Below are 111345 nucleotides of genomic sequence, written 5' to 3' on the forward strand. Positions count from 1 at the left end.
CCGGTGGTTCTGTATGGAAGGGCCATCGCTCAACGGATAAAAGGTACTCCGGGGATAACAGGCTGATACCGCCCAAGAGTTCATATCGACGGCGGTGTTTGGCACCTCGATGTCGGCTCATCACATCCTGGGGCTGAAGCCGGTCCCAAGGGTATGGCTGTTCGCCATTTAAAGTGGTACGCGAGCTGGGTTTAGAACGTCGTGAGACAGTTCGGTCCCTATCTGCCGTGGACGTTTGAGATTTGAGAGGGGCTGCTCCTAGTACGAGAGGACCGGAGTGGACGAACCTCTGGTGTTCCGGTTGTCACGCCAGTGGCATTGCCGGGTAGCTATGTTCGGAATAGATAACCGCTGAAAGCATCTAAGCGGGAAACTAGCCTCAAGATGAGATCTCACTGGGACCTTGAGTCCCCTGAAGGGCCGTCGAAGACTACGACGTTGATAGGTTGGGTGTGTAAGCGCTGTGAGGCGTTGAGCTAACCAATACTAATTGCCCGTGAGGCTTGACCATATAACACCCAAGCAATTTGACTACTCCTGACTTGGAAACAAGCAGAAGCATCAGATTGCGGTGTGTGAAGACGATAGAACCGAAAGTTCGAATTTCACAAAACACCGAAAGCTATCACATACCCAATTTGCTGAAGCGAGGCCACCTGGTCACGACTCAGTACCCGAATTTCTTGACGACCATAGAGCATTGGAACCACCTGATCCCATCCCGAACTCAGTAGTGAAACGATGCATCGCCGATGGTAGTGTGGGGTTTCCCCATGTGAGAGTAGGTCATCGTCAAGATTAAATTCCGAAACCCCTGTTTGCTAACGCGAACAGGGGTTTTGTTTTGGGCGGTCGAAAAGTGCAAAGGGGCTTATTGCAGCCGCCTACAGTGCTAAAGTCCATGCCTCGATTTTGCTTTTCCCAAGGAAGCCGTTATGCCGGATGCGACGTCCCTCAGCGCTGGATTTATGGTGGTTCACGGCAACCGCCTGGACGAACTGCGCAGCCTCGTCGTCAGCTGGATGCGTCGTTATCCGCTGGCTCCCCTGGAAAACGAAATAGCACTGGTTCAAAGCAACGGCATTGCTCAATGGCTCAAGTTGGCTTTGGCCGAAGACCCCGAAGAAGATGATATGGGCGGCTGCGGCATCGCCGCCGCTATCGATGTGCAGCTTCCCGGCAGCTTTATGTGGCAGCTCTATCGCATGGTTCTGGGCAAGGAGGAGATCCCGCCCAAGTCTCTGCTTGATAAGGCCCCACTGACTTGGCGCCTGATGCGCCTTCTACCAGAGCTCATCGATCAAGCGCATTTCGAGCCGCTGCAGCGTTTTCTCACCCACGACACCGACCTGCGCAAACGCTATCAACTCGCAGAGCGGTTGGCCGACTTGTTCGACCAGTACCAGGTCTACCGCGCCGACTGGCTGGAAGACTGGGCCGCCGGCCGTCACCAACTGCGCAACGGTCGAGGCGAGTCCAAGCCGCTGAACCCCGCGAACTGCTGGCAAGCAGAGTTATGGCGTGCCCTGTTACTGGATGTCGGTGAAGAGGGCATGGCTGAAAGCCGTGCCGGTGTTCATCAGCGTTTCATTGAGCGGATCAACACCCTCCAAGAAGCCCCCCAAGGCCTGCCGTCCCGTGTGATTGTTTTCGGCATTTCCTCTTTGCCCGCACAGGCGCTGGAAGCGCTCGCTGGCCTGGCGAGATTCAGCCAAGTCTTGCTGTGCGTACATAACCCTTGTCGCCACCATTGGTCTGACATCGTTGCGGACAAAGACCTGCTGCGCAACGAGTACAAACGCCAAGCGCGCAAGGTCGGAATGCCGGTCACCATCGACCCGCAAACCCTGCACCAGCACGCGCACCCGCTGCTCGCCGCCTGGGGCAAACAGGGCCGTGACTACATCAGCCTGCTGGACAGTTACGACGACCCCAACAGCTACCGCGCCGCCTTCCGTGACGGGCGCATCGACCTGTTCAGCGAAAGCGAACCGACCACACTGCTCAATCAGTTGCAGGATGACATTCTCGAACTGCGCCCACTCAACGAAACGCGTGAGCTGTGGCCCGGCGTCGACCTCAATAACGACAGCTCCATCCGCTTCCACATTGCCCATAGCGCCCAGCGCGAAGTGGAAATTCTCCACGACCAACTGCTCCAACGGTTCAGCGCCGATCCCAAGTTGCGCCCGCGCGACATCATCGTCATGGTCCCCGACGTTGACAGCTACGCACCGCATATTCGCGCCGTGTTCGGTCAACTGGAAAGAACCGACCCACGCTTTATCCCCTTCACCCTTACCGACCAGGGCCAGCGCGGCCGCGACCCTCTGCTGATCGCCGTCGAACACTTGTTGAAACTCCCGGACAGCCGCTTCCCGGTGAGCGAAATTCTCGACTTGCTCGACGTTCCTGCGTTGCGTGAACGTTTCGCGATCAAGGAACGCGACCTGCCCACACTGCACCGCTGGATCGAAGGTGCCGGCATCCGCTGGGGCCTTAACGCCGAGCAACGCGCCGGCCTGGGCCTGCCAAACGAGCTGGAGCAAAACAGTTGGCGGTTCGGCTTGCGCCGCATGTTGTTGGGCTATGCCGTCGGCACTGGCCCGGCCTGCGATGGCATCGAGCCCTATGATGAAATCGGTGGTCTCGATGCCGCATTGATCGGCCCACTGGTCGCCTTGCTGGATGCATTAAATGGCGCGCATCAAGCCTTGTCCCAACCAGCGGCGCCGAGCGAGTGGGGCGAGCGCCTGCAGCGCCTGATGCAGTTATTCTTCCTGCCCAGCAGCGAACACGACGACTACCTCCTCGGCCAACTCGAACAACTCAGAGAAACTTGGCTGGAGACCTGCGAGTCCGTCGGCCTACAAGACGAGTTACCTCTCACCGTAGTCCGCGAAGCCTGGCTGGCCGGGCTGGACCAAGGCCGCCTGTCCCAGCGTTTCCTCGCAGGCGCTGTCAATTTCTGCACGCTGATGCCCATGCGCGCCATCCCGTTCAAGCTCGTCTGCCTGTTGGGTATGAACGACGGCGACTACCCGCGCGCGCAACCGCCGTTGGACTTCGACCTGATGGGCAGCGACTACCGCCCCGGCGACCGTTCACGCCGTGAAGACGACCGCTACTTGCTGCTCGAAGCCCTGCTGTCGGCCCGCGATCAGCTGTATATCAGTTGGGTCGGCCGCAGCATCCGTGACAACAGCGAGCGTCCGGCCTCCGTACTGATTGGCCAACTGCGCGATCATCTCGCCAGCGGCTGGCACAACGCACAAGCAGAAGCACCGCTGCTGGAAGCAATGACCCAGGAGCACCCACTCCAGCCGTTCAGCGCTCGCTACTTCCATGCCGGTGACCCACTGTTCAGCTACGCACGCGAGTGGCAGTTGCTCCACGAAGCGCCCGATGCCCCCCTACAAGAGCAGGAACTGGCGCCACACCCACAAGAAGAACCCTTGAGCCTTGGGCAGTTGCAGGATTTCCTACGCAACCCCGTCAAACATTTCTTCAGCCAGCGTCTGAAAGTGTTCTTCGAAGCCGCTGAAGTGCCGCTGGCCGATGAAGAACCCTTCGTCCTTGACGCGCTGCAACGCTACAGCCTCAGCGACAGCCTGTTGAACGCCGCGCTGACCCAGCCCGATCATGTGGATCAGGCCCTCCAAGCCCAGGCGCTGCGCCTGCAAGGCAGTGGCCTGTTGCCAATGGTCGGTTTTGGCGAGTGCCTGCGTAACGAACTGATCGAGCCATTGCCCGACTTGTTGCAGCGTTACCAACATTTACTGGCGCTGTGGCCCACACCACAAACAACCGCCGAGCCGATCAGTTTTGAGCATCAAGGTCTGCAGCTGGAAGGCTGGATCAGTGGCCTGCATCGGCGCAGTGATGGCGGGTTGCTAAGCGTGACCACCCTCCCCAACAGCATCGGCTCAATCAAGACCCGCAAGTGGCATCGCCTGATTCGCCCGTGGGTCAATCACGTCGTTGCCTGCGCCTGCGGCCTGCCACTCAGTACCGGTTTGGTCGCGAGTGACGACACCTTGTTACTGAGCCCGCTGGATACATCCAGTGCCCGGGAAATCCTCGGCAACCTGCTGCTGGCCTGGCACGCCGGCATGCGAAAACCACTCCCGGTGGCTGTGAAAACCGCCTTCGCCTGGCTCGGCCAAACCGACCCTGCCAAGGCGCAGGCCGCCGCAAGCAAAGCCTACGAAGGCGACGGCCTGACCACCGACGGCGAGCGGCGAGAAACCCCGGCGCTCACCCGCCAGTTCCCCGACTACGCCACCCTGGTAGCCAGCGAAGAGTTCGAAGGCTGGTGCGAAACCCTATATCGCCCGCTGATCAACGCCCCCTGGCGATCGCTCACCCGTGAGGAGGCCAGCACATGATCGGCAAACCTTTAGCCCTGGCCTTCCCGCTAAAAGGCAGCCAGCTGATTGAAGCCAGCGCCGGCACCGGGAAGACCTTTACCATTTCCGCCCTGTATTTGCGCCTGGTGCTTGGCCATGGGGGGGATGAGTCTGGCTTTGTTCGCGAACTGCTGCCACCGCAAATCCTCGTGGTGACCTTCACCGACGCGGCCACCAAAGAACTGCGCGAACGCATCCGTATCCGCCTCGCCGAAGCCGCGCGTTTTTTTCGCGACGAAATCGATCAGCCCGATGCCCTGATCGCTGACCTGCGCGATCAATACCTCCCCGAGCAATGGCCCGCCTGCGCCAACCGTCTGGACATCGCCGCCCAATGGATGGACGAAGCCGCCGTCTCGACCATCCACAGTTGGTGCCAGCGCATGCTGCGCGAACACGCGTTCGACAGTGGCAGCCTGTTCACCCAGACCCTGGAAACCGATCACAGTGACCTGCTCGGCGAAGTGCTGCGCGACTACTGGCGGCTGTTCTGCTACCCGATGCATGACGACGCACTCAATTGGGTACGCAAAAACTGGAGCGGCCCCGCCGCGCTGATGCCGCGCGTGCGTGCGCTGTTCGGCAGCGAGCGGCCTACAGACGAAACCCGCGAGCCAAGCGAGCTGATCAACGCCTGCCTGCAAGAGCGCCGTGCAGCGCTGGTCGCGCTCAAGGCACCCTGGCAACAATGGGCCGCCGAGCTGCGCGATATCTGCCTGCAGGCCGTGGCTGCCAAAGCCGTCGACGGCCGCAAGATGCAAGCCCGTTACTTCGAGCCCTGGTTCGAAAAGATCAGTGCCTGGGCTGCTGACGAAACCCTTGAGCAGTTGGACATCGGCACCGGCTTCACCCGCCTCACACCCGACGGCATGGCCGAAGCCTGGAAGGGCGAACCGCCGCGCCACCCCGGCATTAACGCGATGGCCAGTCTCAAAGCCAGCCTCGACGCCTTGCCAACGCCCGATGCCGCAGTGTTGCAACACGCCGCCGGCTGGGTGGGTAAACGTTTCGAGGAAGAAAAACGCCGCCGCGCCGAAATGGGCTTCGACGACATGCTGATTCGCCTCAACGCCGCCCTGCAAGCCGAAGGTGGCGAGCGTCTGGCCAGTGTGATCCGCGAGCAGTTCCCCGTGGCGCTGATCGATGAATTCCAGGACACCGACCCGGTGCAATACAGCATCTTCGACAGCATTTACCGCATCGAAGAAAACCACCTGGACAGTGGCCTGTTCCTGATCGGTGATCCCAAACAGGCGATCTACGCGTTCCGCGGTGCCGACATCTACACCTACTTGCGCGCCCGTCAGTCTACCGCTGGCCGCCATCACACCCTGGGCACTAACTTCCGCTCCAGCCATGCGATGGTCGAGGCGGTCAACCACGTGTTCCAACGCGCGGAAACCGGCCGTGGCGCATTCCTGTTCCGCGAGCCGAATGGCGACAACCCGGTGCCGTTCCACTCGGTACTGTCCCAAGGCCGCAAAGAGCAACTGCAGGTGGAGGGTCAAACGCTGCCAGCGATGAACCTCTGGCACCTGCCTACCGACCAGCCGATTTCCAACGCGGTGTATCGCCAGCAACTGGCTGCCGCCTGCGCCACGCAAATCGTCGCGTTGCTCAATGGCGGACAGCAACGTACTGCCGGCTTCCTACAAGAGGATGGCCGTTTCAACGGCGTGCTCCCGTCAGACATCGCCATCCTGGTGCGCGACGGCAAGGAAGCCCAAGCCGTGCGCGCCGAGTTGGCTGCCCGTGGCGTGCGCAGCGTGTACCTGTCCGACAAAGACTCCGTCTTCGCCGCCCAGGAAGCCCACGACCTGCTGGCCTGGCTCAAGGCCTGCGCGGAACCGGACGTCGAGCGCCCGCTGCGCGCCGCCCTGGCCTGTGTCACCTTGAACCTTTCATTGCCGGAATTGGAGCGTCTGAATCAGGACGAACTGGCGTGGGAAACCCGCGTGATGCAGTTCCGAGGCTACCGTGCGATCTGGCGCACCCAAGGCGTGCTGCCGATGCTGCGGCGCCTGCTCCACGATTTCCAGCTGCCACACACGCTGATCGCCCGCAGCGATGGCGAACGTGTGCTGACCAACCTGCTGCACCTCAGCGAACTGCTGCAACAGGCCGCGTCGGAACTGGACGGCGAACAAGCGCTGATCCGCCATCTGGCCGAACACTTGGCGCTGTCAGGTCAGGCCGGTGAGGAACAGATCCTGCGCCTGGAAAGCGATGAGCAACTGGTCAAAGTGGTCACCATTCACAAGTCCAAAGGCTTGGAATACGACCTGGTGTTTTTGCCCTTTATCTGCTCGGCCAAACCGGTGGATGGCAGCCGTTTACCGCTGCATTACCACGACGAACATGGCAAATCCCAGGTCAGCCTGCGGCCCACCGCCGAGTTGATCGCCCAGGCCGACGATGAGCGCCTGGCCGAAGACCTGCGCTTGTTCTACGTGGCACTGACCCGTGCCAAACACGCCTGCTGGCTCGGCATTGCCGACCTTAAGCGCGGCAATACCAACAGCTCCGTCTTGCACTTGTCAGCGCTGGGGTATCTGCTCGGCGCCGGCGCATCGCTGGGCGAATCCGCCGGTCTGGCGCGCTGGCTGCTGGACTTGCAGGAAGGCTGCGCGGCCATCCACTACGCCCACGTGCCTGACGCGCAAGACAGCCTGTTCCACCCACCGCGCAACGAAGCCAGCTTGCTCGCGCCCTTGCTGCCCAAGCGCAAGGCCGCCGAGAACTGGTGGATCGCCTCCTACAGTGCCTTGCGCATTGGCGACAGCATGAGCGCCGCGCCCCTCGAAGCGCCGGAAAACCCACAAGCCCAGAAGCTGTTCGATGACGAACGCCTCGACCCTGATGCGCCGCGCGAAGTGGCCGCGTCCGGCGGTGACATTCACCGTTTCCCACGTGGCCCTAATCCAGGGACTTTCCTCCACGGCCTGTTGGAATGGGCGGGTGAGGAGGGCTTCAACGTGACACCCGAGGCCATCGAAAAAGCCGTGGGCGCGCGCTGCAACCGGCGCAATTGGGAAGGTTGGATCATCACCCTCAGCGGCTGGCTGGGCCATTTGCTGCAAACCCCGCTGCCTGTGGGTAACGACCAGGTCACCCTGAGCAGCCTGCGGCACTACCAGATTGAAATGGAGTTCTGGTTCGCCAGCCACAAAGTCGACGTGCTCGCCCTCGACAAGTGGGTATGCCAGCACACCCACCACGGCGTGTCGCGGGTTGCCGCCGAACCGGTATTGCTCAACGGCATGTTCAAGGGGTTTATCGACCTGACCTTCGAACACGACGGCCGCTATTACGTGGCCGACTACAAATCCAACTGGCTCGGCCCCGACGATTCGGCCTACACCCAAGACGCGATGGAACAGTCGATACTCGAGCATCGATACGACCTGCAATACGTACTTTACCTGCTGGCCCTGCACCGCCAGCTCAAGGCACGCCTGCCCGATTATGACTACGACCGTCACGTCGGCGGTGCGCTGTACCTGTTCCTGCGCGGCACCCAGGCTGCCAGCCAAGGGGCGTATTTCACCCGGCCACCACGCGAACTGATCGAAGGCTTGGACCTGCTGTTCCAGGGCAAACCCATACCGCCTAAAGTCGAACCGGCCTGGGAACAAGGAGTGCTGCTATGAGCCTGTCGCCGTTACCGCTTGAGGAACTGCTGCCGCTCAGCCGCGCCGCCGACTTGTTGCAACTGCTGGAACGTTGGGTCGACCGCGGCTGGCTGCGCGCCTTGGACAAAGCTTTCGTCGGCTTCCTCCACGAACTCGACGCGCAAGCCGATCCGTTGGTGCTGCTGGCTGCCGCATTAACCAGCCATCAACTGGGCCATGGCCACGTGTGCCTCGACCTGTTCGAAACCCTCAAGGCGCCCGACTTTGCCTTGTCGCTGCCACCCGAAGGCGACGTGCAGACCGGTGCCATGCTGTTGCCGTCGCAACTGCTCGCCGGCCTCGACGGTGCCCATTGGTGCCAAGCGTTGGCCGCCAGTCACCTGGTCGCCCTGGCGGTTGATGGCAGTGAAGCCGCTCACAGCCGGCCATTGGTGCTGTCTGGCAAACGCTTGTACCTGCGCCGCTACTGGACTTACGAGCGGCGTATCGACACGGCGCTGCGCCTGCGCCTGGCGAGCGTGGAAAGCGTCGCCGCCGATTTGCCCCAGCGCCTGAACCGTCTGTTTGACCAACCGCCACCCGACGGCGTCATCGACTGGCAAAAACTCGCCTGTGCCCTGGCCACTCGCGGCGCATTCAGTATCGTCACCGGCGGCCCCGGCACGGGTAAAACCACCACCGTGGTGCGCCTGCTCGCCCTGTTGCAGGCCCCCGCTGTGGAAGCCGGCAGCCCGTTGCGCATCCGCCTGGCCGCGCCCACCGGTAAAGCCGCTGCACGCCTCACCGAATCCATCAGCCAGCAAGTGCTGTCGCTGAATGTGCCCGCCAGCGTGCGGGACAAAATCCCGACCCAGGTCACCACGGTTCACCGCCTGTTGGGCAGTCGCCCGGGCACCCGGCACTTCCGTCATCACATTGGCAACCCGTTGCCTCTGGACGTACTGGTGGTGGACGAAGCCTCGATGATCGACCTGGAGATGATGGCCAACCTGTTGGACGCCTTACCGCCCCACGCCCGCTTGGTGTTGCTGGGCGACAAGGACCAACTCGCCTCGGTCGAGGCCGGTGCCGTGCTCGGCGACTTGTGCCGCGACGCCGAAGCCGGTTGGTACAGCCCCGACACACGCCGATGGCTGCAAGCCGTCAGCGGCGAAGACCTCAGCGCCAGCGGCCTCCACGAAGACCTCGACGGCAGCCATCCTCTGGCCCAGCAAGTGGTGATGCTGCGTTATTCGCGACGTTTTGGCGAAGGCAGTGGCATTGGCCAACTGGCGCGTTGGGTCAACCAGCAAAATGCCGAAGAGGCGCGCAAACTGCTGGCCGCTCGCAGCCACAACGACCTCTTCTGCCTCAGTCTCAAGGGGGAACACGATCACGCCCTCGAGCGGCTGGTGCTGGACGGGCAGGGCGACGACGCCCAAGGTTATCGCTCTTACCTCAACCTGCTGCACAGCGCGCGCCCGGCCCTCGACACCCCGCGCGAAGACGCGGCCTGGACACACTGGGCGCAACAGCTGCTGCAAGCGTTCGACGCCTTCCAGCTGCTCTGCGCCGTGCGCAAAGGCCCTTGGGGCGTGGAAGGGCTGAACCTGCGCATCACCGCCGCCCTGCGCAAGGTGCGGCTGATCGAAGGTGATGACCAATGGTACGAAGGCCGCCCGGTACTCATGACCCGCAACGATTACGGCCTGGGCCTGATGAACGGCGACATCGGCATCGCGCTCAAACTGCCCGAAAGCGACGGTGGCCCGCAGGTGCTTCGCGTAGCCTTCCCACGCAACGATGGCCAGGGCGGTGTGCGTTTTGTACTGCCCAGCCGTCTGAACGATGTGGAAACCGTGTACGCCATGACCGTGCACAAATCCCAGGGCTCGGAGTTCACCCACACCGCGTTGATCCTGCCGGACGCGCTGAACCCGGTGCTGACCAAAGAACTGATCTACACCGGCATCACCCGCGCCAAACGTTGGTTCAGCCTGATCGAGCCGCGCAGTGGTGTCTTTGAGGAAGCCGTGCGACGCAAGGTCAAGCGCCTGAGTGGTTTGATGTTGGAGCTGGACGCTGCGGAAGAAAAAACTGACTGATCGGACCTGAAATATTTCTGACTCGATCGTGTGATTTTTCTGAAAAAATAGCAGGCCCCGCGACAGCACGCTTTCGCGGGGCTTTGCGCCGCTGTGCTATCGTTGCGGCATCACCCTGAATCAATACCTGAAGAGAATCGCTGCATGAACGTGGCTGTCTCGCCCACAGAGCGCAGTTTGAGCTGGAGACGCATGTTACTGGTGGCGCTCGTGTGCGTGCTCGCGCCGCGAGCCTTTGCCCAGGCTCCCGGCCCGGCGGACCAGCGCGCCCAGGCGGTGACCCAAGTCGTGCTCGGTATTCTCAGTTATGCACGCTGGCCCGTAGAGCCTGCGCAGTTGCGCCTGTGCATTGTCGGGCCGACCCAATACACCGACGACCTGGTCAAGGGCACGACCCAGGCGACGGGCCGTCCGGTTGTGGTGCAGCGCCTGCTGGCCGATCACCCCGATATCGTCAATGCCTGCGACGCCGTGTACATCGGCAAACTCAGCGCCGATGAGCGCACCCGGCTGTTTACCTCATTGATTGGTCACCCGGTGCTCAGCATCAGCGAAGGTGGCGACCAATGCACCGTGGGCAGCCTGTTCTGCCTGCGCGTGGGGGATGAGCAGGTGTCGTTCGAGGTCAACCTGGACTCCGTTGCCCGCAGTGGCGTGCGCATCCACCCCAGCGTGTTGCAGTTGTCTCGCCGTCGAGCGACGGTGCCATGAGGGCTGATAAAGCGCGGCCGACCCTGGGTTCGGTCATCGGCCGAGGGCACCTGATCCTGGCGCTGGTAGCGGTGACCCTGGCCAGCGTGTCGCTGACCCTGCTCGGCGTGTTGGCGCTGCGCGTGTATGCCGATCACAACCTGCACCTGATCGCACGCTCCATCAACTACACCGTGGAAGCTGCGGTGGTGTTCAACGACAGCGCCGCCGCCACTGAAGCCCTCAGCCTTATCGCCTCCACCGAGGAAGTGGCCCAGGCCGAAGTGTTCGATGCCAACGGCAAGCTATTGGCGCAATGGGTACGGCCGGAAACCGGCATGTTGTCCCAAGTCGAACTGGCGCTGGCGCATGCGTTGCTCGAACAGCCCATCAGCCAGCCGATTGTGCGTCAAGGGCAAAGGGTCGGCAGCATTCACGTGGTCGGCCATGGCGGCAGCCTGTTGCGCTTCCTGCTCAGCGGCCTGGCCGGCATCGTGATTTGCACGGCCCTCAGCGCCTGGGTGGCGTTGTACTTGGCGCGGCGCTTGTTGCTGGGGATTACCAAACCGTTGCAAAGCCTGGCCGCCGTGGCCCACGCCGCTCGTAGCGAACGCGACTTTGACCGGCGCGTGCCCCCGGCGCAGATCGCCGAACTCGACAACTTGGGCAGCGACTTCAATGCCCTGCTCGGCGAGATGGAAGCCTGGCAAAGCCACCTGCAAAGTGAAAACGAAACGCTCGCCCACCAGGCCAGCCACGACAGCCTGACGGGGCTGCCCAACCGCGCCTTCTTCGAGGGCCGGCTGATCCGCGCGCTGCGCGGCGCCGCCAAAATCAATGAGCGAGTCGCCGTGCTGTTCCTCGACAGCGACCGTTTCAAAGACATCAATGACAACTTCGGCCACGCCGCTGGCGATGCCGTGCTGGTGGCCGTCGCCGAGCGCGTGCGCGCGCAATTGCGAGAAGATGACTTGGTGGCCCGCCTGGGCGGCGATGAATTCGCGATCCTGCTCGCGCCCCTGCACAAGGTGGAGGACGCCCAGCGTATCGCCGACAAGATCATTGCCAGCATGGACGTGCCGATCCCGCTGCCCGGCAACACCCAGGTGTTGACCTCACTGAGTATCGGCATTGCCGTTTACCCCGATCATGGCGCCACTCCCGGCACCTTGCTCAATGCCGCTGACGCGGCGATGTACCAGGCCAAACGCTTATCCCAGGGTGGCCAGCAAACGGCGGAATCGGAGCCCACCGCCGCAAATGTCAATCACAGGAGTTGATCCCTTGTTCTCGAATGCGCGATTTATGTTTATCACCTTACTGGTGGCCTTCCTTGCCCTCGGCGGCTGCCAGACGGCCCCGCCCAAAGGCCTGACACCGGCGCAAGTCGCCGTGCTCAAACAGCAAGGTTTCGAACTCACCGACGAAGGCTGGGCGTTCGGGCTGTCGGGCAAAGTGCTGTTCGGCAGCGACGTGGAAAGCCTCAACAAAGCCAGCACCGACATCGTCGAACGTATCGGCAAAGCCCTGGTAGGCGCCGGCATCGAACGTGTACGCGTCGACGGCCACACCGACGCCTCGGGCAAAGAGAGCTACAACCAACAACTGTCCCTGCGCCGCGCCAAAAGCGTGGTCAAGGTGCTGACAGGTGTGGGGATGAAGGAAGAAAACGTCAAGCTGCGCGGCTTGGGCAGCAGCGAACCGGTGGCGTCTAACACCACCGTCGCGGGGCGCACGGAGAATCGTCGAGTGTCGATTGTGGTGATCGCGGACTAACCGCTTAACCCGTTCCAATGCTGCAATGCGGTCAAATGTGGGCGCTGGCTTGCCAGCTCCCACACTTATTTGTACATGACCAAAATTCTGCGCTCACCACCGCTCAAAAATGTGGGAGCGGGCTTGCTCGCGAAAGCGGTGTATCAGCAGCAGATAAGCTGCCTGACCCACCGCCATCGCAGGCAAGCCAGCTCCCACACTTATTTGTGCATGACCAGAATTCTGCACCCGCCACAGCTCAAAAATGTGGGAGCGGGCTTGCTCGCGAAAGCGGTGTATCAGCAGCAGATAAGCTGCCTGACCCACCGCCATCGCAGGCAAGCCAGCTCCCACACTTATCTGTGTCTGACCAAAGTTCTGCACCCGCCACCGCTCAAAAAATGTGGGAGCGGGCTTGCTCGCGAAAGCGGTGTATCAGCATCAGATAAGCTGACTGACCCTCCACCATCGCAGGCAAGCCAGCTCCCACACTTATTTGTGCATGACCAGAATTCTGCACCCGCCACCGCTCAAAAATGTGGGAGCGGGCTTGCTCGCGAAAGCGGTGTATCAGCAGCAGATAAGCTGCCTGACCCACCGCCATCGCAGGCAAGCCAGCCCCCACACTTATTTGTGCATGACCAAAGTTCTGCACCCACCACAGCTCAAAAATGTGGGAGCGGGCTTGCCCGCGAAAGCGGTGTATCAGCATCAGATAAGCTGACTGACCCTCCGCCATCGCAGGCAAGCCAGCTCCCACACTTATCTGTGTCCGACCAGAATTCCGCGCCTGCCACAGCTCAAAAATGTGGGAGCGGGCTTGCTCGCGAAAGCGGTGTATCAGCAGCAGATAAGCTGACTGACCCTCCACCATCGCAGGCAAGCCAGCTCCCATATTTATTTTTGCAGTGTGTGCTCGCTACAGTGTTCGCTTAACTGCCCGGCGTCATCGCCTGCGTCAAGTCATCCACCACGGCCTTGCCCATCTCACACAGGTAATGCGCGGCCCACGCGTATTGCTCGCCGCGCACATCCATAGCGGCTTCCATGGCGAGTTTCTTGGCGTAAAAAAGCAGGGTGGAGGCGTGTTCCAGGGCTTGCTCAATCGGCATGCCGGCATTGACGCGGAACAGGGGTTTTTGGTTTTCGCCGTAGTCGCCGAAGGTGACGACGCCGAGGGTGGTGATGGAGGAAAGCGGTGGATCGGGGACGATTTTGCTCATGACGATTGCTCTCTGCTGAAGTAGAGCCGCCACATCACATCGCTAAACATGAAGAGGGTGGCAGCTGTGTGCAGGTTAGCGATCCGGGTTGAGAGACCCCGGGTAGACTCAAGGTCTCCCGCACACAGCCGCCATAAAACGCTAAAAGCTGGCAAGAACCAGCTAATACTGTTGGAAGCGGTGCCTCATAAAATCCGGATCGCTAAACCCGATCGCTGATGTGCAGCGACCCAGGGAGGCTAGTGACCCAAACGGTAAGGCGCAATAGGGTGGAGAGTCTCTAGGAAACGTCCTGCGATTTAAAGCGAATCGTCGTTGATGGCCCTTTAATCCGCAAACTTGATCTCCCGCGTCTCCCCCATCAGCAACCCCTGATTCTGCTCCGTCACCTCCCTGATGTAATCCCACAACAAGGTAATCCGCTTCAGCTTCCTTAGATCCTCCCGGCAATACATCCAAAACTGCCGCGTGATCGCAATTTCCTCCCCCAGCACCGGCAACAACCGCGGGTCCTGCGCCGCCAAAAAGCACGGCAATATCGCCATCGACCGCCCCTGCTGCGCCGCGACGTACTGTGCAATCACGCTGGTACTGCGCAGGCTGGCGCTGGCGCCGGGCACTACATTCGCCAGGTACAGCAGCTCCGAGCTGAACGCCAAGTCATCCACATAGCTGATAAACGGATGCTCGGCCAAGTCTGCCGGGCGGTGGATGGGCGGGTGTTGGTCGAGGTAGTCCTGGGTCGCGTACAGCTGCAGTTTGTAGTCGCACAGTTTGCAGCACACGTACGGCCCGTGTTCCGGGCGTTCCAGGGCGATAACGATGTCGGCTTCGCGCTTGGACAGGCTGATGAAGTGGGGCAGGGGCAGGATGTCGACCGAAATCGCCGGGTAGGTGTCGACGAAGTGGCTGAGCTGCGGGGTAACAAAAAAACTGCCGAAACCTTCGGTGCAACCCATGCGCACATGCCCGGACAGTGCCACGCCGGAGCCGGACACCTGCTCGCAAGCCATGTGCAAGGTGCTTTCGATGGACTCCGCGTAACCCAGCAAACGCTGGCCCTCGGCGGTCAGGACAAAGCCGTTGGTCCGGGATTTTTCGAACAGCAGGGTGCCGAGCGACACTTCCAAAGAACTGATGCGCCGCGACACGGTGGTGTAGTCCACCGCCAGGCGCTTGGCGGCGACGCTGGCCTTGCGGGTGCGGGCCACTTCGAGGAAAAACTTCAGGTCATCCCAGTTCAGGGAGCCCAATGACGTGATGTTTTTTTGCATATTGGACCGGCTTTTATGTGCGTTCTTATTAGAGATTTGCACATCTATACTCCAAAAACAGTCCGAACGCCTCATTTCCAAGGCGATTCACGCGCCTTGTCTCTGCATAACTACAAGATTGGAGACCACATGAACGCTTCTGCCGATATTTCCGTGCAACAGGTCAAGTTGCTGATCAATGGTGAATGGGTCGAGTCCAAGACCACCCACTGGCAAGACATCGTCAACCCGGCCACCCAAGAGGTGCTGGCCAAAGTCCCGTTCGCCACCGCCGATGAAGTCAACGCTGCCATCGACGCCGCCCACAGTGCCTTCCAGACTTGGAAGCTGACCCCGATCGGCGCGCGCATGCGCATCATGCTCAAGCTGCAAGCCCTGATCCGCGAACACTCCAAGCGCATTGCCGTCGTCCTCAGCGCCGAGCAGGGTAAGACCATTGCCGATGCCGAGGGCGATATTTTCCGTGGCCTGGAAGTGGTTGAGCACGCGTGCTCCATCGGCACCTTGCAGATGGGCGAATTCGCTGAAAACGTCGCCGGCGGCGTCGACACCTACACCCTGCGCCAGCCGATCGGCGTGTGCGCCGGCATTACCCCGTTCAACTTCCCGGCGATGATTCCGCTGTGGATGTTCCCGATGGCGATTGCTTGCGGTAACACCTTCGTGCTCAAACCGTCCGAGCAAGACCCGCTGTCGACCATGTTGCTGGTGGAGCTGGCGCTGGAAGCCGGCGTACCGGCTGGCGTGCTCAATGTGGTGCACGGCGGCAAGGACGTGGTGGATGCGCTGTGCACCCATAAAGACATCAAGGCTGTGTCGTTCGTCGGCTCGACGGCTGTCGGCACCCACGTCTACGACCTGGCCGGTAAACACGGCAAGCGCGTGCAATCGATGATGGGCGCCAAGAACCACGCCGTGGTGCTGCCGGACGCCAACCGCGAACACACCTTGAATGCGTTGGTCGGCGCCGGTTTCGGCGCCGCGGGCCAGCGTTGCATGGCCACGTCTGTGGTGGTGCTGGTCGGCGCGGCCAAGCAATGGCTGCCAGACCTGAAAGCACTCGCGCAAAAGCTCAAAGTGAATGCCGGCAGCGAAGCGGGCACCGATGTCGGCCCGGTGATTTCCAAGCGCGCCAAGGCCCGCATCCTGGAGCTGATCGAAAGTGGCGTGAAAGAAGGCGCCAAGCTGGAGCTGGACGGCCGCGACATCAAGGTGCCGGGCTTCGAGCAAGGCAACTTCGTCGGCCCGACGCTGTTTTCGGGCGTAACCACGGACATGCAGATCTACACCCAGGAAATCTTCGGCCCGGTGCTGGTAGTGCTCGAAGTTGCCACCCTCGATGAAGCCATCGCGCTGGTCAACGCCAACCCATTCGGCAACGGCACCGGCCTGTTCACCCAAAGCGGTGCGGCAGCGCGTAAGTTCCAGAGTGAAATCGATGTAGGCCAGGTCGGCATCAACATCCCGATCCCGGTGCCGGTGCCGTTCTTCAGCTTCACCGGTTCGCGTGGCTCCAAGCTCGGCGACCTGGGCCCGTACGGCAAGCAAGTGGTGCAGTTCTATACCCAGACCAAAACCGTGACGAGCCGCTGGTTTGACGACGACACGGTCAACGATGGCGTCAACACCACCATCAACCTGCGCTGATACCGGGAGACGACCATGAAGATTGCATTTATCGGCTTGGGCAACATGGGTGCGCCCATGGCCCGCAACCTGATCAAGGCCGGCCACGCGCTGAACCTGTTCGACCTGAACCAGACGGTTCTCAAAGAGCTGGCCGAACTCGGCGGCACCATCAGCGATTCCCCGCGTGATGCGGCTAACGGCGCTGAATTGGTGATTACCATGCTGCCCGCCGCTGCCCACGTGCGCAGTGTGTGGCTGAATGAAGACGGCGTGCTCGCCGGGATCGGCAAGGGCGTACCGGCAGTGGATTGCAGCACCATCGACCCGCAAACCATCCGTGATGTAGCGGCTGCGGCGGCGAAGCAAGGTGTAGCCGTTGCCGACGCCCCCGTTTCCGGCGGCACCGGCGGCGCCAGCGCGGGCACCCTGACGTTCATGGTCGGCGCCACGCCAGAACTGTTCGCCAGCCTGCAACCGGTGTTGGCGCAGATGGGCCGCAACATCGTGCATTGCGGCGACGTCGGCACCGGCCAGATCGCCAAGATCTGCAACAACCTGCTGCTCGGGATCAGCATGGTCGGCGTCAGCGAAGCCATGGCCCTAGGCGATGCGCTGGGCATCGACACTCAAGTGCTGGCGGGGATCATCAACAGCTCCACCGGGCGTTGCTGGAGTTCCGACACCTACAACCCGTGGCCGGGCGTGATTGAAACCGCGCCGTCATCGCGGGGTTACACCGGTGGTTTTGGCGCCGACCTGATGCTCAAGGACCTGGGCTTGGCCACTGAGGCCGCGCGCCAGGCGAAACAACCGGTGATTCTGGGCGCTGTGGCCCAGCAGTTGTATCAATCGATGAGCCAGCGCGGGGAAGGCGGCAAGGATTTCTCGGCGATCATCAACAGCTATCGCAAGCCCGAGTAGAGGAGTGAGCCCGCTTGTTATGGCAAGCGGGCTTTAGATTGCTCACGCAAACACAAAGTACTTACGCACCGTCTCAACCACTTCCCACGTCCCCTTCATCCCCGGTTCCACCACAAAGATATCCCCAGCCCGCAAGTGAATCGGCTCCATCCCTTCGGGCGTAATCACGCAGTAGCCTTCCTGGAAATGGCAGTATTCCCACTTCACGTATTCCACGTACCACTTGCCCGGTGTGCAGATCCAGGTGCCCATGATCTTGCTGCCGTCTTCGCTGGTGTAGGCGTTGAGGTTGACGGTGTGCGGGTCGCCTTCGAGTTTTTCCCATTTGCAGGCATCCAGGACCGGCAGAGGGTGGGTGTCGCGCAGTACGGTGATGGGCTTGGACATGATGACTCCGAGGCAGTGAATGCAAAGGTGAACCCTAAGGCCTTGGGCGTTGCGTCAGTGGTCTGAACTCGACATCGGGATGCCCAGAAGCGCAGGCTGGTGCGATTCCTCTGACACCCAGGCCGTCCATGTGGGAGCGGGCTTGCTCGCGAAGGCGTTGGGTCAGCCTAAGTATTCAGTGACTGACACTCTGCCTTCGCGAGCAAGCCCACTCCCACATTGGATGTTCAGTGTGCGGGCTGCTTTCGCCGGACGAAAGATTTGTGCATGAATCTGCGATTTCCTCGCAGTAAGTACGAAAGAATTCCCGCCTCGCGCTGGAATTAGCAAGAAAATGCACGTCTGGCCCTCGTATCATTCACCCCAGTGACAACCGAGAGCCTTGAAATGAACCCAATAACAACGTGGTGGGATATCAGCCCGCCCTTGAGCGCGGCGACCCCGACCTGGCCGGGGGATACGCCGTTCCAGGAAGAGCGCGTGTGGCAGTTTGGCCCGCAGTGCCCGGTGAATGTGGGGCGCGTGACCTTGTCGCCACACACCGGCGCCCATGTGGACGCGCCGCTGCATTACAGTGCCGACGGTGCGCCGATTGGCGCGGTGTCACTGGACGTCTACATGGGCCCGTGCCGCGTGTTGCATTGCCTGGGCAGCGGCGCGCTGGTGCAGCCGCATCAACTGCAAGGGCGTGTGGATAACTTGCCGGAACGCGTATTGCTGCGTACTTATCCACAAGCGCCGCTGACCGAGTGGGATTCGAATTTCACCGCCATTGCCCCAGCAACCGTCGAGTTGCTCGCCAGCCTGGGCGTGCGCCTGATCGGTATCGACACGCCATCCCTGGACCCGCAACAGTCCAAGACCATGGATGCCCACAACGCCGTGGCGCGCCACGGCATGGCAATTCTCGAAGGCGTCGTGCTCGATGACGTGCCGGAGGGCGATTATGAGTTGATCGCGCTGCCGCTGCGCTTTGCCAACCTGGACGCCAGCCCCGTCCGTGCCATTCTCCGCCCGCTCAAGGAGCCCACGCGATGAGCCAGTGTCCCTTCTCACCTGACTACCAACCGCCGGAAGAATGGCATAACGCCGAACTGAATTTTTCCGAGTCCATGAGCTATGGCGACTACCTGGACCTGGGCAAAGTCCTCAGCGCCCAGCACCCGCTGTCGCCGGACCACAACGAAATGCTCTTTATCATCCAGCACCAAACCTCGGAGCTGTGGATGAAACTGATGCTGCACGAGCTTAAGGCCGCTCGCGAGCACGTGCGTCTGGGCGAGTTGCCGCCGGCGTTCAAGATGCTGGCGCGGGTGTCGCGGATCTTTGATCAACTGGTGCACGCCTGGGCGGTGCTGGCGACGATGACGCCGTCGGAGTACAAGGCGATTCGCCCGTTCCTGGGGCAGTCGTCGGGGTTCCAGTCGTTCCAGTACCGTGAGATCGAATTTATCCTCGGCAATAAAAGCGCGGCGCTGTTGCGCCCCCACGCGCATCGGCCGGCGTTGTTGAACGAGTTGAAAGTGGCGATTGCCACGCCGTCGCTGTATGACGAGGCGATCAATCTGATGGCCAAGGCTGGCTTGGCGATCGACCCCAAGCGCGCCGAACGCGACCCGACGGCGGCGACGGTTCATGATGAATCGGTGGAGGCGGCGTGGCGTGAGGTGTATCGCGACCCGAGCCGGTATTGGGATTTGTATCAGTTGGCTGAGAAGTTTATCGACCTGGAGGACTCGTTCCGCCAGTGGCGCTTCCGGCACGTGACTACGGTGGAGCGCATCATTGGCTTCCAGCCCGGCACCGGTGGCACGGAAGGCGTGGGTTACCTGCGCAAGATGCTCGACACCGTGCTATTCCCCGAACTGTGGCGAGTGCGTTCCACGCTCTAAACAAAAAGCCCCGGAATCCCGGGGCTTTTTACATTTGGAATGCCATCAACAAGGTGGGAGGGGGCTTGCTCCCGATGGCAGTGTGTCAGCCAATACATCCGGTCTCTGACATACCGCTATCGGGAGCAAGCCCCCTCCCACAGGGATCACTGTGCATTCACTACAGCGCTACCCTTTTTGATCCGCATCCGGTAGGCAATGTAGATAACCCCCACCCAAATCGGCATCGCATACACCGACTCGCGAATGCCCGGGATGGCCAGCATCACGCTGATGATCATCACCATGAACGCCAGGCACAGGTAGTTGCTGAACGGGAACCAGAAGGTCTTGAACGACGGCACCACGCCTTGCTCGCCCATGGCCTTGCGGAACTTGATATGGGTGAGGCTGATCAGCGCCCAGTTGATCATCAGCGAAGCAACCACCAGCGCGAACAGCAACTCCAGCGCACTGTGCGGCGCGACGTAGTTGACCACCACACACAGCATGGTCACCAACGCCGAGATCGCCAGGGCCCGAATCGGCACGCCTTGTTTGTTCAGCTTCATCAGCGATTTCGGTGCATCGCCTTGCTCGGCCAGGCCGAACAGCATGCGGCTGTTGCAGTACACGCCGCTGTTGTACACCGACAGCGCCGCGGTCAGCACCACGAAGTTGAGGATGTGCGCGGCGGTGTCGTTACCGATCAACGAGAAGATCTGCACAAACGGGCTGCCGCTGTAGGCATCGCCTGACGCGCCGAGGGTTTGCAGCAGTTGGTCCCACGGGTACAACGACAGCAGGACGGTCAGCGCGCCGACGTAGAAAATCAGGATCCGGTACACCACCTGGTTGATCGCTTTGGGGATCACTTTGCGCGGTTCGCTGGCTTCAGCGGCGGTGATACCTACCAGTTCCAGGCCACCGAACGAGAACATGATAAAGGCCATGGACATCAACAACCCCATGCCGCCATTCGGGAAGAACCCGCCGTGGCTCCACAGGTTGCTCACCGTGGCTTGCGGGCCGCCGGTGCCGCTGAACAGCAGGTAGCAGCCGAGCACGATCATGCCGACAATCGCCACCACCTTGATGATCGCGAACCAGAACTCGGCTTCACCGAAGAACTTCACGTTCAGGGTGTTGATCAGGTTCACCGCGACAAAGAACACCAGCGCGCTGACCCAGGTCGGAATCTCCGGCCACCAGAACTGGATGTACTTGCCCACCGCCGTCAGTTCGGCCATGCCCACCAGCACGTAAAGTACCCAGTAGTTCCAGCCCGCGAGGAAGCCTGCGTAACCGCCCCAGTATTTGTGCGCGAAGTGGCTGAAGGAACCGGCCACCGGTTCTTCGACGATCATCTCGCCGAGCTGGCGCATGATCAGGAACGCGATGAACCCGGCGATCGCGTAGCCCAGGATCATCGACGGCCCCGCCGACTTGAGCACCCCGGCCGAGCCGAGGAACAAGCCCGTGCCAATCGCCCCTCCCAAGGCGATCAGCTGAATATGCCGGTTCTTCAGGCCACGCTTGAGGCCTACCGGGTTAACCATGTCATCCGCCATTAACATTCCCTTCTACTTGTTTTTCTCAGGGTTGATTGCACGCCGCACCCGCCCCCCAGAACTGCTGAGGGGTCAGATATTACTCTGCGTAAACTTTTCGTAATACAGCTGAACGCCATCAAGTGCCTGATCCGCCAGCCATTGTTGGATGGACTCGACCATTGGCGGGGGGCCGCACACGTACATATCGGCCGATCTGTCCCGCAATTCGGCCAGATCGAAATGTTCGGTGAGGTAGCCGCGCTTGCCCGACCACTCGGGCGACGGATCGCTGAGCACTTCGGTGTAGCGAAAATTCGCAATGTTCGCGGCGTACGCATGAATGCGCGCGGCTTCGCATAAATCCTCGGCCCCGCGCACGCCGTAATACAGGTGCACCGGCTGCGCGCAGCCATTCGCCGCCAATTCGTCGAGCATGCCCAGCAGCGCCGATAACCCGGTGCCACCCGCCACCAGCACCAGCGGTTGGCGGACCTGCCTGAGGTAGAACGCCCCCAATGGTGCTTCCATCCGCACTTCATCACCGACCTGGCAACGCTCGCGCAGGTAGTTGCTCATCACCCCATCCGGCAGCAGGCGGACCAGGAACTGCAATTGATTGCCCGGCCGATTGGCGAAGGAATAGGAGCGCCAGCTGTCTGTGCCAGGAACCGACAGACGGGCGTATTGGCCCGGCAGGAAGTCCAGCGCGGCTTCTAACTGAATGTGCAAAATCGCCGTGCTGGCCGAAATCTGCTGCACCTCGCTCACCGTGCCACGCACCTGTACCGGGCCCGGTGCGTTGCACAGGCTCGAATCAAAATCGAAGTAAAACGTCGCGTCGGATTGCACCCGTGTCTGGCAACTGAGCATTTTGCGCTGTTGCAGGTCGAGGCTGGAGAGCGCTTCTTCGTCGACATAATCCTGGCTGTAATCACCCGACTCGCAACGGCCCTGGCACGTGCCGCACACGCCTTCGCGGCAATCCAGGGGGATTTTTATGCCGTTGCGCAGTGCGGCGTCCAACAGGATTTCATCGGCGCCCACCGGGAAAAACAGGGTCTTGCCGTCGGCAAAACTGAAGGCCACTTTGTGATTCATCTGCAGTGCTCCGGTGCTTTAGAGGTGATAGAAATCCAGCACCGAGTTGATGGTGTCGTTGAGCAGCACCGCGTGTTTGCGGGTGATCAGCCAGCTGTCGCCATGGGGTTTGAGGTGATACGTGGCAGGCCCATAAAACTGCTCCGAAGTCGCCAGTCGGTAGAACAGCGTGTGCCAGTTCAGCTTCACTTCCAGTAACCCGCCCGGCTGCTCGGCAATCCGCACGTTGTTGATCAGGTGCAAGGTGCGTGGCATGGGCGTGGCCGACGCCGCCTTGCCGGTACGCAGGCGGAACACGCGGTCTTCAAGGCCCGAGCGGTTGGCGTAATAGATCAGCGACATCTCGCGCTTGGGGTCGCGGGTGTAGACGTGCTCCGAGTCCCATTGCGGCAGGTGGAACTCACTCTGCGGGTCGAACAGCTGCACATAGGCGTCCCAGTCCTGGGCGTCGCACAGTTCGGATTTACGGTAAAAAAACTGCTCGATCTGGTACTGCAATTGCGCATTCATTACTGCACCTCCCGCAGTTTCAGCGCTTGCAGGTCCAGGCCCTTGAGCAGGAACTGCTGCCAGTTGCGGTGCTGGTTGACGTACAAGCCTTCATGGGTGAATTCGGTTCCGGTCATGGCCGGTTGGATGCCAATGGCTTCGCTGTTCGGCGTAGGCCCGGTTGCCCAGCGATGGCTGCCGCGCGAGATATCGCTCCAGCGTTCCAGGCGGCCCTGGAAACCGCGCTGGGCCTCGCGAAACTCCACCAGGTCATCCGGCGTGCCCATGCCGGACACGTTGAAAAAATCCTCGAACTGGCGAATGCGGTTCTCGCGGTCGGCGTCGGACTCGTTCTTCACGCCCAGGCATTGGCTGATAATTTCAGTCTTGTTCCACGCCACCGGGCGGATGATGCGCAGCTGCGAGCTGATCTGGTCGAGGAAGAACAGGCTCGGGTAGATATTCAGGTTGCGCAGGCGGTGCATCATCCATTCGGCCTTTTGCTGGCCATGTTCTTCCACCAGGCGCGGCATGATCGTGGCGTAGCCGGAGCGCACCGTCGGGTTGGGCATGTCGCTGAACAGCAGGCTGTGGCCATTGTTGAAGGCGAACCAGCCGTCATCGGTATTCGCATCGCCGGCACCGAGCTTGCTGTAATCCAGCGTGGTGCCTGAGCCCGTGCCGTTTTCAGTATTGACCTGCTGGCGATGCTGCACCGTGGCCACGTAGTTGTAGTGCACGGTGCTGACGTGATAACCGTCCAGGCCGTTTTCGTTCTGCAGCTTCCAGTTGCCGTCGTAGGTGTAGGCGGATTTACCCGGCAGCACTTCCAGCTCACCAGTGGCTGACTGCGCGACCATCATGTCGAAGAACACTTTGGCGTCGCCGAGGAACGCTTCGAGGCTGTCTGTGCCATTCACGTCCAGGCTGATGAAAACAAACCCCTTGTAGCTGTCGATGCGGGCCTTTTTCAGGCCGCGGGTGGCTTTATCGAAGCCTTCCGGGTATTCCCCCGGCGCCTTGACCTTCACCAGCCGGCCGTCGCTTTTGTAGCACCAGGCGTGGAACGGGCAGGTGAAGGTGGATTGGTTGCCCTTGCCGACGCGCGTGAGGGTGGTGCCGCGATGCTGGCAGGCGTTGATCAATGCGTTGAGTTTGCCCTCGCCGTCGCGGGTGATGATCATCGGCTGGCGCCCGGCGCGCATTGTCACGAAGTCGTGGTTATGGGCCAGTTCGCTTTCGTGGCAGGCGTAGATCCAGTTCTTTTCGAAGATCAGTTCCATCTCCAGGTCGAACAGTTCGGGTTCGGTGAACATGTCCCTGGCGATGCGGAACACTTCATCCGCCGGACGAAAATCCAGGCAGCTTTCGATAAACGCTTTCCACTGCTCGACGCTTCTTGCACCACTCATGGGAGGCACCTTGTTTGATAGGGGCTAATCGGTGGTTTATTAGAGGCAGCGTGGCAGTGCGCGGGCTATCCGCTTAATGGGGGAAGGTGGGCCGGAAAATTGGGCAGCAAATACTCACAACGGTGCAGGGCGGCGGTGCAATGCGCTACTGTCATGCAAGGCAAACGGCGCAAAAGCCTGCCCGTTATCCACATAGTCGACGGTTGCTATCCAGCCAGTTGCAAGACGGCCGGCGTGGCTTGGAACTTGCTGTCGATCTACACCGACGCGCCGCCAGAGCGCGCAACAGCCTAACCGCCGTGGGTGCACCCTGATGAGTAGCCATACACGCGATATCCATATTCAACGCTTCGACCTGGAGGGCGCCTGCAGCTGGATGTCCGGCATCTGCGGGCCGCATCGCCTGGCGACGGCGACGCCCGAGCGCTTGCGCTTTCACCACAGTGCCAATGTGTTCAAGTCCCGCGCCACCACCTTGGGCGTGATCGAATACGGCACTGATGTGACCATCGACATCGAAGACGCCGAGCATTTCAGCAGTTACAGCCTGAGCCTGCCGCTGGTGGGCGAGCAGGAGTTGAGCAAGAACGGTTTGAGCCTGAGCTCCAATTGCGATCAAGGGGTGATCATTTCGCCCAACGAGCATCAGGTGCTGGCTATTTCCGGTGATTGCCGCAAGTTGCAGGTGGTCATTACGCGCGCGGCGATGAGCGAATCCCTTGAGGGCTTGCTGCAACGGCCGATTGAAGCGCCGCTGCGGTTTGAGTCGGTGATGGATGCGGTGGACGGTGCTTCGGCGTCGTGGTGGCGCATGGCGCGGTATTTCATCGCCGAGCTTGAACGCAGCAGCGAGTTGTATGAGCAGGCGGCGTTTACCCGCGATCTGGAAAGCTCGCTGATCAAGGGCCTGATCCTCGCCCAGCCGAACAACTACTCCGAAGAACTGCGCGACGTACTCGGCGTGAAGCTGCCGCATTACTTGATTCGCGCGCGGCAGTACATCCACGACAACGCCCGTGAAGCCGTGCATCTGGAAGACCTGGAAACCGCTGCCGGGGTATCGCGGTTCAAGTTGTTCGATGCGTTTCGCAAATACTTTGCCTTGTCGCCCATGGCGTACTTGAAGAAACACCGGTTGGGCGCGGTGCGCCAGGACATCCTCGAACACGGCTCTACGCGTACCATTTCCGAAATCGCCCTGGGGTGGGGGTTTACGCACTTGGGCCGGTTCTCGGCGGAATACCGCAAGCTGTTTGACGAGTCGCCCAGCCAGACCTTACAGCGCAAGCGCCTGCGCAGCCTTTGAAGACAATGAGGATCAAACTGTGGGAGCTGGCTTGCCTGCGATGGCGGTGGGCCAATCAGCAAAGATGCCAACTGATCCACCGCTATCGCAGGCAAGCCAGCTCCCACATTGGATATCCAGTGTTTGGGAGATCTCAGATCAGCTCTTCCACCAATTGCAGGCAATGACTCAGCCCCGGCGACTGATCATTCACCCGGCGGCTGAGAATGATCGGCGAGGTCGCGGTGGTTTCCACAATCGGCGTGTAGCCGATATCCGCGCGGTGCAGCACCTGCACCGAGGCCGGTACCAGGGTCACGCCCATGCCCGCGCCGACCAGCCCGATAGCGGTCTGCAACTCGTTGGTCCACTGCGCCACCTGGAGGCTCAAGCCGTGGGCGTCGAACAGCGCAATCACATGGTCGGCATAGCTGGGGCGCGGGTTGCCGGGGTAGAGCACAAAGGGTTCGGCGGCCAACTGGGCGAGGCTGGCGGGGGCACCGAGCAACCGGTGGCCGGCCGGCAGCACCGCCACCAGTCGGTCCTCAACCAGCACGCGCTGGACGATGGCCGGGTCGTCGATGCGAATACGCCCGAAGCCCACGTCGATACGCCCGGCCTTGAGCGCTTCGACCTGCTGCAAGGTGGTCATCTCCGAGAGCCCCAATTCCAGCTCCAGCGCTTCATGGTTGCGCAGCCGTCGAATCAACTCCGGCAGCACGCCGTACAACGTCGATGGCGCGAAGCCGATGCCCAGCCAGGTCTTCTCGCCCTGGCCGATGCGCCGGGTGTTGTCGCAGACCTTGCCCAGTTGTTCCAGCAGCACATTGGCGTGCTCATAGAAAAACCGCCCGGCCTCGGTCAGCCGCAGCGGTCGGCCGCGTTCCAGCAAAATCACCCCCAATTCATCTTCCAATTGCTGGATCTGCCGGCTCAACGGCGGCTGGGCGATGTGCAGGCGTTCGGCGGCGCGGGTGAAGTTGAGGGTTTCACCCAGCACCTGGAAATAGCGCAGATGACGCAGTTCCATCACGGCTCCTTTCATACCTTGAAGGTATTGTGCGAGACCCATTCTATATTGGAAGCCAGCAAAAATACGGCACAGAATCGGCTCAAACCTATAAAGAACCCAACGGGTATAGCCATGCCGATTTGCGCCATCGAGTCGATCGAGACCATCATCGTCGACCTCCCGACCATCCGCCCGCACAAGCTGGCGATGCACACGATGCAAAACCAAACCCTGGTGATTATCCGCGTGCGTTGCGCCGACGGCATCGAAGGTATCGGCGAGTCCACCACCATCGGCGGCCTGAGCTACGGCAATGAAAGCCCCGACAGCATCAAGATCAATATCGATCGGCACTTCGCGCCGCTGTTGATTGGCCAGGACGCGAGCAATATCAATGCTGCCATGTTGCGCCTGGAGCGTAGCATTCGCGGCAATACGTTTGCCAAGTCCGGCGTCGAAAGCGCCTTGCTTGACGCCCTCGGCAAACGCCGCCACCTGCCGGTCAGCGAACTGCTCGGCGGCCGCGTGCGCGACGCCTTGCCGGTGGCCTGGACGCTGGCCAGCGGCAACACCGAACAGGACATTGCCGAGGCCGAAAAGATGCTCGACCTGCGCCGTCACCGTATCTTCAAATTGAAGATTGGCGCCGGTGAAGTCGGCCGCGACCTGGCCCACGTCATCGCGATCAAAAAGGCCCTGGGCGAGCGCGCCAGTGTGCGCGTTGACGTCAATCAGGCGTGGGACGAAGCCGTGGCCCTGCGTGCGTGCAAAGTGCTCGGTGATAACGGCATCGACCTGATTGAACAACCGATCTCACGCAATAACCGCAGTGGCATGGCACGGCTGAACCTGTCGAGCCCGGCGCCGATCATGGCGGACGAATCGATTGAATGTGTGGAAGACGCCTTCAACCTGGCCCGCGAAGGCGCGGCCTCGGTGTTCGCGCTCAAGATTGCCAAAAATGGCGGCCCGCGCGCGGTATTGCGCACCGCCGCGATTGCCGACGCGGCGGGCATCGGCCTCTACGGCGGCACCATGCTTGAAGGCGGCATCGGCACCCTGGCCTCGGCGCATGCCTTCCTCACCTTGAACACGCTGGCGTGGGACACCGAACTGTTCGGCCCACTGCTGCTGACCGAAGACATCCTCAGCGAGCCGCTGGCGTACCGCGATTTCCAGCTGCATGTGTCGCGCTTACCGGGCCTGGGCCTGACTATTGATGAAGAGCGTCTGGCGTTCTTCCGTCGTGACAAACACTAAGAGGCGCCTGCCATGTTGTTCCACGTAAAAATGACCGTGAACCTGCCCATCGACCTCAACCCCGAACGCGCGGCGGCCCTGAAAGCCGACGAGAAGGCCCTGGCGCAGCGCCTGCAACAGGAGGGCAAATGGCGCCACCTGTGGCGCATCGCCGGGCATTACGCCAACTACAGCGTGTTCGATGTCGACAGCGTCCAGGCACTGCACGACCTGCTGATGCAACTGCCGCTGTTCCCCTATATGACCATCGAAATTAACGCCCTGTGCCGGCACCCTTCGTCGATCCGTGAAGACGACCGCTGAGCCTGTTTTGCACCCAATAATGACAAGATGAGGATTGCACCATGACCATCCGACTTTCCCAGACTGCCCACGCCCAACAGTTTCTCGAAGAAGCCAGCGGCAGCCTCAACGACGGCGGCAACCCGCGCACCAAGGCGTTGGTTTACCGGATCCTGCGCGACACGGTGAACATCATCGAAGACCTGGAGGTGACCCCGGAAGAGTTTTGGAAAGCGGTCAATTACCTCAACGAATTGGGCAAGAACCAGGAAGCCGGTTTGCTTGCTGCCGGGTTGGGCCTGGAGCATTACCTGGACCTGCTGATGGACGCCGCCGACGAAGCGGCCGGCAAATCCGGTGGCACCCCGCGCACCATTGAAGGCCCGCTGTATGTGGCCGGGGCGCCGCTGTCCAAGTACGAGGCGCGGTTGGACGATGGCAAGGACGACGCGGTGCCGCTGTTTATGCGTGGGCAAGTACGCGACACCGACGGCACGCCGTTGGCCGGGGCGATTGTCGATGTGTGGCAGGCCAATACCGGCGGCACGTATTCGTGGTTTGACCCGACGCAATCCGAGTTCAACCTGCGCCGGCGTATCGAGACCGATGCCCAGGGCAACTACCGGTTTCGCAGCATCGTGCCGTCAGGGTATGGCTGCCCGCCGACCGGGCCGACCCAGCAGTTGCTCGATCAACTGGGGCGTCATGGGCAGCGGCCGGCGCATATTCACTTCTTCATTTCGGCGCCGGGGCATCGGCATTTGACCACGCAGATCAACCTGTCGGATGACCCGTACCTGCATGATGATTTTGCCTATGCGACGCGCGATGAATTGATCGCCGAGATTCGCTTCAGTGACGACCGGCAACTGGCGCGCGAGTTTGGCGTGGAAGGGCGGTTTGCGCAGATTGATTTTGATTTTGCGCTGCAATCGTCCGGCGCACCGCAGGAGCAGAAACGCATGCAGCGCGTGCGCGCCCTCGAAGACTGATTAACGCGGTTTAAAAATGTGGGAGCGGGCTTGCTCGCGAATGCGATGGATCAGCCAGCACATGTATTGACTGGCACACCGCCTTCGCGAGCAAGCCCGCTCCCACATGGGTTCTGTGGTGTTCTGGTTATTTGCGTACGACTAAGTCCAGCACCTCATCCCGATCCTTGATCTTCTGCAACACAATCTCCGAGCGAATATCCATCACCCCGGCCGTGCGGTTCAGGTGGTTCACGATAAAGTCCGAAAAGTGCTTGAGGTTGCGTGCCTGCACCCGCAACACATAGTTGCTGGCCCCGGTAATCACATACGCACTGGCCACCTCCGGCCAGCCTTGCACCTTCTTGATAAACGTCTCATGCCAATCCTCCACATCCTGGCGTAATGACAGGTGGACGATGGCTTCCAGCTCGATTCCCAGTTGCTCGGCATTCAACACCGCGCGGTAGCCGCTGATGATTCCCTCGCTCTCCAGCAGGCGCAAGCGACGCAGGCAGGCGGAAGGCGACAGGGCGACTTTTTCCGCCAGTTCCTGGTTACTGATACGGCCGTCCTGTTGCAGAAAATGCAGGAGGCGCAGGTCGGTGGCGTCAAGAATCATGCTTAGAATAAATCCGCGTGTTTTGGAGTTAAATTCGAATTTCCTACAGCTTAATTAGCCTGTTGCCCGCCACTTTGCACGAAAATTCTCTAAAGTTTCGTTCATTATTTTGTCCATCGTCACTTATAAGAATCAGGACAGACCATGACCACTCGAAGCCACTGCCAAGCCCTCGACGCCCAGGACCCGTTGGCGCCACTGCGTCGCCAGTTCGCCCTGCCCGAGGGCGTCATCTACCTCGACGGCAACTCCCTCGGTGCGCGCCCGGTGGCGGCCTTGGCGCGGGCGCAGGCGGTGATTGCAGAGGAGTGGGGCAATGGCCTGATTCGCAGTTGGAACAGCGCCGGCTGGGCAGCGTTGTCGCAGCGCCTGGGCAACCGCCTGGCGCCGCTGATCGGTGCCCGCGACGACGAAGTGGTGATTACGGATACCACGTCCATCAATCTGTTCAAGGTGCTCAGCGCCGCGTTGAGCGTGCAGCGCCAACGCGCGCCGGCGCGCAAGGTGATTGTCAGCGAGGCGAGCAATTTCCCCACCGACCTGTACATCGCCGAAGGCCTGGCCGAGCTGCTGCAACAGGGTTATTCGCTGCGACTGGTCAACCGCCCGGACGAGCTGCCGCAGGCCATCGACCAGGACGTCGCGGTGGTGATGCTCACCCACGTCAATTACAAGACCGGCTACATGTACGACATGCAGGCGCTCACTGCGTTGAGCCACGAGTGCGGCGCGCTGAGCATCTGGGACCTGGCCCATTCGGCGGGTGCGGTGCCCATCGACCTGCATAAGGCCGGTACCGATTACGCGATTGGCTGCACCTACAAATACCTCAATGGCGGGCCGGGCTCCCAGGCATTTGTGTGGGTCAACCCGACGTTGGTGGACGTGGTACGCCAGCCGTTGTCGGGCTGGTTCGGGCATACCCGGCAATTCGCCATGGAGGCTCAATATGCCCCAAGCAGCGGCATCGCCCGTTACCTGTGCGGCACGCAGCCGATCACCTCATTGGCGATGGTCGAATGCGGCCTGGAGATTTTTGCCCAAACCGATATGGCCAGCCTGCGCAGCAAGTCCCTGGCGCTGACTGACCTGTTTATCGCCTTGGTGGAGGCCCGTTGCGCTGCCCATGGTTTGGTGCTGATCACCCCGCGTGAGCACGCCCAGCGCGGCAGCCATGTGAGCTTCGAACACCCGGAAGGTTACGCGGTGATTCAAGCCCTGATCGCCCGTGGCGTGATCGGCGATTACCGCGAGCCGCGCATCATGCGCTTTGGTTTCACCCCGCTGTACACAAGCTTTACCGAGGTGTGGGATGCGGTGGAAATCCTCGGCGACATCCTCGACAACCACACCTGGGACCAGCCGCAATTCAAAGTGCGCAACAGCGTCACCTAAGAACACTGCAAGACCAATGTGGGAGCGGGCTTGCTCGCGAAAGCGGTGTATCAGAAACATATTCTGTAACTGACCCACCGCCTTCGCGAGCAAGCCCGCTCCCACAGTGGATCTGTGTCTATATCCAAACCGTGCAATCACAATAATAAAGGGGCACACCACGTGACCACGCCAGACAACGGCTTTGCAGAGATCACCCATCGCGAACTGGGCCTGAGGCGTCAGCTGACTTCCGGCCAGATGAGCATGATCGCCATCGGTGGCGCCATCGGCACCGGGCTGTTTATGGGCAGTGCCTATGCCATCGGCTATGCCGGGCCCAGCGTGCTGGTGAGCTACGCCATCGGCGCGCTGATTACCTTACTGCTGATGGGCTGCCTGGCGGAGATGACGGTGGCGCATTCCACCTCAGGCTCCTTTGGCGCGTATGCCGAGTTCTATATCAGCCCCTTGGCCGGTTTTCTGGTGCGTTACGCGTACTGGGCGGCGATTGTGCTGGCGGTCGGCGCGGAGGTCACGGCGGTGGCGATGTACATGAAGTACTGGTTCGCCAACGTTCCGGAGTGGGTGTGGATCGTGTCGTTTTCCAGTGTGTTGATTCTGCTCAATGCGATCAGCGTGAAGACCTTCGGTAATTTTGAATACTGGTTCTCGACGATCAAGATCAGCGCCATTGTCGGCTTCATCATCCTTGCGGTGTACGTGGTGTTCGGCTCCGGCAACCCGCAATACGGGGTGCAGAACTACACGGCCCACGGCGGCTTTTTTCCGCATGGCTTGAGCGGCATGTGGATCGCGGTGATCGTGTCGATCTTCAGCTACCTGAGCGTGGAGATGATCGCGGTGGCCGCCGGTGAAGCGGCCGACCCGGAACAGGCGGTGAAGAAAGCCTTTCGCGCGACCATCGTGCGTCTGGTGGTGTTCTACCTGCTGACCCTGGCGCTGATGCTGGCCATCGTGCCGTGGAACCAGTCCGGGCAGACCCAGAGCCCGTTCGTAACGGTGATGCAGACCATCGGCATTCCCGGTGCCACTGGGGTGATGAATTTCGTGATTCTGATCGCGGCGCTGTCGGCGATGAACAGCCAGCTCTACATCACCACGCGCATGATGTTCAGCCTGTCTCGCGCAGGCTTTGCGCCCAGGTCCATGGGCGCCTTGAGCAAGAGCGGGATTCCGTTGAACGCCTTGCTGCTGTCCAGTTCGGGCATTGCCCTGGCGACGCTGCTGAACGTGGTGTACCCGGAAAGTTCGTTCACCTTGATGATGGCGATCTCAATGTTTGGCGCGATCTTCACCTGGTTCATGATCTTCCTCACGCACTTTTTTTTCCGCCGCTATCGCAAGCGTCACGGCGGCGCACAGCTGTCGTTCCAACTGCGCCTGTTCCCCTACAGCACGCTGCTGGGCCTGGTGCTGATGGGCGCGGTGATGATCACCACGTATTTCACCGAGGCGTTCAAGATGACCCTGGTGTTCGGCGTGCCGTTCCTGCTGATTCTGTCGGCGGTGTATTACGGGTTTTTCCGCAAGGGCAGGGCCAAGGCGTCGAACAAGGCCTTGGCATAACCGGGCAATTGTTCGAACGAACGCGCGCATAACAGCAGCGTGCGTCGGGCCCAATCCTCTCGCAGAGGTTGGGCCTTGATCGGGCGCTCCAGTGGCCAGCGTTCCAATGCCGCTTGGGGCACAATCCCCAGGCCCGCGCCCCGGGCGACCATGCGCATGACCCCATCAAAACCCTCGGCGCGAATGCGAGTTTGCAGGCGAAAGCCGCTGTGCAGCGCCTGTTCTTCCAGGTACACCGCCAGCGCACTGTTGGCGGCCAGGCCTACATAGTCGTGTTGCAGGCTGTCGATAAAACTCACCGAACCGGTCGCCAGCGGATGCTCCAGAGGCATGATCAGCACCAGCGGGTCGTCGCGAAAGGGCGCGGTCTGCAAGCCGTGGGTGTCGACGGCGTCGGAAATAATCCCCAAGTCCGCCGTGCCTTGGCGCAAGGCCTGGGTGATGCGCAGGCTCGGCAGTTCCTGCAACTCGATATCGAGGTTGGGGTGCTCGCACAAAAAATCCGCGAGCAGTTCCGGCAGGTATTCGCTGAGGGCGGTGGTGTTGCACAGCAGGCGCACCTGGCCTTTGACACCCTTGGCGTATTCCGCCAGTTCCTGTTGCAGGTGTTCGGCTTGTTGCAGCAGCAAGCGCGCGTGCCGGGCCAGCGCGTTGCCGGCGGCGGTGGGTGTAACGCCACGGCGGCCGCGTTCGAGCAACTCAATGCCCAGTGACGCCTCCATCGCGCGAATGCGTGCGCTGGCGGCGGCCAGGGATAAATGGCTGCGGCTGGCGCCTGCGGTGATGTTGCCGGTGTCGAGGGTGTGCAGGTAGAGGCGCAGGTCGATCAGGTCAAAGTGCATGGCTGGAAATTTCCTGTGACTGGGCTGGCCCCATCGCGGGCAAGCCCGCTCGCACATTTTGAGGTGTGAGTAGCGTAACGGTGGGCGCTGGCTTGCCGGCGATGGCCATCTAAGCCTCATGCAAAACAAGAGGCTGCCTCAGTATATGGCGAATTTCAGCGCCCATTGAAAAGCCCCACACTCGGCCCATGAATACCTTCCTCGCGTTCTACCAAAACCTCGGCCCCGCCTTGACACTGCTGGTGATTGGCACCTTCCTGCTGGCCGGCACGGTCAAAGGGATCATCGGCCTGGGCCTGCCCACGGTCGCCATGGGCATGCTCGGCCTGGCTATGCTCCCGGTGCAGGCTGCCGCGTTACTGATCATTCCTTCAACGGTGACAAACCTCTGGCAACTGGCATTCGGTGGCCACCTGAGCGCATTGCTCAAGCGCCTGTGGCCGATGCTGTTGCTGATTTTCCTCGGCACCGGGCTCGGCACCGTCTGGCTGGGCATGGACGGCGGGCATTGGGTGGTGCGCGCGTTGGGCGGCGCCCTGCTGGTGTACGCGCTGAGCGGGTTGCTGTTGCCCACGTTCACGGTGAAGCCGGCAGCCGAACGCTGGTTGGGTCCGGTGTGCGGGCTGATCACCGGCCTCATCACTTCGGCCACGGGTGTGTTCGTGATTCCAGCCGTGCCGTACCTGCAAGCCTTGGGCTTGAACCGCGATCAGTTGGTACAGGCCTTGGGGTTGTCGTTCACCGTTTCTACACTGGCGCTGGCCGCAGGGTTAGCCTGGCGCGGCACCTTGGGCGGCGGCGAAATAAACGCCTCGCTGCTGGCGCTGGTGCCCGCCCTGTTGGGCATGTGGCTGGGCCAGGCGCTGCGCCGGCGCATCAGCGCGGTGCTGTTCAAACGGGTATTTTTTATCGGCATGGCCTTACTGGGTGGTCATTTATTGATCAGTGGCTAAGTCAAAAGTGCTCCTGAAATTCGTGCATTTTGGTCAAATGTATTTTGCGGCGCCGCGGCTTATTCCGAGGGTGCAATGTCGATAGCCTGCCGGCAGACATTGTTAACCCTCTGGATTCCCTCCCATGAAAAACGTCCTCCTGCTGAACGGCGGCAAGAAATTCGCCCACTCCGATGGTCGCTATAACACCACGCTGCATGAGACTGCCGTGGCCGTTCTCGACCGTGGTGGCCTCGACGTCCAAGTCACGCATATCGACGAAGGCTACGACGTCGCCGAAGAGGTCGCCAAATTCCTCTGGGCCGACGTGATCATCTACCAGATGCCCGGCTGGTGGATGGGTGCGCCGTGGATCGTCAAGAAGTACCTCGACGAAGTCTTCACCGAAGGCCACGGCAGCCTGTACGCCAGCGACGGCCGGACCCGTTCCGATACCTCGCAGAAATACGGCAGCGGCGGCCTGATCCAGGGCAAACAGTACATGCTGTCGCTGACCTGGAACGCGCCGCAGCAAGCCTTCGACGACCCGACTGATTTCTTCGAAGCCAAGGGCGTGGACGCGGTGTACTTCCCGTTCCACAAGGCCAATGAGTTTCTCGGCATGACCGGCCTGCCGACCTTCCTCTGCGTGGACGTGATGAAACGCCCGGCCATCGAGGTCGACGTGGCGCGCTACGAGCAGCATCTGGCGCAGGTGTTCAACCTCTCGGTGTAAGCTGCGGTTAACCGATAAAGAGGACTGCCTGTGAAAGCCCGATCCGATGAGCTACAGATCTTCGTCAGCGTGATTGAGTGCGGCTCGATTTCGGCTGCGGCGGAGCAGGTCGGGCAGACGCCGTCGGCGGTCAGCCGCACCTTGTCGCGCCTGGAGGCCAAGCTCGACACCACGCTGATCAACCGCACCACGCGGCGCATGGACCTGACCGAAGAGGGCAAGTACTTCTTTGAGCAGGCCAAGGTGATTCTGGCGCAGATGGATGACCTGGAAGAACGCCTGTCGTCGCGCCAGAAGAAACCGGCGGGGCGCCTGCGCATCAACGCCGCCGTGCCGTTCATGCTGCACGGGATCGTGCCATACATCGCCGAGTTTCGCCGTTTGTACCCGGATATCCAGCTGGAGCTGAACAGCGATGACCTGATCATCGACCTGCTCGAGCAGAGCACCGACATTGCCATTCGCATCGGTGTCCTGGCCGATTCCACCTTGCATGCACGCGCCCTTGGCTGCACACCGCTGCATATCCTGGCCAGCCCCGAATACCTCAAGCAATACGGCACGCCCAGCACGGTCGCGGCGTTGGCGGATCACACGTTGATGGGCTTCACGCAGACAGAAACGCTCAACCATTGGCCATTGCGCCACGTGGAAGGTGATCGATGGCTGATCCAGCCCGGCATTGCGGCGTCCAGCGGCGAGACCTTGCGCCAGTTGGCACTGGAAGGGCAGGGCATTTGCTGCCTGTCGAACTTCATGACGGTCGAAGACATCAACGCCGGGCGCCTGGTGCCGCTGCTGGAAGCGTTCAACAGTGGCTATCGCCAGCCGATCCACGCGGTGTTCTACCGCAACTCGCAGTTGGCGTTGCGCATCCAGTGCTTTCTGGACTTCATTCAGGCCAAGCTGGCGCGGTATGCCTGCTGATTCGTGACCGCAGCGCAAGATTGAATTGGGCGACAGGGCCTTATTCGACGCGAATGCAGGCTTGATACTGGGGGCATCACTTACCCAGTCAGGAGCACTCTCCATGCACGTATTCGTTACCGGCGCCGCAGGTTTTATCGGTGGCTCCATTGCAACCGGCCTGGCCAACGCCGGGCACCACGTCACCGGCCTGGTACGCAGCGCCGAACAAGCCGCTGAGATGACTCGCCTGGGCATCACCGCAGTGATCGGCACCCTTGATGACGCCGCGGTGTTGACCGAGCAAGCGCAGAAAGCCGATGCGGTGATCAACGCCGCGAGCAGCGATCATCGTGCAGCCGTGGAAACCTTGCTGGCCGCCTTGAAAGGCTCGAACAAGGTGTTCCTGCACACCAGCGGTTCGAGCATCGTCGGTGATGCGTCGGGCGGTAAGGCCAGCGCTGTCATCTACCGTGAAGACAACCTGCCGGAGCCGACCGTCGACAAGGCCGCTCGCGTAGCCATCGATAACCTGATCCTGGCCGCGGCCAAGGACGGCGTGAATTCGGCGGTGATTTGCAACACCCTGATTTATGGCCACAGCCTGGGCGTGAAGCGGGACAGCGTGCAATTGCCGCGACTGCTCAAGCAGGCGCGCAAGAGCGGCGTGGTGCGCCATGTGGGCACCGGGCAGAACATCTGGTCCAACGTGCATATTGAAGACGTGGTTGCGCTCTACCTTCTGGCGCTGACGAAAAACATTCCGGGCACGTTCTACTTTGTGGAAAGTGGCGAGGCGTCGTTTGTCGACATGACCACCGCGATTGCTCAAGCGCTGCAGCTGGGCGCGCCGCAGGATTGGCCGTTGGCTGACGCGCAAGCCGAATGGGGCTATGAAATGGCCAACTACGGCCTGGGTTCCAACAGCCGCGTGCGTGGCAAGCATGCCCGTGAACAACTGGGCTGGGCGCCGACGCGTACGTCGGTGGTGGAGTGGATTCGCCACGAAATGGTGTGATGTTCGCTTAACACCGGAGTGCGGCCATCGCGGGCAAGCCCGGCTCCCACATCGACCGAGTCGTTCAAGCAACACGCGGTCAAAGTGGGCGCTGGCTTGCCTGCGATAGGGGCCACTCGGTCTACCTGACCTGACACTTCACTGGCCCCACCCGCCGCAATTCCGTACCATTCCCCGCCTAATCCCCCGCAATGCCCTGGTACCCCATGAAACTCACCCGTCTGCGCGCCGATGCCCTGGCCGGCCTGACCACGTCTTTTGCACTGCTGCCCGAATGCATCGCCTTTGCGTTGGTCGCGCACCTTAACCCGCTGATGGGGCTCTACGGCGCCTTCATCATTTGCACCCTCACCGCGTTGTTCGGCGGCCGCCCTGGCATGGTCTCGGGCGCGGCAGGTTCGATGGCGGTGGTCATCGTCGCGCTGGTGGTGCAGCACGGCGTGGAGTATTTGCTGGCGACGGTGCTGCTGGGCGGGCTGATCATGGTTGCGTTCGGCCTGTTGCGCCTGGGCAAACTGGTGCGCATGGTGCCGCACTCGGTGATGCTCGGGTTCGTTAACGGCCTGGCGATCATTATTGCGCTGGCACAACTGGAGCATTTCAAGAGCGGTGAACATTGGCTCAGCGGCACGCCGTTGTATGTGATGACGGGCCTGGTTGTGCTGACTATGGCAATTGTCTACCTGTTGCCGCGCCTGACCCGCGCCGTGCCGCCTGCGCTGGTGGCGATCCTCGGCGTCGGCCTGGCGGTGTACCTGCTCGGCCTGCCGACTCGCACCCTCGGCGACATGGCCCACATTGCCGGTGGCCTGCCGACCTTCGCGTTGCCGCAGATTCCCTGGACCCTGGACACCCTCACGATCATCGCGCCCTACGCGTTCCTGATGGCCATGGTCGGCCTGCTGGAAACCTTGCTCACCCTCAACCTCACCGACGAAATTACCGAGACCCGTGGCTACCCCGACCGCGAAAGTGTGGCCCTGGGCGCGGCGAATATGGTTTCGGGCCTGTTCGGCGGCATGGGCGGTTGCGCGATGATCGGGCAAACCGTGATCAACCTCAGCTCCGGCGGGCGCGGGCGTTTCTCCGGGGTGTTTGCCGGGGTGATGATCCTGTTGTTCATTCTGTTTCTGTCGCCGCTGATCGAGCGTATCCCGCTGGCGGCGCTGGTGGGGGTGATGTTTGTGGTGTCCCAGCAGACCTTCGCCTGGGCGTCGCTGCGGGTGATCAACAAGGTGCCGTTCAACGACGTGTTGGTGATTCTCGCGGTGACGGTGATTACCGTGTTTACCGACCTGGCCACGGCCGTACTGTGCGGCATTGTGATTGCGGCACTCAACTTTGCCTGGCAACAGGCGCGTGAGTTGTATGCCGATGAACATCTGGAAGTCGACGGCAGCAAGCTCTATCGCCTGCACGGCACGCTGTTTTTTGCCTCGACTACGCCGTTTTTGAATCAGTTCGACCCGGCCAATGACCCGGCACAGGTAACGCTTGATTGCCGTCACCTGAGCTTTGTCGACTACTCAGCGATTGCCGCATTGATGACCCTGCGTGAGCGTTACAGCAAGGCCGGCAAACATCTGCGGGTGCTGCACTTGTCGGAGCGCTGCAAGAAGCTGCTCAAGCGCGCGAAGGTTCATCACGACTGATCGGGCTGGGTGTCAGCGGGGCCGGGTCATCGTTACTGGTTTTCGCGCGCCAGCCGGCTCACAGCGCGATCACGGCCCCACCAGGTCTTCGAGTTCCTGGGCGCGGGTCTGGGTCATGTCCAGCAGGCAGCCGGAGCCATTGACCTGGTCGATGGTGCCGCCGGTGGCACTGCCTGCGAAGCTGCAATTGGCGTCGCGGTATTTGATCCACAGGCGCTGAACATCCTGCAGTTGCTGCTTGCGTGCGCCTTCCTGGGCGGCGAGGGCGGTTTTGTACGCCTTGTTCAGGCGCTCGTCCTGCACTTTGGCTTCCTTGGCGTTGCAACTGACCATGTCGGCAGTGGTGTTGGCGCCGTCCATGCATTTCTTCAAAGCCGCGTTGTCGGCGGCCGAGGCGCTGCCGCACAGGGCCAGCAACAGCGCGCTGGCGACGAAGGGAACACGCAGGGTCTTGCGATTCATTGTGGAGATTCCTGATCGTAGTTGAGGCCGCCATCTGAGACTCGGCCCTGGTCGTTGAGTTTGCGCGCCGCAAAAAACTTCATGTAAGAACACCCTCCGAATTTTCATGCGCCGGCTTGGGGCATGTCCCCAAGCGACAGCGCTTATCTGTGGGCGAAAATTACTTTCATAAAAATTGAAAATACTCCTCGGTAATGATTTATGAGTTTCACAACCAATTCGACGTGACCCTTTCCGAGGAGTACCGCATGGCCGCACCACTGGGCTTGGGGCTGTTGGCATACGCTGCCATCGCCATCATTGCATTGATCGTGCTGATTGCACGTTACCGGCTTAACCCGTTTATCGTCATCACCCTGGTGTCTATCGGCCTGGCGCTGATGGCCGGGATGCCCGCCGATACCATCATGGGTTCCTACGAGGCGGGTGTCGGTAAGACGTTGGGGCATATCGCTCTGGTGGTCGCGTTGGGCACCATGCTCGGCAAGATGATGGCCGAATCCGGTGGTGCCGAGCAGGTGGCGCGCACGTTGATCAACCGTTTCGGCGAGCGCAATGCGCACTGGGCGATGGTGTGCATCGCGTTCCTGGTGGGGCTGCCGCTGTTTTTCGAGGTCGGTTTTGTGTTGCTGGTGCCGATCGCCTTTACCGTGGCGCGGCGTGTCGGCGTGTCGATCCTGATGGTCGGCTTGCCGATGGTCGCCGGTTTGTCGGTGGTGCATGCGCTGGTGCCACCGCACCCGGCGGCGATGATGGCGGTGCTGGCGTACAACGCGTCGGTGGGGCAGACCGTGCTGTATGCGATTTTGGTGGGGATCCCTACGGCGATTATCGCCGGCCCGCTGTACGCCAAGTTCATCGTGCCGCGCATTCACCTGCCGGCGCAGAACCCGTTGGAGCGCCAGTTTATCGAGCGAGAGCCGCGCACCCGGTTGCCGAGCTTTACGCTGACCATGGGCACCATCCTGTTGCCGGTGGTGCTGATGATGATCGGCGGCTGGGCCAACGTGATTTCGACACCGGGGACCGGTTTCAACCAGTTCCTGCTGTTTATCGGTAACTCGGTGATTGCGCTGCTGGTGGCGACCTTGGTGAGCTTCTGGACCTTGGGGCTGGCCCAGGGCTTTAACCGCGAGGCGATCCTCAAGTTCACCAATGAATGCCTGGCGCCAACCGCCAGCATCACCTTGCTGGTCGGCGCGGGCGGCGGCTTGAACCGTATCCTGGTGGACGCGGGCGTGACCAACGAGATTCTCGGCTTGGCCCATGCTTTCCATTTGTCGCCCCTGGTGATGGGGTGGTTGTTCGCCGCACTGATGCGGATCGCCACGGGCTCGGCCACTGTGGCCATGACGACGGCGTCCGGTGTGGTCGCGCCCGTTGCGCTGGGCCTGGGTTATCCACACCCCGAATTGCTGGTGCTGGCCACCGGAGCGGGTTCGGTGATCTTTTCCCACGTCAACGACGGCGGCTTCTGGCTGATCAAGGAATACTTCAATATGACAGTGATCCAGACCTTCAAGACCTGGACCGTGCTGGAGACCCTGATTTCGGTGGTCGCCTTCGGTCTGACGTACGGTCTGTCCTGCATCCTGTAATTCGGAGACCCCATGGACATCCTCTACCAGATTCGTGCTCGCCAGGAATCCTTCAGCGCCGGCGAAGGGCGTATCGCCAAGCTGATGCTCGATGACGTGGGGTTTGCCGCGTCGGCCAGCCTGGAAGCGTTGTCGCAACGGGCCGAGGTCAGCACGGCAACCTTGTCGAGGTTTGCGCGCAGTGTGGGGTGCCGCGATCTGCGGGATTTGCGCCTGCAATTGGCGCAGGCCAGTGGCGTGGGCAGCCGCTTTCTGGACCCGGCGGGGTTGCCGGAACAGTCGGCGTTTCATCGGCAGATTCTCGGCGATATCGAAGCGACGTTGCGTCAGCATTTGTCGGGTTTCCACCAGGCGAGTTTTGTCGATGCGGTCAATCTGCTTGGCAAGGCGCGGATGATCCACGCCTTCGGTATGGGCGGCCCATCAAGCCTGTGCAGCGACGAGTTGCAGGTGCGCCTGGTGCGTTTGGGGTACGCGATTTCCTCCAGCCATGACCCGGTGATGATGCGTGTCACGGCGGCGACGTTGGGGCCGGAGCATGCGCTGATCGTGTGTTCGTTGACGGGCCTCACGCCTGAGTTGTTGGACGTGGTGAGGCTGGCGCGCAACTACGATGCGCGCATCGTCGCCATCACCCTGGCCGACTCACCGCTGGCCCAACTGGCAGACGTGTTGCTGCCCTTGCAGCCGGCCGAAACCAGTTTTATCTACAAGCCCACCGCCGCACGCTACGGCATGCTGTTGGCCATCGACGTGCTCGCCACCGAGCTGGCGCTGGCCATGCCGGACGCCAACCAGGAACGCCTGCGCCGGATCAAGCTGGCCCTGGACGACTATCGCGGCGGCCCCGATAGCCTGCCGCTTGGAGATTGATATGAAGTACGACACGCTGATTCGCCAGGCGCTGATCATAGATGGCAGCAACTCCCCGGGGTATGTCGCGGATGTCGGTGTACGGGCAGGGCGGATCGCAACGATTGGCGACCTGTCGAGCGCGCAGGCCGAGCACACAATCGCGGCCAATGGCCGGGTGTTGGCGCCGGGCTTTATCGATGTGCACACCCACGATGACACGGTGGTGATCCGTCACCCGCAGATGTTGCCCAAGCTCAGCCAGGGTGTGACCACGGTGATTGTCGGCAACTGTGGCATCAGCGCGTCGCCGGTCAATTTGCGCAGCGACCCGCCGGACCCGATGAACCTGCTGGGTTCGCGTGAGGCGTTCGTTTATCCGCGGTTTGCCGATTACCGTGCGGCCGTGGAAAGCGCGCATCCGGCGGTCAATGTCGCCGCGCTGATCGGCCATACGGCCCTGCGCAGTAACCATATGGACGACCTGCACCGCACCGCCACGCCCGATGAAATTGCCGCCATGCGCACGCAATTGCAGCAAAGCCTGGAGGCCGGTGCGCTGGGTTTATCCACAGGCCTGGCCTACGCCAGCGCATTCAATGCCGAGACCGATGAAGTGCTGCAACTCAGTGAAGAACTGACGGCCTTCGGTGCGGTGTACACCACCCATTTGCGCAGCGAATTCGAACCGGTGCTGGAGGCGATGGACGAGGCGTTTCTGATCGGCCGACATGCCCAGGTGCCGGTGATTATTTCCCACCTGAAATGTGCGGGCGCGGGGAACTGGGGGCGCAGTCCGCAGCTGTTGGCATCGCTGGAAGCCGCAGCGAACAATCACCCGGTGGGGTGTGACTGTTATCCCTATGCGGCCAGCTCTTCGACGCTGGACCTCAAGCAGGTCACCGATGCCTTTCGTATCACCATCACCTGGTCCACGCCGCACCCGGACGTGGGTGGGCGCGACTTGCAGGCGATCGCTGCCGAGTGGGACGTGTCGCTGATGGACGCGGCACGTCGTCTGCAACCGGCGGGGGCGGTGTACTACGGGATGGATGAGGCGGATGTGCGACGTATCCTGGCGCATCCGCTGTCGATGGTGGGGTCTGACGGTTTGCCTGAAGACCCGTTTCCTCACCCGCGTTTGTGGGGCGCGTTTCCGCGGGTGCTGGGGCATTTCAGCCGCGACGTAGGGCTGTTCCCGTTGCACACGGCGGTGCACAAGATGACGGGGTTGTCGGCAGCGCGTTTTGGTTTGGCTGAGCGCGGCGAAATTCGTGAAGGCTACTGGGCTGATCTGGTGTTGTTCGACCCGTTGCGGGTGCGGGATGTGGCGGACTTCAACGCGCCGCAACGCGCGGCTGAGGGCATTGATGGCGTGTGGGTAAACGGGGTGTTGAGCTACCGCGATGGCCAGGCCAATGGTCAGCGACCAGGGCGGTTTCTGGCACGCAATGGGGATTTGCGCGGTGGTTTTTCGTCTCTATAGTGGGGCGTTCTCATACACGGAGCTGTTGCCATGCACTTAGGAAAGGTCACGCCCATCTTGCGTATTTTCGACGAGGCCAAGGCGTTGGAATTCTACGTCGAGTTCCTCGGGTTCAAGCTCGACTGGCAGCATCGTTTTGAGGCGAATTTTCCGTTGTATCTGCAGGTGTCGCTGGGCGAGTGCGTGCTGCATTTGTCCGAGCATCATGGCGATGCTTCGCCGGGGTCGGCGGTGCGGATTCAGGCGCAGGGCGTGGACGTGTATCAGCAGCAACTGCTGGCCAAGGATTACCGGTATGCCAAGCCTGGGGTTGAGGAAACGCCTTGGGGCTCGCGTGAGATGAGTGTCAGCGATCCGTTTGGCAATCGGCTGGTGTTTGTTGAGGAAGGCGACGGCTGATTGGCAAATCGCAGGCAATAAAAAACCGCCTTAGTAGGGCGGTTTTTTATTGCAAACCAGTTTGCGACTGGGTTGCTATCTCAAAAGACGCAATCGACCCGCAGCCAGATACTACCGTTGGCCATGTCATCACGCAAGACGAAAAGATGGCCAGCATGGATACTTTAGGCATCTTTGTCTTACCTGATTTGACTGCAAAAGCTTGCAATGAATCTATCGGGCGATACTGGATATTTGACCACTGTTTGACACACCTTAGACGAGAATGTTGGTTAGGATCTTTCCCGTTCTGCGTTTGTCGCTTTTTAGGTGAGCCGGGTATGCGCGCGAATTCTGGACCGACCGCCACGGGCTAGTAATCCGTGCCGGATTGATGCGGGAGGACCATTAGCCCGGCCGCCTCAAAAGGCGCAATCGACCTGCGTCTGAAGGTTCACGTGTTCCGGTAAGTGCGCTGGAGGTAAGGCCCAACTCAGGGAGGGCCGAGTATGTCCAAGTTTGTACGACGTACGTGGAACCTCGTAGTGAATGCCTTGCGTGTTTATCACGTGTGGACATTCCTGCGGGACAGCTTTGATGACCTGTAAGGTCTGAGAAGTGGAGCCGCCTCGGCTTAAGTCGAGGCGGCTTTTTTGATTTTTTAAACCCGGAAGTGGCTGACCATCTGCTGCAACTGGCTGCCCAAACGCGCCAGTTCCACGCTCGACTTGGCCGTCTCGTCACTCGCGGTGGCGGTCTGCTCCGACACATCCCGCACGTTGACGATGCTGCGGCTGATTTCTTCGGCCACGGCACTTTGCTGTTCCGCCGCCGCTGCAATCTGCTGGTTCATCGACTGGATGTTGGACACCGTACGGGTGATGTTTTCCAGCGATACACCGGCCTTCCGGGTCAGCTCGACGCTGCTGTCGGTGAGGCTGCGGCTGTTGTTCATCACCGTGGCCACTTGCTGGGTGCCGTTCTGCAAGCCAGCGACCAGGCCTTCGATTTCTTCGGTGGATTTTTGGGTGCGCTGGGCCAGGCCACGGACTTCGTCGGCAACCACGGCAAACCCACGACCGGCTTCACCGGCACGCGCCGCTTCAATCGCTGCGTTCAGCGCCAGCAGGTTGGTCTGCTCAGCCACGGCCTTGATCACGTCCATCACGCTGCCGATTTTGTTGCTCTCTTGTTGCAGGTGCGTCATGGCGTCGGTAGAGCGTGCCACTTCGGCGGCCAGCCGTTCGATCTGGGCAATGGCCTCGGCCACGACTTTGTCGCCTGCGCGGGCTTGGCCGTCAGCGTCGGCAGCGGCCAGGGAGGCCTGCTCGGCGTTGCGCGCAACTTCCTGCACGGTAGCCGTCATTTCATGCATCGCGGTGGCGACTTGATCGGTCTCGATCTTTTGGCTGTTGACGCCGGCACTGGTCTGCTCGGTAACGGCCGACAGTTCTTCGGCGGCGCTGGCGATCTGAGTCACGCCATCACGAATACCACTGATCAATTCACGCAGGGTGGTGCCCATGCGCTGGATGCCTTGTTGCAATACGCCCAGTTCATCGCGACGGGTCACCTGGATGTTGTGGCTCAGGTCGCCGGAAGCGATGCGTTCGACCACGGCCAGGGTTTCCTGGATCGGGCGCGTGATCTGGCGGGTAATCACCAGGGCCGCGATGATGCCGACCAGCAGCGCGAGCAACGTGCTGATCAACTGCAGGCTGCGGGCCTGGGCGCTTTCGGCGTCGCGGCGATCAAGCTGAATGTCATACAGCTTGTCGCTGATGGTGACGATATCGGCGCCTTGCGTGGTCATTTCCGCACGGGCGCTGACGATGTTGGCGTTGGCCGCCTTGTAACTCTGCACAGCGCTGCGATAGGCACCCAGCGCGGCTTCCAGTGAGGTCAGCGCGCTTTGCTGGCTGGTGCCGAACGCTGCGTTGAGGCCTTTCAAACCACCGATGGCTTTCTCGATTTGCGCCGCGGCGCGGGCTTCGGTCTCTGCGTTGACGGTGTTGGTGTAACCGCGCACCTCATAGCGGGCCAGCTGGAATTCTTCCTTGGCGTTGGTGATGGCCTGGTATTGGGTGTAGCGCTCCGGGCTGTCGGGCATCTGCTGCACGCTGGTGTCCAGTGCGTCGATCTGGGCGTTGGCAATATCAGCCTTGTCACCCATGACCTGGCGCGCGGCGTTGCCGTTACGGTAGGCCTCACGCATTTTGTTCAGCGACTGCTGGTAGGCAGTGATGACGGCTTTTTGCTCATTGAGCAGTTTGAGGTTTTCCGGGCTTTTGAAACTGTCCAGCAGCTTCTGTTGCTGGGCTGCGAAGGCGTCCAGGCTGGTCTGTACGTTCTGTGCCACAGCCTCATCGCCGTTTGCCAGCATGTATTGCAGGCGCACGATCCGCAGCTTGGTCAGGGAGGCGTTGAGCTGGGTGATGTCGCTCATCCAGTTGCTACGGTCGATCAGGCTGCCCAGGCTGGTCCAGCCAGTCAGTGCCAGGATCGAGGTGAGGACCAGCACCAGGCCGAAGCCCAGGCCGAGTTTGAGGTTGACGCTGATGTTGCCGAACCAGCTATTCATCGAATGCTCCGCAAGAATGATGTTTGTCTGCTGGACGGTGTTGTTGTTTGAGCCAGCCAAAGTGTGTAGCGCTGTATCGGCGGCAGGCGATGAATCTGAAATACTTTTCTTACCGGTGCGACGAAGGGTGGCAATCACCGTATGGCGATGCTGACCTGTCGGGTTTGCGGCGCGGGGCAGGGGGCTCATCACGGGCCGGTCTTGTGTGCTAGTCTGCGGGCCCTTTTAGTTTTGGATGGCACGGGAAATCGTGCTGCCCTACAGCGGAGCCTCTTCATGTCCGAAGTTAATCTGTCCACCGACGAAACCCGCGTCAGCTACGGTATCGGCCGTCAGTTGGGCGACCAACTGCGCGACAACCCGCCACCGGGCGTTAGCATCGACGCCATCCTGGCTGGCCTGACCGACGCTTTCGCAGGTAAGCCAAGCCGCGTTGACCAAGAGCAAATGGCTGCCAGCTTCAAAGTTATCCGCGAAATCATGCAAGCTGAAGCGGCTGCCAAGGCTGAAGCGGCTGCTGGCGCTGGCCTGGCGTTCCTGGCTGAAAACGCCAAGCGTGATGGCATCACCACCCTGGCTTCCGGTCTGCAATTTGAAGTGCTGACCGCCGGTGATGGCGCCAAGCCGACCCGTGAAGACCAAGTGCGTACTCACTACCACGGCACTCTGATCGACGGCACCGTGTTCGACAGCTCCTACGAGCGTGGCCAGCCTGCAGAATTCCCGGTTGGCGGCGTGATCGCTGGTTGGACCGAAGCCCTGCAACTGATGAATGCCGGCAGCAAATGGCGTCTGTACGTGCCGAGCGAACTGGCTTACGGCGCTCAAGGCGTTGGCAGCATCCCGCCGCACAGCGTTCTGGTGTTCGACGTTGAGCTGCTCGACGTTCTGTAATACTCGGTAATGCTGGCTCCGGTTTCAGGTGGGAGCTGGCTTGCCTGCGATGGCATCAACTCGGTAGCCGGTAGGGCCGAGTCGTTTGGATCGCGGGCAAGCCCGGCTCCCACATGAAGCCGGTGCACTCAGGTTGTGCAGGGTGTCTCATGGATGGAACTTGCCATTGAGCTCCGTGGCCGGGCGCAACGCTCGGGCATAGCAGAACAGAAACAGGTTGCGCAGCACTTCCTTCAGCACCCCAGGCTCACTGGAACTCAGGCCGTTCACGTCCAGGTCGCCTTGATCCTGCAGCTCATTGAGCGCTTCTTCTTCCAGCACCGCACAGACTTCACCGGTTTCCCGATGCAGGATTCGCAGGTAAGGGTGTGGTCGGTCCAGCCAGGCATCTATCAAATAAGTCATGGTCATTCTCCTTGAAGGTTTCAATGAGAATAATTCTTATTAGCAGAATAGCAAGTGCCTATTGGCGATTTGCTGATTTTTCTGTGGGGAGAGTGCGTTCGATCAACCGGGAGGGCAAAACGCCATCCCGCGGCGGGCGCGGGATGGATGCAGCCGATTCAGACTTTGCGTACAAACTCAGACTTGAGTTTCATCGGGCCGATACCGTCGATCTTGCAATCGATATCGTGGTCGCCGTCGCACAGGCGGATGTTCTTGACCTTGGTGCCGACTTTGACCACCAGGGACGTGCCTTTGACCTTGAGGTCCTTGATCACCGTGATGGTGTCGCCGTCTTGCAGGACGTTGCCTACAGAGTCTTTCTTCACGGTTTCATCACCGGCCGCTTCGGCCTCGCCATTGGCGGACCACTCATGGGCGCATTCCGGGCAGATCAGCTGGGCGCCGTCTTCGTAGGTGAATTCGGAATTGCATTTCGGGCAGGGTGGCAACGTGCTCACTAAAGCTCCTTGAAAGTCAGGATGGCTAAAAGTCGCACATTATATAGGGAATTAGAGTCGGGTGGGGGCTTGGATCTAATGGGGCGCTGGCTTGCCTGTGATGCGGCCCACTCGGTGTCTGTTGTTCCGAGGTGACGCTATCGCAGGCAAACCGGCTCCCAGATGAAGCGGGGCAGAATCAGTGAGTACGCGCGACCGCAAACTCACTCAGCTCAACCAGGGCATCCCGGTATTCGCTGGCAGGGAGTGCTTCCAGGCACTGGATGGCACGGGCGACGTAGTCACGCGCCAATTGTGCGGTGTAATCCAGGGAGCCCGAGGCTTCCACGGCAGCACGAATGCTTTCTAGGTCTTCAATCCCGCCTTTCTGGATCGCTTTGCGTACCAGTGCAGCCTGTTCCGGCGTGCCTTCGCGCATGGTGTAGATCAGCGGCAAGGTCGGTTTGCCCTCGGCCAGGTCGTCACCGACGTTCTTGCCCAGGGTTTCGGCGTCGCCACGGTAGTCGAGCAGGTCATCCACCAGTTGGAACGCCACGCCCAGGTGATCGCCAAAGGTGCGCAGGGCTTCGGCCTGTTCGGCAGTGGCGCCACACAGGGCGGCGGCACTGTGGGTGGAGGCTTCGAACAGCATCGCGGTTTTGCCGCGAATCACTTCCATGTAGGTTTCTTCGGTAGTGCTGGCGTCGCGGACCTTGGACAGCTGCAACACTTCGCCTTCGGCGATGATGCGCGTGGCTTGTGAAAGAATCTTCATCACCGGCATCGAGCCCAGCTCGACCATCATTTCGAACGAGCGCGAATACAGGAAGTCGCCTACCAACACGCTCGGGGCATTGCCCCACATGGCGTTGGCGGTCTCACGGCCACGGCGCATGCCGGACATGTCGACCACGTCGTCATGCAGCAGGGTGGCGGTGTGCAGGAATTCGATAGTGGCTGCCAGCAGGCGCAGGTCATCGCCTTCGCGGCCCAGGGCCTTGCCGCACAGCAACACTAATAAAGGACGCAGGCGTTTGCCGCCCGCCGACGTAATATAGTCGCCAATTTTGGAGACCAGCGGCACTTTAGACGTCAGCTGCTGCTTGATGATGCCGTCGACGGCGCTAAAATCGTCCGCGACCGCGCGGTAGAAAGCTTGGGGTTGCATCAGCGACAGTCGCTCCAGAAGGGTTGCGCGGCATGCTAGGACCCTCACCCCCGGGTGTCAAGGCGCGCCCAATCACCGTGAAAGCTACTGCAGGCTGGGAGCCTTCGGCTCTACGCGCGTAATCCTGCATCAAAAACAGGCTCGGAATGCTCATTTACAGCCAGTAAACTCCGCTTCCTCGCCGGTTTTTTCCTTGTCTTCCCTTCGCTCGCTACGCTTTCACGGCGATTGGCGGCTACTTGCATCACCCATTTACCTTGCGTACAATCGCGCACCCTGAACTTCCTGGGCAGCACCTGCCTTACGCAATTGCATTCGGGACGTCCATCCCATGCAGCCATGCCAGCCAATACCTCTTCTTATAAAGCGCTGGGTGAGCAGGATTATCGGAGAAATACCATGTCGTACGCAGTAATTGTTACTGGTGGCAAGCAATACAAGGTCGCCCCAGGTGAATACCTGAAGATCGAAAAACTGGAAATCGCTACCGGCGAATCCGTTACCTTTGATCGCGTTCTGTTGGTCGCCAATGGCGATGACGTGAACATCGGCGCCCCAGTTGTTGCTGGCGCTACCGTTGTGGCTGAAGTGATCTCCCAAGGTCGTCACGATAAAGTCCGCATCATCAAGTTCCGTCGTCGTAAGCACCACATGAAGCGTATGGGCCACCGCCAGTGGTACACCGAGATCAAAATCACCGGTATTCAGGCTTAATTTCAGCCTAATTCCTCACTAGGAGAATTGACTCATGGCACACAAAAAAGCTGGTGGTAGTACCCGTAACGGTCGCGACTCAGAAGCCAAACGCCTTGGCGTGAAGATGTATGGCGGCCAGAAAATCATTCCGGGCAACATCATCGTGCGTCAGCGCGGCACCCAATTCCACGCCGGTTACGGTGTTGGCATGGGTAAAGATCACACCCTCTTCGCGAAAATCGAAGGCGTGATCAAGTTTGAAGTAAAAGGCGCTTTCAACCGCCGTTACGTGAGCGTTGTCGCCGCTTAATTGCGCGATCGCTGGAAAAGCCCTGTCTCGCGACGGGGCTTTTTCGTTTGTGGAGTGAGTCTCTTGCAAAGCTGTTTGTAATGGGCTCAGGCGCTGGACTTGCGGTCGTTATTGAGGTCGCTGCGCTCATTTTTGCAAGAGTCTTATGTCTTGGTTTCTTAAGCTCGTCCATGCGACGAGAGGCGTTTTGTTATGAAGTTCGTTGATGAAGTTTCCATCCGAGTAAAAGCAGGCGACGGCGGTAACGGTTGCATGAGTTTCCGTCGCGAAAAGTTCATCGAAAACGGTGGCCCCAACGGCGGTGACGGCGGTGACGGCGGTTCCATCTACATGATGGCCGACGAAAACCTCAACACCCTGGTCGACTACCGTTACACCCGGCACTTTGATGCCGAGCGTGGCTCCAACGGCGGCAGCACCGACTGCACCGGTAAAAAAGGCGAAGACCTGGTACTGCGCGTACCTGTCGGCACCACGATCATCGACTCTGCTACCCAGGAAGTGATTGGCGACCTGACCAAGGCCGGCCAGAAGCTGATGGTTGTGCAGGGCGGCTGGCACGGTTTGGGTAACACCCGATTCAAGTCCAGTACCAACCGTGCTCCGCGTCAGACCACACCGGGCAAGCCGGGCGAGCAACGTGACCTGAAGCTGGAAATGAAAGTACTCGCTGACGTAGGCCTGTTGGGTCTGCCAAACGCCGGTAAAAGTACCTTCATTCGCTCGGTTTCGGCTGCCAAGCCGAAAGTCGCCGACTACCCGTTCACGACCTTGGTGCCAAACCTGGGCGTGGTCAGTGTCGACCGCTGGAAGAGCTTCGTGATCGCCGACATTCCCGGTTTGATCGAAGGTGCTTCCGACGGCGCAGGCCTGGGGATTCGCTTCCTCAAGCACTTGTCGCGTACCCGTTTGCTGTTGCACCTCGTCGACATGGCACCGCTGGACGAAACCAGCGCACCCGACGCCGCCGAAGTGATCGTCAGCGAGCTGACCAAGTTCAGCCCGGCCCTCGCCGAGCGTGATCGCTGGCTGGTGCTGAACAAATGCGACCAGATCCTCGAAGAAGAACACGAGGAGCGCGTCAAGGAAATCGTTGATCGCCTGGAATGGACCGGCCCTGTCTACGTGATCTCGGCCATCGCCAAAGAAGGCACCGAGCGCCTGACCCGCGACATCATGCGTTACCTGGAAGACCGCGCCGACCGCTTGGCGGCCGACCCGGTGTTCAAGGCCGAGCTCGCCGAACTCGACCAGCAGATCGAAGACGAAGCCCGCGCTCAGTTGCAGGCCCTGGACGACCAGCGTGCCCTGCGCCGCAGCGGCGTGAAGTCGGTCCATGACATCGGCGACGATGATTGGGACGAAGAAGACGTGGATGATGAAGACGGTCCGGAAATCATTTACGTGCGCGACTGATTCGTTGCAGTAAACTTAAGCGCCGCTCACATGAGCGGCGTTTTGGTATCTGGGTTTTACGTAGTCAGGAACGTAGTCACGAATAACGTTATGGGCGGCGCTGGGTCGCGCGGCCCTCACTCTAAGGTTGAAGATGATGCGGAGCAAAGTGACAGGTGCGCAGCGCTGGGTCGTAAAGATCGGAAGTGCGCTGTTGACGGCAGATGGCAAAGGTCTGGATCGCGCAGCCATGAGTGTCTGGGTCGAGCAGATGGTGGCCTTGCATGAGGCCGGTGTCGAGTTGGTGCTGGTGTCGTCCGGGGCTGTTGCCGCCGGGATGAGCCGCCTCGGCTGGACCGCGCGACCCAGCGCGATGCACGAACTGCAAGCCGCCGCCGCCATCGGCCAGATGGGCCTGGTGCAAGCCTGGGAATCCAGCTTCGCCGAGCACGGTCGCCACACGGCGCAGATCCTGCTGACCCACGACGACCTGTCCGACCGCAAGCGCTACCTCAATGCCCGCAGTACCTTGCGCGCGCTCGTGGAGCTCAAGGTGATCCCGGTGATCAACGAGAATGACACGGTGGTCACCGACGAAATCCGTTTCGGCGACAACGACACCTTGGCCGCTTTGGTGGCTAACCTGGTGGAAGCCGACTTGCTGGTGATCCTCACCGACCGTGACGGCATGTTCGACGCCGACCCGCGCAACAACCCTGACGCCCAGTTGATCTACGAAGCCCGCGCCGATGACCCGGCGCTGGACGCCGTGGCTGGCAGTGTTGGCGGCGCCCTGGGCCGTGGCGGTATGCAGACCAAACTGCGTGCAGCACGCCTGGCTGCACGTTCCGGCGCGCATACCATCATCGTCGGTGGGCGCCTGGAGCGGGTGCTGGACCGCCTCAAGGCTGGCGAGCGCATCGGTACGCTGTTGTCGCCGGAACGCGGCATGCTGGCGGCGCGCAAACAGTGGCTGGCCGGTCATCTGCAAACCCGTGGCACGCTGGTGCTGGACGATGGCGCCGTGTCGGCGTTGTCCCAAGGCAACAAGAGCCTGTTACCGGTGGGCGTCAAATTGGTGCAGGGCAGCTTCCGCCGCGGGGAAATGGTGGTGTGTGTGGCGCCCGATGGTCGCGAGGTTGCGCGTGGCCTGGCCAACTACAGTGCCCTGGAAGCGCAGAAAATTATTGGACAATCGTCTGACGCGATTGTCGGACTACTGGGGTACATGGCGGAGCCGGAACTGGTGCACCGCGATAACCTGATCCTGGTCTAAACAAAGGAACTACACGATGCGAGTGATGAAGGGTTTGCTCGGCCTGCTGCTGGCCATGCCGCTGCTGGCCAGCGCTGAGGAAGTCGGTCAGGTGTCAACGGTATTCAAGTTCGTCGGCCCCAACGACCGGATCGTGGTCGAGGCGTTCGATGACCCCAAGGTCGACGGCGTGACCTGCTACCTGTCGCGCGCCAAGACCGGCGGCGTAAAAGGCGGGCTGGGCCTGGCCGAAGACCGCGCCGAAGCCTCGATTGCCTGTCGTCAGGTCGGCCCGATTCACTTCAAGGGTGACCTCAAGGACGGCGATGAGGTGTTCAAGGAGCGCACCTCGCTGGTGTTCAAGACCATGCAGGTGGTGCGCTTCCTCGACAAGAAGCGCAATACCCTGGTGTATCTGGTCTACAGCGACCGTCTGATCGAAGGCAGCCCGCAGAATGCGGTCACCGCCATTCCTATTTTGCCCTGGCCAACGGCGCAATAACCGGCGGGCGAGTTTTTCAATCGGCGTCTATGATTGCAGGCTAGCGGTCTGTAATCTCGAACGGCTGCAATGCGAAGAACATGGGATATCTGGAGTTCGTCATGAGTGCTTTCCACGACCTGAAACTCAAAGCTTTAGACGGACAAGAGTTGCCGCTGGCGCCCTATAAAGGGCAGGTTGTGCTGGTAGTCAACGTCGCCTCCAAATGTGGCTTGACCCCGCAATACGCGGCGCTCGAAAACCTCTATCAGCAGTACAAAGACCAGGGTTTTACCGTGCTGGGCCTGCCTTGCAACCAGTTTGCAGGCCAGGAGCCGGGCAGCGAGGACGAAATCCAGGCGTTCTGCAGCTTGAATTACGGCGTGACGTTCCCGTTGGGCAGCAAGCTTGAGGTCAATGGTCACGACCGTCATCAGCTGTATCGCTTGCTGGCGGGCGAGGGCGCCGAGTTTCCAGGGGATATCACCTGGAACTTCGAAAAATTCCTGCTGGGCAAGGATGGGCGTGTGCTCGCGCGATTCTCGCCGCGCACGGCGCCGGATGATCCCACCATCGTCCAGGCCATCGAAAAAGCCCTGAGCTGATTCGTGCCTGCCTGTGGTGAGGGAGCGGCCTCCCTCACCACAGGCCAGTAGCACCTGACTTCCCGCGCTTTTACCCCTTAATCACCCAGATCAATAGTGCTACCCAGCGCGGTGCGCGCTCCATATTATCCACATCATAAACACCTCTTCCGTGGAGTGCTCCCATGCCTGTCCAAGCCTTGTTCAAACCCTTCCAGCTCGGTGCATTGCAGCTGTCCAGCCGTGTGGTGATGGCACCGATGACCCGTTCGTTCTCGCCCGGTGGCGTGCCGAATTCGAAGGTGATCGAATACTACCGCCGCCGCGCCGCCGCCGGCGTAGGGCTGATCATCACCGAAGGCACGGTGGTCGGCCATCAAGCCTCCAACGGTTATCCGAACGTCCCGCATTTTTACGGTGAGGCCGCGTTGGCTGGCTGGAAAAAAGTGGTCGATGCCGTGCACGCAGAAGGCGGCAAGATTGTCCCGCAGTTGTGGCACGTGGGCAGCGTGCGCCGTATCGGCACCGAGCCTGATGCGAGCGTGCCGGCCTACGGTCCGATGGAAAAGCTCAAGGATGGCAACGTGGTGGTCCACGGCATGACCACCCAGGACATCAAGGACGTGATCAACGCCTTTGCCCAAGCCGCCAAGGATGCGCAACGTATCGGCATGGACGGCGTGGAGATCCACGGCGCCCACGGTTACCTGGTGGACCAGTTCTTCTGGGAAGGCAGTAACCAGCGCACCGATGAATACGGCGGTAGCCTGGCCAATCGCTCGCGCTTTGCCATCGAATTGATCCAGGCCACCCGTGCCGCTGTGGGCCCGGACTTCCCGATTATCCTGCGGTTTTCTCAGTGGAAGCAGCAGGATTACACCGCACGCCTGGTGCAAACCCCTGAAGCCCTGGGGGAATTCCTCAAGCCGCTGTCTGACGCCGGTGTGGATATTTTCCACTGTTCCACCCGCCGTTTCTGGGAGCCGGAGTTCGAAGGTTCCGACCTCAACCTGGCGGGCTGGACCCGTCAGCTCACCGGGAAACCGACCATCACTGTCGGCAGTGTCGGGCTGGATGGTGAGTTCCTGCAGTTCATGGTCAACACCGACAAGGTTGCGCAGCCCGCCAGCCTGGAGAAACTGCTGGAACGCCTGAACAACGACGAATTCGACCTGGTGGCAGTCGGCCGTGCCTTGCTGGTGGACCCGGATTGGGCCGTGAAGGTACGTGAAGGCCGTGAAGGCGACATTCTGCCGTTCAGCCGTGAGGCGTTGACGACGTTGGTGTAACTGGCGCCTGCGCGAGTGATCTGACAGTCAACACCCTGTCAGATCAAACGCGACTGTGCGGCAATCACCGGTTGCTCGCCGCACACCCCGCGCAGGTGGCGCTCGAATTGCTCGATAATTGCCGGCCAGCCCTGGCGGCTGGCGTGTTGGCGGGCATTCAAGCGCATGCGGCGCAAGCTCTCGGCATCCTCCAGCAGCCAGTTGGCGGCATCGCAAAACGCATCCTCATCCCCAGGCATCGCCAGCACGCCGTTATAGCCGTGGCGAATATGCTGGGTCGCGGCAGCCTGGTCGTAGGCCACCACCCCCAAGCCCGAGGCCATGGCTTCCAGTACCACATTGCCGAAGGTTTCGGTCAGGCTGGGGAACAGGAACACATCGCCGGACGCGTAATGCCGGGCCAGTTCTTCGCCGCGCAGGGCGCCGCAGAAAATCGCCTCGGGCATTTCCTTTTCCATCATTGCCCGCTGCGGGCCATCACCCACGATGATCAGTTTCATCTGACGCAGTGGGTAAGTGTCTTGCAAGGTTTCGAAGCAGCGTTTGAGCAACCCCAGGTTCTTTTCCTGCGCCAGTCGGCCCACATGCAGCACGGCGATTTGATCATTGTTCAGTGCCCAGCTTTCACGCAGCGCGTTATCGCGCTTGGCGGGGTGGAACAATTGGCTATCGACGCCGCGCGCGAGCATCCCCAAACGCTCGAAATTTCGACGCGCCAACTCCAGGCGCTGGCTGGCGCTGGGAACCAGGGTCAGGCTCGAGCGGTTGTGAAACCAACGCAGGTAGTGGGTCACCATACGGCTCAATAGGCTCAAACCGTATTGGTTGGAATACTGCTGGAAATTGGTATGAAACCCGCTGACCACGCTGATCCCCAGGCGCCGCGCTGCGCGCAACGCGGATAAACCCAGTGGCCCTTCCGTGGCGATGTACAGCACGTCCGGGCGTTGGCGGGTCCAGCGGCGCAGCAATTTGTGCATCGACGACTGGCCCCATTGCAGGCCGGGGTAGCCGGGCAGTGGCCAGCCGCGGCACAGCAGCAATTCGTCGTCGCTGGGGCGGCTCTGGTCGGCACCCTGGCGCGGGCGCACCAACTCCACCTGATGGCCGCGCGCGCGCAAACCCTCACACAGGCGGCCAAGGGTATTGGCCACCCCGTTGATTTCCGGCGGGAAGGTTTCGGTAATCAGGGTGATGTGAAGCGAAGCTGTCGTCATGGCCCACAGTGTCACTGTGGGCCATGTCGTCATTGTGTCACTGGGATGATGGATTTATGACGTGGCCACATTTTGCCGTGCCATCGCCTCGGCACCTTGCTCGCGCACCCAGAACAGCGTGGCCCCGGCCACTGCCGCCGGCATCATCAGCAGGTTCACCACCGGCACCAGCAGCACCAGGTAGACGATGCCGCCGAAGCTCATGCTCTGCCAGCGTTTCTGGCGCAGCCAGGCGAGCATCTCGTTCCAGCCCAGCTTGTGGTTATCCGCCGGGTAGTCGATGTACTGGATAGCCATCATCCACACGCCAAACAGCAGCCACAGCGGTGCGGCGATCAGGTTGACCACCGGAATGAACGACAGGATAAACAGGCCGATGGCCCTGGGCAGGAAGTAACCCAGCTTGCGCATTTCCCGCGCGAGGGTGCGCGGGACCATGGCGACCAGCTCACCCCAACTGAAGGGCGGGAAGTCATCGGTGCCGCGCACTACCACCTCAACCTTCTCGGCAAGAAAACCGTTGAACGGTGCCGCGATGATATTGGCGAGCATGGTGAAGGTGAAAAACACCATCAACACCACCAGCACGACGAACAGCGGCCACAAGATGTAGCTGAGGAAGCTCAGCCAGCCAGGCAGCGTCGGCATCAAAGTGTCGACCCACAGGCTGAACTGATGGCCGGCGAAATAGATCAAACCGACGAACAGCACCAGGTTGATCGCCAATGGCAGCAGTACAAATAGACGCAGGCCAGGGCTCAACACCAGTTTGAGGCCTTCACGCAGGTATTGCGGGCCGGAAAGAGCAGGGGCAGGCATGGAGAACTCCGAGCAGGAAGACGAACGGGCCGACCTTACCGGCTTTGCAATCAACGCGAAAGCACGGTCGGTTTGACGACATCAAAGGTAACAAAGGTGTCGATTAACCGAGCCGACTGCATAGAGACCGCCTATGAGCTGGATTGTTATTCCGTATTTCCTTAATCTTGCCCCCCTCGATACGCTGCACCCATTATTTTTCAGGACCTGCGAGTTCAAGCCTTCCCCAAGTGCTTCGCGGTCCTTTTTTATTCCAGCCGCCTTGTTTTCCGGGTGGTCGATAGGAGTGAGTCATGTCTGATACCCATCATTCGCGAGTGATTATTCTCGGTTCCGGCCCTGCCGGTTACAGCGCTGCCGTCTACGCTGCCCGGGCCAACCTCAAGCCGCTGCTGATCACCGGCATGCAGGCGGGCGGTCAGTTGACCACCACCACTGAAGTCGACAACTGGCCGGGCGACGTCCACGGTCTGACCGGCCCGGTGCTGATGGAGCGTATGAAAGAACACGCCGAGCGCTTTGAAACCGAGATCGTTTTTGACCACATCAATAAAGTCGATTTCTCCAAGAAGCCTTACAGCCTGACCGGCGACAGCGGCGTCTACACCTGTGACGCGCTGATCATCGCCACCGGCGCCAGCGCCCGCTACCTGGGCCTGCCTTCCGAAGAAGCGTTCATGGGCAAGGGCGTTTCGGCCTGCGCGACCTGCGACGGTTTCTTCTATCGCAACAAGCCGGTCGCCGTGGTCGGTGGCGGTAACACTGCTGTGGAAGAGGCACTGTACCTGGCCAACATCGCCAGCACCGTGACCCTGGTTCACCGCCGTGAAACCTTCCGCGCCGAGAAGATCCTGATCGACAAGCTGCACGCCCGTGTTGCTGAAGGCAAGATCATCCTCAAGCTCAACGCCACCCTGGATGAAGTCCTGGGCGACAACATGGGCGTGACCGGTGCTCGCCTGAAAAACAACGACGGCAGCTTCGACGAGTTGAAAGTCGACGGCGTGTTCATCGCCATCGGCCACACCCCGAACACGTCGCTGTTCGAAGGCGTGCTGGAAGCCAAAGACGGTTACCTGGTTGTGCAGGGCGGCCGTGAAGGCAACGCCACCGCCACCAACATCGAAGGTATCTTTGCTGCCGGTGACGTGGCTGACCACGTCTACCGTCAGGCTATCACCTCGGCCGGCGCCGGTTGCATGGCGGCTCTGGATGCCGAGCGTTACCTCGACGGTTTGAAGGACGCTGCGTTCTAAACCTGTTGAAATAAAAAACCGGCCAAAAGGCCGGTTTTTTTATGCACAGGATTTGATGACCTACACAGATCGAATGTGGGAGCGGGCTTGCTCGCGAAAGCGGTGTGTCAGGCAACACATGTATCAACTGATCCACCGCCTTCGCGAGCAAGCCCGCTCCCACATTTTGAGTTGTGTTTGACTCAGAACTTGCGGGTCAGTGGCTGCGCAGCAAATTTCACACCGGCCAAACCATGCGCAATCAATGCGCGAATATTGCTGTGATCACTGCCCTCAGGCGTCGCCAGCACGGAACGGTAATGCTCACCAAAGGCCAGCAGCGCTTGCTGAGCGCTCAAGCCTTCCAGCAGCGCCAGCCCCAGGGTCTTGCACGAGCCTTCGTTTTGACCGGCGGCGTTTTCCACGCTGCCGTTGGTGAAAGCTTGCGGCTGGTAGTCGTAACCGGCAGCGATAAAGGCCAGCGTGTCGGCAAACAGGTGTTCGCCGCTGTTGAGGCTGGCGCGCAGGGTGTTCAAATCAGTCATGGGGTTTTCCTTTGGCAAACGCCGCGTGTTGGTCGGCGCTGGCTTCTTTCTGGTATTGGGCTTTCCACTCGGCGTACGGCATGCCGTACACCACTTCACGGGCGTCATCGAGGCTCAGCTCGATGTGGCGCTCATCGGCCTCGGCCTTGTACCACTTGGACAAGCAGTTGCGGCAGAAACCCGAGAGGTTCATCAGGTCGATGTTCTGCACATCCTTGCGGCTGTCCAGGTGCGCTACCAACCGGCGGAAGGCGGCAGCTTCGAGTTCGAGGCGTTGTTGGTCGTTCATAGGGCTCACTGCTGATCCAGGGGTTAGCGGCTGGCTGCCAGGGTAATCGATACCGACTCGGCAAAGCGCAGCGCGTGGGGCTTGTCCACTTCGACTTCGGCGTAGAGCACCGATTCGTTGCTCATCACCAGGTCCAGCAGCTCTTGGGTCAGGCGCTCCAGCAGGGCGAAGCGGTTACCTTCCACGTGGGCGATAATGGCCTTGGTGATGGTGCGATAATTCAGCGCGTGGTCGATATCGTTGTCGCGCACGGCTTCCTGAGCGGCATACAGGATGGTCAGGTTGATCAGCACGTCCTGCTTGTTGAGGATCTCATCCTCGTTGATGCCGATAAAGGTGCGCAGGCACAGGTCTTTGACCCGGATGCGCGCCATGCCTGGTTGAAGTTGTGGCATTGCTACTTGCTCCGTCCAATCAGTTGCAGGAACTCCATGCGCGTGGTGTTCGACTCGCGGAAAGCGCCGAGCATCACCGAAGTGTTCATGGTTGAATTCTGTTTTTCCACGCCGCGCATCATCATGCACATATGCTTGGCTTCGATCACCACGGCCACGCCGGCGGCCTGGGTCACCTGCTGGATGGCGTCGGCGATTTGCCGCGTGAGGTTTTCCTGGATCTGCAGGCGCCGCGCGTACATGTCGACAATGCGCGCCAGTTTCGACAGGCCGAGCACCTTGCCAGTCGGAATATAGGCGACATGCGCCTTGCCGATAAAGGGCAGTAAGTGGTGCTCGCAGAGTGAATACAGCTCGATATCCTTGAGAATCACCATCTCGTCATTGTCGGACGCGAACAGCGCGCCGTTGACGATTTCGTCCAGGTTCTGCTCGTAGCCATGACACAGGTACTGCATGGCCTTGGCAGCGCGCTTGGGGGTGTCGAGCAAGCCTTCGCGTTCCGGGTCTTCGCCCAGGCCTTTGAGGATCTCGCGGTAGTGTTGGGGCAGGGACAAGGTCATACAACATCCTCACAAACGGCTTACTTGATATGCCGCCCGCCGTTGACGGTCAGGGTGGTACCGGTGACATAGGGGTTGTCCAGCAGGTAACGCACGCTCTGGTAGATCACCTCCGGCCCGGGTTCGATGCCCAGTGCCGATTTGGCCAGCACCTTGGCGCGGTAGGCCGCGTCATCGCCCTCATTGAACATCACCATCGCTGGGGCGATACCGTTGACCTTGATCGTTGGCGCGAACTGCGCGGCAAATGACAACGTGAGGCTGTCCAGGCCGGCCTTGGTGGCGCAATAGGCGATGTGCTGGCGGCTGCCCTTGCGTACCACGTCATCGCTGATATGCACGATATCGGCGGGTGACGAGCGTTGCAGCAAAGGTGAACAATGCAGGTTGATCAAGTACGGCGCAAGCATGTGCACGCTGAACATGTCGGTAAAGGCGTGGCTTTCGTCGCCTGGCGTTTCTGCGACCCACGCCGAAGCGTTGTGGATGATCGCGCGCAGTCTGTCGGTGTGGGTTTTAAGGGCTGCGATGAAGGCCAGGATCCCGGCTTCACTGGAAAAATCCGCAAACACGCCGAGCGCGCCGCGTTCGCGCAAGGCCGCAACGCCGGGGCGTTCGCTGCGGTAGCTGAAAATCACCGAATGGCCCTCGTCCAGAAGGCGTTCGGCGCAATGCAGGCCGACACGCTGGCCGGCGCCGGTAATCAGGATCGGGGCGTTCGTTGCAGTCATGGGGGGCTCAAGTCGCTGGCAGATTGAAACTATACCAGCGACCGGCCACCCCTGTACTCACGCAGCAGCTTCGGTGACCTTTCGCGGCGGCGCGGGGTGCAACCAGCTCGCCAGCAGGTGTGTCGACAGTGGAATAAAGAAGTAAACCATCAATGGCGTGAGCGCGAGCGTGCTGACCAAAACGCGGCTGAACAGGCCAAGCTCGCTGAGCAGCGGCCCCAGGCCAACGTTGAACAGCAGCGACACCGGGAAAAATGCCAGCCAGATCGCCACGGCCTGTTTCCAGCGCGGTGGTCGCGCACCCACGGCACCGAACCAGCCATCAATGCCTCTGACGCGATGCTCGGACGGGTCGGCAAACAGTTCGCTGCCACGGCTCAGCCAGGCGCCGCGCGACGCGGAGAATTCCCAGGCGTGCAGGGTTTTCTCGTCGGCGAAGCGGAAGATGATCTGAAATTCATCATCGTTGGGCGGCGGAGCAAGTACACCGGAGCCCAGGTAACCGGGGAAGTCGGTGGCCAATTGCTCGCCTTCGCGCAGCCAGGCCATCAGTTCTTCATAGCGACCTTTGGCGACGCGGCGCGCAACCATCAGGGTGACGGGTGAGGTAGACATTGTGTATCTCCAAATATCAGGTGCGCTGAACCGGGTAGGTAATGCGCAAAGATGGCGGCCGGGTTGGGCCACCACCTGAAAAACAGGCAAGGATTATTCCTGTTTTGAAAAATTACGCCAGTGACATTGGTCTAAAGAGCCGGGCCTTGAAAAGGACAAGTGTTCAGGCGTTAAATGGGATCCACATTCACACGGACGTTTTTGACCCCAGATGCCTGAAATTACTGCGCCTACTCGCGAAGTTGCCGCTGAAAACCTTGCTGATTCGATGGCATTGTTTCCGATTCGTGAAGTCTCGAGATTGACAGGTGTTAACCCCGTCACGTTGCGTGCCTGGGAGCGTCGTTATGGCCTGATCCAGCCCACGCGCACCGAAAGTGGGCACCGCCTCTACTCCAGCGCTGATATTGAGACCGTCAAACGCATTCTCGATTGGATTGAGCGGGGTGTGGCGGTGAGCAAGGTCGGCAAGATTCTTGCGCGCGATGATCAGCAGGCCAGTGCCGTGCGCGCTGAGCGCGATACGTGCGAGGAGAGCGAATGGCTGCAGTGGCGGGCGAGACTGGTGCAAGCCGTCAGTGCCTTTGACGATCGTCAGTTGGAGAGCCTGTACGGTCAGATTCTTGCGACCTACCCGCTCGGCGTCGCGTTCCAGAATATCCTGATGCCGCTGTGGTATGACCTGCTGCGCCACCAAGGCCGTTTCGGCCAAGCCAGCGAATGGCTGTTTTACGACGCCTTTCTGCGCATACAGGCCTTCCTGCGCCTGCAGTCTGCGAGTGCCTCAACCGCACCACGGGTATTACTGACAGCCATACCTGGCGAGTGTCGTAAATTGGAGTTGCTGGTCGCGGCGTTGCTGATGAGTGGCGATGACTTGGCGGTGAAGGTGCTCGGCATGGGCCAGCCCTTTGAAGAATTGACGCTGGTGTGTGAACGGATGCATCCCCAGGCGCTGATTATTTTCTCCAACCATTCACACAACCAGGGCCTGCCGGGGCGCTTGAGTCGGTTGGCGTTGACCCTGGATTGCCCGCTGTTCTTTGCCGGTATCGCCTCGGACTTGGCCGAGAAGGATTTGGTGGGCTCCGCCGTCGGCTGCCTGGGCAGCGAGGGCAGCTTGATGCGGCGGCGACTGCAGCAGTTCCTCAGCGGCGCGCTGGATACCTGATATCAGGCGTGCACATGCGGGTGGACCAGTCGATGCTGGTGCAGGATGAACTGGCGCAGGCGTTCGATTTCCTCCGCATCGCTCTGGCTCAAGCGGTAGGCGAACAACCCTCGGGCGGTTTCCCGCTCCAGGGTGCCGCGCAACGCAATACGCTCGTAACCGGACGGGCTGAACCACAGGGAAAAGGTTTTCGGCGGTTTGACCCGGCCGCGAATCTCCACCAACACGCCTTTGAATGACACCTCATGCACCCACAGGGCGGCGGGGTTACCCTTGACGTTCTCCAGCGCCACCGGTGTCTCAAGCGCCAGGCGCCACGGGCGGATCATCGGGCCGTCTTCAAAAATGCTCGGTACCCCCAAGCGCAAGTGAACCGCATGAAACTCATCTTCCACCAGGTGCAAGGGGAAGGTGAGTTGCTGGTTGTCGAACTGCGCTTGGATGGTGACGTGGTCGTGAGCGGCCAGCCGCGTGAGCAAATCGCGAATCTGTGCACCGCCGTTGACGGTCAGGCTCGACCATGCGTCCCGCACGTTGAGCTGCGGGTTGTGCTGCATGTCCTGGATAAAATCCAGTTCGTCCTGCGTCAAGAGAGCGTCGCGGTGCATTGATGTAGCTCAAGGATGAGGTACTAAAAAGCCATTATCCCTCTAACGGCCTCATTTACTACAATTTGTTATTTCCGCTCGTCGTTTCCAGGGCCGCCAACTGCGCTTTAAGCTCGGCCACTTGCGCCTCCAACTGCGCGACGCGTTGTTGCGCTTTGACCTGGGCAGTGACGTCTTTTTGCACGCCGACGAAATACGTCTGCTTGTCGGCCTCGTTATAAACCGTCGACAGCGACAGCTCATTCCAGAAATGCGTGCCGTCCTTGCGGTAGTTGCGCAGGATTTCCCGGCAGGCCCCACCGCTGTCGAGCGCTTCGCGAATGGCGATCAGCGCTGGCTGGTCGCGGTCACCCGACTGCAGGAAGCGGCAATCCTGATAAAGGATGTCGTCCAGGGCATACCCCGTCAGGCGCTCGAACGCCGGGTTAACGTAGATCAGTGGTTTGTCTTTGCCTTCTCGTTCGGCGACGACAATACCGTCATTGGAAGCATTGACGACCATCTGCAGTAGCTTGGCGTTAATCATTGAGCGGTCCATGGCTGGTTTTTAAAGCTTGGAGTTTATGGCAAGTCTTGAATGTTGCACGGTGCGCACTGAAATATTTGCGCCAGCTGCTAATATCCCACGCTTTCGCTCAACTACAGGATCAGATTGATGAAAGTCGCCATCCTTTCCGGCTCGGTCTACGGCACGGCTGAAGAAGTTGCCCGCCACGCTGAAGCCATCCTCAAAAAGGCCGGTTTTGACGCCTGGCACAACCCTCGCGCCAGCTTGGCCGACGTGCAGGCCTTTGCCCCTGAAGCCTTTCTGGCGGTGACCTCGACCACCGGCATGGGTGAGTTGCCCGACAACCTGCAACCCCTGTATTCGATGATTCGCGACCAACTGCCCGCCGCCTGGCGTGGTCTGCCCGGCGCAGTCATCGGCCTGGGCGACGCCAGTTACGGCGACACGTTCTGCGGTGGCGGCGAGCAGATGCGCGAGCTGTTCGGCGAGCTGGGCGTGCGCGAAGTGCTGCCGATGCTGCGTCTGGACGCCAGCGAAAGCGTGACCCCGGAGGCCGACGCCGAGCCTTGGCTGGCCGAGTTGGTCACTGCACTGCGCGGTTGACCGGGAATTCGCGCAGCAACGCCAGCCAGGCTTGGGCGGCTTTGGACAGATAAGCGCCCTCACGCCAGATAAAGGCAATGTCCCAGCGCAGGTAATCGGGCGCCTTGAGCGTCAGGCGTACCACGCCGGGCCGCACCAGGCCGCGGGCGACCACGCTGGGCAGCAACACCACGCCCTGGCCGGCCGCGACCAGCGCCGCCAAAAAGTCCGCCTGGCCGCTGCGCCCGATTTCCTTGGGGGTGAAGCCCAATTGCTGGCAGGCCTGCATCAGTCGGTCATTGAGTACAAAGCTGCGCTGGTACATCAGGAACGGCGTGTCCGCCAATTCTTCCAGGCGCACTTGGGCGTTGTCGGCCAGCGGATGGTCCATCGGCAGTAAGGCATCCAGCGGTTCATCGCAGAAGGCCTGCCAGGCAAACGCCGGGTCGCTGGGCATCAGGCTGCCGCCGACGTCCAACTCGCCGTTCAAAATCGCCTGCTCAATGGTACGGCTGCCACCTTCCAGCAATTGGATGGTGACGTTCGGATAACGCCGGCGGTATTCCGCGAACAACCCCGCAAACAAAGAATCGCCTGCTAATAACGGTAAGCCCAGGCGTAACTCGCCACGGGCCAGTTGCTGCATATCATCAAGCTCACTGAGCAGCTCGGTGTGCAGGCGCAGCATGGCCTCGGCACGTTGCAATACCACCGTGCCGGCAGCTGTCAGGCGGATGTGTGAGCCGGTGCGCTCCAGCAGCGCCGTACCGAGGCTCTGCTCCAGTTGCGCGACCTGCTTGCTGACGGCGGATTGGCTGATATGCAGGGTTTTCCCGGCTTGGGTAAAGCCGCCCCGGTGGATCACTTCGACAAAGCTGCGCAGCTGTTTGAATTCCATTATCGGGATTCCAGTTTGGAATAGCTTGCAGTCTAACAATTCGCTGTGGGGATGGGAGCTGTCTCTTTAAAATGGCGGCCTGCGAGGACCCAAAGCTCATGAAACGTTTTACCTGCAAACATCTTGGCCGCCTGCTGAGCGAATTGGTCGTACTGCTGGCGATCTACCTGCTGGGCACTCAACTGTCGGCCTGGTTCGCGTGGCCCATCCCGGGTGGCGTCGTGGGGCTTGGCCTGTTGCTGGCGACGTTCGCCAGTGGGCTGGTCAAGCCGGCCGCTCTGCAACTGGGGGCCGGGGTGTTGATGGCAGAAATGCTGTTGTTCTTTATCCCGGCCCTGATGAGCCTGCTCGACTACGGTGGCCTGGTGCGCCATGACGGCTGGCGCATTCTGTTGGTGATTGGCTTAAGCACCTTGTCGGTGATGCTGGTGACGGCGTTCACCGTGGAAATGGTCTGCCGCTGGAGCCTGCGCCGTGAAGCTTGAACTGATGCCGATGTTCTGGCTCGCGCTGACCCTGGGCGCCTATATTTTCAGCCGCTGGATCTACCGCCGCAGCGGACGTTACCTGCTTTCACCGTTGATCCTGGTGCCCGCGCTGCTGCTGGCGGTGGCTGTGCCGATGAAAACCGCCTACGCCGAATACGCCACCGACACGCACTGGTTGATGCTGGTGCTGGGGCCGGTCACCGTGGCGTTTGCCGTGCCGATCTGGCAACAGCGCCGGTTGCTGGCGCGCCACTGGTCGGCGTTGCTGCTGGGGATGGTGGCGGGCAGCGCGGCCTCCATCGGCACCTCGTTCGGGCTGGCCAAGGCACTGGCGTTGAACAGCGCAGTGACCCTGTCCTTGTTACCGCGTTCAATCACCACGCCGTTCGCCATGCCGGTCTCCGCCGACCTCGGTGGTGTCCCGGAACTCACCGCCGTATTTGTGATGTTTACCGGCGTGTTCGGCGCTATGCTCGGTGGGGTGCTGCTTAAATGGTTGCCGCTGCGCACCCCTTTGGCGCGCGGTGCATTGTTTGGCATCGGCGCCCATGGCGCGGGCGTCAGCCGCGCGCACGAAGTGGGCGGCGAAGAAGGTTCGGTCGCGGGGCTGGTGATGGTCTTGACGGGGTTGCTCAACCTGTTGGCTGTGCCTTTATTGGCGGCGCTTCTCTGACGCGAGTTGGACTATTCTCATGACTGACTCGCTCAGTCATCAAGCTGGCTGCGAAGGCAACTACTTCCGCCACGGCGTCTGACTAGACTGGCCCTTCATTCAAAAAACAATAAGAACGTGAACCCAGGAGGTCGTTACCGTGAGCCTTGCCCCCGTTCTATCGTCACAGAATGTCAAAGACCAGGTCAGCGCTACTGAATGGCAAACCCGCGTCGACCTGGCGGCCTGCTATCGGCTGGTGGCCATGCAGGGTTGGGACGATCTGATTTTCACGCATATTTCCGCCAAGGTGCCCGGCACCCATGATTTCCTGATCAACCCTTATGGGCTGATGTTCCACGAGATTACCGCGTCGAGTCTGGTCAAGGTCGACCAGGCGGGCAACAAGCTGATGGACAGCCCCTACGAGATCAACCCTGCGGGCTACACCATCCACAGTGCCATCCATGAAGTCCGCCACGACGTGGTCTGTGTCTTGCACACCCACACGGCGGCCGGCGTTGCGGTGTCCGCGCAGAAGCAGGGCGTGTTGCCGATCAGCCAGCAATCCACCTTTGTCTTGTCCAGCCTGGCGTATCACGCGTACGAAGGTGTGGCGCTGAATCATGCAGAGAAGGCGCGCCTGCAGGCGGACCTGGGCGACAACAATTTTCTGATGCTGCACAACCACGGCTTGCTGACCTGCGGTGGCACCATCGCCGACACCTTCCTGATGATGTTCACGTTTCAGCGCGCCTGCGATATCCAAGTATTGGCGCAAAACGGTGGCGCCGAATTGATCGCGATCGAGCCGCAGATTTTGGCGGGCGCCAAGGCGATGGTGGCAGCTGTCACAAAGAGCGCCCACGGTATGGGAGGTGCACTGGCGTGGCCGGCGCTGTTGCGTAAATTGGACGTGCAAGATCCCGGGTATAAAAGCTGATGCCTCTCGCCGAAATCCCGCTCAGAGCCTGGCGCAAGCGTGCCCAGACTTTCGTGTTTCGTGGCCACACGGTCCGTTACTGGGTGGCCGGGCAGGGCGAGCCGTTGCTGTTGATTCATGGTTTCCCCACCGCCAGTTGGGACTGGCATTACCTGTGGCAGCCCCTGGCCCAGCGCAACCTGGTGATTGCGTGCGACATGCTTGGGTTTGGCGATTCGGCCAAACCGCTGGATCACGAGTATTGCCTGTTGGCGCAGGCCGACCTGCAACAGGCGCTCCTCGACTTCCTGCGCGTGGAGCAGCCGGTGCATGTGTTGGCCCATGATTACGGCGACAGCGTCGCCCAGGAATTACTGGCTCGTCATTACGAAGGTCGCTTTGCGATGGCCAGCTGTGTGTTCCTCAACGGCGGGCTGTTTCCGGAAACCCACCGCCCGGCCCTGGTGCAGAAGCTGTTGCTCAGCCCGATCGGCTGGATGATCGGCCGCGCCTTCGGGCGCAATGCCTTGTCAGATAGCTTCGGTCAGATCTTTGGCCCGAATACGCGACCCAGTGAAAGTGCCCTGGATGATTTCTGGAGCCTGATCAGCTGCAATGACGGCCCACGCATCCTGCACAAACTGATCGCGTATATTCCCCAGCGCCGCCGTCTGCGTGAGCGCTGGGTGGCGGCAATGCAACGCGACGGCGTGCCGATGCGGGTGATCGATGGCGAAGTCGATCCGATCTCCGGTGCCCATATGGTGGAGCGTTATCATCAGTTGGTGCCCAACGCCGACAGCGTTTTGCTGGCCAATATCGGCCACTATCCGCAGATTGAGGCACCCGTGTTGGTGCTCAAGCATTACCTCGAGTTTCGCGAGCGAATGGGCCAGCCGGCGTCGTGTGTCGCTTATTCCTGAGCGGCCTGCTGCTGTGGGGGAATCATCCCGCTGCCTTATCGAGCACCATTCAGCCTCGGCTGCCTTTATTGTGACCAACGGCTGCGTGCCTGACACTCACCCCATTCCCATTGTCGCCAGCGGAGTTCGTTATGAGTGAGTCAGTGCAGTTCCAGGATAAGGTCGTGGTCGTCACCGGTGCCGGCGGCGGGTTGGGCCGGGCCCATGCGCTGCTGTTCGCCAGGCACGGGGCCAAAGTGCTGGTCAACGACCTCGGCGGTTCAACCCAGGGCGAAGGCGCCAGTGCCTCTGCCGCCGACCGGGTGGTGAATGAAATTCGCGAGGCGGGTGGCATTGCCGAGGCCAACCATGACTCTGTTACCGACGGCGACAAAATTGTCCAGAACGCGCTCGACGTCTTCGGTCGCGTTGACGTCGTGGTCAACAATGCCGGCATCCTGCGCGACAAGACCTTCCACAAAATGGACGACAGTGACTGGGACCTGGTTTACCGGGTGCATGTCGAAGGCGCCTACAAAGTCACCCGCGCCGCCTGGCCGCATATGCGCGAGCAGGGTTATGGCCGGGTGATCTTCACCGCGTCCACCTCGGGCATCTACGGCAACTTCGGCCAGTCCAACTACGGCATGGCCAAGCTTGGCCTGTATGGCTTGACTCGCACCCTCGCGCTGGAAGGGCGCAAGAACAACATACTGGTCAATGCCATTGCCCCCACCGGCGGTACGCGCATGACCGAAGGCCTGATCCCGCCGCAAGTATTCGAACGCCTCAAGCCGGAACTGGTCAGCCCGTTGGTGGTGTACTTGGGCAGCGAGGCGTGCCAGGAAACCTCCGGGCTGTTCGAAGTCGGCGGCGGCTGGATCGGCAAGACCCGTTGGGAGCGCAGCCTGGGCGTGGGGTTCGACCCGCAAGCCGGGTTCTCGCCGGATGACGTGGCGGCGCACTGGGCGCAGATTTGTGACTTCGAGGGCGCTGTTCACCCCAAAGACACCATTGAGGCGTTGACGCAGATGATGGCCAACTTGCAGAAGTTCAGCCTCTGATCGTTGCTTGAACACTGTTTAATCTTGCGGGGCGCTCAGTGCGCCCCGTTTTTTTTGCGCATAAAAAAGGCCGCTGCAACAGCAGCGGCCGAAGTAAGACGTTGGATCAAGGAGCGATAAATCAACGTCAGTGAACACAGGTAACAGATTGAATACATTAGCCAATCCGTTGAAGTTCGACTTTTCTCCCGAAGCTGGAAGCGGGCGGTTTGCCCTGAAAGCCCGGTAAGAATAGTTGGTTGTAACAAAATGAGTAATAGCGCTTCATGACAAGGACTGTTACTCAATCTGCAACAGTCTCCAGGCGGGCCATCCATCCTCCTGATAACCCGCCATCCACCTGATCCATAGCCCTGCCCAAACCCCGGCCAGAGCCTCTGCTAATCCTTTCGAGCGACAGTGCGAATACCCCTTTGGTGCGCTTATCGCTCCTGACGAGCGGCAGTAGGGTGGGGCCTTCTGTCACTCACCGGGGAAGACGCATGACAAAAACAACAATGCGCGCCATCTTCACGCCACAGGCGCTGGCCACTGCGGTTGCGTTGGGCTGCTGCGCCCAGGCACAGGCTGTTTCGTTCAACATTGGCGAAATCGAAGGGCAATTCGATTCCTCGCTGTCGGTCGGCGCCAGTTGGGGCATGCGCGATGCCGACAAAAAGCTGGTGGGGATTCCCAATGGCGGAACGGGGCAGGCGTCTACCGGGGATGACGGGCGGCTGAACTTCAAGAAGGGCGAAACCTTCTCCAAGATTTTCAAGGGCATTCACGACCTGGAGCTCAAGTACGGCGACAGCGGCGTGTTTGTGCGCGGCAAATACTGGTACGACTTCGAACTGCAGGACGAAAACCGCGAATTCAAGCAAATCAGCAACAACCATCGCGACGAGGGCGCGCGCTCTTCGGGCTACGAGCTGCTGGATGCGTTCGTCTATCACAACTATTCCATCGGCGACTTGCCGGGCAACGTGCGTGTCGGCAAGCAGGTGGTGAGCTGGGGCGAGAGTACGTTTATCGGTAACTCGATCAACAGCATCAACCCGATCGACGTGTCGGCTTTCCGTCGTCCGGGTGCCGAGATCAAGGAGGGCCTGATTCCGGTGAACATGCTGTTCGCCTCCCAGAGCCTCACCAACCAGCTGTCGGTGGAAGGTTTCTACCAGCTGAACTGGGAAAACACCGTGGTGGATAACTGCGGCACATTCTTCGGTAACGACGTGGTGGCCCACGGCTGCAATGGCAACTACACCGTCGGCAGCCCGGCGATTGCGCCGTTGCAACCGGTGGCCGCAGCGTTCGGCCAAGGCTTCCAGGTGACGCGCGAAGGCGTGGTCGTGCAACGTGCTTCGGACCGTGAAGCCCGCGATGGCGGCCAGTTCGGCGCGGCGTTGCGCTGGCTCGGCGATGACACCGAGTACGGCCTGTACTTCATGAATTACCACAGCCGCACGCCTACTGTGGGCACGATCACCGCCAACACCAACCTGGCCACCATCGGGCGTATCGCGGCGACCGCCAACGCCATCGCACCCGGCAGCGGCTCGGGCCTGGCCCAGAGCACGATGCTCGGCCGTGGCCAGTATTACCTCGATTACCCGGAAGACATTCGCCTGTACGGCGCGAGTTTCTCCACCACCTTGCCTACCGGCACGGCCTGGACCGGCGAAATCAGCTACCGCCCGAATGCTCCGGTGCAACTCAACACCACCGACTTGACCCTGGCGCTAGTCAACCCGATTGCCGGCCAAACCGCCTCGCCGATCCGCAGTTCGTTCGGCTCGGATAACTCCGGCTACCGGCGCAAGGAAATCACTCAGATCCAGAGCACCATGACCCAGTTCTTCGACCAGGTACTCGGCGCCGAACGCCTGACCCTGGTGGGCGAGGCGGCGTTTGTGCACGTCGGCGGGCTGGAGGCCAAAAGCAAACTGCGCTACGGCCGTGATTCGGTGTACGGCGCCTACGGTTTCGGCGGCGACACCGATGGTTTCGTCACGGCCAACTCCTGGGGGTATCGCGCCCGGGCAATCCTTGACTACAACAACGTGTTTGCCGGGGTGAACCTCAAGCCCAACCTGTCCTGGTCCCAGGACGTCAGTGGCTATGGCCCCAACGGCCTGTTCAATGAAGGCGCCAAGGCGATCAGCGTCGGCGTGGATGCGGACTACCGCAACACCTACACCGCCAGCCTGAGCTACACCGACTTTTTTGGCGGTGACTACAACACCCTCACCGACCGCGACTTTGTCGCCCTCAGCTTCGGCGTGAACTTCTGACTTGGTTTAAGGAAGGACAAGAACCTATGCGTAAGATATTTGCAGTGATGGCCCTGAGTTTGCTGGCGGCCCACGTCATGGCCGCCGTGTCGCCCGAAGAGGCCGCCAAGCTCGGCACCAGCCTGACGCCGGTGGGCGCCGAAAAAGCCGGCAACGCCGATGGCTCAATCCCGGCCTGGACCGGTGGCATCCCGAAAAACGCCGGCGCAGTCGACAGCAAGGGCTTTCTCGCCGACCCATTCGCCAATGAAAAACCGCTGTTCGTGATTACCGCCGCCACGGTGGACAAGTACAAGGCCAAACTCTCCGACGGCCAAGTGGCGATGTTCAAGCGCTACCCCGAGACCTACAAAATCCCGGTGTACCCGACGCACCGCACGGTCAACCTGCCGCCGGACATCTATGAGTCAATCAAGCGCAGCGCGCTGAATGTGCACGCGATCAACGACGGCAACGGCCTGGAGAATTTCACCGGCAACCGCTACTACGCGTTCCCGATTCCCAAGAATGGCGTGGAAGTGCTGTGGAACCACATCACCCGTTACCACGGCGGCAACCTGAAACGCATCATCACCCAGGCCACCCCGCAGACAAACGGCAGCTACACGCCGATCCGCTTCGAGGAAGAAGTGGCGGTGCCTCAGGCCATCCCGGATATCGACCCGGCCAAGGCCGCCAACGTGTTGAGCTTCTTCAAGCAATCGGTCACCGCCCCGGCGCGGTTGGCGGGCAACGTGCTGCTGGTGCACGAGACCCTCGACCAGGTGAAAGAGCCGCGCCTGGCCTGGATCTACAACGCCGGCCAGCGCCGTGTGCGCCGCGCGCCGCAAGTGTCCTATGACGGCCCGGGCACGGCCTCCGACGGCCTGCGTACCACCGACAACTTCGACATGTTCTCCGGCGCCCCCGACCGCTATGACTGGAAACTGGTCGGCAAAAAAGAGATGTACATCCCCTACAACAGCTACAAGCTCGACTCACCGACCCTCAAGTACGACGACATCATCAAGGCCGGGCATATCAACCAGGACCTCACTCGTTACGAGCTGCACCGGGTGTGGGAAGTGGTCGGCACCGTCAAGCCAAGCGAGCGGCACATCTACGCCAAGCGCCACATGTACATTGACGAGGACAGCTGGCAAGTCGCGCTGGTGGATCACTACGACGGCCGTGGCCAGTTGTGGCGTGTTGCCGAAGGCCATGCGCAGTTCTATTACGACCACCAGGTGCCGGCCTACACCGTGGAAACCCTGTACGACATCATCGCCGGGCGCTACATCGCGCTGGGGATGAAGAATGAGGAGAAAAGCAGCTTCGTGTTCGGCTTTGCGGCCAAGGCGGCGGATTACACACCGGCGGCTTTGAGGTCTACGGGCGTGCGCTGATCCCGGGTCGAATTGGGCGCAATGGTGGGAGCGGGCTTGCTCGCGAAGGCGGTGTATCGGTCTCAGAAGTCGATGACTGACACGCCGTATTCGCGAGCAAGCCCGCTCCCACATTGGCTTTTGTGCATGGTCATTAATCACCCCGCTGAATACTTCTTCAACAACCGCCGACCACAGGACTACGGTAGGCGTCAGGTTGCATAACAATAAAAACGCAGGATGCAGCAATGACCGCCATGACACGCTGCCTGGACCGTCCTGGATTCATGCCACGGCTGTCCGCTCACCATCTGTTGCGCCCGCGCCTGGCCGAGCCTTTGCTCGCCGCGCCCGTCAGGGTCAAGTTGCTTTGCGCGCCGGGTGGCAGTGGCAAGAGTGCGTTGCTCGCAGAGTGTGCGTTGCAGGCGCCGAAAGGTTGCCAGGTCTATTGGCTGCCGCTCAATGGCGCGGTCCTCAGCCCCCACGAATTTTGTCAGCGCCTGGCGCACAACCTGGGGCTGCCCTTTGTCGATGAAGCCACTTTGTTGCTCGACCTCAGCCGCTGGCAGCACGCGGCGTGGGTATTTCTCGATGACTTCTGCCGTCTGCCCGCGCCTGGGCTGGACGCGTTGCTCGATCGTTTACTCAACGTCGCCAGCCCGGCGCTGACCTGGTGGCTGGGCGCGCGACGGCGGCCGCTGTGCAACTGGCCACGGCTGTTGCTCGACGACGCGTTGCTGGAGTGCAGTGAGTTGGCATTCAGCCCCGCGCAGGTCCAGCAATTGCTGGGCCCCGGGCAGACTGTCGACAGCGTGATGCAGTTCAGTGCCGGTTGGTGTGCGGGCGTGCGTATCGCCTTGCTGGGCGATGGGCACCCGGACAAGACCTTGCTCGACTACCTGCAACATGAGCTCTTCAGTACCTTGCCGGCCGAACTGGCCGATGCCTGGCGTGTGCTGGCGCATCTGCCGCGTTTCAACCCGAGCTTGTGTGAGCACCTGTTCGGTGCTGGCGACGGCGCTCAGTACCTGCGGGATTTGCAGGCACTCGGTGCATTTATCCAGCCATGGGAAGACACCGCCGATTGGCTGCACGTGTTCCCGCCGCTGGCGCGATTGCTCTGCAATGAGCCCTGGCCGGCCAAGCGCTCGTGGCATCGGCGTGCCTGCCAGTGGTTTACCGCCGAGCGCGACTGGCAAGCCGCGTTTGAACAGGCGTTGCTGGCCGAAGAGTACGAAGTGGCGGTGAGTTTGTTACAGCACTTCAGTTTTGAAGACCTGTTCCGCCAGCAGAATGCGCTGCTGCTGTTGCGCCTGCATGAAGAGCATGGCGATGACTTGATGCTCGGTTCTGCGCAACTGGTGGGGCTGGTCACGGCGGCGCTGCTGTTTGCCGGGCGTTTTGACCAGGCGGGCGTGTGCATCGACCAGCTTGCCCGCTTTGCCCCGCAACCCAGTGCAGCGCAACAGCGGCATTTGTTGGCCCGCTGGCAGGCGCAATGGGGTTGGCTGTTGCATCTGGGCGGCGATGCCGAGCGGTCCCGCGAGCATTTTCTGGAAGCCTTGCAAGCCTTGCCCGATAACGCCTGGACGTCGCGCGTGATGTGCCTCTCGGGCCTGACCCAACAAGCCTTGCTGCGCGGTGAATTGGACGTGGGCCAAACGCTGAACCGCGAAGCCCTGTGCCTGGCGCGGGCCCACGGCTCGTTGGTACTGGAGGCGTTGCTGGAACTGGACCACGCGCAATTATTGGAACAACGCGGCGCCCCGTATCGCGCGCAAAGCCTGCTGGAAAATGTGCAGGCGATGCTCATGCAGCAGCGGCTCAAGGCCGGGCCATTGGTCGGGCGCATCGCCCTGCGGCGCGGGCATTTGGCGCTGCGCCAGGGGCAGGACGCACTCGCCAGCGAGTGTTTCGACGCCGGGTTGACGATGTGCCTGCACAGCCAGGACAAACGCGTGCTGTACGGGTTTCTCGGCCTGGCACTGCTGGCAGCCAACCATGGCGATTACGCCCAGGCCTTTATCCAACTGCGCGACGCCGAGCGCTTGATGCAGCAACGCCAAGTGCCGGAATCGGTGTATCGCGCAGTGCTGCTGTTGGTCAGTGGGCACTTCTGGTTACAGCAGGGCCGCGCCGACTTGACCGTGGAGGCGGTGCGCCGGGTGTTGCGCCACTTCCGTGGGCCGCAGGCTCGACAGGCACCGCCGGCCACGCTGGAATTGATTCCACGTCTGGAGTATTTGCTGGTGCTGGCCGAGGTGCGGCTGGGCTGCGCCGACCAACCCATGGTGCGGCTCAATGCCTTGCTGCACACCGCCCAGCAACGCGGCATGCTGTGCCTGGAAACCGAATTGCACCTCGTGCTGGGTGAAGTGGCCTGGCGCGTGGGCGATGCGGCGCTGGCCCGCCATGCCCTGCAAACCGGTTTGGAACTGGCCGCGCGTTGCCAGGTGCAACAGGCTATTCGCGAACTGCGCTTGCGCGCTCCTGGGTTATTGAGTGAGCTGGGGTTGGAGACGCAAGCGTCGCCCGGCGGCGTGGCGGAGAACCCCTTGAGTCAACGCGAACTGGAAGTGCTGCATTTGATCGCCCTTGGCAACTCCAACCTGGAAATCGCCGATCGGCTGTTTATTTCGCTGCACACCGTCAAGACCCACGCGCGACGTATTCACAGCAAACTCGGCGTGGAGCGGCGCACCCAGGCGGTGGCCAAAGCCAAGACGTTGGGCTTGATGAGGGGGTGATGGTTCAGGCGGTGCAGAACGCTTGGCGGTATTCACCGGGCGTCGCGCCCATGGCTTGGCGAAAACGATGGGTGAAGTGGCTGGCGCTGGAGAAACCGCACATCCAGGCAATGTCACCGAGGGGCAGGGCGCCACTGCGCAACAGGGTCTGTGCCCGAACCAGCCGTCGTGCCAACAGGTATTGATGGGGCGGCAAGCCGAAGCTTTGGCGAAACATCCGCGCGAAATGGTATTCCGACAGCGCGCAGAGACCGGCCAGTTGCCCCAGGCTGATCGGGTCCTCCAGGTGGTGATCGATGTAGTCCACCAACAGCCGCCGCTGATGCGCGGCCAACCCGCCTTTGAGGCGCAGGCCATCACGCGCGCCGACCTGGCTGAGCAAGGTGTGGCTGAGCATTTCATGCGCCAGGCTGCTGGTCAGCAGGCGCTCGGCGGGCTCGTGCCAGTTGAGGGCGATCAATCGGTGAAAGCGCCGCGCCTGGCTTGCGTCTTCGAGAAAAGTGCTTTCGCGCAGTTGCAGTTCACGCGGTTCGCGGTCGAGCAGGGTGACGCAGCCGAGGGCGAACTGTTCCGGGCTGAAATACACGTGGGCCAGGCGAATTTCGCCGTTGATCACCCAGGCCGACTGGTGTTCGGCCGGCAGAATACACAGCTTGTCGGGGCCGCCCTTGGTGCCCGGCTGGTCGCGACGAAAGGTCCCGGTGCCGCCGCCGATGTAGCAGGACAAGGTGTGATGGCTGGGCGCCTGGTAGTCCTGCGAGTCGTGATGGTTGCTCCACAAGGCCGCAGACAAGCCGTCACCGAGCTCGGCGCAGGCTTCCAGGCGAGCGTTGGGCGAGCGGTTGAGGGCTTGAAAGACTTGCAGGGATTCCAGATCAGGCATGGTGTGTACTCTCCGACGCCTTGCATCCTACTCCGCGTCGCTGGCGCTGTGAGCCCACTGCCCGACAAAAGCGCAAGAATCTGCAAGAGCGCTCCCGGCCTGGCGGGTGACACTGTGGCTCAATCGACGGAGCCCGCTATGAACCTTTTTCTGTATTTACTCACCGTGCTGATCTGGGGCACCACTTGGATTGCACTCAAGTGGCAATTGGGCGTCGTGGCGATTCCGGTGTCGATCGTCTACCGCTTTGGGCTGGCGGCGTTGGTGTTGTTTGCACTGTTACTGCTGAGTCGTAAGTTGCAAGTGATGAACCGCCGCGGGCACCTGATCTGCCTGGCGCAAGGCCTGTGCCTGTTCTGCGTCAACTTCATGTGCTTCCTCACGGCCAGCCAGTGGATTCCCAGCGGCCTGGTGGCGGTGGTGTTCTCCACGGCCACGCTGTGGAACGCGCTCAATGCGCGGGTGTTTTTTGGCCAGCGGGTCGCGCGGAACGTATTGCTGGGCGGCGCGCTGGGGTTGATGGGCCTGGGGTTCTTGTTCTGGCCGGAATTGGCCGGGCACACCGCCAGCCCACAGACGTTGCTCGGCCTGGGGTTGGCCTTGTTGGGCACGATGTGTTTCTCGGCGGGCAATATGCTCTCGAGCCTGCAGCAAAAAGCCGGGCTCAAACCGTTGACCACCAATGCCTGGGGCATGGCGTATGGCTCGGCGATGCTCGCGACCTACTGCGCGGTGCGCGGGATTCCGTTCGAGATGGATTGGAGTGCGCGTTATGTCGGCGCGTTGTGGTACTTGGTGATTCCGGGGTCGGTGATTGGGTTTACCGCCTACCTCACGCTGGTCGGCCGCATGGGGCCGGAGCGCGCCGCGTACTGCACGGTGTTGTTCCCGGTGGTGGCGCTGAACGTGTCGGCGTTCGCCGAGGGTTATCAGTGGACGGCCCCGGCGCTGATGGGGTTGGTGCTGGTGATGTTGGGGAATGTGCTGGTGTTTCGTAAGCCCAAGCCTGTGAGTCCTGTCTACAAAGCGAAGGCAATCTAATGTGGGAGGGGGCTTGCTCGCGAAAGCGGTGTATCAGTGCCAGAGTTGTTGCCTGACACGCCGCATTCGCGAGCACGCCCGCTCCCACATGGGCCGAGGTGTCTACCGCCGCTTACCAAGCCCGTTGGTTTATTTGAGGCCCAGGCGCTTGGCCATGCGGCCCAGGTTGGCGCGGTCCAGGCCGAGTTCGCGGGCGGCGCTGGCCCAGTTGTGCTGGTGGCGCTCCAGGCAGGCGCTGATAACCTGGCGTTGGTAATGTTCGGTGCCCTGGCGCAGGTCGCCGGCGACAACCGGGACCGCATCGGCCTGGGCTTCGATCACCGGCGGCGCGCTGACGTCAGGCAGGTCGAGGTCTTGCGCATTCAAACTCAGAATCTTCGGACGTTCGTGGCAGTTACCCAGGGCCTTTAGTGCGCTGCGGCCGATCAAATGTTCCAACTCCCGCACGTTGCCCGGCCAGTTATAGGCCAGCAATGCCGCCTGGGCATCGCTGCTCAGGCGCAGGCTGCCCAAGCCCATACGTGAGCGGTTCTGTTCCAGGAAGAACCCGGTCAGCAGCAGCACGTCGCGCCCACGTTCACGCAGCGCCGGCACTTGCAGCGGGTACACGCTCAGGCGGTGATAGAAGTCGGCACGGTAGCGACCGTTGCGCACTTCCTCGGCGAGGTCGCGGTTGGTGGCGGCGATCAGGCGCACATCCACCTGATGCTCCTTGTCCGAGCCGAGGCGCTGTAACTGGCCGCTTTGCAGTACACGCAGCAGTTTGGCCTGTACGGTCAGCGACAACTCGCCGACTTCATCCAGAAACAAGGTGCCGCCGTTGGCCAGCTCGAACTTGCCGCGACGCTCGTTGAGTGCGCCGGTAAAGGCGCCACGCACATGGCCAAACAGTTCGCTCTCCACCAGGGTTTCCGGCAGGGCGGCGCAGTTGAGGCTGATCATCGGCTTATCTGCACGCGGCGACGCGGCGTGAATCGCTTGGGCCACCAGCTCTTTGCCTACGCCGGTTTCGCCGGTGATCAGCACGGTCAGGTCACTGCCGCCGACCAGTTTGATTTCCTCGACCAGGCGCTTGTGCGCCTTGCTCTGGCCGATCATTTCCTTGTGCTGCTGGCCGCTGGCCTGGCGGTAGATCTCGGCGCGCTGATGCTCATCGTCGGCGCGCAACGCCAGGCGCTCGATACGTTCGGCAACGGTGACCGTGGCCGCCGCCAGGCTGGCGAAGGCTTGCAAGGCATCCAGTTCAACACGCTCGAAGCGCTCGGTGTCCAGCGCGTCGAGGGTCAGCAGGCCCCAGGGTTTGTCGTCGATAAACAGTGGGCAGCCCATGCAGTCGTGCACGTGCAGGTCGCCGTGCAGGCCCTCGACCAAACCGTCGTAGGGGTCGGGCAGTTCGCTGTCGCTGTCGAAACGGGTAGGCCCGGGGCTGCTCAGCAGCACGGCGAAGCGTGGGTGTTCGCTGACCTTGAAGCGTCGACCAAGGGTGTCGGCGCTCAACCCATCCACCGCCAGAGGCACCAGCCACTCACCATCCAGGCGCAACAACGCCGCGGCGTCGCACGGCAGCAGGGCGCGCATGGCGTGCAGCAGGCGCCGATAGCGCTCGCCTTCGGACAATTCGCGAGAAAGGTCGGCGACCAGCGGCAGCAGGGTGGTGAGCAGCGATTGTGCAGTCATAATGACTCCTTGTAGTCCTTACGACTATATTGTGTTGCAGGTCATATTGACTACTTAATATTTAAATCATTGAAAATTAACGAATAATAAGTTGGCATGAATACTGATTAAGTAAAGGCATTCAGTAAGAAGACCCAGGAGTCTGCCATGCTTAGTGCCCAAGACCGTGCCATCGTCAAATCCACTGTGCCCTTGTTGGAAAGCGGTGGCGAAGCGCTGATCACGCATTTCTATCGCATGATGCTCAGCGAATACCCGCAGGTTCGCCCGCTGTTCAACCAGGCCAATCAGGCCAGCGGCGACCAACCCCGCGCGTTGGCCAACGGCGTGCTGATGTACGCGCGGCATATTGACCAGTTGGACCAACTGGGCGATCTGGTTGCCAAGATCATCAACAAACACGTGGCCTTGCAGATCCTCCCGGAGCATTACCCGATCGTGGGCACCTGCCTGTTGCGCGCCATCTACGAAGTGCTCGGCAGCGAGATTGCCACGCCTGAGGTGCTGAGCGCCTGGGGCGCCGCCTACGGCCAGTTGGCCGACATCCTGATTGGCGCCGAAGCGGCCATCTACGACGAAAAAGCTCAGGCCCCGGGCGGCTGGCGCGGTGCGCGGCCGTTCCTGCTGGTCAAGCGGGTGGAGGAGAGCGATGAGATTACCTCGTTCTATTTTGCCCCCGTGGACAACGGTCCGATCCTGGCCGCTGCGCCGGGCCAGTACATTGGCATTAAGCTGACGGTCGACGGCGAAGAAGTGCGCCGTAATTACTCCCTGTCAGCCTTGAGCGACGCGGGCCTTTACCGCATCAGCGTCAAACGCGAGGCCGGTGGGCGGGTGTCCAACTTCCTGCATGACCAGTTGCTGGTTGGCGCGACCGTTGAGCTGTTCCCGCCGTCGGGTGAGTTCACCTTGGTGGCCAACGATAAACCGCTGGTGTTGATCAGCGGTGGCGTGGGCATCACCCCGACGCTGCCAATGCTCGAAGCGGCGTTGGCCACTGAGCGCCCGGTGCACTTTATCCACTGCGCGCGTAACGGCGGGGTGCATGCGTTCCGTGACTGGGTGGACGCCCTGGCGGCCAAGCATCCGCAACTCAAACGCTTTTACTGCTATGCCGAGGACGACGGCGTAAGCCCGGCGGCGGACAAGGTCGGCCTGCTGAGCCAAGCGCAACTGGCGGCATGGTTGCCCGAGCAGCGCGACCTGGACGCCTACTTCCTGGGCCCTAAAGGCTTCATGGCGGCGATCAAGCGCCACCTCAAGGCTCTGGGCGTTCCCGAGCAGCAGGCGCGCTACGAGTTCTTCGGCCCGGCTGCGGCGCTGGAATAATTGTCCGGAAACGACGCTGCCCAATTGTGGGCGCGGGCTTGCTCGCGAAAGCCGTGGATCAGTCACTTAACATGTCGACTGACACGCCGCCTTCGCGAGCAAGCCCGCTCGCACATTGCTCCTCCATTTGCCGCTGATTAATCTGCTGTTAACCCCCTTCTGTTTTAACCATCCCCTGTGTGTAAACTTGCGGCCATCTGGCATTAACCATAATCAGGTAAGGGAAACGGGGATGAGTGACGAATTGCGTATAGGCAGGGAGCGGCGCTTTCTGGTGTTGCTGGGCATCATCTGCCTGGCGCTGATCGGCGGCGCGCTGTACATGCAAGTCGTGTTGGGCGAGGCGCCGTGCCCGCTGTGCATCCTGCAGCGCTACGCCTTGTTGTTGATTGCGATATTTGCGTTCATCGGCGCCGCCATGCGCCGCAAGGGCGCGGTCACGCTGTTTGAAGGGTTGGTGGTACTCAGTGCGCTGGGCGGCGTCGCTGCGGCCGGCCACCATGTGTACACCCAGTTCTTCCCGCAAGTCAGCTGCGGCATCGATGTGCTGCAGCCGATTGTTGATGACCTGCCGCTGGCCAAGGTGTTCCCGCTGGGCTTCCAGGTTGATGGCTTCTGCAGCACGCCTTACCCGCCGATCCTCGGCCTGTCCCTGGCGCAATGGGCACTGGTGGCGTTCGTGCTGACGGTGATCCTGGTGCCGTTGGGCATTTACCGGAATCGCCGACCCAACGCCTGAGTCTGTTCACTGAAACGCCCCGGTCTTCCTTAAAGGAAGGCCGGGGCGTTTTTGTTCGTAGGGATTTGTGAAAGTGCTGTGACGCGCAGCAACTTGAGGTGTGCGCAGTGTGCGACATGTTGTCACACGGAAGCTGCCGCAGGACGTTTCTGCTGTGCCGGACCTTCGCATAAATTTGCGCCAGGAAGCCAAATTGTGCTGTCAGTTCGTGGTTTGAATGACGCCGCGAGCGCCGCGTGGTTCCAGCGCTTCGGTGATGTCCGAATGCCTTGTTTTATGGGGACTTGGATGCGTTTGGCATGCCCTTACAGCGTGTAAGGGTTGAGTGGCTGTGCTGAATAACACGGCAATTTTTGTGGTTTTTGTGGGGAATCGAACACGATAAGATCGCGAACCTTTGCAGGAATGGTGAAGGATTGTTGCTGGAATCGATAAAAATTATTTCTTTATAAGACATGGTTTATACATCGCTAGCTAACTACAATCGCCCGCACTGAATGTCCGGTGCTGTTCAATCTTTGAGCATTGGAGCGGTCGAGGGGCAGATGGATGGCTCTGTGCGACCCCAGGTTCCGGCAGCCTTTCAACTTTCCGCACCAAATGGAATTGGTCTGTAACAAGGCCTTTAACCACGAAATCGAATAAGAACTCACCGCAGGTCCGTGACACGTCCATTTATGGCGTACCGGGCAGGCTCTTATTCAATCGAAGAGAAATGCCAACCCTTGGCAGGGTGAAGTGTTGGCGATCAAAACCCAACTGCATTGCGCAAGCTGCTTTAGAGGTCGTGAGATGAGTAAAAACAGGTACCCCCGATTACTAGGCTTTTTGCCGCTGCTTGGCATGATGTTAATGCTGGGAGGCTGCAAGTGGACCTTGCTCGACCCAAAAGGACAGGTCGGTCTGGATGAACGAAACCTGATCATCACCGCCACCCTGCTGATGCTGCTGGTCGTGGTCCCCGTGATCATCATGACCTTCGCCTTCGCCTGGAAATACCGCGCGTCGAACACCAGCGCGACCTACGCGCCGAAGTGGTCGCACTCCACCAAGATCGAAGTCGCAGTGTGGCTGGTGCCGATCCTCATCATCATTGCCCTGGGCTATGTGACCTACAAGTCCACCCACGCACTGGACCCGTACCGTCCGCTGGAATCCGACGTCAAGCCGATCAACATCGAAGTGGTCGCGCTGGACTGGAAGTGGCTGTTCATCTACCCGGACCTGGGTATCGCGACGGTTAACGAAATCCAGTTCCCGGAGCACACTCCGCTGAACTTCAAGATCACCTCCGACGCCGTGATGAACTCGTTCTTCATCCCCGCTCTGGGCGGCCAGATCTACGCAATGGCAGGCATGCAGACCAAGCTGCACCTGATCGCCAACCAGAAAGCTGAAATGGAAGGCATCTCCGCTAACTACAGCGGCGCTGGCTTCACCGGCATGAAATTCAAAGCGATCTCGACGAGCCAGGAAGATTTCGACGCCTGGGTAGCCAAAGTCAAGGCCGCACCTAAACAGCTTGATCAAGCTGAATACGATGCCCTTGCCAAACCAAGCCAGAACAACCCCGCCACTCTGTACTCCGCGTACACGCCGGACCTGTTTCAGAAAATCGTCGACAAGTACGAAGGTATGAAGCCAGGCAAGCCGGTCAAGCACGAGAAGAAAGAAGTGGCCGTGGTTGAAGGTTCTGACACGGGCTCGCATTCAACTGCTGGGGCAGAGGAGTAAACGATGTTTGGTAAATTAAGTTGGGATGCGGTCCCGTTCCACGAGCCGATCGTGATGGTGACCATCGCCATGATCGCGCTGGGTGGTCTGGCACTGTTTGCTGCAATCACGTATTTCAAGAAATGGACCTACCTGTGGACCGAGTGGTTGACGTCTGTCGACCACAAGAAAATCGGTGTCATGTACGTCATCGTTGCCATGGTCATGCTGCTGCGTGGTTTTGCCGACGCCATCATGATGCGTACCCAGTTGGCCATGGCCACCGAGGGTTCGCCTGGCTACCTGCCGCCTGAACACTATGACCAGATCTTCACCGCTCACGGTGTGATCATGATCATCTTCATGGCGATGCCATTCTTCACCGGCTTGATGAACCTTGCCTTGCCGCTGCAGATCGGTGCGCGTGACGTTGCCTACCCGTTCCTGAACTCCCTGAGCTTCTGGCTGCTGGTGTCCGGCGTGGTGCTGATCAACCTGTCCCTGGGCGTCGGCGAATTCGCCAAGACCGGTTGGGTTGCGTATCCGCCGTTGTCGGGTATCCAGTACAGCCCTGGCGTGGGTGTGGACTACTACATTTGGGCGCTACAGTTATCAGGACTCGGGACGACACTGACGGGGGTCAACTTCCTGGCCACCGTCCTGAAAATGCGCGCCCCTGGCATGAAACTGATGGACATGCCGATCTTCACCTGGACCTGCACCTGGGCCAACGTCCTGATCGTGGCTTCGTTCCCGATCCTGGCCGCTACCATGGCGCTGCTGTCGCTTGACCGTTACCTGGATTTCCACATTTTCACCAACGAACTTGGTGGCAATCCAATGATGTACGTGAACCTGTTCTGGGCATGGGGTCACCCTGAGGTGTACATCCTGATCCTGCCAGCGTTCGGTATCTTCTCTGAAGTGATCTCGACCTTTACCGGCAAGCGCCTGTTCGGTCACCACTCGATGGTCTACGCCTCCGGCGCGATCTCCGTACTGGGCTTCATGGTTTGGCTGCACCACTTCTTCACCATGGGCTCGGGGGCAAGCGTCAACGCCTTCTTCGGCCTGGCGACGATGCTGATTTCCATCCCGACGGGGGTGAAGCTATTCAACTGGCTGTTCACCATCTACCACGGTCGTCTGCGTATCACCAGCCAGGTTCTGTGGACCTTGGGCTTCATGGTGACCTTCGCTATCGGCGGCATGACTGGCGTACTGCTGGCCATCCCGGGTGCTGACTTCGTCCTGCACAACAGCCTGTTCGTGATCGCTCACTTCCACAACGTGATCATCGGTGGTGCGGTATTCGGTTACATCGCTGGTTTCAGCTTCTACTTCCCGAAAGCGTTCGGCTTCAAGCTGCACGAAGGCTGGGGCAAGGCTGCATTCTGGTTCTGGATCTCGGGCTTCTTCGTCGCGTTCATGCCGCTCTATGCACTGGGCTTCATGGGCATGACCCGTCGTCTGAACGCTACGACCAACCCTGAGTGGGTGCCGTACCTGTACGTTGCCATGTTCGGTGCGTTGATGATCGCTGCCGGTATCGCCTGCCAGTTGATCCAGCTGTACGTGAGTATCCGTGACCGTAAGCAGAACGCTTGCGAATCCGGCGACCCATGGAATGGCCACACTCTGGAATGGTCGACTTCGTCGCCACCGCCGTTCTACAACTTCGCTGTGATTCCTACTGCGAACACGATCGATGCGTTCACCGAAGCGAAGGAAGACGGTACTGCGTACCAGCAACCCAAGCACTACGAGCCGATCCACATGCCGAACAACACCGCCACTGGCGTGGTGATGGGCGCGCTGTTGACCGTGTTCGGTTTCGCGATGATCTGGCACATCTGGTGGCTGGCAATCGTGGGCCTGGTTGGCACTATCGGTTACTTCATCATTCACGCTGCCCGTGATGATCAAGGCTACATGGTGCCGGTCGAAACGATCGAGCGCATCGAAGCCGAGCAACACGCTCGCCTGGTAGCCGAGAAGAAAATCCCGGCCAACCGTGTAGAAACCTCGTTGGAACAGGCTTAAACCATGTCGAACTTAGTGACCAATGCTGGACACGCCCATGTCGATGACCATGGGCACGATGACCATCACCACGACTCGGGGCCAATGACCGTATTCGGTTTCTGGCTCTACCTGATGACCGACTGCATCTTGTTTGCGTCGATCTTCGCGGTGTACGCGGTACTGGTAAACAACGTAGCGGGTGGCCCGTCGGGCCACGACATCTTCGAACTGCCTTACGTGCTCGGCGAAACCGCCTTGCTGTTGTTCAGTTCGATCACCTACGGCTTCGCCATGTTGGCCTTCTACAAGGGCAACAAGAAAGGCGTACTGAGCTGGTTGGCACTGACCTTCCTGTTCGGCCTGGGCTTCATCGGCATGGAGATCAACGAGTTCCACCTGCTGATCTCCGAAGGCTACGGCCCGCACCGTTCCGGCTTCCTGTCCGCGTTCTTCACGCTGGTAGGCACCCACGGTCTGCACGTAACTGCCGGCCTGCTGTGGATGGCGGTGATGATGTATCAGGTCAATAAACACGGCCTGACCAACACCAACAAGACTCGCCTGAGCTGCCTGAGCCTGTTCTGGCACTTCCTGGACGTGGTCTGGATCTGCGTATTCACCGTCGTCTACTTGATGGGGACCCTGTAATGGCTAATGCACACTCCCATGACCATGACAGCCATGATGCGAGCCACGGCAGCGTAAAGTCTTACGCTATCGGCTTCATCCTGTCGGTAATCCTGACCCTGATCCCATTCGGCCTGGTGATGTACCCAACCTTGCCGAAGTCGATCACCTTGATGATCGTCCTGGCGTTCGCGGTGATCCAGGTGCTGGTTCACCTGGTGTACTTCCTGCACCTGGACCGCTCCAAAGAGCAGCGCGATAACGTGATTGCATTCGTGTTCGCAGGTCTTGTGATCCTGCTGCTGGTTGGCCTGTCGATATGGATCATGTTCAGCATCCATACGTTCATGATGGCGAAGTGAGGTAAGACCCGATGTCGCTTAAGCACTTTATCCAAATCACCAAACCGGGGATCATTTTCGGTAACGTGCTTTCTGTGGCAGGCGGTTTCTTCCTGGCCTCCAAGGGACATGTCGATCTGGCCATCTTCCTGGCTGCAATGATCGGTACGTCCCTGGTGGTAGCTTCCGGTTGTGTGTTCAACAACTGCATCGACCGCGACATCGACATCAAGATGGAACGCACCAAGAATCGTGTGCTGGTCCAGGGCCTCATCTCCCTGAAACTGGCACTGATCTACGCGACCGTCCTGGGTGTTGCCGGTGTGGCACTGTTGTACAAGGTGGCCAACCCGTTGGCGGCGCTGTTTGCCGTGATCGGTTTTGTTATCTACGTCGGCCTTTACAGCCTGTACCTCAAGCGCAAGTCGGTTCACGGCACGCTGGTGGGCAGTCTGTCGGGGGCGATGCCGCCGGTGATTGGTTATGTGGCTGTGACCAATAGCTTCGACATGGCCGCGCTGGTGCTGCTGGTGATGTTCAGCCTGTGGCAGATGCCGCATTCCTATGCCATCGCGATCTTCCGCTTCAATGACTACCTGGCTGCTTCGATTCCGGTTCTGCCGGTTAAGCGTGGCATCGAGGTCGCCAAGAAACACATCCTGCTCTACATCCTGGCCTTCCTCGTGGCGACCTTGATGTTGACCTTCAGTGGCTACGCCGGCATGAGCTACCTCGCCGTGGCCGCCGCCATGGGCATGTACTGGTTGTACATGGCCTGGACCGGCTACAAGGCAGTGGATGACACTGTCTGGGCGCGCAAGCTGTTCGTGTTCTCGATCTTCACCATCACCGCGCTCAGCGTGATGATGTCCCTGGATTTCCAAGTACCGAAAGAGCTGTTGCTGACCTACGCTCACTGATCGTTCATGCATTAAAAAACCCCGCCTTCGCAAGAAGCGCGGGGTTTTTTATGGCATGCCCTTTAAACTATTCCCACCTTCTACAAATGCAGGAAGCAACGTGATGAGTAAAAAAGCCGTTATGGTATTCAGTGGCGGGCAGGACTCGACCACTTGCTTGATCCAGGCGCTGCCGCTGTATGACGAAGTGCACTGCATCACCTTCGACTATGGTCAGCGTCACGTGGCGGAAGTTGAAGTCGCACAGCGCTTGGCGCAACAACTGGGGGCCACCGTTCACAAAGTCATGGACGTGTCCTTGCTCAACGAGTTGGCCATCAGCAGCCTGACCCGCGACAACATTCCCGTGCCGACCGTGAACAGCTCGGGTGAAAGCCTGCCAAGCACCTTTGTGCCGGGCCGCAATATCCTGTTCCTGACCTTGGCGTCGATCTACGCCTATCAGGTTAAAGCTGAGACCGTGATTACAGGCGTGTGCGAAACCGACTTCTCGGGCTACCCAGATTGCCGGGATGAGTTCGTCAAGGCGCTGAACACGGCGCTGCAACTGGGGATGGATTACACGCTGCGCCTGGACACCCCGCTGATGTGGCTGAACAAGGCCGAGACCTGGGCGCTGGCTGACTACCACCACCAACTGGAACTGGTGCAGCACCAGACCCTGACCTGCTACAACGGCATCATTGGCGCCGGTTGCGGCCAGTGCGATGCGTGCAACCTGCGCGCGCGAGGCTTGAATGATTACCTGCAGAACAAGGCGAGTGTCATGCAGAGCCTGAAGCACAAGCTGCAGCTGAGCTAAATCAGCCGACCGCTGCCTCGTCATACTCCTTTGTATGTGCTGCGTGAATTCAGCACCCGCCTACAAGGAGTTGCCCATGGTCAGTGTCAGTCGCCGCTCCCTTCTCGCCTTCGGCGCCGCTTTGCCGGTGCTGGGGCGCCTGGATTGGGCGGTTGCCAGCCCGCCACCGGCCACGGCTGACACGGTGCGGCTCAACTATAACGAAAGCCCCTACGGCCCCTCGGACGCCGCCCGCGAGGCGATGCAGCGCGGTGTCGGCAGCTCCGGGCGTTACCCCTACGAACACATGTATGCCCTGGCTGGTGTGTTTGCCCGCCAGCAAGGCATTGCCGAAGAACAGGTCGCGGTATTCGCCGGTTCCATGGCCGCCTTGCGTTATGCCGTCGTGGCGTTTACCAGCGCGAGCCGCGGGCTGGTGATGGCCACGCCATGCTACGAAGTGCCGCGCCAGGCGGCCGAATCGTGGGCGGCGCCGGTGCGCGAAGTGAGCCTCGATACACATCACGCCCATGATGTGCCGGCCATGCTCGCCGCCGATCCCCAGGCGGGCATGCTCTACCTGTGCAACCCCAACAACCCGACCGGCACCGTCACACCCACCGACGCGATCCGCCAAGCGCTGGCGAACAAGCCCCAAGGCAGTGTGCTCGTGGTGGACGAGGCCTACATCGACTTCTCGGACGCCCAAAGCTGTGTCAGTTGGGTCAAGGACCACGACGATTTGCTGGTACTGCGCACCTTCTCGAAAATATACGGCATGGCCGGCGCACGCCTGGGGCTGGCAATCGGCAACCCGGCACTGCTGGAGCGTCTGGCGGTGTTCGGCGGCGACAATGTGCCGGCTGCCTCCACGTTACTCGGTGCCCGGGCAAGCCTGGAAGACCCCAAGCTGCTCGCGCAACGCAAGGCGCTCAACACCCAGCTGCGCGATGAAAGTGTGGCGTGGCTCAAGGGCCGAGGGTTTACGTGCACCGCGTCGCAGAGCAATTGCTTCATGATCGACGTAAAGCAACCGGCGCAGCAGGTCATCGATACGCTGGCCGCACACGGCGTGCTGGTCGGGCGGGTGTGGAAAGACTGGCCGCAATGGGTGCGGGTGACGGTGGGGAGCAAGCAGGAGATGGCGCGTTTTCGCGAGGTGTTTGCGGCGACTGTTTGAACTGCCGCCGATCCAACGTGGGAGCCGGCAAGCCCGCTCCCACCTGTTGAGTCCCGCTGGGTTGCAGGCAGCGAGTTACTGCTGCGCGATGCTGTACCCATCAAACGCAGTCTGTTGCTGCAGTGCAGTAATCACGCTCTTGCGGCTCAACGGCTGCTCTGCGCCGGTGTTATCCACAAAGCTTTCGACCTCCAGCTCCGCGTCATCGCCATCACCCACAAAGCTGAAACCCAGGAACTCGAACGCCTCGCGGTCAACATTGAGCTTGGAGCGCGGCGTGCGCAGCGGCAGGGTGACGCTGATGCCGTCCTTGCTGATGACAAACACTTCGGCTTCTTTCTTGGCCCGTGACGCTTTGCTCTTGCCGGCGCTCGGGTTGCTGATGGCCTGGTGGGACTGGTTCAGCACTTTGAGGGCCAGGCCGTAGACCAGCTCCTGGAACTCGGGGTCGTCCTTGAAGCTGGACAAGATGCGGCTGATGGAAAATTTGCTGCTGAGGTCTTCCAGGGCGATGTTGTCGGCGGCCTCGGCATCTTTGAGTTGCTTGAGCTGGCCCATCAGGTCGTAGGCCTTGTCGTCGTCGAAGGCGTCGTGGGCTTGGCGGATCGCCACGCGCAATTCGCGGATCTGGTCGCTTTCCTTGGAGGTGTGAAACGCGTCCAGCACCATTTCGCTGATGATCTTGGCGGCAGGCACATGCTGTGAAAGATTGATGGCGTTTTCGTATTCGGCCTTGGAATGCAAGGCGACTACGGACTCTTCGGCGGATTTTTCAGTGTAAGAATCGGACATTAAAATTTCACTACTTCAATAAACGGAACAAAAAAGCGTCGCGCATTTTCAGTGGGTAGAGGGATCAGGTCAAGGCAGCACAATGCCCTTATCGCGGCGCAACACGGCCAGCGCCCGCTGCAGCCGTATGGCCCGCCCGCAGAACAGACCGACGGTAAACCCGGACACACCGCCGACCGCCACCAGCATCGGGTGCGTGCTCAATAGCAGCGGGTGCACCGCCTGCTGGTAGCCGAAGTAGTACTTCACGGCAAAGAACAGTTGCGAGATCAGCAGGGTCTTCCAGGTGCCCGCCAGCACCAGGGTGTCGCCATTGGCGTCGAGCCGCGCGCCCCGTGCGTTGAACAGCCACATCCCCAGCAGGCTGCCTGCCAGTGCGCCGGCAACCCAGGCGCTGCTCGACAGGATGGACGGTGCCAGCGACATCAGCGACCACACCACCAGCACCACCGGCAGGATCATCAACGAGCGACGAGTCTCGCGCCCGCCCAGGCAGGCCTTGATACCGTAGTAACAAATCCACAGGTAAATGGCGTACACCCAAAGGGGCGTGCCTTGGAGGATATCGAGCATGGGCGCTTCCGTGCGGTGGGTGGCTAGGCGCTGAATAGTCGTTGAGCCGCTACGGGGTTGTCCATCGAATTGGCACCGGCGCGCAACTACAGGCCACGCCGGACAACGTCAACGTGACCTACGCCAAACAATCCACGCGATCAAGCCAACTGCTTGAGGCAGTCCTCCAGAATATCCAGGCCTTCCTCCAGCACGGCGGGCTCGATGGTCAGCGGCGCCAGCAACCGGATGATATGCCGCGACTTGCCGCTGGGCATCAGCAGCAGGCCGGCATCCCGCGCCAGGCTGAGCAGTTGGGTCAGTTGCCTGGGCGCGGGCGTGCCGTCGGCATTGGCCAGTTCGAGGCCGCGCATGGCACCGACGCCGGTCAGACGGCCCAAATAGGGCGACAGGCGCTGTTCGCGCCAGGCGGCGTAACGGCTGACGATGGCTTCTTCCTGCTGTGCACCCCAGGTGCTCAAGTGCGCATCGGTCATTGCATCCAGCGTTGCCAAGCCGGCCGCACAAGCAATCGGGTTGCCGGAATAGGTGCCGCCCAAGCCGCCTTTGGGCAAGTTGTCGAGCAGTGCTTTACGCCCGACCACCGCGCCCAAGGGCACGCCGCCGGCGATGCTTTTGCCGAGCAGGATCAGGTCCGGTTCGATACCCAGGCGCGAGAACGCAAACCGCTGGCCGGTACGCCCGAACCCGGACTGGATTTCATCGGCGATCAGCAGGATGTTTTTCTCGTCACAGAAGCGGCGCAAGGCGTGCGCGAACTCGATATCCAGGGCCAGAAAACCGCCTTCGCCCTGCACCGGTTCGATGATGAAACAGGCGACATCGTCGACGTCGATTTCAACGCTGAACAGCCGGTCCATGGCCTTGAGTGCCTCCCCGCAGGTCACGCCGTTGTCGGCGCTGGGGTAGGGCAGGTGATACACCGGGCCGGGCAGTACACCGATTTTTTGCTTGTAGGGCGCCACCTTGCCATTGAGGTTGAGCGTGGCCAAGGTGCGGCCGTGGAAGGCGCCGTCGAAGGCAATCACCGCCGTGCGGCCAGTGGCGCCACGGACGATCTTCAAGGCGTTTTCCGCCGCTTCCGCGCCACTGTTGGTGAGCATGCCGCTGACGGGGTAGCCCACCGGGATAAACGCGCTCAGGCGGTCCATCAGTTCGATATAGGGCGCGTGCGGCGCAGCATTGAACGCGTAGTGGGTAAGTTTGGTCGCCTGTTCGCGAATCGCCGCCACCACGCCCGGATGGCAATGCCCGAGGTTGAGCACGCCGATGCCGCCGACAAAATCGATGTAGCGCTTGCCCGTGGTATCCCAGACTTCAGCGTTCTTGCCGTGGCTGAGGCTGATGGGGTGAACAATGGAAATCGACTGGCTGATGGTTTCGCGGCTCATGAATCTCGGACTCGGCAATGGCGGGCTTCTATTTATCTAAGCCGCCTGCCATGCCCTGTCGCAAACGAAATAAAGTCGCCGGGTCATTATTAAAAGTCGGGATGTGCGTGTGTGTAGTTCACCATCCAGGTCAGGAAGGCTTTCACTTTAGGGACCTCACCGGCATGTTCGGCGTGGGCGATAAAGTGCGCGCCGGCGCTGGGCATCGCGTAATTCCAAGGGGTCATCAGGCTGCCGTTGGCCAACTCGTCGGCCACCAGGTACTGCGGCACCAACGCTACGCCGTAGCCCGATTGCGCCGCGCGGATGCACATGTAGAACGTGTCGAAGCGCGGCCCGTGGTAGCTGTTCTGCGAGTGCAGGCCCTGTTCCAGGAACCACTCATGCCAGGCTTCCGGGCGTGACGTGCATTGCAGCAAGGTATGGCGCGACGACGCATCGCTGCCCTCGGCGACAAACCCCGGCGCACACACCGGCACCACGGCTTCGCGAAACAGCTCGATGCAGGTTGCTCCCGGCCACGAGCCCTGGCCGAAGAAAAACGCGATGTCGGCCTTGGCCTGCAGCACGTCGAAGGGCTCCAGTTCGTTGCGCACATCCAGGTGGATAGTCGGGTGTTTGGCCGCGAAATCCTTGAGCTTGGGCACCAACCAGCGGTCGCCGAACGTTGGCTGGGTGGCGATGCGCAGCACCTCGGTCTCGCCGCCATAGGTGAGGATGTAGCGGCTGGAGATGTCCACCTGGGTGAGAATCTTGTGCACCTCGGCGAGGTACAGCGAGCCCGCCGGCGACAGATACAAACGCTGGCGCACCCGTTCGAAGAGATTGTGGCAAAGCATTTCTTCGAGCTGCGCCACCTGCTTGCTCACGGCACTTTGGGTCAGGTGCAGTTCTTCGGCGGCGCGGGTGAAACTCAGGTGGCGGGCGGCGGCTTCGAAGCATTGCAGGGCGGTCATCGAAGGGGTCAAGCGTTTTGAGATCATGCAGTTCATTCCAAATCGGAAGGAGCCTTTGCCTAAAGGTCGTTTGTGGCTGGGCAGTAAAGCCGTCGATACTGCGCGGCAACACTATAAACCGGCGCGGGCTGTGCGGCGCCGAATAATAAAGTTCGACAGGGAGTGCCTCGCATGAAAAACCTCAAAACCACCTTGGCCGCGTTCACGGCGGCTGCGGCCGTGGGCCTGGCGGGCAGCGCTCACGCCGGCGTCACCCTGGATGCGATCCAGAAGAAAGGGTTTATCCAGTGTGGCGTCAGTGATGGCCTGCCGGGTTTTGGCGTGCCCGATTCCAAGGGCAAGATGACCGGCATCGACGTGGACGTTTGCCACGCAGTCGCCGCGGCCGTGTTCGGTGATGCGTCCAAAGTGAAGTTCAGCCAGTTGACCGCCAAGGAGCGATTCACCGCGCTGCAATCGGGTGAAATCGACCTGATCTCACGCAACACGACGTGGACCAGTTCCCGCGATTCCGGCATGGGCCTAGTGTTCACCGGTGTGACCTATTACGACGGCATCGGCTTTCTGGTGAACAACAAGTTGGGCGTGACCGGCGCCAAGCAATTGGACGGCGCGACCGTCTGTATCCAGGCCGGCACCACCACCGAACTGAATGTTTCGGATTACTTTCGCACCAACGGCATGAAGTACACGCCGATTACCTTCGACACCGCCGACGAAAGCGCCAAGGGCCTTGAAGCCGGGCGTTGCGATGTGCTCACCACCGACCAGTCGGGCCTGTATGCGCAGCGCATCAAGATGGCTCACCCGGATGAGTTTGTGGTGCTGCCCGAGGTGATTTCCAAGGAGCCGCTCGGGCCATTGGTGCGCAAGGGCGACGATGAGTGGTTCAGCATCGTCAAGTGGACCTTGTTCGCCATGCTCAATGCCGAAGAGATGGGCATCAACTCGCAGAACGTCGAAGAACAGGCCAAGTCCACCAAGAACCCCGATGTCGCCCGCCTGCTCGGTGCCGACGGCGATTACGGCAAAGACCTGAAGCTGCGCAAGGACTGGGTGGTGCAGATCGTCAAGCAAGTGGGCAACTACGACGAAGTGTTCGAACGCAATGTCGGCCAGGGCAGCGTGTTGAAGATCAAGCGTGGGCTCAATGCGTTGTGGAGCAACGGCGGCATCCAGTACGCGCCGCCGGTACGGTGAGGTGAGCGCTGTCGCGTTTTAGCGAGGCTGCGACGCAAGCCCTGCGCTGCATTGGGGCTTGCGCGGTTTGAATCGCAGAGGGTTGCTGCTTCAGTTTAGCCGCTACAGACCATCACGTTGGCGCGACCATTCTCGTGCGAGGCGTGCCATCGGCGTTGTGCTGGTAAATCGCCTCGGGTTGGCCCTGTGCATTGAAAAACACCTGGCCGATTCCCGCCGAATTCCACAGCCGCTCACCGGCCTGCGCATGCTCCGGAATATGCGGCACCACCTGCATGATCCGTCGGCGGGTGAACCAGTTGAGTGGCGAGCGTGGCGAGTAGAGCCAGCGGTTCAGGCGGTCGAACCACTCCAGCAAGCGTGGCGGGAATTGGTTCTTGATGCCGCTGCTGGTGATCTGCCAGATCCTCGGGCCGGCGTTGCGGTGGCGGATCAGCACTTCGTAGACAAACGAGTAGTGCACGTCGCCCGAGAGAATCACGTAGTTACCCGGCGTGCGCGAGTGGCGGAAAATGTTGAGGATCACCTGGGCGGCGCCGCGATGGGCCATCCAGTTTTCGGCGTCCACCAGCAGTGGGTAGCCGCACCAACTGAATACCTTTTGCACCGTCTCAATCAGCTTGACGCCAAAGATCGGCGCGGGCGAGACGATGATGGCACTGGGATGATCCAGCAGGGCCTGTTGCAACTCGCTCAAGGCTTCCCAGTCCAGCAGGCCGGACGGTTGCTTGAGGGTGAACTCGCTGCGCCAGCGCCGGGTGCGCGTGTCGAGCACCACCAGGGCGGGGGAGGTGGGCAGTACGTAATGCCATTGCTGGAATTTCAACATCCCTTGCAACAGCGCGTCCTGTGCTGCGGCGTCCAGATGATTGTCTTGGGTGGTTGCGGTCAATGCCTGGATTTGGATGAGCAATTCATCAAAGGCGCACGGCTGATTGCCCCAGCCCTGGCATAGCAGGTAAGCGAGCAGGGCATTGCCGATGATGCGCTTGGAGAACGGATGGCCGTAGGCGGTTTCTTCCCATTGCGCGCTGAGGTTCCAGTCATCGGTGATGTCGTGGTCGTCGAAGATCATCAGCGTCGAAAGGTGGGCGAACACTCGCGCGGCGCCGGGCAGGCCATGGCGGAACTGATCGATCTGTACCTGTTCGCGGGTATACCGCTGCTGTTCCTCGACGCCCAGTTGCGGTGGCTGTGGCGTGATGAGCGTCCAGGGCGTGGGCGACCAGACCAGCAGGTACATCGCCAGCACCTCGGCGAAGGTCACCAAGTGGTTGTCGGCGGTGCTGCTGGTAAAAATCGGCTTCTTTGCACCGCCGAAAAAACGTTCGCGCAGGGTCTCGTTGCTGTCCAGCGCGGGCAGCAGGTCCGCCCGATGGTAATAGCTGGCGTGATGCGTGTAGAGGCTGGCGCTGTCGTTCACCACGGCGCCTTCCAGGCGTTCGTCGAACAGCCCCAGGCGCGTGATCAGCGCATGAATCGCCCGCAGCATGGTCCCGGCGACATCGTCGGCGTAGATCTGGTCACCGCTCATCATCAGCAGGGCCGGGCGTTGGGCCGGTGTGTGGGCGTCAGCCAGCAAGCGGTCGACGCAGAGCAAGCCTTCGTCGGCCCAGTGATGCGGTTTGCGGCAGGAGCCGTGCACCAACTGGTGGACGCGGCTGTGCAGCACAAAGCTCGCGGACTTGGCGTTGGCGTACAGAAGGTGTGGCGCCCATTCGGCGATGCCGCAGCCGTCGACCATCACGTCGTAGCCAATGGCGACGTCCTGGGGCAGAGGCGCACTCAGCCGTACGTCGATCAGGTGAATAAAGGCCTGCCGCCCAACCGGGACGACATGGCAGTGCTGCGCATCGAGGTCGATAGCCAGCGTCTCGCCTGTGGGTAACTGCAGCCTCAAGCTCAATTGCAGGGTTCGGCTTCCCACCAACCACACGACCAGGCGTTGGGGTTCCAGGCGCCTGAGCATCGGGCCAGCAAGCACCGCGGGCAATGAATCGGGTTGAGGCATGAGGACGCAGCTCTCACAAGGTAGGGCTGAAAAGGGTAGCGCAGAGGATGTCAGTGTTTTGTTAACCGCGTGCAGCGCAACAGGGCTGCACGCTGGGGCGTATCAACTGCGGCGCAGGCCGCCCGGTCTGCTCGTTGGGCCTTGTTGTGTCAAAGCAGCCGGCCTTGTCCGAGAGTGGCCAGAGAAGATTGATTTGATTGCGGCTGGGTTTGCCCGGACGCGTTGCCGTGATGGGGCGAAGCGTTTTCCGCCGGTTTGGCTGGGAGCTGCTCGCATTGTAGGGCGTGATTGAGGTTATAGGTGTGGAACGTGTTACCAATCATCATGGGTAGACCTCATGCTCAATTGAAGGATCGCTGATCGCATCAACATTCCCTTTGAGTGCGCACTGGGTCAGTGGCATTGGCCGGGGCCTGCGTTCCCGGCCAAAGGTGTCCGCGTGTTTTCTCAGGCGGCTGATGGCGTTTCAGTCCGCCTTGGGCACCGTAAACCTGAACTCACTGCCGCGCCCCAACTCACTTTGAGCTTCGATTCGCCCCCCGTGCGCTTGAACGATGCCCTGCGTGATGTACAGCCCCAACCCGCTGCCCGTGGGGTTGTTTTCGGTCTGGGTCCAATAACGGTCAAACACATGCGGCAACTGTTCAGGCGCAATGCCTTCGCCGGAGTCGCGCACCGAAAACACGATTTCTTCGCCGGTGCTCATGGCGCTGATGCCAATGTTGCCCTGCCGCGGGGTGAACTTGATGGCATTGCCGATCAGGTTCGACAGCACCTGGAACAGGCGCTCCGGGTCGGCATTGATCTGCAGGCCGGGTTCCGCGTTGAATGCCAGGTCGATGCCTTTCTCCATCGCCAATGGCGCGAGCAGGGCATAGGCCTCCTCGAACATCTGGCTGACATCCAGCGCCACGGGCTTGACTACGTAACGCCCGGCTTCGATTTTCGAGGTGTCGAGCAGGTCCTCCAGCAGCACATTCATACGCCCGGCGGCCTGTTGCATGGTGTCGATGGCCGAAGAAATCCGCCGCGACGTGTGCGGGCCTTCGGAGCTGAAGGCCTTTTGCATCATGCCGCAGAGCATCGAGATGACCGTCATCGGGTTGCGCAAATCGTGGGACACCACCGCCACCAGTTCATCACGCGCGCGCACCGCCTGTTGCTCGCGCAACACTTGGCGCGCGAGGTCGTTTTCCAGGGCCGAACGGCGCAGGTCGTTGGCCGCGAACAGGTCGCCATGGCTCCACTTGGTGGAGATACCGGCCATTTCAACTTTCCAGATTTCAAACGAAGTGCGAGGGCGCAGACGCAAACCGGCGTCGGAGTTTTCCAGGTCCAGCGGTTTGTTCGGGTTGCCGCTCCAGTTGATGTTCTCCTTCACTTCCGGGCGAAACCACAGCACACCGTTATCCACAGGCTTGGGCAAGCTCATGGCCAGCACGCCACTGGCCATTTGCTGAAACTCGGCGGCGGGCGGATACACCGACACCAGGTTGTGGCTGGAAAAGACCGGCTCGCCGTGCTGTTGCAGCCACTTGTGTAAGGCGCGAATCTGCTCCGGCTCCGGGCAGTTGCCGTAACGATGCAGTTGCTTGTCTTCGATGATTGCCACGCCGCCCGACAGGGTCAGGTCCATCAGCAATTGCGGCTGCTGGGCCAGGCCATCGAAGACGTTTTGCTCAGAGGCCTTCATCGCCCGCTCAAGCCGCACCAGTGCCTCGACTTTTTCTTCGCGTTGACGGCTGATGTCCAGGGCCTCCATGGCGCTGATCTGCAGCGACAGCACCTGGCCGATGGTCTGGCAGGCGATGCGCAGTTCATTGGGCACCAGCAATGGCTCGCGGTTACCACAACTGATCAGGCCCCAGAGCTTGTCGCCCGCCATCAACGAGATGCTCATGGACGACAACACACCCATGTTTTGCATGTACTGGCAGTGAATCGGCGACACGCTGCGCAGCGTCGCAAAGCTCAAATCCAGCGGCTGCCCGGTGTCCGGGCGCAGTTTGGGCAGCAGCGGCACCGGCTCGTAGGCGGCATTCGGGATGATGCGCAGCCAATTGGTGCGGTACAGCTCGCGGGCCTGCTCGGGGATGTCGGATGCGGGGAAGAACAGGCCGTTGAACAGCTCCATGGACGGCGCCGACGCTTCAGCGATGACCTGGCCATGGCCTTCTTCTTCGAAGCGGTAGATCAGTACCCGGTCATAACCGGTGATGGTTTGGATTTCATTCACGCTGATTTCGTACAGCGCTTGCAGGGTTTTCGCCGACTGCAGGCGTTGCAGCATTTTGCCCAAGTCACTCGTGCGGCCATTCAGGGCACGGGGCTTGAAGTCTTCGAGGCGCGGTTCGAATTCCAGCACCAGCACGTCTTGATGGCGATGCAGCAAGCCTTCAAATTGCACACCGTTGAAGTGGATATGCAGCGCGTGTGCGTCGAAAAATGTGTTGTCCTCAGCCATAGCCTGCACGGCGTGGGCGTGTTCCGCGCCAATCAATGTGTGCAGTGGTTGGCCCAACAGCGACTCTGGCGCGTGGCCGAACAAGGTGCCGACGTTGGCGCTGACCTGCAGAATATGGAGGTCTGGCTCCGACAGTGTCAGCAACACGCCGTGTGGCTGAATCGCCCCCGGCGTGCGGATGGGTTCGTCGGCACAGTTGGCAAGCAGTTCTTCAAAATCGTCGGGTTTCATAGCAGTACCTCCTGGCTGGCGAGCCATTGCTCGAAGCCGCTGAATGTCGAACAGGCTGCCTGCACCGCGCGCTGTGTCGCTGGCGCGTCCAGTGGCTGGTCGCCCAGGTAATCGAGAAAGTCTTTCCAGCGCCGACCGGTCTCGGCGCCGTACACGTTGAGAAACGCACCGCCGTTATCCGCATCAATACTCAGGCGCTTGCCCATTTCCCGGCGCAATACCTGGCCGCCCAGGGTCGCGCCTTCCAGCACATACAGTGCGCCGAGGCAGGCTGCGGGGTTATCGAACGTTGGCGGTTTGCGGCACCGGGGCAGGGCGCTGATGGCGGCGTCAGTCAGGCCAAGGGCGTGGAGATCACACAGCAAGGTGGGTGTTTTCACACGCAATGCAGTATCGAAACCATCGGGGATCAAACCACTTTCATACAACGCCGCTTCGATCGGTGCATAAAAACCGTAGTACGCCTGGAGCAAGCGCTGGTACCAGTCGGCATCCAGGCGTTCGGAGAAAAACGGCAGGCGTTTCTCCAATGCTACATGCAGCACACCAGTGCCTGAGCGCAACGCTTCCAGCAATGAGGGCGCAGCAAGGTCAGGGGCCTGTGAATGCATTCAGTGAGCTCGAACTGTGGGCCTTTTGGCCATGAATGACGCGATTAAATAGGCGACGATTCTACACAATGCATTGCCGTCAACTTCACGCATAAGGCGAAAAGCCTGACCAGCGGATCAGAAAAGTCGCTCCTTGCGTAATTAATGACCACAGGGCGGCACATCAAGTTCGGTCTGGATGATATTGCGGTGCTATTAATGCAGGGAGGCGCCCTGTTGGGTCAGCGCGTTTCGCACGCACTCCACCAAATGTTCGGTACTCCACGGCTTGGGCAAAAAACGCACAGAACCGCCCAGTTGTGCGGCTAACCTGGTATTGCCGGAGGTCAGCACCACCGGCACCGATGGCCAGCGATGCGCCACCACCTTGCTCAGGTCATAGCCGTTGAGCAAACCCGGCATCTGGATATCGCTCACAATCAGGTCAACCGGGTCGTCGCCGCGCTCCAGGTAAATCATCCCCTCATCCGCCGACGGGAAAGAAGTGACATGAGCCCCGAAGTCTTCCAGTACGTCCACCATTAACGAGCGAATGATCTCGTCGTCTTCCAGCACTAAAATCGATGGCTGAGCCATGATCCTTACTCCACCATCAGGGTTCAGTAAGGTGGAGTGGGACGGGCGTGAATAGGTTCGATTAGATATCTGCGGGGCGATGGGTGGTCGTTTTAGAGCGGTTGCGCGGTGGTTGGTCGCAGCGCCACTGTGAGGTGGATACAGGCATAATCGACTCACCGTTGCCCGCTGTGGAGCCCTAGATGAAGTACGCCCTGTTGACCCTCGCCCTGATCCTCAACGCCGGCCCGGCCTGTGCGGCGGGCGATGCCGAGGCGGGCGGCAAGCTCTTCGCCAAGACCTGCGGCGGTTGCCACAGCATCGGCGAAGGCGCACGCGGCGGTTTTGGGCCTGAGCTTAACGGCATCATCGGCCGCCCCGCCGGCACCACCACTGACTATCAGTACTCCGACGCGATGAAAAATTCCGGTGTGGTCTGGACCCGCGACAAACTCGCCGCCTACATCGAGGCGCCGAAGAAGGTGGTCAGCGGCACACGCATGATCTTCTGGGGCATCAGCGATCCGGAAAAAATTGAAAACATCCTCCAATACCTGGAAACCTTCCAGCCCAAGTAATCACTCGCGCACATTCCTGAACAGCATCAGCCGAGCGCTCTCATGCAGCCCGCGCGTCAAGCCCTGTAAGCGTTGAAACTCTTCAGGGTGCTGTTCGGCCACATCCTCCCGAGGCGTTTGCGAGGCCAGGTCATGCAGGGTCGGCGAGCTGCCGTCATGTTGCATCTGCAGCAGGAAGTCCTTGGTCACGCCACCGATAATCGGGAAGGTGCCCTCATGCAACACCAGCGGCACCACGCGCTCACCTTCCGGCGCTGGCTGCTGGATGTCCCGGCCCATCGCGCCGTTGCGAAACGGTATGCCCGCCATGCCCGCCACCGTCGGCAGCAAATCCGCCAGGCCCACCGCTTCGTCGATCACTCGAGGTTGCAGGCCCGGGGCGTGGATCAGCAGCGGCACATTGTTACTTTCCAGGCCCAGTTGCTCGAAGGCGGGCGCCATGTGCGGGATCTGGCTGATGCGCGTGTTGTGGTCGCCGAAAAACACAAAAATGCTGTTGTCGTACCAATTGCCGGCCTTGGCGATTTCCATCAGGCGGCCGATGTTGTAATCCAGCAGGCGCACCGCGTTGTATTGCTCGACGCTGCGTGAACCGGCGGCCTGGGCTTGCTCCAGCGTCACGTTATTGAGTTGGAAGCCATCGTTTTGCTTGGGGATGGTAAACGGGCGGTGGTTGCCGGAGGTTTGCAGGTAGGCGAAGAACGGTTGGTCTTTTGGCACCGCACGCAGCAGTTGGTCGCCCTCCTTGAACAGGTCCAGGTCGGAGATGCCCCACACGTCCACCCGTGGCGAGCGCCAGTGGCTTTCGTCAAACAACTGCACGCCGTCGATGCTCTGGCGAATCAACGCATTGATATTCGCCCAACCGGCGTTGCCGCCGATCATGTAGAACTTCTGGTAGCCCTCGAAGGCGTTGATCAGCGTGTGTTGCCGGGTGATCAGCGGGTTGCGTGTGGCCGTCTCCTGGCGGGTGACGTCCGGCACGCCGGAGATGCTTGCCCACACGGTTTTGGCAGTGCCGGTGACGGGCACGTAGAAGTGTTTGAAGAACCAGCTTTGCGTCGCCAGTGTGTCGAGGTTCGGCGTGGGGTTCAGCGGGTTGCCGTAGGCGCCGACGGCGCTGGTGCCGAGCGACTCAAGCATCACGAAGATCACGTTGGGCGGGCGCTCGCCCGGCAGTCGATAGGGTTGTACGGCTTGCTCGCGGATGAAATTCAGTTGCTCGGGATCGGGTTGCTCGACCCCCAGGTACTGGGCCACTTGCGGGTAATGCTGACGCACCTGGGCGGCATCGAATTGCGATTGGCCGACCTTGAGTGTGTCGTACAAGAACAGCACCGGGTTCAGGCCCACGGCGGCGACTTGGCTATTGCCGGAAAAGAACGCATCGCTCCAGCGCAGCGGCACCGGGTTTTCCAGGTTGAGGTTGTTCACGCGGCCGAGCAGGGCGAGCAGCACGGCAATGACGCCAACCACCGAGACCGACGCCAGCGTGAGTGTGCCGATGGGTCTGCGCTCGCCATCCAGGGTCAATCGTTCCAGGCACACCAACGCCCAGACCCACACGGCCACCGCCGCCAGCCAACACGCGGTTATCCACAGCACCGGGTAGGTTTCCCACACCATCTGTTGAGAAATCTGTGCGTCTTGCAGGTAGCGCAACACGGTCGCGTTGATACGCACACCGAGGTAGGCGTAATGCCCGAAGTCGATGATGTACACCAGGCCGACCACGGCCAATGCCACCACCAGATAGCCGCGCGCCAACCAGCGCAGGGCGGGCAGGGTGGTGAGGTTCCAGCGTGGGAACCAGGCCAGCAGCGCCAGCGGCAACAGGACCAACACCGCCAGACGCAGGTCGAAGCGCAGGCCGATGCCCAGGGTTTCCGGCAGCGCCGGGGTGTTCAGCGCAAGGCCGGAAAAGCTGATTAAAAACACCAGCCGCAAAGCGGCCAGCAACACAAATATCAAGCCGATCGCGCCCACGCCGTAGCGCAGGCGGCGTGATTGCAACACACCCATCATTGACCCTTCCCAATGTCCAAAACGACCCCGATCAACTGTGGGAGGGGGCTTGCTCCCGAAAGCGGTGTATCAGTGCCAGATAGGCCGCATTCGCAAGCGAGCCCGCTCCCACAGTTTGAGTTGCATCAATCCTGCAACGGCGCAGTAACCCGCCAACAGCGGATCAACCAAGTAATCCCAATAGTTCTCCGAAGCCTTCAGCCGCAACGCAAACCCCAGCGTGCCGATCGCCAGCATCCACACCGCCAATGCATTGCGCAGCCACAGCATCAACAGCGCTGCCGCCCCCACCAGCACAATCATCGGCCGCGGGTTAAAGCCCCAGCGATAAGGGTCGACATACGTCAGGCCCAGCGTTGCCGGGTACAACAGCAGGCTCAGCCCGCCAAACAACAGCAGCAATTGCACCCGCTGTTGACGGCCCTGCGGCTGCACCACGCCCAACCGGCACAACCCCACCCACGCCAACAACACCAACGTGCTGATCGCCAGGTCATCGGTGTAGCTGCGCACGTATGCCGCCAACGGCAATTCATTCAGCGGGATAACACTCAGCGCCACCAACACCGGCAACAACCAAGGGCGCCACGGTGCGGTGAATCTGAATGCGCTTAAGAGCACAAACCCCAGCAACACAAAACTCAAATGGGCTTGCCACACAGAAACCATCACAGACGCTCCGCCAGCCAGGCTTCGTTGAAGCTGACATGTTTGATAAAGGTGTTATTCCACGAGTACACCAGGTGATACATGCCGTCCGGGCTGCGGCTGAAATACGGGTACTCGTATTCGAAATCGCAGCCACGGGGTTTGCACACGCGGTAATCCAGATTGCTCAGAAAACGTTGTTCCAGCGGCAGGCGTTTGGCGCCGCTGGACGCGCGGAAGCCTTCGCCGATGATCGCTTTATAGGCCTCGGGGGAAAACGGTTGGCCCAGCGGGTCGGGTGATTGGTCCAGTTCCACCACTGTGCGCCACTGGCTCAGTTGGGCGTCGGTGCCATAAAGGCTGAGCTTGAAGCGGCCGTCTTGCAGGTCGTTGAGGGCGACCAGCAAACCGTCGTCTTCAGTGGCCACGGCCGCCAGCGATGAGTTGGGGTTGGCCGGTTCCAGCGGGTACGGCTCGCTCCAGGTTTGCCCGGCGTCCTCGGTGCGGCTGGCGAGCACACGGTGATGGGTTTCGCCGGCGTAACGCAACATCGCCACCGCGCGCTGGCCATCCTGCGGCACGATGGTCGGTTGCAAGGAATGCTTGCCGCGGCTGATGCGGAATTTGTCGATCACCGCACCGTCCGCGCTCAAGTAGAGGTACTCGGCGAACTTGCCCATGAACTCGTGGTACACCGGCAGGCCGATCGAGCCGTCGGCGTGAAACACCGGTGCGGCGCGCACCAGTGTGCTGATGTTGAAAAACGGCGACGTCACCAATTGCCGAGGTGCCGACCAGTTTGCGCCGAGGTCCTCGGAGACCATCACGTTGATCGCACTGGTGGCCCAGCCGCCGACCGACACTGACACGTAAAACATCCACAGGCGTTTATCCGGCCCCAGCGCAATCACCGGGTTGCCCAGTTTACGAATGTAACGCTGGGTGCCGTCGCGGGTACTTTCACGTGTGGCCAGCACCTGCTCGGCACCCCATTCGCCGCTGCGCGCATCAAACCGTGCGGTGCGCACCTGCACATCGGCGGCGCCTTCGCGGCTGCCAGCAAACCACACGGCCATCAAGTCGCCACCGGGTAGGGCGGTGACCGAGGACGAGTGCACAAAGTCAGTGAGTTGCGAAGACACAAAGCGGCTGGAGTATTGCGGCGCCGTCGCGACTTTAGAGGTGTTCGGGCTCGCCTGGGCAAACGGCGCGAGCACGTGCGGCGGATGGCTGAGCCAGGCGGCAATAAATACCCCTAGCAGGCTGCAGATCAGTAGGGCGGAGCGCATAGAGAACCTGTCAGAGAAAAGGATTACTGCGCACGGTCATCCGGCAGGCGCTTCCTGCGACCGGTGAGCATGGATAACGGCAGGTTGTCCTTCACCTGGATGCTTTCATACACGGCGGCCAGCACATGCACACCGACCAGAGCCAGCAGCACATTGGCGGCGGTTTCATGGACTTGCAGCGGCCAATCGGCGCCCCATAGCGCGTCGACTTCCTGCATCAGGAAGCCGCTGATACCGAGGGTCAGCAGCGCCGACATCATCAACAGCATCACCAGCGCGCCGATGGGCGAATGGCCAAGGCGATGCAGGCCGCGCCCGTCGAACACCCTGCGCACATGGGCACTGAGCCGCGCAGGCGATGGCCAGAAATCCGACCAACGCGCACTGCGCGGTCCTACAAACCCCCACACCCATCGCACCAGCAGCCAGGCCATAGCGTAGTAGCCGAGCCACACATGCCAGTCATCGCCCGCTTCGTTAACGAAGTAATTGGCGATAAAGACCCCGGCGATAGACAGATGAAACAGCCTCACCAGCGGGTCCCACAGGCGCAGGGATTCGCCTGGCATCAGCCCTTGATCTCAGTCTTCACGGCCTTGCCGGTGACCGGGTCGTGGTAGATCTCGACCTTGCGTTTGTCCTTGTCGAAGCCGTAGATCTCGTAGCAGTTGCCGTCCGTGACCTTGAACTTGCTGATCGTGTAACCGTCGGCCTTGAGCTTGTCCTGAAAGGCCTTTTCGTCTTGCCATTGCGAACGCTCGGCGGTGGTGCACTGCGGGCCGGCGAGGGCCATGGGGCTGGCGATAAGCAGCGACAGCAGGAGAATTTTGCGCATGAAAAAGCTCTCAGCAGATGTGGGAGATTTCACAGTGCAAAACCAACCTTAGCGCAAGCTTAGTTGGCAACGCGCCGTAACATCTTTCCCGAAATGACCCCGCGTAGAACCGGCATCATTCCGCCGATTCCTACAGAGACTCCGCTATGCGCCTACTCCTTGTCGAAGATGATCGTGCCCTTGGCCAGGGCATTCGCGTGGCATTGGGCGCTGAAGGCTACACACTGGATTGGCTGCAAGATGGCCTCAGCGCCTTGCACGCGTTGCGCACCGAGAGCTTCGATTTGTTGCTGCTCGACCTCGGCCTGCCACGCCTGGATGGCCTCGACCTGTTGCAGCAACTGCGCGCCGGGCAACACGACGTGCCGGTGCTGATCCTCACCGCCCGCGACGGTACCGCCGAGCGCATCGCCGGGCTGGACGCGGGCGCCGACGACTACCTGATCAAACCCTTCGACGTCGAAGAACTCAAAGCCCGCGTGCGCGCCCTGTTGCGCCGCAGCCAGGGCCGCGCGCAACCGATGCTGGAACACGCCGGTGTCAGCCTCGACCCGGCGACCCAGCAAGTGCGTTACCAGGATGAAGAGATCATCGTCACGCCGATGGAATACCAACTGCTGCACCAGTTGATGGTGCGCCCCGGCAAAGTGGTGACCCGCGAGCGGCTGTCTCGTGCGTTGTATGGGTGGCAGGACCGGGTGGAGAGCAACACCCTGGAAGTGTTGATCCATAACCTGCGCAAAAAGTTATCCACCGACCTGATCCGCACCGTACGCGGTGTTGGCTATGTGCTGGCGCTCACACCATGACCTCGGTTCGCGCGCGCATCCTCATTCCGGTGCTGGTGTTTATTTTGCTCGGCGACGCGCTGATCAGCTGGCTGGTGCTGCGCGACAGCCACCATGAAATCGAAGAAGTCTACGACGCCCAACTCGCCCAAAGTGCGCGCCTGCTGCAAGGTGTGCTGCGCCAACGCGACCCCGGCGAAGCCGACTGGGACCGCTTGTATCAGGCGTTCGACCAGGCCATGAGCCGTGTGGGGGAGGAGGGCGTGGCCCACCCGTACGAAACTCGCCTGACCTTCCAGGTGTGGCGCAGTGATGGTGAGTTGCTGGTGCGGTCTGCCGAGGCGCCCGTACTTGCAACCCCGCCGACTGCCCTCGGCGCCCACGACATCATGGACAACGGCAACGACTGGTGCGCCTTCCTCCTCGCCGACCCGCAACAGGGACTGCTGATCTGGGTGGGCGAGCGCGACGACATTCGCCAGGACCTGATCGAACGCATCGTGCGCCACACCCTTTGGCCCACCTTGATCGGCGTGCCACTGCTGACCGTGTTGATCTGGCTGACCATCGGCTGGGGGCTCACCCCGTTGCGCGCCATGGTCAGGTCGATTCGGGGGCGCAATACCGACACCTTGCAACCGTTGAACCTCAAGCCGCTGCCGACCGATCTGGAGCCCATGCAAACCGCGCTCAACCGGTTGCTGGTGCAAATGGATGACCTGTTGGAGCGCGAACGCCGCTTCATCGCCGACGCCGCCCACGAACTGCGCACGCCATTGGCGATCCTGCGCATCCATGCACAAAACGCCCAAAGCGCTGCGACCGAAGCGCAACGGCGCGAAGCCTTGGACTTCCTGGTCAACGGCGTCGACCGCGCCACACGCATTGGCAGCCAATTGCTGACCATGGCGCGTATCGAGCCGCAACTGAGCAACCCCGTGCGCAAGCCTGTGCAATTGACGGAACTGGTGCGCGAAGAACTGGCCGAGTTGACGCCGCTGGCCATGGAGAAAGGTGTGGAGTTGGTGCTCGAAGGCGAAGAAGCGTGCTGGGTGCAAACCGAGCCGGTGGCCCTGGCGATTGCGCTACAGAACCTGGTGACCAACGCACTGAATTTTTCCCCGGCGGGCAGCGAAGTGAAGGTGGTGATTGGGGTTAACTGCTTGAGCGTGGAAGACCAGGGCCCGGGGATTGATGAAGCGGAAATGGAGCGGTTGTTTGAGCGGTTTTATAGCCGGGACAACGCTAATGGGGCGGGGTTGGGGTTGGCGATTGTGGAGATGATTGTGGGCAAGATCGGCAGTGCGTTGACGTTGCACAATCTGGCGCAGGGCGGCTTGCGCGCGCGGCTGAGCTTCACGGCTTGCGCGCAAGCGCCTGCGGGAATACCACACCGTTGAACGTGTGGGTGCAGCAGTCACAACTGGGCTTCATCTGTTCGGGCGTCAATTGGGGGTTAACCTTTTGCAGCAGGCCTGCCGCGTCGACCCACAAACCGCTGTAATAGCTGAAATCACCCAATAGCACATAGTCGTCTTTGTCATTTTCATGCAGAGCAACCATCCAGAACACGGGCTCCGGGCGATCCAGGCGAGCATTGGCTTCGCTGAACACCTTGTCCCATGGCTGACCAACGTTGGACAGGAGAAATCGGAATAGCGGCGTGTAGTCAAAACCGTGTCGTAGACGGCTATGCATTGATCCGCGGGTGGACAGTGAACGCTTTGCGCTTTTGGTATGCCGTTCATAGCGATAAGCGAAACCGCTACCGTGACGCACACCGTGGGTACGGGTGTTGACTGAGCGGTAGAGAAGGGGCTTTTTCATTGGTTCAGGATTCCTTCCTGGGTTGCTTTGGAGGTGGCGGCCAAGCGCCTTGGTAGCGGAAGGAGATTTGGTAGTCGAAAAGGTTGGGCTGTATTACATGCTGGAAGTGTGGCTGGAGAATTGTTATCCAATTTGGGAGAACGTTGAAAACGTCGGCATATATTGCGGTTTCATCGCTCAAACCTAATGCCTCAAAGGAACTGTCAGCGTCATCGATATCTGCCGAGTACTCATCTGCTTTCAAGTCATTACTGAGTTTTTCGTACCACCGTAATCTGATTTTCATAACCATTTTTCGCACTCCTCTTTATCTGTAAATTCGACGTTTTGGGTTCGCCGGCCCGCGACGTTCGGCGGTGTAAGGATCAAATGCGCCGAGATGTTCTAAATCACTGTTTCGATAGACTTCAAGCTCGCCTTTCTTGGAATCCCATTCAAATATCTTTCTCCTTTTTGCATCTATCCAACGCTCACGTAAACCAGCCCCGCCTTGTCTTGGTGTCACCGGCTTTTGGGGGATCAAGCCTGGGAAGCCAGTTATATCTTCGGTACTTGGTGCAGAAAAGTAATCATGATCCGGGTTTCTCAACCCCTTCCGAGGCTCATTTACCACCACATACAGCGGCCGAACCCCAGACTCCACCGGGAACACCAGAATAAAATCCCGATACTCCGGCGGATAAATCGGGTTCACCAGAATCTGCGCGGCCTTCTCCGTCGGCGGGTAAATCCAAATCACCGGCGCTTGCGGCGCAGCCTCCAATGCCGGAATACCCAGGGTATCGCCCGGATCTACCGCAGGCGTCCAGATCAGTTCCACGCCCTCACCCAAATCCGCCACAAACTGATCGCCACGGCTTTGGAACTGCACCACATCAATCATCTGCCAATCGGCAGTGTTGCCTGTGTAAAACCCGTACCCCTTGAGCGTGCCGTCCCCACGCTGCTCGACATGCAAACGCATCTGCGACCGCGCCCGTTGCAGCGAACGCAACTGCTCCTCGCTGTAGAGCGCGCTATCACCCAGCTCCGACGGCCAAGCCAGCGCCACCAAACCCGCCAATAAGCCACCGGCTACAGTGCCAGCGGCGGTTGCTGCGGATTCCACCACCGCCGAACGCAACGCCAACTGCCCCAAGCCAACGGGCAGGGCGCTGCCGCTGATCTTGCGCAAGGCGACTGCGCCTCGGCTGTCCACCTCGCGCCCACCCAACAGGCTGAAATGGCCGTAGTCCTTGACCAGATCCAACGGTACGTAACCGCTGGGGTCGTTGTAGCGAATGATGCCGTCGGGCAGTTGGCAGGGTTTGGTGAACACGCAACCGGGAAGTTTTGCGGGCGTAGGCGCCGGTGCTGGTGTTGGGTCGAGCAACACCATGGGCGGCGAATAGGGCACCCGCTTCGGCTGCGGAGTCAGGATTCGCCGTTTGAGTTGTTCTTCTTCGGTGATGGGGTACGCGCGTTCTGACATGACGGGCTCACTTCCTTGTGCGAGGGAGTGAGCGTACGAGGGGTCATCAGAGGTTGATGTCGGCTCTTCTCGATGGTGGGTGTGGGAAAAGTCAGCTGGTTTGCATAACTGTGAAATCGAATGTTGGAGGCCCCTAATTCGCGGATGACGGGCGCAAGCTTCTATACCTGCATTTGTGCAGAGCCCTCTCTCGGGCTAGATGAAGTGTTTGGCCACGTTGAGCGCTTTAGAGTCTGAGGGAAAAAAGCAAATGGACATCGTAATGGCAATATAGTAGCTTTCCGGTATTCGCGATGTTAACGACTACGTCAAATAAATTTACTAGGGAGAGTATATGAAGATAATTACGTTGTATAACCATAAAGGTGGCGTATCAAAAACTACCACTACTTTTAATATTGCAACTCATCTTGCTGACTCCGGAAAGAAAGTGCTGATGGTCGATGCTGATCCTCAATGTAATCTTACAGAGATCGCACTTGCTAGGACTATAGATAAGCTAGATGAAAAGGTTGCAATAGCGAAAGATCATAAGCTAAATGAGCTTCCGGGTACGAGTATTCTTGATGCGCTAAATCAGCGCATCAAAGGTGATGCTGCGTTCATCGATATTTCCAAGGTGAAGGCTCATAAAGTTCACGAAAATTTATTCTTGATTCGTGGTGCTGTAGATTTGAGTTCAATTGAGGATGATCTTGCTGAAGCTCACGTTCAACGTATGAGTATGCGTACAAATCTCATGCGAACGTATGTAGCTATTGGTGATTTTTTGGTTAGATTAGCGCATAAAGAGAAATACGACTATATTTTTATTGATGTGGGGCCAAGTTCAGGTGCCCTCACAAGAGCATTCTTCTTAGCTTGTGATGCATTTTTTATTCCCGTCGCACCGGATCGGTTTAACGTGCAAGCGATAGGTACTTTGTCTCATATACTTCAGCGTTGGATTAAGGAACATGATCAGGTTATATCTCAGTATAAAGAATTAGATATGCCGATCCGTCCAGGAAAGCCCGCGTTTCTCGGTGCCGTAGTTCAAGCTTTTAAAAAGTATGCTGGCGAAGCTAAGCCAGGATTTAAGTTGTGGATGGACAGACTCCCGCTAGAGATTGATGAAAAGCTTCGGCCGGTATTTAGTAATATCGATTCAAAAGCTGCTTTATATTTACCTACTCAAAAAAATAAATCACCCAAGAATTCAATTGCTGTGGAAATTCCTGATTTCAATCAGCTTGCTCCATTGATGCAAGAAGTGGGTAAAGCTGTCTTTAATATAGATCAGGCTGACACCGCGCTGATTACGAGAAGTAAAAAGCCATGGGCTGGAAATAATTGGAGTGGCGCTCAACGTAGGATGACGACATACAAAGGATTGTTCGACAAACTTTCCGATACCATAAAAAAGTATGATGCTGCAAAAGTATGAGTGGCGGAATGAAAATTCACTATGTGGCATTTCTCGATATTTTAGGGTTTAAGTCAATGGTGGCTCGAGAAGTCGAGACAGGTGATGGAGAGTATCTGGAAAAACTTTTTAGATGTCATGAGAAGTGCATGGATATATTTAAGTCTGATCCGAGTCTGACGATTATCCAGTTTTCAGACTCTGTTGTAATATCGCGTCCTTATGAGGTTGGTGAATTTCGTGGGTTCGTTTCGCGCATTGCTCAATATCAGCGATATTTGCTCGATGAAGAGCTCTTGTGTCGAGGAGGTATAGCTGTTAATCAGCACTTCACAAATGGGACCTTTACTTTTAGTGCGGGGCTTATCGATGCTTATACGGTCGAAAGTACTACCGCTAGATTTCCACGCGTCGTAATTTCGCCGGATGTAATCGATTTGGTTTGTCCTGATAAAAATACTCCGTTGGAGTTATTGCGTGAGGATGATGGTTTGTACTTTATCGATTATCTTGGGATTACTAAGACTCAGCGTCCAAAAAGCTTAAGCAAAACGCTTGAAATTGTTGTGGGAGATTTGAACCGTAGCAACCAATCCTCTGTTCGAGAGAAGGGCATTTGGCTTGCAAGC

105 protein-coding genes, 2 rRNA genes and 2 pseudogenes (2 of these 109 only partly in view) are annotated in these 111345 nt (G+C 60.3%); 62 read left to right on the top strand and 47 right to left on the bottom strand.

Annotation, left to right across the window (positions count from 1 at the left end; genetic code table 11):
• The 8 genes from JFT85_RS20535 to JFT85_RS20570 form a co-directional block, all read left to right on the top strand.
• Positions 1–511 (top strand): 23S ribosomal RNA (locus JFT85_RS20535); it begins 2381 nt to the left of the window's first position.
• A gap of 171 nt (positions 512–682) precedes the next feature.
• Positions 683–798, top strand: a 5S ribosomal RNA gene (gene rrf / locus JFT85_RS20540).
• A 137-nt stretch (positions 799–935) separates the two neighbouring features.
• Positions 936–4388, top strand: coding sequence for an exodeoxyribonuclease V subunit gamma (recC, locus tag JFT85_RS20545; RefSeq protein WP_201230350.1), 3453 nt, complete (start codon positions 936–938; stop codon positions 4386–4388).
• A complete protein-coding gene (recB, locus tag JFT85_RS20550; RefSeq protein ID WP_053257990.1) occupies positions 4385–8059 on the top strand; it encodes an exodeoxyribonuclease V subunit beta in 3675 nt (1224 codons plus the stop codon). The genes recC and recB overlap by 4 nt, the downstream gene beginning before the upstream one ends.
• Positions 8056–10125, top strand: a complete 2070-nt coding sequence (gene recD / locus JFT85_RS20555) for an exodeoxyribonuclease V subunit alpha (protein WP_078827322.1) — start codon at positions 8056–8058, stop codon at positions 10123–10125. Before recB ends, recD begins: the two co-directional genes overlap by 4 nt.
• A 144-nt stretch (positions 10126–10269) precedes the next feature.
• The gene (locus tag JFT85_RS20560; RefSeq protein ID WP_073638233.1) at positions 10270–10836 is read left to right on the top strand and encodes a YfiR family protein; all 567 of its coding nucleotides are present in this window, start codon (positions 10270–10272) and stop codon (positions 10834–10836) included.
• Positions 10833–12095 carry a diguanylate cyclase domain-containing protein gene (locus JFT85_RS20565; RefSeq protein ID WP_053257987.1) on the top strand — a complete coding sequence of 421 codons (1263 nt, stop codon included), beginning with the start codon at positions 10833–10835 and terminating at the stop codon, positions 12093–12095. The genes JFT85_RS20560 and JFT85_RS20565 overlap by 4 nt, the downstream gene beginning before the upstream one ends.
• A 4-nt stretch (positions 12096–12099) precedes the next feature.
• The gene (locus JFT85_RS20570) at positions 12100–12591 is read left to right on the top strand and encodes an OmpA family protein (RefSeq protein ID WP_053257986.1); all 492 of its coding nucleotides are present in this window, start codon (positions 12100–12102) and stop codon (positions 12589–12591) included.
• A gap of 373 nt (positions 12592–12964) precedes the next feature.
• On the opposite strand, the gene JFT85_RS20575 is transcribed toward JFT85_RS20570, so the two are convergent.
• From JFT85_RS20575 to JFT85_RS20585, 3 genes are all read right to left on the bottom strand, one after another.
• Positions 12965–13453 (bottom strand): hypothetical protein, encoded by a 489-nt coding sequence (locus tag JFT85_RS20575; protein ID WP_201230351.1) that lies wholly within the window; start codon positions 13451–13453, stop codon positions 12965–12967.
• 49 nt (positions 13454–13502) lie between these two features.
• Complete coding sequence (locus JFT85_RS20580; RefSeq protein ID WP_069553106.1) at positions 13503–13793, bottom strand: DUF3077 domain-containing protein; 291 nt, start codon at positions 13791–13793, stop codon at positions 13503–13505.
• A 326-nt stretch (positions 13794–14119) separates the two neighbouring features.
• Positions 14120–15067, bottom strand: a complete 948-nt coding sequence (locus tag JFT85_RS20585) for a LysR family transcriptional regulator (RefSeq protein WP_053257982.1) — start codon at positions 15065–15067, stop codon at positions 14120–14122.
• Between the two features lie 129 nt (positions 15068–15196).
• On the opposite strand from JFT85_RS20585, the gene JFT85_RS20590 reads away from it, so the two are divergent.
• Both JFT85_RS20590 and mmsB read left to right on the top strand, forming a co-directional pair.
• Positions 15197–16714: a CoA-acylating methylmalonate-semialdehyde dehydrogenase gene (locus JFT85_RS20590; RefSeq protein ID WP_069553104.1), complete on the top strand. Its 1518-nt coding sequence runs from the start codon at positions 15197–15199 to the stop codon at positions 16712–16714.
• 15 nt (positions 16715–16729) lie between these two features.
• Entirely contained in the window at positions 16730–17617 is an 888-nt protein-coding gene (gene mmsB / locus JFT85_RS20595; RefSeq protein WP_187601400.1) for a 3-hydroxyisobutyrate dehydrogenase, read from the top strand.
• Positions 17618–17659: 42 nt separating this feature from the next.
• On the opposite strand, the gene JFT85_RS20600 is transcribed toward mmsB, so the two are convergent.
• On the bottom strand, positions 17660–18004 hold the full coding sequence (locus JFT85_RS20600; RefSeq protein WP_003230905.1) for a cupin domain-containing protein: 345 nt from the start codon (positions 18002–18004) through the stop codon (positions 17660–17662).
• A 387-nt stretch (positions 18005–18391) separates the two neighbouring features.
• Here JFT85_RS20600 and kynB point away from each other — a divergent pair, with 387 nt between their 5' ends.
• On the top strand, positions 18392–19042 hold the full coding sequence (kynB, locus tag JFT85_RS20605) for an arylformamidase (protein WP_053257979.1): 651 nt from the start codon (positions 18392–18394) through the stop codon (positions 19040–19042).
• Positions 19039–19896 (top strand): tryptophan 2,3-dioxygenase, encoded by an 858-nt coding sequence (gene kynA / locus JFT85_RS20610; protein ID WP_053257978.1) that lies wholly within the window; start codon positions 19039–19041, stop codon positions 19894–19896. The genes kynB and kynA overlap by 4 nt, the downstream gene beginning before the upstream one ends.
• Positions 19897–20042: 146 nt before the next feature.
• Here kynA and JFT85_RS20615 read toward each other — a convergent pair whose 3' ends face one another.
• The 4 genes from JFT85_RS20615 to antA all read right to left on the bottom strand — a co-directional run bounded on the left by JFT85_RS20615 (position 20043) and on the right by antA (position 24427).
• Positions 20043–21446, bottom strand: a complete 1404-nt coding sequence (locus tag JFT85_RS20615; RefSeq protein ID WP_053257977.1) for an amino acid permease — start codon at positions 21444–21446, stop codon at positions 20043–20045.
• Between the two features lie 72 nt (positions 21447–21518).
• Positions 21519–22526: an anthranilate 1,2-dioxygenase electron transfer component AntC gene (antC, locus tag JFT85_RS20620; RefSeq protein ID WP_053257976.1), complete on the bottom strand. Its 1008-nt coding sequence runs from the start codon at positions 22524–22526 to the stop codon at positions 21519–21521.
• 18 nt (positions 22527–22544) lie between these two features.
• A complete protein-coding gene (gene antB / locus JFT85_RS20625; protein WP_053257975.1) occupies positions 22545–23036 on the bottom strand; it encodes an anthranilate 1,2-dioxygenase small subunit in 492 nt (163 codons plus the stop codon).
• Entirely contained in the window at positions 23036–24427 is a 1392-nt protein-coding gene (antA, locus tag JFT85_RS20630; protein WP_069553100.1) for an anthranilate 1,2-dioxygenase large subunit, read from the bottom strand. Before antA ends, antB begins: the two co-directional genes overlap by 1 nt.
• Positions 24428–24740: 313 nt before the next feature.
• Here antA and JFT85_RS20635 point away from each other — a divergent pair, with 313 nt between their 5' ends.
• Entirely contained in the window at positions 24741–25733 is a 993-nt protein-coding gene (locus JFT85_RS20635; RefSeq protein WP_053257973.1) for an AraC family transcriptional regulator, read from the top strand.
• A 133-nt stretch (positions 25734–25866) separates the two neighbouring features.
• On the opposite strand, the gene JFT85_RS20640 is transcribed toward JFT85_RS20635, so the two are convergent.
• Positions 25867–26742, bottom strand: coding sequence for a LysR family transcriptional regulator (locus tag JFT85_RS20640; RefSeq protein ID WP_053257972.1), 876 nt, complete (start codon positions 26740–26742; stop codon positions 25867–25869).
• A gap of 114 nt (positions 26743–26856) precedes the next feature.
• Here JFT85_RS20640 and JFT85_RS20645 point away from each other — a divergent pair, with 114 nt between their 5' ends.
• The 3 genes from JFT85_RS20645 to catA are packed head-to-tail and all read left to right on the top strand — an operon-like array spanning position 26857 to position 29258.
• Complete coding sequence (locus tag JFT85_RS20645; protein WP_201230352.1) at positions 26857–27984, top strand: muconate cycloisomerase family protein; 1128 nt, start codon at positions 26857–26859, stop codon at positions 27982–27984.
• 12 nt (positions 27985–27996) lie between these two features.
• On the top strand, positions 27997–28287 hold the full coding sequence (catC, locus tag JFT85_RS20650; protein ID WP_053257970.1) for a muconolactone Delta-isomerase: 291 nt from the start codon (positions 27997–27999) through the stop codon (positions 28285–28287).
• A gap of 41 nt (positions 28288–28328) precedes the next feature.
• The gene (catA, locus tag JFT85_RS20655) at positions 28329–29258 is read left to right on the top strand and encodes a catechol 1,2-dioxygenase (protein ID WP_053257969.1); all 930 of its coding nucleotides are present in this window, start codon (positions 28329–28331) and stop codon (positions 29256–29258) included.
• A gap of 127 nt (positions 29259–29385) precedes the next feature.
• On the opposite strand, the gene JFT85_RS20660 is transcribed toward catA, so the two are convergent.
• Positions 29386–29859: an Lrp/AsnC family transcriptional regulator gene (locus JFT85_RS20660; protein ID WP_003176072.1), complete on the bottom strand. Its 474-nt coding sequence runs from the start codon at positions 29857–29859 to the stop codon at positions 29386–29388.
• Between the two features lie 144 nt (positions 29860–30003).
• Here JFT85_RS20660 and kynU point away from each other — a divergent pair, with 144 nt between their 5' ends.
• Together kynU and JFT85_RS20670 are read left to right on the top strand one after the other, a co-directional pair.
• Complete coding sequence (gene kynU / locus JFT85_RS20665) at positions 30004–31254, top strand: kynureninase (RefSeq protein WP_053257968.1); 1251 nt, start codon at positions 30004–30006, stop codon at positions 31252–31254.
• 162 nt (positions 31255–31416) lie between these two features.
• Complete coding sequence (locus tag JFT85_RS20670) at positions 31417–32823, top strand: amino acid permease (protein ID WP_169875658.1); 1407 nt, start codon at positions 31417–31419, stop codon at positions 32821–32823.
• Here the strand turns inward: JFT85_RS20670 and JFT85_RS20675 are convergent.
• Complete coding sequence (locus JFT85_RS20675) at positions 32769–33665, bottom strand: LysR substrate-binding domain-containing protein (RefSeq protein WP_069553097.1); 897 nt, start codon at positions 33663–33665, stop codon at positions 32769–32771. The two genes, JFT85_RS20670 and JFT85_RS20675, sit on opposite strands and share 55 nt — an antisense overlap.
• Before the next feature lie 188 nt (positions 33666–33853).
• On the opposite strand from JFT85_RS20675, the gene JFT85_RS20680 reads away from it, so the two are divergent.
• The 5 genes from JFT85_RS20680 to JFT85_RS20700 all read left to right on the top strand — a co-directional run bounded on the left by JFT85_RS20680 (position 33854) and on the right by JFT85_RS20700 (position 38909).
• Positions 33854–34618 carry a sulfite exporter TauE/SafE family protein gene (locus JFT85_RS20680; protein WP_201230353.1) on the top strand — a complete coding sequence of 255 codons (765 nt, stop codon included), beginning with the start codon at positions 33854–33856 and terminating at the stop codon, positions 34616–34618.
• Positions 34619–34742: 124 nt separating this feature from the next.
• Positions 34743–35333, top strand: a complete 591-nt coding sequence (locus JFT85_RS20685; RefSeq protein WP_053257964.1) for an NAD(P)H-dependent oxidoreductase — start codon at positions 34743–34745, stop codon at positions 35331–35333.
• 30 nt (positions 35334–35363) lie between these two features.
• On the top strand, positions 35364–36260 hold the full coding sequence (locus tag JFT85_RS20690; protein ID WP_053257963.1) for a LysR family transcriptional regulator: 897 nt from the start codon (positions 35364–35366) through the stop codon (positions 36258–36260).
• A gap of 103 nt (positions 36261–36363) precedes the next feature.
• Positions 36364–37257 carry an NAD-dependent epimerase/dehydratase family protein gene (locus JFT85_RS20695; RefSeq protein WP_053257962.1) on the top strand — a complete coding sequence of 298 codons (894 nt, stop codon included), beginning with the start codon at positions 36364–36366 and terminating at the stop codon, positions 37255–37257.
• 206 nt (positions 37258–37463) lie between these two features.
• Entirely contained in the window at positions 37464–38909 is a 1446-nt protein-coding gene (locus JFT85_RS20700) for a SulP family inorganic anion transporter (RefSeq protein ID WP_053257961.1), read from the top strand.
• Positions 38910–38978: 69 nt separating this feature from the next.
• Here the strand turns inward: JFT85_RS20700 and JFT85_RS20705 are convergent, their stop codons facing one another.
• On the bottom strand, positions 38979–39371 hold the full coding sequence (locus JFT85_RS20705) for a lysozyme inhibitor LprI family protein (protein ID WP_069553095.1): 393 nt from the start codon (positions 39369–39371) through the stop codon (positions 38979–38981).
• A 248-nt stretch (positions 39372–39619) separates the two neighbouring features.
• On the opposite strand from JFT85_RS20705, the gene JFT85_RS20710 reads away from it, so the two are divergent.
• From JFT85_RS20710 to JFT85_RS20725, 4 genes are read left to right on the top strand one after another with little or no spacing between them, the layout of a single operon-like run.
• Positions 39620–40969, top strand: a complete 1350-nt coding sequence (locus JFT85_RS20710) for a GntT/GntP/DsdX family permease (RefSeq protein WP_069553107.1) — start codon at positions 39620–39622, stop codon at positions 40967–40969.
• A gap of 12 nt (positions 40970–40981) precedes the next feature.
• Positions 40982–41842: a MurR/RpiR family transcriptional regulator gene (locus JFT85_RS20715; RefSeq protein ID WP_069553094.1), complete on the top strand. Its 861-nt coding sequence runs from the start codon at positions 40982–40984 to the stop codon at positions 41840–41842.
• 1 nt (position 41843) lies between these two features.
• Positions 41844–43307 (top strand): N-acyl-D-amino-acid deacylase family protein, encoded by a 1464-nt coding sequence (locus tag JFT85_RS20720; RefSeq protein ID WP_201230354.1) that lies wholly within the window; start codon positions 41844–41846, stop codon positions 43305–43307.
• Between the two features lie 30 nt (positions 43308–43337).
• Positions 43338–43706 carry a glyoxalase superfamily protein gene (locus JFT85_RS20725; protein ID WP_069553093.1) on the top strand — a complete coding sequence of 123 codons (369 nt, stop codon included), beginning with the start codon at positions 43338–43340 and terminating at the stop codon, positions 43704–43706.
• 640 nt (positions 43707–44346) lie between these two features.
• Here the strand turns inward: JFT85_RS20725 and JFT85_RS28755 are convergent.
• Positions 44347–45210, bottom strand: coding sequence for a methyl-accepting chemotaxis protein (locus JFT85_RS28755; protein ID WP_371317720.1), 864 nt, complete (start codon positions 45208–45210; stop codon positions 44347–44349).
• Positions 45202–46455, bottom strand: a pseudogene (locus JFT85_RS28760) (methyl-accepting chemotaxis protein); the annotation flags it as partial. The pseudogene JFT85_RS28760 and the gene JFT85_RS28755, both read right to left, overlap by 9 nt.
• An 87-nt stretch (positions 46456–46542) precedes the next feature.
• Between JFT85_RS28760 and JFT85_RS20735 the strand changes: the two are divergent.
• Positions 46543–47160 carry an FKBP-type peptidyl-prolyl cis-trans isomerase gene (locus tag JFT85_RS20735; RefSeq protein ID WP_053257950.1) on the top strand — a complete coding sequence of 206 codons (618 nt, stop codon included), beginning with the start codon at positions 46543–46545 and terminating at the stop codon, positions 47158–47160.
• A gap of 147 nt (positions 47161–47307) precedes the next feature.
• Here the strand turns inward: JFT85_RS20735 and JFT85_RS20740 are convergent, their stop codons facing one another.
• The 3 genes from JFT85_RS20740 to JFT85_RS20750 form a co-directional block, all read right to left on the bottom strand.
• The gene (locus JFT85_RS20740; protein WP_053257949.1) at positions 47308–47565 is read right to left on the bottom strand and encodes a PA4570 family protein; all 258 of its coding nucleotides are present in this window, start codon (positions 47563–47565) and stop codon (positions 47308–47310) included.
• A gap of 158 nt (positions 47566–47723) precedes the next feature.
• Positions 47724–48065: a zinc ribbon domain-containing protein YjdM gene (locus tag JFT85_RS20745; RefSeq protein ID WP_053257948.1), complete on the bottom strand. Its 342-nt coding sequence runs from the start codon at positions 48063–48065 to the stop codon at positions 47724–47726.
• 178 nt (positions 48066–48243) lie between these two features.
• Positions 48244–49212 (bottom strand): polyprenyl synthetase family protein, encoded by a 969-nt coding sequence (locus tag JFT85_RS20750; RefSeq protein WP_053257947.1) that lies wholly within the window; start codon positions 49210–49212, stop codon positions 48244–48246.
• A gap of 399 nt (positions 49213–49611) precedes the next feature.
• Here JFT85_RS20750 and rplU point away from each other — a divergent pair, with 399 nt between their 5' ends.
• The 7 genes from rplU to JFT85_RS20785 all read left to right on the top strand — a co-directional run bounded on the left by rplU (position 49612) and on the right by JFT85_RS20785 (position 55222).
• A complete protein-coding gene (gene rplU / locus JFT85_RS20755; protein WP_003176051.1) occupies positions 49612–49926 on the top strand; it encodes a 50S ribosomal protein L21 in 315 nt (104 codons plus the stop codon).
• A gap of 34 nt (positions 49927–49960) precedes the next feature.
• Entirely contained in the window at positions 49961–50218 is a 258-nt protein-coding gene (gene rpmA, locus JFT85_RS20760) for a 50S ribosomal protein L27 (protein WP_003176049.1), read from the top strand.
• Between the two features lie 192 nt (positions 50219–50410).
• Positions 50411–51634, top strand: coding sequence for an Obg family GTPase CgtA (gene cgtA, locus JFT85_RS20765; protein ID WP_053257946.1), 1224 nt, complete (start codon positions 50411–50413; stop codon positions 51632–51634).
• 136 nt (positions 51635–51770) lie between these two features.
• Positions 51771–52889 (top strand): glutamate 5-kinase, encoded by a 1119-nt coding sequence (gene proB / locus JFT85_RS20770; RefSeq protein WP_053257945.1) that lies wholly within the window; start codon positions 51771–51773, stop codon positions 52887–52889.
• A gap of 16 nt (positions 52890–52905) precedes the next feature.
• Positions 52906–53370, top strand: coding sequence for a CreA family protein (locus tag JFT85_RS20775; RefSeq protein WP_053257944.1), 465 nt, complete (start codon positions 52906–52908; stop codon positions 53368–53370).
• Between the two features lie 101 nt (positions 53371–53471).
• Positions 53472–53954, top strand: coding sequence for a glutathione peroxidase (locus JFT85_RS20780; protein ID WP_053257943.1), 483 nt, complete (start codon positions 53472–53474; stop codon positions 53952–53954).
• A 164-nt stretch (positions 53955–54118) separates the two neighbouring features.
• A complete protein-coding gene (locus JFT85_RS20785; RefSeq protein ID WP_053257942.1) occupies positions 54119–55222 on the top strand; it encodes an NADH:flavin oxidoreductase in 1104 nt (367 codons plus the stop codon).
• Between the two features lie 38 nt (positions 55223–55260).
• On the opposite strand, the gene JFT85_RS20790 is transcribed toward JFT85_RS20785, so the two are convergent.
• The gene (locus tag JFT85_RS20790) at positions 55261–56439 is read right to left on the bottom strand and encodes a glycosyltransferase family 4 protein (RefSeq protein WP_053257941.1); all 1179 of its coding nucleotides are present in this window, start codon (positions 56437–56439) and stop codon (positions 55261–55263) included.
• A 54-nt stretch (positions 56440–56493) separates the two neighbouring features.
• Positions 56494–57258 (bottom strand): sulfate transporter CysZ, encoded by a 765-nt coding sequence (gene cysZ / locus JFT85_RS20795; protein ID WP_201230356.1) that lies wholly within the window; start codon positions 57256–57258, stop codon positions 56494–56496.
• Positions 57259–57551: 293 nt separating this feature from the next.
• Here cysZ and trxB point away from each other — a divergent pair, with 293 nt between their 5' ends.
• Positions 57552–58514, top strand: coding sequence for a thioredoxin-disulfide reductase (gene trxB / locus JFT85_RS20800; protein ID WP_201230357.1), 963 nt, complete (start codon positions 57552–57554; stop codon positions 58512–58514).
• 182 nt (positions 58515–58696) lie between these two features.
• Here trxB and JFT85_RS20805 read toward each other — a convergent pair whose 3' ends face one another.
• Genes JFT85_RS20805 through JFT85_RS20830 form a run of 6 tightly spaced genes read right to left on the bottom strand, consistent with a single transcriptional unit; the run spans position 58697 to position 61631 of the window.
• Positions 58697–59038: a HopJ type III effector protein gene (locus JFT85_RS20805; protein ID WP_169875651.1), complete on the bottom strand. Its 342-nt coding sequence runs from the start codon at positions 59036–59038 to the stop codon at positions 58697–58699.
• On the bottom strand, positions 59031–59327 hold the full coding sequence (locus tag JFT85_RS20810) for a DUF1244 domain-containing protein (RefSeq protein WP_053257938.1): 297 nt from the start codon (positions 59325–59327) through the stop codon (positions 59031–59033). The genes JFT85_RS20805 and JFT85_RS20810 overlap by 8 nt, the downstream gene beginning before the upstream one ends.
• Positions 59328–59350: 23 nt before the next feature.
• Positions 59351–59722 carry a dihydroneopterin triphosphate 2'-epimerase gene (gene folX / locus JFT85_RS20815; RefSeq protein WP_003194073.1) on the bottom strand — a complete coding sequence of 124 codons (372 nt, stop codon included), beginning with the start codon at positions 59720–59722 and terminating at the stop codon, positions 59351–59353.
• 2 nt (positions 59723–59724) lie between these two features.
• The gene (folE, locus tag JFT85_RS20820; RefSeq protein ID WP_053257937.1) at positions 59725–60285 is read right to left on the bottom strand and encodes a GTP cyclohydrolase I FolE; all 561 of its coding nucleotides are present in this window, start codon (positions 60283–60285) and stop codon (positions 59725–59727) included.
• Between the two features lie 20 nt (positions 60286–60305).
• Entirely contained in the window at positions 60306–61016 is a 711-nt protein-coding gene (folM, locus tag JFT85_RS20825) for a dihydromonapterin reductase (RefSeq protein ID WP_201230359.1), read from the bottom strand.
• A gap of 57 nt (positions 61017–61073) precedes the next feature.
• On the bottom strand, positions 61074–61631 hold the full coding sequence (locus JFT85_RS20830; protein WP_201230361.1) for an antibiotic biosynthesis monooxygenase: 558 nt from the start codon (positions 61629–61631) through the stop codon (positions 61074–61076).
• Positions 61632–61842: 211 nt separating this feature from the next.
• Here JFT85_RS20830 and JFT85_RS20835 point away from each other — a divergent pair, with 211 nt between their 5' ends.
• Positions 61843–62802, top strand: coding sequence for a MerR family transcriptional regulator (locus JFT85_RS20835; RefSeq protein WP_201230363.1), 960 nt, complete (start codon positions 61843–61845; stop codon positions 62800–62802).
• A gap of 2 nt (positions 62803–62804) precedes the next feature.
• On the opposite strand, the gene JFT85_RS20840 is transcribed toward JFT85_RS20835, so the two are convergent.
• Both JFT85_RS20840 and JFT85_RS20845 read right to left on the bottom strand, forming a co-directional pair.
• Positions 62805–63410, bottom strand: a complete 606-nt coding sequence (locus JFT85_RS20840) for a hypothetical protein (RefSeq protein WP_053257933.1) — start codon at positions 63408–63410, stop codon at positions 62805–62807.
• A gap of 58 nt (positions 63411–63468) precedes the next feature.
• Positions 63469–63936 carry a PAS domain-containing protein gene (locus JFT85_RS20845; protein WP_053257932.1) on the bottom strand — a complete coding sequence of 156 codons (468 nt, stop codon included), beginning with the start codon at positions 63934–63936 and terminating at the stop codon, positions 63469–63471.
• A gap of 129 nt (positions 63937–64065) precedes the next feature.
• On the opposite strand from JFT85_RS20845, the gene JFT85_RS20850 reads away from it, so the two are divergent.
• The gene (locus JFT85_RS20850; protein ID WP_053257931.1) at positions 64066–64521 is read left to right on the top strand and encodes a flavodoxin; all 456 of its coding nucleotides are present in this window, start codon (positions 64066–64068) and stop codon (positions 64519–64521) included.
• Here JFT85_RS20850 and JFT85_RS20855 read toward each other — a convergent pair.
• On the bottom strand, positions 64502–65398 hold the full coding sequence (locus tag JFT85_RS20855) for a LysR family transcriptional regulator (protein WP_053257930.1): 897 nt from the start codon (positions 65396–65398) through the stop codon (positions 64502–64504). The genes JFT85_RS20850 and JFT85_RS20855 overlap by 20 nt on opposite strands.
• A 98-nt stretch (positions 65399–65496) precedes the next feature.
• Here JFT85_RS20855 and JFT85_RS20860 point away from each other — a divergent pair, with 98 nt between their 5' ends.
• The 8 genes from JFT85_RS20860 to JFT85_RS20895 all read left to right on the top strand — a co-directional run bounded on the left by JFT85_RS20860 (position 65497) and on the right by JFT85_RS20895 (position 75810).
• The gene (locus tag JFT85_RS20860; RefSeq protein WP_053257929.1) at positions 65497–65883 is read left to right on the top strand and encodes a CidA/LrgA family protein; all 387 of its coding nucleotides are present in this window, start codon (positions 65497–65499) and stop codon (positions 65881–65883) included.
• Positions 65873–66559 carry an LrgB family protein gene (locus tag JFT85_RS20865; protein ID WP_053257928.1) on the top strand — a complete coding sequence of 229 codons (687 nt, stop codon included), beginning with the start codon at positions 65873–65875 and terminating at the stop codon, positions 66557–66559. Before JFT85_RS20860 ends, JFT85_RS20865 begins: the two co-directional genes overlap by 11 nt.
• A 139-nt stretch (positions 66560–66698) precedes the next feature.
• On the top strand, positions 66699–67481 hold the full coding sequence (locus tag JFT85_RS20870) for a class II aldolase/adducin family protein (protein WP_053257927.1): 783 nt from the start codon (positions 66699–66701) through the stop codon (positions 67479–67481).
• Positions 67481–68383 (top strand): alpha/beta fold hydrolase, encoded by a 903-nt coding sequence (locus JFT85_RS20875; protein WP_053257926.1) that lies wholly within the window; start codon positions 67481–67483, stop codon positions 68381–68383. The genes JFT85_RS20870 and JFT85_RS20875 overlap by 1 nt, the downstream gene beginning before the upstream one ends.
• Before the next feature lie 131 nt (positions 68384–68514).
• Positions 68515–69426 carry an SDR family oxidoreductase gene (locus tag JFT85_RS20880; protein WP_053257925.1) on the top strand — a complete coding sequence of 304 codons (912 nt, stop codon included), beginning with the start codon at positions 68515–68517 and terminating at the stop codon, positions 69424–69426.
• 482 nt (positions 69427–69908) lie between these two features.
• Positions 69909–71699, top strand: coding sequence for a DUF1302 domain-containing protein (locus tag JFT85_RS20885; protein ID WP_053257924.1), 1791 nt, complete (start codon positions 69909–69911; stop codon positions 71697–71699).
• A 26-nt stretch (positions 71700–71725) separates the two neighbouring features.
• The gene (locus tag JFT85_RS20890) at positions 71726–73084 is read left to right on the top strand and encodes a DUF1329 domain-containing protein (protein ID WP_073638216.1); all 1359 of its coding nucleotides are present in this window, start codon (positions 71726–71728) and stop codon (positions 73082–73084) included.
• Between the two features lie 227 nt (positions 73085–73311).
• Positions 73312–75810 carry a LuxR C-terminal-related transcriptional regulator gene (locus JFT85_RS20895; RefSeq protein ID WP_187601409.1) on the top strand — a complete coding sequence of 833 codons (2499 nt, stop codon included), beginning with the start codon at positions 73312–73314 and terminating at the stop codon, positions 75808–75810.
• 4 nt (positions 75811–75814) lie between these two features.
• Here JFT85_RS20895 and JFT85_RS20900 read toward each other — a convergent pair whose 3' ends face one another.
• Positions 75815–76693 carry a helix-turn-helix domain-containing protein gene (locus JFT85_RS20900; RefSeq protein ID WP_053257921.1) on the bottom strand — a complete coding sequence of 293 codons (879 nt, stop codon included), beginning with the start codon at positions 76691–76693 and terminating at the stop codon, positions 75815–75817.
• A 138-nt stretch (positions 76694–76831) separates the two neighbouring features.
• Here JFT85_RS20900 and JFT85_RS20905 point away from each other — a divergent pair, with 138 nt between their 5' ends.
• Positions 76832–77734 (top strand): DMT family transporter, encoded by a 903-nt coding sequence (locus JFT85_RS20905; RefSeq protein ID WP_069553267.1) that lies wholly within the window; start codon positions 76832–76834, stop codon positions 77732–77734.
• A 129-nt stretch (positions 77735–77863) separates the two neighbouring features.
• Here the strand turns inward: JFT85_RS20905 and norR are convergent, their stop codons facing one another.
• Entirely contained in the window at positions 77864–79411 is a 1548-nt protein-coding gene (gene norR / locus JFT85_RS20910; RefSeq protein ID WP_073638213.1) for a nitric oxide reductase transcriptional regulator NorR, read from the bottom strand.
• A gap of 147 nt (positions 79412–79558) precedes the next feature.
• On the opposite strand from norR, the gene hmpA reads away from it, so the two are divergent.
• On the top strand, positions 79559–80740 hold the full coding sequence (hmpA, locus tag JFT85_RS20915) for an NO-inducible flavohemoprotein (RefSeq protein ID WP_053257918.1): 1182 nt from the start codon (positions 79559–79561) through the stop codon (positions 80738–80740).
• Positions 80741–80972: 232 nt separating this feature from the next.
• Positions 80973–81479: a disulfide bond formation protein B gene (locus JFT85_RS20920; protein WP_053257917.1), complete on the top strand. Its 507-nt coding sequence runs from the start codon at positions 80973–80975 to the stop codon at positions 81477–81479.
• A 474-nt stretch (positions 81480–81953) separates the two neighbouring features.
• On the opposite strand, the pseudogene JFT85_RS28610 reads toward JFT85_RS20920, so the two are convergent.
• Positions 81954–82244 (bottom strand): annotated as a pseudogene (locus JFT85_RS28610) (hypothetical protein).
• Between the two features lie 27 nt (positions 82245–82271).
• On the opposite strand from JFT85_RS28610, the gene cyoA reads away from it, so the two are divergent.
• From cyoA to ptaA, 7 genes are all read left to right on the top strand, one after another.
• Entirely contained in the window at positions 82272–83213 is a 942-nt protein-coding gene (gene cyoA / locus JFT85_RS20925) for a ubiquinol oxidase subunit II (protein WP_053257916.1), read from the top strand.
• Between the two features lie 3 nt (positions 83214–83216).
• Positions 83217–85235, top strand: coding sequence for a cytochrome o ubiquinol oxidase subunit I (gene cyoB / locus JFT85_RS20930; protein WP_053257915.1), 2019 nt, complete (start codon positions 83217–83219; stop codon positions 85233–85235).
• Between the two features lie 3 nt (positions 85236–85238).
• On the top strand, positions 85239–85865 hold the full coding sequence (locus JFT85_RS20935; RefSeq protein WP_010206435.1) for a cytochrome o ubiquinol oxidase subunit III: 627 nt from the start codon (positions 85239–85241) through the stop codon (positions 85863–85865).
• Positions 85865–86206, top strand: a complete 342-nt coding sequence (gene cyoD / locus JFT85_RS20940; RefSeq protein ID WP_010206434.1) for a cytochrome o ubiquinol oxidase subunit IV — start codon at positions 85865–85867, stop codon at positions 86204–86206. The genes JFT85_RS20935 and cyoD overlap by 1 nt, the downstream gene beginning before the upstream one ends.
• Positions 86207–86217: 11 nt before the next feature.
• Positions 86218–87105 carry a heme o synthase gene (gene cyoE / locus JFT85_RS20945; RefSeq protein ID WP_053257914.1) on the top strand — a complete coding sequence of 296 codons (888 nt, stop codon included), beginning with the start codon at positions 86218–86220 and terminating at the stop codon, positions 87103–87105.
• Positions 87106–87208: 103 nt separating this feature from the next.
• The gene (queC, locus tag JFT85_RS20950) at positions 87209–87907 is read left to right on the top strand and encodes a 7-cyano-7-deazaguanine synthase QueC (RefSeq protein ID WP_069553266.1); all 699 of its coding nucleotides are present in this window, start codon (positions 87209–87211) and stop codon (positions 87905–87907) included.
• Positions 87908–87983: 76 nt separating this feature from the next.
• Positions 87984–89066 carry a pyoverdine biosynthesis transaminase PtaA gene (ptaA, locus tag JFT85_RS20955; RefSeq protein WP_078827285.1) on the top strand — a complete coding sequence of 361 codons (1083 nt, stop codon included), beginning with the start codon at positions 87984–87986 and terminating at the stop codon, positions 89064–89066.
• Between the two features lie 75 nt (positions 89067–89141).
• Here ptaA and JFT85_RS20960 read toward each other — a convergent pair whose 3' ends face one another.
• The 4 genes from JFT85_RS20960 to JFT85_RS20975 form a co-directional block, all read right to left on the bottom strand.
• Positions 89142–89858: a hypothetical protein gene (locus tag JFT85_RS20960; protein WP_053258043.1), complete on the bottom strand. Its 717-nt coding sequence runs from the start codon at positions 89856–89858 to the stop codon at positions 89142–89144.
• Positions 89859–89927: 69 nt separating this feature from the next.
• Positions 89928–90431, bottom strand: a complete 504-nt coding sequence (locus JFT85_RS20965; protein WP_201230365.1) for a DUF6622 family protein — start codon at positions 90429–90431, stop codon at positions 89928–89930.
• A gap of 140 nt (positions 90432–90571) precedes the next feature.
• On the bottom strand, positions 90572–91822 hold the full coding sequence (locus tag JFT85_RS20970; RefSeq protein ID WP_201230367.1) for a 2-aminoadipate transaminase: 1251 nt from the start codon (positions 91820–91822) through the stop codon (positions 90572–90574).
• 89 nt (positions 91823–91911) lie between these two features.
• Positions 91912–92805, bottom strand: coding sequence for a LysR substrate-binding domain-containing protein (locus JFT85_RS20975; protein WP_069553262.1), 894 nt, complete (start codon positions 92803–92805; stop codon positions 91912–91914).
• A gap of 144 nt (positions 92806–92949) precedes the next feature.
• Between JFT85_RS20975 and JFT85_RS20980 the strand changes: the two genes are divergently transcribed.
• The gene (locus JFT85_RS20980; RefSeq protein WP_053257908.1) at positions 92950–93978 is read left to right on the top strand and encodes an amino acid ABC transporter substrate-binding protein; all 1029 of its coding nucleotides are present in this window, start codon (positions 92950–92952) and stop codon (positions 93976–93978) included.
• A 112-nt stretch (positions 93979–94090) separates the two neighbouring features.
• On the opposite strand, the gene JFT85_RS20985 is transcribed toward JFT85_RS20980, so the two are convergent.
• The 4 genes from JFT85_RS20985 to JFT85_RS21000 form a co-directional block, all read right to left on the bottom strand.
• Positions 94091–95989, bottom strand: a complete 1899-nt coding sequence (locus JFT85_RS20985; RefSeq protein ID WP_201230368.1) for an alkaline phosphatase D family protein — start codon at positions 95987–95989, stop codon at positions 94091–94093.
• A gap of 466 nt (positions 95990–96455) precedes the next feature.
• Positions 96456–98684 (bottom strand): ATP-binding protein, encoded by a 2229-nt coding sequence (locus JFT85_RS20990; RefSeq protein WP_053257906.1) that lies wholly within the window; start codon positions 98682–98684, stop codon positions 96456–96458.
• A complete protein-coding gene (locus JFT85_RS20995) occupies positions 98681–99295 on the bottom strand; it encodes a biliverdin-producing heme oxygenase (RefSeq protein ID WP_053257905.1) in 615 nt (204 codons plus the stop codon). The genes JFT85_RS20990 and JFT85_RS20995 overlap by 4 nt, the downstream gene beginning before the upstream one ends.
• 195 nt (positions 99296–99490) lie before the next feature.
• Positions 99491–99871 (bottom strand): response regulator, encoded by a 381-nt coding sequence (locus JFT85_RS21000; protein ID WP_053257904.1) that lies wholly within the window; start codon positions 99869–99871, stop codon positions 99491–99493.
• Between the two features lie 182 nt (positions 99872–100053).
• On the opposite strand from JFT85_RS21000, the gene JFT85_RS21005 reads away from it, so the two are divergent.
• Positions 100054–100428, top strand: coding sequence for a c-type cytochrome (locus tag JFT85_RS21005; protein WP_053257903.1), 375 nt, complete (start codon positions 100054–100056; stop codon positions 100426–100428).
• On the opposite strand, the gene JFT85_RS21010 is transcribed toward JFT85_RS21005, so the two are convergent.
• The 5 genes from JFT85_RS21010 to JFT85_RS21030 all read right to left on the bottom strand — a co-directional run bounded on the left by JFT85_RS21010 (position 100429) and on the right by JFT85_RS21030 (position 105225).
• Positions 100429–102450: an LTA synthase family protein gene (locus JFT85_RS21010; RefSeq protein WP_201230920.1), complete on the bottom strand. Its 2022-nt coding sequence runs from the start codon at positions 102448–102450 to the stop codon at positions 100429–100431.
• A 72-nt stretch (positions 102451–102522) separates the two neighbouring features.
• Positions 102523–103122 carry a hypothetical protein gene (locus JFT85_RS21015; RefSeq protein ID WP_169875642.1) on the bottom strand — a complete coding sequence of 200 codons (600 nt, stop codon included), beginning with the start codon at positions 103120–103122 and terminating at the stop codon, positions 102523–102525.
• Positions 103122–104390 carry a sialidase family protein gene (locus JFT85_RS21020; RefSeq protein WP_053257901.1) on the bottom strand — a complete coding sequence of 423 codons (1269 nt, stop codon included), beginning with the start codon at positions 104388–104390 and terminating at the stop codon, positions 103122–103124. The genes JFT85_RS21015 and JFT85_RS21020 overlap by 1 nt, the downstream gene beginning before the upstream one ends.
• Before the next feature lie 23 nt (positions 104391–104413).
• Positions 104414–104959: a cytochrome b/b6 domain-containing protein gene (locus tag JFT85_RS21025; protein ID WP_053257900.1), complete on the bottom strand. Its 546-nt coding sequence runs from the start codon at positions 104957–104959 to the stop codon at positions 104414–104416.
• Entirely contained in the window at positions 104959–105225 is a 267-nt protein-coding gene (locus JFT85_RS21030; protein WP_053257899.1) for a PepSY domain-containing protein, read from the bottom strand. Before JFT85_RS21030 ends, JFT85_RS21025 begins: the two co-directional genes overlap by 1 nt.
• A gap of 146 nt (positions 105226–105371) precedes the next feature.
• On the opposite strand from JFT85_RS21030, the gene JFT85_RS21035 reads away from it, so the two are divergent.
• Both JFT85_RS21035 and JFT85_RS21040 read left to right on the top strand, forming a co-directional pair.
• Positions 105372–106034 carry a response regulator gene (locus tag JFT85_RS21035; protein WP_053257898.1) on the top strand — a complete coding sequence of 221 codons (663 nt, stop codon included), beginning with the start codon at positions 105372–105374 and terminating at the stop codon, positions 106032–106034.
• Entirely contained in the window at positions 106031–107413 is a 1383-nt protein-coding gene (locus tag JFT85_RS21040) for an ATP-binding protein (protein ID WP_053257897.1), read from the top strand. The genes JFT85_RS21035 and JFT85_RS21040 overlap by 4 nt, the downstream gene beginning before the upstream one ends.
• Here the strand turns inward: JFT85_RS21040 and JFT85_RS21045 are convergent.
• The 3 genes from JFT85_RS21045 to JFT85_RS21055 are packed head-to-tail and all read right to left on the bottom strand — an operon-like array spanning position 107370 to position 109311.
• Positions 107370–107840, bottom strand: coding sequence for a hypothetical protein (locus tag JFT85_RS21045; RefSeq protein WP_053257896.1), 471 nt, complete (start codon positions 107838–107840; stop codon positions 107370–107372). The two genes, JFT85_RS21040 and JFT85_RS21045, sit on opposite strands and share 44 nt — an antisense overlap.
• A 4-nt stretch (positions 107841–107844) precedes the next feature.
• Complete coding sequence (locus tag JFT85_RS21050) at positions 107845–108132, bottom strand: colicin E3-like toxin immunity protein (RefSeq protein ID WP_053257895.1); 288 nt, start codon at positions 108130–108132, stop codon at positions 107845–107847.
• Positions 108133–108147: 15 nt separating this feature from the next.
• A complete protein-coding gene (locus tag JFT85_RS21055) occupies positions 108148–109311 on the bottom strand; it encodes an S-type pyocin domain-containing protein (protein ID WP_201230369.1) in 1164 nt (387 codons plus the stop codon).
• 334 nt (positions 109312–109645) lie between these two features.
• On the opposite strand from JFT85_RS21055, the gene JFT85_RS21060 reads away from it, so the two are divergent.
• Positions 109646–110737: a ParA family protein gene (locus JFT85_RS21060; protein ID WP_201230370.1), complete on the top strand. Its 1092-nt coding sequence runs from the start codon at positions 109646–109648 to the stop codon at positions 110735–110737.
• An 8-nt stretch (positions 110738–110745) separates the two neighbouring features.
• On the top strand, positions 110746–111345 hold the 5' portion of the coding sequence (locus tag JFT85_RS21065) for a hypothetical protein (RefSeq protein WP_201230371.1). Its footprint extends 81 nt past the window's final position; the window shows 600 of its 681 coding nt (coding positions 1–600); the start codon lies at positions 110746–110748; its stop codon lies beyond the right edge, outside the window.

This window comes from Pseudomonas sp. TH04 (assembly GCF_016651355.1).
GTDB classification, from domain to species: Bacteria; Pseudomonadota; Gammaproteobacteria; order Pseudomonadales; family Pseudomonadaceae; genus Aquipseudomonas; species Aquipseudomonas fluorescens.

What these genes read in the sequence shown, in the direction of transcription:
- recC (WP_201230350.1), top strand. Translation starts at nt 936, where the DNA reads ATGCCGGATGCGACGTCCCTCAGCGCTGGATTTATGGTGGTTCACGGC.
- recB (WP_053257990.1), top strand. Translation starts at nt 4,385, where the DNA reads ATGATCGGCAAACCTTTAGCCCTGGCCTTCCCGCTAAAAGGCAGCCAG.
- recD (WP_078827322.1), top strand. Translation starts at nt 8,056, where the DNA reads ATGAGCCTGTCGCCGTTACCGCTTGAGGAACTGCTGCCGCTCAGCCGC.
- JFT85_RS20560 (WP_073638233.1), top strand. Translation starts at nt 10,270, where the DNA reads ATGAACGTGGCTGTCTCGCCCACAGAGCGCAGTTTGAGCTGGAGACGC.
- JFT85_RS20565 (WP_053257987.1), top strand. Translation starts at nt 10,833, where the DNA reads ATGAGGGCTGATAAAGCGCGGCCGACCCTGGGTTCGGTCATCGGCCGA.
- JFT85_RS20580 (WP_069553106.1), bottom strand. Translation starts at nt 13,793, where the DNA reads ATGAGCAAAATCGTCCCCGATCCACCGCTTTCCTCCATCACCACCCTC.
- JFT85_RS20585 (WP_053257982.1), bottom strand. Translation starts at nt 15,067, where the DNA reads ATGCAAAAAAACATCACGTCATTGGGCTCCCTGAACTGGGATGACCTG.
- JFT85_RS20590 (WP_069553104.1), top strand. Translation starts at nt 15,197, where the DNA reads ATGAACGCTTCTGCCGATATTTCCGTGCAACAGGTCAAGTTGCTGATC.
- mmsB (WP_187601400.1), top strand. Translation starts at nt 16,730, where the DNA reads ATGAAGATTGCATTTATCGGCTTGGGCAACATGGGTGCGCCCATGGCC.
- JFT85_RS20600 (WP_003230905.1), bottom strand. Translation starts at nt 18,004, where the DNA reads ATGTCCAAGCCCATCACCGTACTGCGCGACACCCACCCTCTGCCGGTC.
- kynB (WP_053257979.1), top strand. Translation starts at nt 18,392, where the DNA reads ATGAACCCAATAACAACGTGGTGGGATATCAGCCCGCCCTTGAGCGCG.
- kynA (WP_053257978.1), top strand. Translation starts at nt 19,039, where the DNA reads ATGAGCCAGTGTCCCTTCTCACCTGACTACCAACCGCCGGAAGAATGG.
- JFT85_RS20615 (WP_053257977.1), bottom strand. Translation starts at nt 21,446, where the DNA reads ATGGCGGATGACATGGTTAACCCGGTAGGCCTCAAGCGTGGCCTGAAG.
- antC (WP_053257976.1), bottom strand. Translation starts at nt 22,526, where the DNA reads ATGAATCACAAAGTGGCCTTCAGTTTTGCCGACGGCAAGACCCTGTTT.
- antB (WP_053257975.1), bottom strand. Translation starts at nt 23,036, where the DNA reads ATGAATGCGCAATTGCAGTACCAGATCGAGCAGTTTTTTTACCGTAAA.
- antA (WP_069553100.1), bottom strand. Translation starts at nt 24,427, where the DNA reads ATGAGTGGTGCAAGAAGCGTCGAGCAGTGGAAAGCGTTTATCGAAAGC.
- JFT85_RS20635 (WP_053257973.1), top strand. Translation starts at nt 24,741, where the DNA reads ATGAGTAGCCATACACGCGATATCCATATTCAACGCTTCGACCTGGAG.
- JFT85_RS20640 (WP_053257972.1), bottom strand. Translation starts at nt 26,742, where the DNA reads ATGGAACTGCGTCATCTGCGCTATTTCCAGGTGCTGGGTGAAACCCTC.
- JFT85_RS20645 (WP_201230352.1), top strand. Translation starts at nt 26,857, where the DNA reads ATGCCGATTTGCGCCATCGAGTCGATCGAGACCATCATCGTCGACCTC.
- catC (WP_053257970.1), top strand. Translation starts at nt 27,997, where the DNA reads ATGTTGTTCCACGTAAAAATGACCGTGAACCTGCCCATCGACCTCAAC.
- catA (WP_053257969.1), top strand. Translation starts at nt 28,329, where the DNA reads ATGACCATCCGACTTTCCCAGACTGCCCACGCCCAACAGTTTCTCGAA.
- JFT85_RS20660 (WP_003176072.1), bottom strand. Translation starts at nt 29,859, where the DNA reads ATGATTCTTGACGCCACCGACCTGCGCCTCCTGCATTTTCTGCAACAG.
- kynU (WP_053257968.1), top strand. Translation starts at nt 30,004, where the DNA reads ATGACCACTCGAAGCCACTGCCAAGCCCTCGACGCCCAGGACCCGTTG.
- JFT85_RS20675 (WP_069553097.1), bottom strand. Translation starts at nt 33,665, where the DNA reads ATGCACTTTGACCTGATCGACCTGCGCCTCTACCTGCACACCCTCGAC.
- JFT85_RS20680 (WP_201230353.1), top strand. Translation starts at nt 33,854, where the DNA reads ATGAATACCTTCCTCGCGTTCTACCAAAACCTCGGCCCCGCCTTGACA.
- JFT85_RS20685 (WP_053257964.1), top strand. Translation starts at nt 34,743, where the DNA reads ATGAAAAACGTCCTCCTGCTGAACGGCGGCAAGAAATTCGCCCACTCC.
- JFT85_RS20695 (WP_053257962.1), top strand. Translation starts at nt 36,364, where the DNA reads ATGCACGTATTCGTTACCGGCGCCGCAGGTTTTATCGGTGGCTCCATT.
- JFT85_RS20700 (WP_053257961.1), top strand. Translation starts at nt 37,464, where the DNA reads ATGAAACTCACCCGTCTGCGCGCCGATGCCCTGGCCGGCCTGACCACG.
- JFT85_RS20705 (WP_069553095.1), bottom strand. Translation starts at nt 39,371, where the DNA reads ATGAATCGCAAGACCCTGCGTGTTCCCTTCGTCGCCAGCGCGCTGTTG.
- JFT85_RS20710 (WP_069553107.1), top strand. Translation starts at nt 39,620, where the DNA reads ATGGCCGCACCACTGGGCTTGGGGCTGTTGGCATACGCTGCCATCGCC.
- JFT85_RS20715 (WP_069553094.1), top strand. Translation starts at nt 40,982, where the DNA reads ATGGACATCCTCTACCAGATTCGTGCTCGCCAGGAATCCTTCAGCGCC.
- JFT85_RS20720 (WP_201230354.1), top strand. Translation starts at nt 41,844, where the DNA reads ATGAAGTACGACACGCTGATTCGCCAGGCGCTGATCATAGATGGCAGC.
- JFT85_RS20725 (WP_069553093.1), top strand. Translation starts at nt 43,338, where the DNA reads ATGCACTTAGGAAAGGTCACGCCCATCTTGCGTATTTTCGACGAGGCC.
- JFT85_RS28755 (WP_371317720.1), bottom strand. Translation starts at nt 45,210, where the DNA reads ATGGGCACCACCCTGCGTGAATTGATCAGTGGTATTCGTGATGGCGTG.
- JFT85_RS20735 (WP_053257950.1), top strand. Translation starts at nt 46,543, where the DNA reads ATGTCCGAAGTTAATCTGTCCACCGACGAAACCCGCGTCAGCTACGGT.
- JFT85_RS20740 (WP_053257949.1), bottom strand. Translation starts at nt 47,565, where the DNA reads ATGACTTATTTGATAGATGCCTGGCTGGACCGACCACACCCTTACCTG.
- JFT85_RS20750 (WP_053257947.1), bottom strand. Translation starts at nt 49,212, where the DNA reads ATGCAACCCCAAGCTTTCTACCGCGCGGTCGCGGACGATTTTAGCGCC.
- rplU (WP_003176051.1), top strand. Translation starts at nt 49,612, where the DNA reads ATGTCGTACGCAGTAATTGTTACTGGTGGCAAGCAATACAAGGTCGCC.
- rpmA (WP_003176049.1), top strand. Translation starts at nt 49,961, where the DNA reads ATGGCACACAAAAAAGCTGGTGGTAGTACCCGTAACGGTCGCGACTCA.
- cgtA (WP_053257946.1), top strand. Translation starts at nt 50,411, where the DNA reads ATGAAGTTCGTTGATGAAGTTTCCATCCGAGTAAAAGCAGGCGACGGC.
- proB (WP_053257945.1), top strand. Translation starts at nt 51,771, where the DNA reads ATGCGGAGCAAAGTGACAGGTGCGCAGCGCTGGGTCGTAAAGATCGGA.
- JFT85_RS20775 (WP_053257944.1), top strand. Translation starts at nt 52,906, where the DNA reads ATGCGAGTGATGAAGGGTTTGCTCGGCCTGCTGCTGGCCATGCCGCTG.
- JFT85_RS20780 (WP_053257943.1), top strand. Translation starts at nt 53,472, where the DNA reads ATGAGTGCTTTCCACGACCTGAAACTCAAAGCTTTAGACGGACAAGAG.
- JFT85_RS20785 (WP_053257942.1), top strand. Translation starts at nt 54,119, where the DNA reads ATGCCTGTCCAAGCCTTGTTCAAACCCTTCCAGCTCGGTGCATTGCAG.
- JFT85_RS20790 (WP_053257941.1), bottom strand. Translation starts at nt 56,439, where the DNA reads ATGACGACAGCTTCGCTTCACATCACCCTGATTACCGAAACCTTCCCG.
- cysZ (WP_201230356.1), bottom strand. Translation starts at nt 57,258, where the DNA reads ATGCCTGCCCCTGCTCTTTCCGGCCCGCAATACCTGCGTGAAGGCCTC.
- trxB (WP_201230357.1), top strand. Translation starts at nt 57,552, where the DNA reads ATGTCTGATACCCATCATTCGCGAGTGATTATTCTCGGTTCCGGCCCT.
- JFT85_RS20805 (WP_169875651.1), bottom strand. Translation starts at nt 59,038, where the DNA reads ATGACTGATTTGAACACCCTGCGCGCCAGCCTCAACAGCGGCGAACAC.
- JFT85_RS20810 (WP_053257938.1), bottom strand. Translation starts at nt 59,327, where the DNA reads ATGAACGACCAACAACGCCTCGAACTCGAAGCTGCCGCCTTCCGCCGG.
- folX (WP_003194073.1), bottom strand. Translation starts at nt 59,722, where the DNA reads ATGCCACAACTTCAACCAGGCATGGCGCGCATCCGGGTCAAAGACCTG.
- folE (WP_053257937.1), bottom strand. Translation starts at nt 60,285, where the DNA reads ATGACCTTGTCCCTGCCCCAACACTACCGCGAGATCCTCAAAGGCCTG.
- folM (WP_201230359.1), bottom strand. Translation starts at nt 61,016, where the DNA reads ATGACTGCAACGAACGCCCCGATCCTGATTACCGGCGCCGGCCAGCGT.
- JFT85_RS20830 (WP_201230361.1), bottom strand. Translation starts at nt 61,631, where the DNA reads ATGTCTACCTCACCCGTCACCCTGATGGTTGCGCGCCGCGTCGCCAAA.
- JFT85_RS20835 (WP_201230363.1), top strand. Translation starts at nt 61,843, where the DNA reads ATGCCTGAAATTACTGCGCCTACTCGCGAAGTTGCCGCTGAAAACCTT.
- JFT85_RS20840 (WP_053257933.1), bottom strand. Translation starts at nt 63,410, where the DNA reads ATGCACCGCGACGCTCTCTTGACGCAGGACGAACTGGATTTTATCCAG.
- JFT85_RS20845 (WP_053257932.1), bottom strand. Translation starts at nt 63,936, where the DNA reads ATGATTAACGCCAAGCTACTGCAGATGGTCGTCAATGCTTCCAATGAC.
- JFT85_RS20850 (WP_053257931.1), top strand. Translation starts at nt 64,066, where the DNA reads ATGAAAGTCGCCATCCTTTCCGGCTCGGTCTACGGCACGGCTGAAGAA.
- JFT85_RS20855 (WP_053257930.1), bottom strand. Translation starts at nt 65,398, where the DNA reads ATGGAATTCAAACAGCTGCGCAGCTTTGTCGAAGTGATCCACCGGGGC.
- JFT85_RS20860 (WP_053257929.1), top strand. Translation starts at nt 65,497, where the DNA reads ATGAAACGTTTTACCTGCAAACATCTTGGCCGCCTGCTGAGCGAATTG.
- JFT85_RS20875 (WP_053257926.1), top strand. Translation starts at nt 67,481, where the DNA reads ATGCCTCTCGCCGAAATCCCGCTCAGAGCCTGGCGCAAGCGTGCCCAG.
- JFT85_RS20880 (WP_053257925.1), top strand. Translation starts at nt 68,515, where the DNA reads ATGAGTGAGTCAGTGCAGTTCCAGGATAAGGTCGTGGTCGTCACCGGT.
- JFT85_RS20885 (WP_053257924.1), top strand. Translation starts at nt 69,909, where the DNA reads ATGACAAAAACAACAATGCGCGCCATCTTCACGCCACAGGCGCTGGCC.
- JFT85_RS20890 (WP_073638216.1), top strand. Translation starts at nt 71,726, where the DNA reads ATGCGTAAGATATTTGCAGTGATGGCCCTGAGTTTGCTGGCGGCCCAC.
- JFT85_RS20895 (WP_187601409.1), top strand. Translation starts at nt 73,312, where the DNA reads ATGACCGCCATGACACGCTGCCTGGACCGTCCTGGATTCATGCCACGG.
- JFT85_RS20900 (WP_053257921.1), bottom strand. Translation starts at nt 76,693, where the DNA reads ATGCCTGATCTGGAATCCCTGCAAGTCTTTCAAGCCCTCAACCGCTCG.
- JFT85_RS20905 (WP_069553267.1), top strand. Translation starts at nt 76,832, where the DNA reads ATGAACCTTTTTCTGTATTTACTCACCGTGCTGATCTGGGGCACCACT.
- norR (WP_073638213.1), bottom strand. Translation starts at nt 79,411, where the DNA reads ATGACTGCACAATCGCTGCTCACCACCCTGCTGCCGCTGGTCGCCGAC.
- hmpA (WP_053257918.1), top strand. Translation starts at nt 79,559, where the DNA reads ATGCTTAGTGCCCAAGACCGTGCCATCGTCAAATCCACTGTGCCCTTG.
- JFT85_RS20920 (WP_053257917.1), top strand. Translation starts at nt 80,973, where the DNA reads ATGAGTGACGAATTGCGTATAGGCAGGGAGCGGCGCTTTCTGGTGTTG.
- cyoA (WP_053257916.1), top strand. Translation starts at nt 82,272, where the DNA reads ATGAGTAAAAACAGGTACCCCCGATTACTAGGCTTTTTGCCGCTGCTT.
- cyoB (WP_053257915.1), top strand. Translation starts at nt 83,217, where the DNA reads ATGTTTGGTAAATTAAGTTGGGATGCGGTCCCGTTCCACGAGCCGATC.
- JFT85_RS20935 (WP_010206435.1), top strand. Translation starts at nt 85,239, where the DNA reads ATGTCGAACTTAGTGACCAATGCTGGACACGCCCATGTCGATGACCAT.
- cyoD (WP_010206434.1), top strand. Translation starts at nt 85,865, where the DNA reads ATGGCTAATGCACACTCCCATGACCATGACAGCCATGATGCGAGCCAC.
- cyoE (WP_053257914.1), top strand. Translation starts at nt 86,218, where the DNA reads ATGTCGCTTAAGCACTTTATCCAAATCACCAAACCGGGGATCATTTTC.
- queC (WP_069553266.1), top strand. Translation starts at nt 87,209, where the DNA reads ATGAGTAAAAAAGCCGTTATGGTATTCAGTGGCGGGCAGGACTCGACC.
- ptaA (WP_078827285.1), top strand. Translation starts at nt 87,984, where the DNA reads ATGGTCAGTGTCAGTCGCCGCTCCCTTCTCGCCTTCGGCGCCGCTTTG.
- JFT85_RS20960 (WP_053258043.1), bottom strand. Translation starts at nt 89,858, where the DNA reads ATGTCCGATTCTTACACTGAAAAATCCGCCGAAGAGTCCGTAGTCGCC.
- JFT85_RS20965 (WP_201230365.1), bottom strand. Translation starts at nt 90,431, where the DNA reads ATGCTCGATATCCTCCAAGGCACGCCCCTTTGGGTGTACGCCATTTAC.
- JFT85_RS20970 (WP_201230367.1), bottom strand. Translation starts at nt 91,822, where the DNA reads ATGAGCCGCGAAACCATCAGCCAGTCGATTTCCATTGTTCACCCCATC.
- JFT85_RS20975 (WP_069553262.1), bottom strand. Translation starts at nt 92,805, where the DNA reads ATGATCTCAAAACGCTTGACCCCTTCGATGACCGCCCTGCAATGCTTC.
- JFT85_RS20980 (WP_053257908.1), top strand. Translation starts at nt 92,950, where the DNA reads ATGAAAAACCTCAAAACCACCTTGGCCGCGTTCACGGCGGCTGCGGCC.
- JFT85_RS20985 (WP_201230368.1), bottom strand. Translation starts at nt 95,989, where the DNA reads ATGCCTCAACCCGATTCATTGCCCGCGGTGCTTGCTGGCCCGATGCTC.
- JFT85_RS20990 (WP_053257906.1), bottom strand. Translation starts at nt 98,684, where the DNA reads ATGAAACCCGACGATTTTGAAGAACTGCTTGCCAACTGTGCCGACGAA.
- JFT85_RS20995 (WP_053257905.1), bottom strand. Translation starts at nt 99,295, where the DNA reads ATGCATTCACAGGCCCCTGACCTTGCTGCGCCCTCATTGCTGGAAGCG.
- JFT85_RS21000 (WP_053257904.1), bottom strand. Translation starts at nt 99,871, where the DNA reads ATGGCTCAGCCATCGATTTTAGTGCTGGAAGACGACGAGATCATTCGC.
- JFT85_RS21005 (WP_053257903.1), top strand. Translation starts at nt 100,054, where the DNA reads ATGAAGTACGCCCTGTTGACCCTCGCCCTGATCCTCAACGCCGGCCCG.
- JFT85_RS21010 (WP_201230920.1), bottom strand. Translation starts at nt 102,450, where the DNA reads ATGGGTGTGTTGCAATCACGCCGCCTGCGCTACGGCGTGGGCGCGATC.
- JFT85_RS21015 (WP_169875642.1), bottom strand. Translation starts at nt 103,122, where the DNA reads ATGGTTTCTGTGTGGCAAGCCCATTTGAGTTTTGTGTTGCTGGGGTTT.
- JFT85_RS21020 (WP_053257901.1), bottom strand. Translation starts at nt 104,390, where the DNA reads ATGCGCTCCGCCCTACTGATCTGCAGCCTGCTAGGGGTATTTATTGCC.
- JFT85_RS21025 (WP_053257900.1), bottom strand. Translation starts at nt 104,959, where the DNA reads ATGCCAGGCGAATCCCTGCGCCTGTGGGACCCGCTGGTGAGGCTGTTT.
- JFT85_RS21030 (WP_053257899.1), bottom strand. Translation starts at nt 105,225, where the DNA reads ATGCGCAAAATTCTCCTGCTGTCGCTGCTTATCGCCAGCCCCATGGCC.
- JFT85_RS21035 (WP_053257898.1), top strand. Translation starts at nt 105,372, where the DNA reads ATGCGCCTACTCCTTGTCGAAGATGATCGTGCCCTTGGCCAGGGCATT.
- JFT85_RS21040 (WP_053257897.1), top strand. Translation starts at nt 106,031, where the DNA reads ATGACCTCGGTTCGCGCGCGCATCCTCATTCCGGTGCTGGTGTTTATT.
- JFT85_RS21045 (WP_053257896.1), bottom strand. Translation starts at nt 107,840, where the DNA reads ATGAAAAAGCCCCTTCTCTACCGCTCAGTCAACACCCGTACCCACGGT.
- JFT85_RS21050 (WP_053257895.1), bottom strand. Translation starts at nt 108,132, where the DNA reads ATGGTTATGAAAATCAGATTACGGTGGTACGAAAAACTCAGTAATGAC.
- JFT85_RS21055 (WP_201230369.1), bottom strand. Translation starts at nt 109,311, where the DNA reads ATGTCAGAACGCGCGTACCCCATCACCGAAGAAGAACAACTCAAACGG.
- JFT85_RS21060 (WP_201230370.1), top strand. Translation starts at nt 109,646, where the DNA reads ATGAAGATAATTACGTTGTATAACCATAAAGGTGGCGTATCAAAAACT.